Annotated in this window: 47 protein-coding genes (1 of these 47 cut by a window edge); 25 read left to right on the top strand and 22 right to left on the bottom strand. The window is 70.5% G+C overall.

The genetic code is table 11. The features are described 5' to 3' along the window. A partial coding sequence (locus ACFVSU_RS11415) for a hypothetical protein (protein WP_387142491.1) occupies window positions 1–218 on the bottom strand: 218 nt, incomplete at its 3' end. Window positions 219–6072: 5854 nt separating this feature from the next. Between ACFVSU_RS11415 and ACFVSU_RS11410 the strand changes: the two genes are divergently transcribed. Continuing rightward, window positions 6073–6996, top strand: a complete 924-nt coding sequence (locus ACFVSU_RS11410; RefSeq protein WP_387143493.1) for a ParA family protein — start codon at window positions 6073–6075, stop codon at window positions 6994–6996. Further along, the gene (locus ACFVSU_RS11405; protein WP_387142488.1) at window positions 6996–7985 is read left to right on the top strand and encodes a ParB/RepB/Spo0J family partition protein; all 990 of its coding nucleotides are present in this window, start codon (window positions 6996–6998) and stop codon (window positions 7983–7985) included. Before ACFVSU_RS11410 ends, ACFVSU_RS11405 begins: the two co-directional genes overlap by 1 nt. Here the strand turns inward: ACFVSU_RS11405 and ACFVSU_RS11400 are convergent. Next, complete coding sequence (locus tag ACFVSU_RS11400; protein WP_387142485.1) at window positions 7980–9245, bottom strand: RNA polymerase sigma factor; 1266 nt, start codon at window positions 9243–9245, stop codon at window positions 7980–7982. The two genes, ACFVSU_RS11405 and ACFVSU_RS11400, sit on opposite strands and share 6 nt — an antisense overlap. 56 nt (window positions 9246–9301) lie before the next feature. Here ACFVSU_RS11400 and ACFVSU_RS11395 point away from each other — a divergent pair, with 56 nt between their 5' ends. Continuing rightward, the gene (locus ACFVSU_RS11395) at window positions 9302–9649 is read left to right on the top strand and encodes a tryptophan synthase subunit alpha (protein ID WP_387142482.1); all 348 of its coding nucleotides are present in this window, start codon (window positions 9302–9304) and stop codon (window positions 9647–9649) included. Window positions 9650–9666: 17 nt separating this feature from the next. On the opposite strand, the gene ACFVSU_RS11390 is transcribed toward ACFVSU_RS11395, so the two are convergent. The 5 genes from ACFVSU_RS11390 to ACFVSU_RS11370 form a co-directional block, all read right to left on the bottom strand. Then, entirely contained in the window at window positions 9667–10083 is a 417-nt protein-coding gene (locus tag ACFVSU_RS11390) for a YciI family protein (RefSeq protein WP_387142479.1), read from the bottom strand. A gap of 214 nt (window positions 10084–10297) precedes the next feature. Further along, window positions 10298–10621 carry a thioredoxin gene (trxA, locus tag ACFVSU_RS11385; protein ID WP_045301944.1) on the bottom strand — a complete coding sequence of 108 codons (324 nt, stop codon included), beginning with the start codon at window positions 10619–10621 and terminating at the stop codon, window positions 10298–10300. A 94-nt stretch (window positions 10622–10715) separates the two neighbouring features. Continuing rightward, the gene (gene trxB / locus ACFVSU_RS11380) at window positions 10716–11720 is read right to left on the bottom strand and encodes a thioredoxin-disulfide reductase (RefSeq protein WP_387142475.1); all 1005 of its coding nucleotides are present in this window, start codon (window positions 11718–11720) and stop codon (window positions 10716–10718) included. Between the two features lie 138 nt (window positions 11721–11858). After that, window positions 11859–13478: a murein biosynthesis integral membrane protein MurJ gene (gene murJ, locus ACFVSU_RS11375; protein ID WP_387142472.1), complete on the bottom strand. Its 1620-nt coding sequence runs from the start codon at window positions 13476–13478 to the stop codon at window positions 11859–11861. Then, complete coding sequence (locus ACFVSU_RS11370) at window positions 13475–15712, bottom strand: DUF6049 family protein (protein ID WP_387142469.1); 2238 nt, start codon at window positions 15710–15712, stop codon at window positions 13475–13477. Before ACFVSU_RS11370 ends, murJ begins: the two co-directional genes overlap by 4 nt. A 116-nt stretch (window positions 15713–15828) precedes the next feature. Between ACFVSU_RS11370 and ACFVSU_RS11365 the strand changes: the two genes are divergently transcribed. From ACFVSU_RS11365 to ACFVSU_RS11355, 3 genes are all read left to right on the top strand, one after another. Next, window positions 15829–17352 (top strand): methyltransferase, encoded by a 1524-nt coding sequence (locus ACFVSU_RS11365; protein WP_387142466.1) that lies wholly within the window; start codon window positions 15829–15831, stop codon window positions 17350–17352. 198 nt (window positions 17353–17550) lie between these two features. Then, complete coding sequence (locus ACFVSU_RS11360) at window positions 17551–43512, top strand: Calx-beta domain-containing protein (RefSeq protein WP_387142463.1); 25962 nt, start codon at window positions 17551–17553, stop codon at window positions 43510–43512. Between the two features lie 46 nt (window positions 43513–43558). Continuing rightward, window positions 43559–44986, top strand: coding sequence for a CCA tRNA nucleotidyltransferase (locus ACFVSU_RS11355; RefSeq protein ID WP_387142460.1), 1428 nt, complete (start codon window positions 43559–43561; stop codon window positions 44984–44986). A gap of 43 nt (window positions 44987–45029) precedes the next feature. Here ACFVSU_RS11355 and ACFVSU_RS11350 read toward each other — a convergent pair whose 3' ends face one another. Together ACFVSU_RS11350 and ACFVSU_RS11345 are read right to left on the bottom strand one after the other, a co-directional pair. Then, window positions 45030–45593 carry a hypothetical protein gene (locus tag ACFVSU_RS11350; protein WP_387142457.1) on the bottom strand — a complete coding sequence of 188 codons (564 nt, stop codon included), beginning with the start codon at window positions 45591–45593 and terminating at the stop codon, window positions 45030–45032. Window positions 45594–45619: 26 nt separating this feature from the next. Beyond that, a complete protein-coding gene (locus ACFVSU_RS11345) occupies window positions 45620–46069 on the bottom strand; it encodes a helix-turn-helix domain-containing protein (protein ID WP_387142454.1) in 450 nt (149 codons plus the stop codon). A gap of 150 nt (window positions 46070–46219) precedes the next feature. Here ACFVSU_RS11345 and ACFVSU_RS11340 point away from each other — a divergent pair, with 150 nt between their 5' ends. From ACFVSU_RS11340 to ACFVSU_RS11315, 6 genes are all read left to right on the top strand, one after another. Continuing rightward, the gene (locus ACFVSU_RS11340) at window positions 46220–47422 is read left to right on the top strand and encodes a globin domain-containing protein (protein ID WP_387142451.1); all 1203 of its coding nucleotides are present in this window, start codon (window positions 46220–46222) and stop codon (window positions 47420–47422) included. A 13-nt stretch (window positions 47423–47435) separates the two neighbouring features. Next, window positions 47436–48185 carry a DivIVA domain-containing protein gene (locus ACFVSU_RS11335; RefSeq protein ID WP_387142448.1) on the top strand — a complete coding sequence of 250 codons (750 nt, stop codon included), beginning with the start codon at window positions 47436–47438 and terminating at the stop codon, window positions 48183–48185. Window positions 48186–48230: 45 nt separating this feature from the next. Continuing rightward, window positions 48231–48608: a group 1 truncated hemoglobin gene (locus ACFVSU_RS11330; protein WP_310286816.1), complete on the top strand. Its 378-nt coding sequence runs from the start codon at window positions 48231–48233 to the stop codon at window positions 48606–48608. 54 nt (window positions 48609–48662) lie between these two features. Then, complete coding sequence (locus tag ACFVSU_RS11325) at window positions 48663–50003, top strand: transcriptional regulator (RefSeq protein ID WP_387142445.1); 1341 nt, start codon at window positions 48663–48665, stop codon at window positions 50001–50003. 88 nt (window positions 50004–50091) lie between these two features. Then, complete coding sequence (locus ACFVSU_RS11320) at window positions 50092–51642, top strand: aldehyde dehydrogenase family protein (protein ID WP_056365621.1); 1551 nt, start codon at window positions 50092–50094, stop codon at window positions 51640–51642. Window positions 51643–51648: 6 nt separating this feature from the next. Then, complete coding sequence (locus ACFVSU_RS11315) at window positions 51649–52056, top strand: DUF779 domain-containing protein (RefSeq protein ID WP_387142441.1); 408 nt, start codon at window positions 51649–51651, stop codon at window positions 52054–52056. Window positions 52057–52141: 85 nt separating this feature from the next. On the opposite strand, the gene ACFVSU_RS11310 is transcribed toward ACFVSU_RS11315, so the two are convergent. Both ACFVSU_RS11310 and ACFVSU_RS11305 read right to left on the bottom strand, forming a co-directional pair. Continuing rightward, window positions 52142–52630, bottom strand: a complete 489-nt coding sequence (locus ACFVSU_RS11310) for an FBP domain-containing protein (protein WP_387142438.1) — start codon at window positions 52628–52630, stop codon at window positions 52142–52144. A gap of 236 nt (window positions 52631–52866) precedes the next feature. Then, window positions 52867–54072, bottom strand: a complete 1206-nt coding sequence (locus ACFVSU_RS11305) for a hypothetical protein (protein ID WP_387142435.1) — start codon at window positions 54070–54072, stop codon at window positions 52867–52869. 175 nt (window positions 54073–54247) lie between these two features. Between ACFVSU_RS11305 and ACFVSU_RS11300 the strand changes: the two genes are divergently transcribed. The 7 genes from ACFVSU_RS11300 (at window position 54248) to rplI (ending at window position 59928) form a co-directional block, all read left to right on the top strand. After that, entirely contained in the window at window positions 54248–55447 is a 1200-nt protein-coding gene (locus ACFVSU_RS11300) for an acyl-CoA dehydrogenase family protein (protein WP_387142432.1), read from the top strand. Continuing rightward, the gene (locus ACFVSU_RS11295; RefSeq protein ID WP_387142429.1) at window positions 55444–56613 is read left to right on the top strand and encodes a CaiB/BaiF CoA transferase family protein; all 1170 of its coding nucleotides are present in this window, start codon (window positions 55444–55446) and stop codon (window positions 56611–56613) included. Before ACFVSU_RS11300 ends, ACFVSU_RS11295 begins: the two co-directional genes overlap by 4 nt. Window positions 56614–56756: 143 nt before the next feature. Continuing rightward, window positions 56757–58055 carry a M23 family metallopeptidase gene (locus ACFVSU_RS11290; RefSeq protein ID WP_387142425.1) on the top strand — a complete coding sequence of 433 codons (1299 nt, stop codon included), beginning with the start codon at window positions 56757–56759 and terminating at the stop codon, window positions 58053–58055. Window positions 58056–58229: 174 nt separating this feature from the next. Next, window positions 58230–58598: a 30S ribosomal protein S6 gene (rpsF, locus tag ACFVSU_RS11285; protein WP_045301900.1), complete on the top strand. Its 369-nt coding sequence runs from the start codon at window positions 58230–58232 to the stop codon at window positions 58596–58598. 5 nt (window positions 58599–58603) lie between these two features. Continuing rightward, window positions 58604–59134, top strand: a complete 531-nt coding sequence (locus tag ACFVSU_RS11280; RefSeq protein ID WP_310286801.1) for a single-stranded DNA-binding protein — start codon at window positions 58604–58606, stop codon at window positions 59132–59134. Between the two features lie 75 nt (window positions 59135–59209). Beyond that, window positions 59210–59464 (top strand): 30S ribosomal protein S18, encoded by a 255-nt coding sequence (rpsR, locus tag ACFVSU_RS11275; RefSeq protein WP_045301896.1) that lies wholly within the window; start codon window positions 59210–59212, stop codon window positions 59462–59464. Window positions 59465–59475: 11 nt separating this feature from the next. Next, entirely contained in the window at window positions 59476–59928 is a 453-nt protein-coding gene (gene rplI, locus ACFVSU_RS11270) for a 50S ribosomal protein L9 (protein ID WP_387142420.1), read from the top strand. Between the two features lie 62 nt (window positions 59929–59990). Here the strand turns inward: rplI and ACFVSU_RS11265 are convergent, their stop codons facing one another. The 7 genes from ACFVSU_RS11265 to ACFVSU_RS11235 all read right to left on the bottom strand — a co-directional run bounded on the left by ACFVSU_RS11265 (window position 59991) and on the right by ACFVSU_RS11235 (window position 67861). Beyond that, entirely contained in the window at window positions 59991–60596 is a 606-nt protein-coding gene (locus ACFVSU_RS11265; RefSeq protein ID WP_387142417.1) for a response regulator, read from the bottom strand. After that, window positions 60593–61774, bottom strand: a complete 1182-nt coding sequence (locus ACFVSU_RS11260) for a sensor histidine kinase (protein ID WP_387142414.1) — start codon at window positions 61772–61774, stop codon at window positions 60593–60595. The genes ACFVSU_RS11265 and ACFVSU_RS11260 overlap by 4 nt, the downstream gene beginning before the upstream one ends. A gap of 83 nt (window positions 61775–61857) precedes the next feature. Beyond that, window positions 61858–62676 (bottom strand): ABC transporter permease, encoded by an 819-nt coding sequence (locus tag ACFVSU_RS11255; protein ID WP_387142411.1) that lies wholly within the window; start codon window positions 62674–62676, stop codon window positions 61858–61860. Next, window positions 62673–63611 carry an ABC transporter ATP-binding protein gene (locus tag ACFVSU_RS11250; protein WP_387142408.1) on the bottom strand — a complete coding sequence of 313 codons (939 nt, stop codon included), beginning with the start codon at window positions 63609–63611 and terminating at the stop codon, window positions 62673–62675. Before ACFVSU_RS11250 ends, ACFVSU_RS11255 begins: the two co-directional genes overlap by 4 nt. A 75-nt stretch (window positions 63612–63686) precedes the next feature. Further along, window positions 63687–64961, bottom strand: a complete 1275-nt coding sequence (eis, locus tag ACFVSU_RS11245) for an enhanced intracellular survival protein Eis (RefSeq protein ID WP_387142405.1) — start codon at window positions 64959–64961, stop codon at window positions 63687–63689. Between the two features lie 327 nt (window positions 64962–65288). Continuing rightward, complete coding sequence (locus ACFVSU_RS11240) at window positions 65289–66764, bottom strand: chaplin family protein (RefSeq protein ID WP_387142402.1); 1476 nt, start codon at window positions 66762–66764, stop codon at window positions 65289–65291. Window positions 66765–66883: 119 nt separating this feature from the next. Continuing rightward, window positions 66884–67861: a hypothetical protein gene (locus tag ACFVSU_RS11235; RefSeq protein ID WP_387142399.1), complete on the bottom strand. Its 978-nt coding sequence runs from the start codon at window positions 67859–67861 to the stop codon at window positions 66884–66886. A gap of 606 nt (window positions 67862–68467) precedes the next feature. On the opposite strand from ACFVSU_RS11235, the gene dnaB reads away from it, so the two are divergent. Together dnaB and ACFVSU_RS11225 are read left to right on the top strand one after the other, a co-directional pair. After that, the gene (dnaB, locus tag ACFVSU_RS11230; RefSeq protein WP_387142396.1) at window positions 68468–69841 is read left to right on the top strand and encodes a replicative DNA helicase; all 1374 of its coding nucleotides are present in this window, start codon (window positions 68468–68470) and stop codon (window positions 69839–69841) included. 2 nt (window positions 69842–69843) lie between these two features. Beyond that, entirely contained in the window at window positions 69844–70347 is a 504-nt protein-coding gene (locus ACFVSU_RS11225; RefSeq protein ID WP_387142393.1) for an ASCH domain-containing protein, read from the top strand. A gap of 99 nt (window positions 70348–70446) precedes the next feature. Here ACFVSU_RS11225 and ACFVSU_RS11220 read toward each other — a convergent pair whose 3' ends face one another. Together ACFVSU_RS11220 and ACFVSU_RS11215 are read right to left on the bottom strand one after the other, a co-directional pair. Continuing rightward, on the bottom strand, window positions 70447–73521 hold the full coding sequence (locus tag ACFVSU_RS11220; protein ID WP_387142390.1) for a hypothetical protein: 3075 nt from the start codon (window positions 73519–73521) through the stop codon (window positions 70447–70449). Window positions 73522–73663: 142 nt separating this feature from the next. Next, complete coding sequence (locus ACFVSU_RS11215; protein ID WP_387142387.1) at window positions 73664–76183, bottom strand: transglycosylase domain-containing protein; 2520 nt, start codon at window positions 76181–76183, stop codon at window positions 73664–73666. A 181-nt stretch (window positions 76184–76364) separates the two neighbouring features. Here ACFVSU_RS11215 and ACFVSU_RS11210 point away from each other — a divergent pair, with 181 nt between their 5' ends. Then, window positions 76365–76931: a dihydrofolate reductase family protein gene (locus tag ACFVSU_RS11210; RefSeq protein WP_387142384.1), complete on the top strand. Its 567-nt coding sequence runs from the start codon at window positions 76365–76367 to the stop codon at window positions 76929–76931. Window positions 76932–76938: 7 nt separating this feature from the next. Beyond that, window positions 76939–78216, top strand: coding sequence for an MFS transporter (locus ACFVSU_RS11205; RefSeq protein ID WP_387142381.1), 1278 nt, complete (start codon window positions 76939–76941; stop codon window positions 78214–78216). Window positions 78217–78229: 13 nt separating this feature from the next. On the opposite strand, the gene ACFVSU_RS11200 is transcribed toward ACFVSU_RS11205, so the two are convergent. Then, window positions 78230–79489 carry an MFS transporter gene (locus ACFVSU_RS11200; protein WP_387142378.1) on the bottom strand — a complete coding sequence of 420 codons (1260 nt, stop codon included), beginning with the start codon at window positions 79487–79489 and terminating at the stop codon, window positions 78230–78232. A 111-nt stretch (window positions 79490–79600) separates the two neighbouring features. Here ACFVSU_RS11200 and ACFVSU_RS11195 point away from each other — a divergent pair, with 111 nt between their 5' ends. After that, window positions 79601–80272: a FadR/GntR family transcriptional regulator gene (locus ACFVSU_RS11195; protein WP_387142375.1), complete on the top strand. Its 672-nt coding sequence runs from the start codon at window positions 79601–79603 to the stop codon at window positions 80270–80272. 26 nt (window positions 80273–80298) lie between these two features. Here the strand turns inward: ACFVSU_RS11195 and ACFVSU_RS11190 are convergent, their stop codons facing one another. Beyond that, entirely contained in the window at window positions 80299–81210 is a 912-nt protein-coding gene (locus ACFVSU_RS11190; RefSeq protein ID WP_387142372.1) for a LysR family transcriptional regulator, read from the bottom strand. A gap of 73 nt (window positions 81211–81283) precedes the next feature. Here ACFVSU_RS11190 and ACFVSU_RS11185 point away from each other — a divergent pair, with 73 nt between their 5' ends. After that, on the top strand, window positions 81284–81863 hold the 5' portion of the coding sequence (locus ACFVSU_RS11185) for an EamA family transporter (RefSeq protein WP_387142369.1). The gene runs 362 nt beyond the window's last position; the window shows 580 of its 942 coding nt (coding positions 1–580); it begins with the start codon at window positions 81284–81286; its stop codon lies off the right edge, out of view.

The following is an 81863-nucleotide window of genomic DNA, read 5'->3' as shown; positions in this document are numbered from 1 at the left end:
GGCTGAACACTCACGCCGGATGCACCTGGGGCTGTGATGGTGACCCACGACGCACCATCGGCGGGCGTTGTGTCGCTGCCGGTAACGGGTGCAGTGTCCCTTCGTTCGATCATCGTGCGCTGCGACATCCGTCCTGCGATGCCCAGACCGCAGTACGACGCGCGAGGATGCTGGCGCTGGAACCGAGCGATGCCGCGGTCGAGCATCAGGCTGAACACTCACGCCGGATGCACCTGGGGCTGTGATGGTGACCCACGACGCACCATCGGCGGGCGTTGTGTCGCTGCCGGTAACGGGTGCAGTGTGCCTTCGTTCGATCGTCGTGCGCTGCGACATCCGTCCTGCGATGCCCAGACCGCAGTACGACGCGCGAGGATGCTGGCGCTCGAACCGAGCGATGCCTCCCTCGAGCATCTGTCTGGACACTCACCCGGGTTCCGCCTGATGGGATGGCTCCGTCTCGGCTGTTGCCAACAGACACTGGTGGTCAGTGCTCTGGAATGTGCCCGGTCGTATGGGGGGCGTCGGTCCGCGCCGTGACAGCAGCCATCTGGCCTGGGTGTGTTGTCGTTCCGGTGCGCGGGCTGTGTGCTGGCGGGCGGTCCGACGCCCCGTCACTTCTCGCCACTTCCCCACCCCGCGCGTGATTGCGGCGTCAGCGCGCTGGACGCGGTGGCGAGAGATGGCATCCGTCGTGCCGCCGCACAGACTCGGGCTCAGGCACGTGTGGGCGGCACCCGATTTGCTCGCTTGCGCGACTCCTGGGTCCGGGAGCCACCCAGTTCTGGAAGGATGGCGCCTTCGCTGGGGTGTACGGGCGGCCGGATGCGCCCGCGATCGCGGGCTCTCTGTGCGAGGAGGCGTCGGGATCTGGTCGACCGCACCCGCCAAGCTGGCGTCATCCATCACGTTTCACGTGAAACATTTGCGTATTCGGCGCATCTACTGTCAGCTGGGTGTCGCTGTCCGACGCAAGGGTCGCGTCAGCGCGCGCTTAGGCAGTGGCGTCTTGCGGGTTACGCGAGCTCAGACTGCCCGGTCGTGCAGGCCTATACGTCGTCATGCTCCCCCAGCGCCGACGTCAGGTGCCAGGGGTCGCGGGAGTGTAATCGGCCTGGATGCTTCGGGTATCCGAGGATTCTCCTTCGAGGAGTGTCCTGCATCCGGTCAACCGTGTCGTGAGCCATGTGGTCGATGACGTTTCACGTGAAACAAGGGGCGGCACATCCGGATAGACGACCGGTCGCTCAACGGGAACTGTGCGGAGCGAGCGAGGCGCCGGCGCGCGGGTCGGGTCCGTGTCGGCTCTTAAGGCACCACGGTGTTCTTGTCCGGCCGAGCAGACGAGAGGAGGTGGAATGCTGCCGCCGCAGTTCGCACCGTGACTCCCGTGCGGAAGTGGCTGGCGGACCGTTGCGGGAGTGCACGCGTGGCGGACGCATCCAGCATCCCAGGCGCGTCTTCCGAGGAGCCTCCGGTCTTCGGTCAGCCGTCGCGCGCGGTGCCATCGACTACGTTTCACGTGAAACATGCGGCGGCGAAGAGAGATCGATGGTCGATCGCTCACCCCGGGTGCGGGGCCGCATCGACCAGGGCGGCGACGTGGACATAGCGCCGGCGCCCAGCCGACGACCCGGTTGTGTCCGGAGCGAGTGGCGGCACGGCGACGCAGCGTCGCGGCGATGCGCGTGGTGACTCTCCTCGATGCAGAGAGTGGGTGGCGTGCTGACTCTGGGCGTGCGCGGCCATCAGTGGCTCCCGTCGCGTCGGGCTTCCTTCCGCTGGCGACTGCCGGGATCGCGGACCCGCCTTCCGACAGAGTCTGGCTATCGGGTCTACCGTGCTGCGCCGCTGGTGTCGCCGACCGCGTTCCACGTGAAACATGCGGCGCGCCGGTTCTATGAATGTGCGCTCTACGCGGCGTGCGAGGGGCCTGAGCAAGACGCTGCCGCGGGGTTGCGTCCGTGTCGCTTCCCGCGGCGGCGACCTTGCGTCTTGTGCGGAGCAAGACGAGACGCGCCTTCGCAGCGGCGCACGGATTGCCGCACTCCACGCGACAGTCCGCCTCAGTGCACGAATCGGTGGCGCGATGCGTCGCTGGCAGTGCGTGCACTTCCGCACCCCTGGACGTGAGCGGACGCAGCTTGCAGCTCAGAGCGGCGCGGCCCGCGCCGGGGCAGATTGCCGCGACTCCGCGATCGTTTCACGTGAAACATTGACGGGCTGGCCACTGGATCAGTGAACCCGCGTGTAGCAAGCCGTGGACCGATGAGACGATCCCTGTCTGGTCCGCAATCAGCGAATGCGTAGGCAGCAAACGGGTCGCGCCGTCAGTCTCGGACTGCACGACCCGAAGTCGTAGTGAAGCATCAGCCGTGGAGGTCAGCTATGCGAAAGCCGGTGCGATCACACAGGTAGACCTACCGCTCAACGGGCAAGCAGTCGGGTTCCTCGTGTGGACTCAATAGCCGACGACCCCCGCTTGCTCTGCCGGCGAGTCGTGACCGCCTACTCGGCGCGCCCACTCGGTCACTACGGTCTCGGCGTGGACCGAACACGCACCCGCCTACATTCGGCGCGGCGAGACGGGCCGATCCCCGCTGACGCTGACGAGTGATCGCGCCGAGATCCTTGGATTGGCGCGCTTCGCGGGACGTCCCGCCTACGCCGTCGCCGCACTGCGGCATGGATGCAGAGGTGGCCGCGCCGCTACGGACACCTTCAAGGTCGGTGGAGCGGGCGAACCCGCGTTGACGGTTGAAGAGGCGCATGCGCTCACTGCCTTCGGCGAACTTCTGAAGAGTTGATCGGACCGGGCGCTGCGGCGCGCTGGCCGACGAGCGCTTGATGCTCGCGACTCTTCGCTCCCCGGGGGGCAAGAAGAGACCCGCGTACCTCGAGCACGGCTCTCATGTCTCACGTGACGACACCAACCACCTTGCATCGGATGTCCCGCTCGAGCGCTCCGCCACTTGTCGCGTTTGTGCAGCACGGGCATCCAGTCACCACGCCATGAAACAAGCGTGCTTGTGTCATCCTGGCCGTGGCGACGTGTGATCACCGGGCAATTGCAGCCAGTCGGGGCGAGATTTCGCTGAAACCAGCGGAGGCAGAGGCGGCCGTTCTACCGGGGCGGCCCGGTCGAAGGAGGCTCCTCGCGGGATCCCACTAGCGGTGATGAGTGCCAGGACGGCCTGGATGCGCAACTGCGACCGGGAGATGGCTCGCGGTGCCCTCCGTGCAGAGCGAACGGGAGACTCTTCGTTCCACGCGAACTGCCGAGAACCACGTCCACCGGGCGGGTCTCCAGGGCGGTCCCGCGTGACCACAGCCTGCGGCAGGTCCCATCGACCAGTTCGTCTCGCGTAGGCGCCCGATCCCCAACCGCCACGCCGCCGGAGTCGATTGAACTGCCGCGTCGACTCATGCGGCGTTTGACGATGCCCGGCGTCCACAAGGCGGTGGACGGAGCGCGACCGGCGAAGTTCCGCACTATCAACAAGCCTGTACTGGGCACCCTTCCGTCGGCGACGTTCGGGCGCTGCGCATGAGCGTCGAAGCATCGTTGTGGTCGCGCGAACCTTCATCCCTCACGACCGACGCGACTGTCGCCAGAGACGTGTGGCAGTTCGCTGGTGAACTGCACGCTCCGTTTCACGTGAAACGGCACCGACGGTTGAGCGCCGTTGACAGGCGACAATCATGCGGGGCGTGGCAGGCGGGGGCGGATCGTCGCAAGGGGGCAGACCCGGAACCCGCATGATTTGGCGCGCCGTGGCGATCGTTCCGTCGCAAAGGAAGAAGGAGAGGTGATTGCCATCTGGCGCGTGGGCGCCCCTGTCAGAGTGGCCCGTCGAACGCGATGAGAATGACGGTTGCCCTCCGACGCCTAGTTTCACGTGAAACATGCGCGGGCTTCCGGCTGGTCGTCAGCCTCTCCAGGACTGCGACTGGTGAGGTGCTTGGATAGCCAGGCGCCTCTGGTCCCGTTGAGAGAGTGGGCACGGCACGGTGCCGGCTGGGGAGACCAGGCGGTTCCGCTCGCTCTATCCGTCCCGCGCGCCCGTGAATGGCACGTCCAGATCAGTGCAGTGCTCCCCTGAGCGGAGGAGATCGGATCGTTTGGGCAACCCACAGCCCCGCGCCCCGGCGCAATCATCGCGAGCATTGATGGTGTCGTCAGCGAGTGGACCCGTCGCAGCTCAATCGCCCGCGCCAAACGAGTCCACTCCCCTGAGCCACGCATGCCGTGCTTGGCCGGGACGTTGGAGTCGAGCAGGTGTGGCCGATGGGCGTCGACGTCAGGCTTCGATGCCCGATGAAGTCAGGGCGCTCAACGATGCAGCCTTGCGGTCAAGGTGCACTGCCATGGGACTCTGACTCGAAACTGCGGGTGGGGCTTCAAGCGTGACCGTCCAGAATGAGGGTAGCCACGACAGTGATCAGCATCCTGGAGTCGGGCCGCTGACCGCGCCCATCTCGCCTCGCTCATCGAATCGGTGCCATCGACGAGCCGTCGGAGCGACCGATGGCTTCCCCGCCTGGATGAGCGCATCGTCGCCAAGAAGTGGTGCAAGCGACGTCGCTGTCGAGTGAAGAAGGTGTCGCGATCGGTGCAAGCCGGGCTCGCGACCAGGTCGTGATCCGGTCGCCAGCGTCTGAAGATCGTGACTGTTCCCCGCGTCGGTCCTTGCAGCGAAGGCTGGGCTGTGCGGCAACGCCGCAGAGAGTGTCACGTGAAATACCGTGTGCACCGCCGAACCGACCATCAGGGCTGGGAACGTCGCCGAAGCCGTCGCAGGGGCGGTTCGCCACGTTCGCCGTGTCGTCGCGCCATCCCATCCACGTGTCGGGGTTGATCGTGCGAAGCGCTCGGGGCGGGTTGGTTCCGACAAGAACAGCAGGAGGGCTTTACGGTGGCCCGCGATCTGTGCCGATCGGGGTTGCCGTCGGCCTATGCGTCCTGATGCCGTGAGCGACGACTCTCACATTCGCGCCCTTCTTTCACGTGAGCTCCCGCGTTCGACGTGAAACGAACCCGGCGAGGCGCGCCACGCGTGCGTGCCCGCTCTCTTGGGTAATCCCGTGTTTCACGTGGAACGGCGCACCGAGGCGCCGCGCGTGCGTGCTCGCTCTCGCACGTGAGCTCCCGCGTTTCACACGAAGTAGACAGCACCGAACCGCCGAACATGCGCCCGCTTTCGCGGATAGCGCCCGCGTTTCACGTGAAACGGACCACACCGACGCGCCGCACTCACGCCCCGCATTCAATGCCGCATGCGACGCCTGGAGACTGGGCTTTGGCGCGCGAACGCGGACGTCTCAAGTGCGCATCCGGAGCGGGGTGGCGTGGGAGGACCAGCCCGCTGCCGCACCACGTCACACGTGAATTCTTGACCGATGAGCGGGCCGCGGCGCCCTTCGGGCGCGGGGTAAGACGCAACCGGCTCCTTGACCCGCACTTGGTCAGATGAGGGATTTCTCAGTCGAATCCGAGCGGCGGGTTGGCGTGCCCGAACGGTTCGCGCGGGGTTGACTAGGGAGGGTGGATGATCCACGCGGAACGGTAAGGGACGAATGAATAAGTGGCTCCGACGGCTGGGGATGGGGGGAAGGCGGGATAGGGTGGAAGACGATGTTGAGCGGCTCGGGCACGGGGGAGAGTTTCACGTGAAACAACCCGACGAGAGCGAGGCTCAGGCATCCTTCTCGTCCGATGAGCCGCCGACCGTCTGGACACCGCAGTCTGCGGAGTCGCAGGATGCGTCCACCCCGGAGCCGAGCGACAGCGAGATCCACTCGCATAGTGAGAGCGCCGTGTCCCACGGAGCGGTCGTCCCCGAGGAAGCCCCCGTCCCGGAAGAAGACATCGTTCCCGTCGGAGACGCCGTTCCCGATGAGATCGCCAACTCCGGCCAGACCGACGTGCCTGATGAGATCACCTCGCACGACGACGAGGTTGAGCGCGCAGACTCCGACGGCGATGTCGCATCGGCTGAGTACGCTGACTCCGCACCCGAAGTCATCGCATCCCCCGAGGGCTCCACCGTCACGCAGGAAGAGGAATCCCCCATCGTGCAGCAGGACGGCGCCGCTCTCGCGCAGGAAGAAGACGACTCCCCCATCGCGCGGGAGCTCGCAGATCTCACGGCACGTCGCAAGGCGCTCGAAGAAGCTGACGTCCAGCTCACCGGCCGCACGCGAGTCCTCACCGTCTCGAACCAGAAGGGCGGTGTCGGCAAAACGACGACGACGGTCAATCTGGCCGCCGCCATGGCCGAGCGCGGGGCGAAGGTGCTCGTGATCGACCTCGACCCGCAGGGCAACGCTTCGACGGCGCTGGGAGTGCCGCACACCGCCGATACCCCGAGCGTGTACGACGTACTCATCGACGAGTTCCCGCTGGCCGACATCATCCAGGTCAGCCCGGAGTCGCCCAACCTGCTCTGCGCGCCGAGCACCATCCATCTTGCGGGCGCCGAGATCGAGCTCGTGTCGCAGGTCGCACGCGAGCACCGACTGCGCGTCGCCGTCGACGACTATCTCGCGAACAACCCGGGCGAGCTCGACTTCATCCTCATCGACTGCCCGCCCTCGCTCGGACTCCTCACGATCAACGCCTTCACCGCGGCGAGCGAGCTCCTCATTCCGATCCAGTGCGAGTACTACGCACTCGAGGGGCTGAGCCAGCTGCTTGGTACGGTGCGGATGATCCAGAAGCACCTCAACCCGCGCCTGGAACTGTCGACCATCATGCTGACGATGTACGACGGGCGCACGAGGCTCGCGCAGCAGGTCGCCGACGAGGTGCGCGCCCACTTCCCCACCGAAGTGCTCGACACGATCATCCCGCGCTCGGTGCGCGTCTCAGAGGCGCCGAGTTTCGGGCAGTCGGTTCTCGCTTACGATGGACAGTCGGCCGGCGCCATCGCGTATCGCGAGGCAGCCGTCGAGATGATCCGGCGCGACAGCGCCTCGAATGAAAGGGGCGCGTGATGGCAGCGAAGCGCACAGGACTCGGCCGCGGAATCGGCGCACTGATCCCGACCAGCGAGCAGGCCGACGAGCGTCCCGCAGATGTCTTCTTCCCGCGCGCCGTCGCCGTGGCCGAGGCGGAGCCGCCCGCCGAGACCGTCGAGTCCGACGGGCAGGAGGATCTCGTCGAGGTTCCCGGCGCCCGCCTGGCGCACATCGACCCCCACGACATCGTGCCCAACCCGCGTCAGCCGCGCACGAACTTCGACCCGGAGCACTTCGCGGAGCTCGTGCACAGCGTGCGCGAGTTCGGCGTGCTGCAGCCCGTGGTCGTCCGGCTCAATGAGAAGGGCGACTACGAGCTCATCATGGGTGAGCGTCGTACGCGCGCCGCGCGTGAGGCCGGACTCACCTCGATCCCCGCGATCGTGCGCGACACCGCCGACGAGCACCTGCTCCGGGACGCCCTGCTCGAGAACCTGCACCGCTCCGAGCTGAACCCCCTCGAAGAGGCGTCGGCGTACCAGCAGCTGCTCGAGGACTTCGGCATCACCCAGGAAGAGCTCGCGACCCGCATCGGCCGCTCGCGTCCGCAGATCAGCAACACGATCCGCCTTCTCAAGCTCCCCGTGCCGGTGCAGCAGCGGGTCGCCGCAGGAGTGCTCACCGCCGGTCACGCGCGCGCGATCCTGTCGCTCGAAGACCCGACGGCGATGCAGCGTTTCGCCGACAAGATCGTCAACGAGGACCTCTCGGTCCGTGCTGCAGAGGCTGCGGCGAAGCTTCCGGATGCCTCCCCCACCCGTTCCGTCAAGCCGCAGGCCGGCTCGCGCCGCGCCCACCTGGATGAGGTCGCCGGACGACTGGGCGATCGGCTCAACACCCGCGTGAAGATCGCACTGACGGCACGAAAAGGCCAGATCAGCATCGACTTCGCGACGATTCAGGACCTCAATCGCATCCTCGCGGAGCTCGGTGAGACGGAGTACGGGGCCCTCGAGGCCTCATAAGCGTCCGAGTGCCCGGGCACGCCGGCGCAGCGCTTCACCTTCAGCGGCGTTGCCCGGCAACTCCGCCGCCGCGAGGAACGCCGCGGCTGCGGCATCCGTTCGTCCGAGTCGCTCCAGCAGCTCCGCGCGCACGGCGGGGAGCGGGCGGAATCCCGACAGCTCGGGCTCGAGCGCGTCCACCACGGCGAGGGCGGGCTCGGGGCCGCGCGCCATGGAGAGCGCGACGGCGCGGTTGAGTCGGACGACGGCCGACGGCGCGAGCGACTCCAGCGCGTCGTAGAGCCGGAGGATCTGCTCCCAGTCCGTCTCGCCGAACGACGGGGCGACCGCATGGCACTGCGCGATGGCGGCCTGCAGGCCGTAATAGCCGAGACCGCGGGTCGAGGCATCCGCTCGTCCCATCGCTTCCAGTCCGCGGGCGATCGCCGAACGATCCCATCGGCGGCGGTCCTGGTCTTCCAGGGTCACCGGGAGGCCGTCGGGGTCGATGCGCGCGGCGAAGCGCGACGACTGGAACTCCATGAGCGCGATGAGCGACCAGATCTCGGGCTCCCGCGGCATGAGCGCGGCCAGTTGCCGACCCAGCCGCACCGCCTCGCGCGCGACGTCGGGACGGATGAGTCCCTCCCCCTCGGCTGCCGAGTATCCCTCCGTGAAGAGGAGATAGATCACCTGGAGCACGCTCGCGAGCCGCGCCGGGCGCTCCGCACGATCGGGCACCTCGAAAGGCACGCCTTCTGCGGCGAGAGTCCGCTTGGCGCGGACGATGCGCTGCTGCACGGTCGGCACGGTCATCAGCAGCGCTCGCGCGATCTGCTCGGTCGTGAGGCCGGCCACCGTACGCAGTGTGAGGGCGAGACGGGCCTGCGCCGGGAGCACCGGGTGGCAGGCGACGAAGACGAGACGCAGCACGTCGTCGTCGATGCGGTCGGGGTCGGCGTCGTCGGGCACCGAGTCCATCGCCTCGGCCACGAGAGCCTCTGAGACGAACAGGGGCTCGCGCTGCGACATCCGCTCGCGTCGTCGCCACCCGTCGATCGCGCGCCGCTTGGCGACCGACATGAGCCAGGCTCCTGGATTGTCAGGGATGCCGCTGCCCGGCCACGCCGCGAGGGCTTCGACGAGCGACTCCTGCGCGAGATCCTCGGCCCATGCGAAGTCGCCGGTGTGCCGCGTCAGCGCCGAGACGATGCGCGCGGACTCGTCGCGCCACACGGCTTCGACCGCTCGGCGCGCGTGGGCATCGTCGTCAGAGGTCATGCTGCCAGCGTAGGCGCGTGGCCCACGGTGTCGGGATCGGCACGTACCCTGGATTGATGGCGAACGACGAGCAGACCCCGCGGCGACGTGCGAGCCTCGAGCTGCTCCGTGCCGAAGCCGCCGACGAGCTCTCGGTGCTGGTGCATGAGCGCCTCCGCGCCGGCGAGGATCCGTGGGAGTTCATGGACGACCTGCCGTCCGTCGACGAGCTCGTCGTGTATCTGCTCCGCGCCGAGAACATCGCCGCCGACGGCGGGGCGCGACCTAACGCCAGCCGCCATTACCGCGTGCTGAGGCAGATCGCCATCGACTACCCCCCGCTGACCCGTGCCGTATGGGCGTTGCTGGGTGACGCGAACACGCACCGCCGGTGGGATCCGACGGTGCGTGCCGAAGCGAGCTGAAGCCCACAGCTCACGAGTCACGAGTTGGCGGCACGCCACTCCTTCTCTTTGGCGACCCAGTCGTCGTTCTGGTCGAAGTCGCTGAGCTCGTTGACGCGACGCACCTCCAGCGCGGTGCCGGGGCCCAGCGGGCACTTGCGCGCCCAGTGCTCGGCCTCCTCGCGGGAGGCGACCTCGAGGATCCAGTAGCCGGTGAAGACCTCGCGCGCTTCGGCGAACGGTCCGTCGGTCACCGCGGGCGGAACCGAGTCGAAGTCGACGCGGAAGCCCTCGGAGGCATCGGACAGACCCTCGGCGCTCAGGAACACGCCGGCCTTCTGCAGCTCCTCGTTGTACGCGCCCATGGCGGCGTACGCTTCCGCCATGTCGAAGGTCTCGGGGTCGAACGCCGCAGCAGCCTCGGCACCGACCTGCATGATGAGCATGTAACGCATGGGAATCCCTTTCGTCGGGGCGATGATGGCCCGGTCGGGGCCGGTTCGGCCCCTTCACCATGTGCGTCGAACCAGCCTCGCGCAGATCGACATCGCGCACGAAGTTTCTCGTGAGAATCTCGGATGCCGGAAACAGCATATTGAGAAAATCCCCGGTAGAACGACGAAAACCCCGCCGAAAGGTCGGCGGGGTCTTCGGGAAGCGTGAGGGAACTCAGCCGATGTAGGCCGCGAGGTCCTGCTCGAGCGCGAACTTCGGCTTGGCGCCGATGATGGTCGTCTCGACGGCGCCCTTGTTGAACACCTTCATCGCGGGGATGGAGGTGATCTGGTACTTCATCGCGAGGTCGGGGTTCTCGTCCACGTTGAGCTTGAGGATCGTGATCTTGTCGGGGTGCTCCGACTGGATCTGGTCGAGGACGGGCGAGACCATGCGACACGGGCCGCACCACTCCGCCCAGAAGTCCACGAGCACCGGACCCTCGGCCTGGAGCACGTCCTGCTCGAACGTGGCGGAAGTCGTCGCCTTGGCGGTCATCTGTGTTTCTCCTTCTCTGGGAAGTCTGTCCACGCTCATTCAACGCGAGAGGGGCGTGAAGTGTTCCCGGGCTTGTGCGGCGCCCGGTCGCGCGCTATGCGGCCTCGACCTTGGCGACCGGCTCGGCGCCGGGAAGGCCGTCGATCTCGGCGGCATCAGGGGCGGGCGCGCCGGCCTCGCCGAGCGCGGCGAGGAAGTGCTCGACGTCGAGGGCGGCGACGGTGCCGCTGCCCGCGGCGGTGACCGCCTGACGGTAGGTCGGGTCGATCACGTCACCGGCGGCGAACACACCGGGGACCGACGTGCGCGACGAACGGCCGTCGACCCACACGGTGCCCTCGGCGGTGAGATCGAGCTTGTCGTGCACGAGGTGCGTGCGCGGGTCGTTGCCGATCGCGACGAACACGCCGTCCAGAGCGAGATCACGACGCGAGCCGTCGACGGTGTCCTCGAGCACCACACCGGTGACCGCCTCGTCGCCGAGGATGTCGACGACCTCGCTGTTCCAGACGAACTCGATCTTCTCGTTCTTGAACGCGCGCTCCTGCATGATCTTCGAGGCGCGGAGCTCATCACGACGGTGGATGATGTACACCTTCGACGCGAACTTGGTGAGGAACGTCGCCTCCTCCATTGCGGAGTCGCCGCCGCCGACGACGGCGATGACACGCTCACGGAAGAAGAATCCGTCGCACGTCGCGCAGTACGACACGCCACGGCCCGACAGGCGGGCTTCGCCCTCGATGCCGATCTTGCGGGGAGCGGAACCGGTCGCGAAGACCAGCGCGTCGGCCTCGTGCGAGGCGCCGCTGCCAAGGGTGACCTTCTTGACCGGGCCGTCGATGTCGAGTGAGACGACGTCGTCGTACAGCACCTCGGCGCCGAAGCGCTCGGCCTGCTCCTGCATCTTCGCCATGAGGTCGGGACCCATGATCGCCTCGGGGAACCCGGGGAAGTTCTCGACCTCGGTGGTGTTCATCAGCTCGCCGCCGGCCTCGACCGAGCTCGCCACGACGAGCGGGCTCAGGTTGGCCCGTGCGGCGTAGATGGCCGCCGTGTAACCCGCGGGACCCGAACCGATGATGATGACCTGACGCACGTGCGCACCTTTCCTCGTGGAGCCTCGCGGAACGTCTCATGACACACGCGATGGCTCCGGATGCCTCAACACATGGTAACCGCGTGGCATTCCGTGACCCGTCCCCCGCGCCCCGGCGGGACACATGGGCGGGCGGTCTCAGCGTCGGCCGGGCAGGAAGCGGCGCACGAGGCCGGTGGCGACCGTGAGCTCGGGCGCGCGGAAGAGCGCGAGGAAAGCGATGTAGACCAGCATCGACGCAATACCGATGATCGCCGAGCCGACCGCGCCCAGCAGAGCGCTGGATGTCGTCCAGCCGTCGGCTCCACCCAGCAGGACGAACACACCCCACCCTGCGGCGGCGGCTGGGATCGCGGCGAGCACGAAGCGACCGAGCGAGAGCAGCCAGGACGCGGTGCCGAGGCTGCCCAGCCGTCGCTGGAGCAGCCACGTGGCGATCACGACCTGAACGATGCTCGCGAAGGACTGCCCGAGGGCCACGACGGCGGCGAGGTACTCGAGGCCGATGACGTCGGCTTCGACGAGACCCCACGCGCCGTAGGCGGTCGCGACGACGATCGCGCACTGCACCACGGTGAAGTAGAACGGCGTGCGTGTGTCGTCATATGCGTAGAACGTGCGCTGGATGACGAACAGCACGGCCAGCGGGATCAGCGCGACGAGGAACGCCAGCAGCACCCAGGCCGCCTGGACCGCTTCGCTCGCCGTGTTGGTGAAGATGCGCGACGCCGGAACGGCGGCGGCGGCGAGGGCGAAGGTGGAGAAGACCACGAACACGCCGAGCGTGCGGATGCTGCGGCCGATATCTCCGCGCACCTCTTCGTGGCGCCCTGCGTGCGCGTGTTCGCTGAGCTGCGTGAAGTAGGGGGTGCCGATCGAGAGGACGATGATCGAGTACGGGAGCATGAACAGGAGCCAGGCGTAACCCATGGCGGCCGCGGCCGGTCCATCGCCGGAAGCCTCCGAGACGACCCGGCCCTGCAGCAGGCCCGCGATCTGGCCGGCCGCGACCATGAGGAACGTCCAGCCCGCGAGCCGGCCGATCTGCCCGAGGCCGACGCCCCGCCAGGCGAAATCAGGGCGCACGTGCAGTCCCGTGCGCCGCCAGAAGAAGAAGAGGATTCCGGCCTGGATGACGATGCCGAGGGTGGCGGTGCCGGCGAGGAGGGCGATCATCTCCGGCGTCCAGTCCACGACCTGCGTCAGCGGACCGCCGAACAGGACGAGGAACAGGCCGAAGCCTGCGATCGAGACGATGTTGTTGACGATCGGCGCCCACGTGAACGGGCCGTAGATGCGGCGCGCGTTCAACGCCTCGCCGACGAGTGCGTACAGGCCGTAGAAGAGGATCTGCGGCAGGCACCAGTAGGCGAATGTCGTGGCGAGGGCGAGCTGGTCAGGCGTGTAGCCGGGGGCGTACAGCTGCACGAGCCAGGGTGCGATCAAGGTGGCGAGCACCGTCGTCACCAGCAGCACGACGGTGCCGAGCGTGAACACCTTCGAGATGAAGGCGCGCCCGCCGTCCTCGTGCGATGCCGCCTTCACGATCTGCGGCACCACGACGGCGGTGAGCAGGCCGGTCGAGATCAGCGCGTAGATGTTGTTCGGAAGCTGATTCGCTGTGGCGAATGCGTCGCCCGCGGGGCTCTGGACCGACCCCACGACCGCCACGAGCACGATGCCGCGCAGGAAACCGGTGAGGCGCGACACGATCGTGCCGGCGCCGATGAGTGCGCTCGCGCGCCCGATCCCGCTCACCGCTCGTCCCCGTCGGTCGTGGACGACATCTGTTCCGCCTCGCTCGCGTCCTTCGCTTCGGTCGTCGCCTCACTCTCCGCAGGACCCGGGGCGGCAGCATCCGTTCCCTTCCGCCTCCGGCGCATGCGGAGTACGGTGCGCGCGATGCCGAACAGGAGGAGGATGCCGACGACCACGGCGAGGGCGGCGATGCCGACGGCCTCCCAGTCGGCGTAGACGTTGATCTCGACGGATTCGGGCTCGCCGATGGCGACGAAGGCGGGGCTGCGCAGCTGCAGGGTCAGGGTGACGTCGCCGCGGCCCACGCGGGCCTGCACCGGCACCTCGACGCGGGTGTTGCTCTGCGGAGTCGCGACGATCGGGGTCTCGCCCTGCACGTCGAGCCGGAGGTTGTCACGAGTCGTGTACAGGACGAGGTTGACCGGGTACGGGAGGTCGTTGCGCACCCAGAACCGGAGGGCGGCGCTCGACCCGTAGAGGTCGCTCGGGCTGGTGGGGAGAAGTGCGACCGAGTCGAGGGTGCCGGCCGTCGCGGTGCGGTGGTCGGCGAGCTCCGTCGGCCAGGTGGCGTCGCCGATCCACGCGACGCCGAGAAGCTGCAGGATGTCGGCGCGCTCGGGTCCGGTCAGCATGGACGGCTGGTCGAGGATCGTGGCGAACCGGGCGAGCCCGCTTTCGTCCGCGACGAGGGCGGATGCCGCGGCCGCGCGCTCGGGCGAAGACTCGACGCCGGTCAGCTCGACGTCGAACGCCTCCCCCGCCGCGACCGTCGCGATGGTGCGGGGGGTCACGTCGGGGGCGGAGAAGGCGGCGGAGATCGCGGCGCCGAGCTCGACGCGCGAGCGACCGTCGCCGCGGCCGACGGTCACGAGGAGGGGGCCCTTCGTCTCGGCCGCGGCGAAGGCGAGGTAGGCGGTGGCAGTGGTGAGCGGGGCGCCGCGCAGCCACGACTCCTCCTGGTGGGATGCGTCGTCGAGCGCGGTGGAGATGTCGCTGTCGTAGACGAGCACCTCGCCGGCGCCGACCCGGCCGTGCGCCGAGACGGTGCGGCCGTCGGAGCCGGCGTCCGTCGTCGACGACGGGATGAGCGTGACGGGCGCCGTGCCGTCGTCGGTCGCGATGTCGGCGAGGCGGGAGACGATCTGCTCGTCCGCCGTGCCGTCGGCGGGCCAGTACACGCCCTGGCGGGTGGCGGGGCCGACGACCAGCAGCTCTTCGGTGCTCGGAAGGGCGCTGTCGGGCTGCGAGGTGGGTGCGGTGGTCGGCGCATCCGACGGCGCCGGGGTGGGCGTCGGAGTCGGCGTCGCGAAGTCCGAGGACGACATGTACGCGCTGAACGAGGTGGGCTGCAGCGGCCGCGGAAGGCCCGCCTGCAGCTGCGCGGTGACGTCGGCGTCGCCGAACTGCAGGGCGAAGCGCGAGTTCTGGATGGCCTCGAGGCGCGAGAGCCACTCGAGCGCGGACTCGGGGGCCGAGGTGCCGAGCACCCGGATCGACGCGGGCACGGCGGGATCGACCGCGAGGATGGCGGCGGTGCCGGTGACCCCGTCGAGCTGGTTCGTGAGCTCGCCGTCCGGCGCGGTGAGCTCGGCGAGCTGTTCCGCGGTGAGGAGACCCTCGCTGAGCGGACCGGCGGTGATCGGCACGACCACGCCGATGCCGACGTCGTTGGCGTCCGTGGGCGGCACGATCATCGCGCTCGTCGACGTGACGGTGCCCTCCGCACCGGGGTACGACGCGGCGAGCGGGTAGACGCCGGGGGCGAGGCCGGCGAGGGCGGGGTCGTCGGCCGCGATCGTGATGCCGCGGACCTGGAAGCCGCCGGGTTCGACGGCGGCGATCGAGTCGGTGCCGATCGGCTCCAGCGCGAGCTCGGGCGAGCTGCCGTCGAGCCACTCGCCCAGGTCGTCACGGTCGGCGAGGGGCGTACGCCCGAGAGAGAGGGTGACGGTCGCGGGCGCGAGCTCCGCAGCGGTCCCGTTCTGCAGCGAGACCGACACGCTCAGCGCATCCCCCGGGTTCACGATCCCGTTCGCCACCGGCGACAGGGTGAACACGGTGGTGCCCGCGGGGACGGCCGAGGTCGCGCTCGGCGAGGGGCTCGGTGTCGGGTCCGCCGCGAACGCGGGAGCCGGCAGCAGAAGACCGGCGAGCACGACTCCGACCGCCATGGCGGCGGTCACGAGGCGCGGTGCGCGGCGCGGGGCACGCCGCGGGGCTCGCGGTGAAGTCACGATCATCCTGTCGGGGGGTTCGCTCCTGTGCGATGTCCTGACCGCACGATCCAGGAGATTCTACGGTCCGCGCCTCCGAGCCCGCCGGAGGGCGGGCGGCGCGGTTGAATGGAGCCGTGCTGCCCGAACCGGATACCGACCTGTGCCATGACCTCGCCGCCGACCTGCGCAGCGCGGGGTTCACCGCCGAAGCCCTGCGCGACGCGTGGGGCGCCGCGGCCGACGATGCGATCGCGCGCGGCCTACGGTCGCCGGCGTCGCGGGCCCTCGGCGACCGCGGCGACGCCCTCGCCGTGCTGGGCAGACTTCTCGTGCTCGGGATGCCGCAGGCCGAGGCATCCGTCGATCACGCGCTCGTGCGTGCCGGTGCGGGAGGGCTCGCGCGGCTGGGGCTCGCCGAGATCGACAACGGCGAGGTGCGCCCGCTCGCGGTGGTGCGGCCGCAGTCGTACGCCGACGCGTCCGGATCCGGACAGTGGTGGATCGCGAGCGACCTCGACGAGGCGGCGCTGGGCGGGCCGCTGCCCGAGGATCACGTGCTCGGCGTCGGCGGCGCGTCGCTGACGCTCGCCGGACTGCAGCTGCCGACTCCCGCGGAACGAGGGCTCGACATCGGGGCGGGCTGCGGCATCCAGGCGCTGCGCGCCCGCGCGCACGTCGGTCACGTGGTGGCGACCGACATCTCGCCGCGCGCCTTGTCGTTCACGCGGCTGAACGCCCTCCTCAACGGGATCGACGGCATCGAGGTGCGGCTCGGCAGCCTGTTCGAGCCCGTCGCGGGAGAGCAGTACGACCGTGTCGTGTCGAACCCGCCGTTCGTGATCACGCCGCGGGTCGCCGACGTCCCCGCCTACGAGTACCGCGACGGCGGGATGGTCGGCGACGACGTGGTGGCCGCGTTCGTGAAGGGGGTCGGCGCCCACCTGGCGCCCGGCGGGGTCGCGCAGCTGCTCGGCAACTGGGAGACACGGGACGGCGTGCCCGGCCTCGAGCGCGTGCGCCGATGGGTCGAGTCGTCGCCGGTGCCGCTCGACGCCTGGGTCGTCGAGCGCGAGAGCCTCGACCCGCTGTCGTACGCCGAACTGTGGGTGCGCGACGGCGGCACGCTGCCCGGCACGCCCGGCTTCGCGAGACTCGTCGACGCCTGGCTCGACGACTTCGCGGCCCGCGCGGTGACGGAGGTGGGTTTCGGATACCTGCTGCTGCGGCGTCCGGCCGACGGGCCGCCCACGCTCGCCCGGTACGAGACGCTCCACACGGCCCTCGCGGGCGACGGGCTCGGGGCGCATCTCGCGGCCGCGCTCGACGCCCACGATCGCTTGAGCGATCTCGACGACCCGGGGCTCGCGGCATCCGTCCTCGTCGTCGCCCCCGACGTCACCGAGGCGCGTCATCACCTGCCCGGAGCCGAGGATCCGACCGTCATCGAGCTGCGCCAGGGCGGCGGGTTCGGCCGCGCCCTCGGCGTGGATCCGGGGCTGGCAGCGCTCGTCGGCGCGTGCGACGGCGACCTTCCGGTCGGGATCCTCATCGATGCGATCGCCGATCTGCTTGAGGTCGACGCCGGGGCGCTCCGTGCGGACCTGCTGCCCCGCGCACGTGAACTGGCGTTCACAGGATTCCTCCGCTTCGCGGACTGATGCCCCGAAGCGAATATGGATGCTGTTGACGACAGTATCTTGACAGCGCCGCCCGAGCAGGGCCATCATCCGTCTCGGGTGCTGGTGTGGGCGCCCGCGCTGCTTCGGGCGGCGCATTCGGGAGCGGTCTGAGGCCCTGGGGAGGGCTGCGGTTTGACGAAGTCGCGGAGACCCTTGCGCGCTGAGCGCGCAGCAGCGATGGCCCGCGCGCGCTCCGCAGCGATCGCCGCCACCGTCTCGGTCTCGATGGCGATCACCCCGCTCATGATCCCTCCTGCGGCCGTCGCCGACGAGTTCGCACTCCGCTCCGCCGCGCCCGTCGGCTCCTCCTCCGTGATGCGCGTTCTCACGCCCGCCGACATCGACGCGGTGCTTCCGGCCGCCCTGGCAGTGTGGGGCGAGACCGGCCTCGCAGGCGCCGTCGTCCGCATCGGCGACGTCCGCGGCGATCGCCTCGCGGTCACGTCGGGGCGCACGATCACGATCGACATGGATGCTGCGGGCCGCGGCTGGTTCGTCGACAGCACCCCGTCCACCTCGCGCGAGTTCACGCAGCGCTCCGGCGACATCGCGCGCGCCTCGGGCTCCAGTCCGGCGGCGGGACGCTTCGACCTGCAGACGGTGCTCGCACACGAGATCGGGCACCTGCTCGGCCGCGCCGACCTGGGCCGCGCCGACGCGATCATGCACGAGAGCCTCCGGCCCGGCGAGCGGCACCTCACGCGCGGCATCGACGCCGGTGCCCGGGTCAGCGTGCTCCGTGCGCTGGCCACCGGTGCGGAGCTGCCGCTGACCGCGGCGACCGACGCCGTGACCGGCGACCCCGCGGCGACCGACCCGGCGGCGCCTCCGGCGGCCGACCCCGCCCCTGCCCCGGCGGAAGCACCGGCCGCGGAACCGGCGGCACCGGCACCCGCGGACCCGGCGCCGGCAGCAGAACCCACGACGGAACCGGCCACGGCCTCCGAACCGGTGCCGAGCAACCCCGACGCCGAACCGGCCGCCGACGCGACCGCGACCGCGCCGGCCGAGGCGCCCGCCGCCGTGGAGACGGCCGCCGTCGCTCCCGGACCCTGGGCCGTGTCGATCTCGGGCCGCGTCGTCATCCGCCTCGAGGGCGGGGACCTCGTGATCGGCGACGAGCGGCGGCCGCTGGCATCCGTCACGTCGCTGACGATCCTCGGCTCGGGCGGCTCGGACGAGGTCGTCTTCGACGCCGCCGCGCTCGCGGCGCTCGCCGGGATCGCGATCTCGTTCGACGGCGCGGGCGGCTACGACACGCTGAGCGGCCCCGCCGTCACGGCGCGCTGGGTCGTGACGGGCGCCGGATCCGGGGTTCTGCTCGCGGGCGCAGCATCCGTCTCGTTCTCGGGGCTCGAGCACCTGCAGGGTGCGGCCGGCAGCGACGACACGTTCGTGATCGAAGGTTCCGGCTCGATCGCCTCCGTCGACGGCGGCCTGGGCGGCTACGACACCTTGGTCTCGTCCGGCGCCGCGACGAGCGGGCAGGCCGTGGTCACCGGACCGCAATCCGGGACCGTGGCGCGCGACGGGAACGTGACGGCGTACGACGGGCTCGAGCCGGTCGACCTCAACTGCACGGCGTGCAGCATCCAGGCGGACGACGGCGTGAACCACGACATCCGCGTGCAGAGCATCGACGCGACGAGCGTGTCGGTCGAATTCCTCAGCAACACCGGCGAACTGCACCGCTTCGTCTTCGGCACCGCGGCGGCCACGCTGACGGTGCGCGGCGGGACCGGGAACGACACGTTCCGCATCGGCGCCGTCTCGGACCTCGTCACGCTGGTGATCGTGGGCGGCGGCGGCACCGACACGGTGATCGGTCGCAACGAGGACACCGACTGGGTGATCGCCGGGGCGGACTCCGGTGACACGACGTACTTCGCGTACTCCCAGGTCGAGAGGCTGGTGGGCGGTTCCGCCGCTGACACGTTCGCGTTGCGACCCGGCGGCGCGACCGCTTCGATCGACGGCGGCGGCGGCGCGGACTCGCTTGTCGCGCTCGATCTCGCGAACACCTGGACCATCACCGGGACGGATGCCGGCACCCTCGCGTGGGCCGGAGCGCCGGCACCGATCTCGTTCACGCGCGTCGGGACCCTCGTCGGCGGCACGAGCGACGACACGTTCGTCGTGCAGGCGGGCGGCGCTCTCTCGGGCGGGGTCTTCGGCGGTGGCATCGACGCCTCGGTGGCGGCGCCCGTCGACGTGCTCGACTTCTCGGCTCTCGGCGGCGCGATCGTCACGATCATCGCCGGCGGCGCCGTCGACATCGCCGCCGTCTTCTCCTCCTCCGTCTCCGCAGGCGCTCCGGCCACGGGCACGGTGCGGTTCGACACGGCGGTGCAGAACCAGGCCACCCAGGTGCGGGTCAGCACGACCGACGCCGCGGGTGCCTCGGTCGCCGCAGCCATCGACAACATCGACACCTCGCACGGCACGGGCCAGCTGCTGGTGAGCGACGCGAACGACCCCACCAAGTGGATCCTCTTCGACCTGCTCGGGATCACGGTTCCGGGGCTGCCGGGCTATCGCACCTTGTCCGTCCAGGTCGCCGGTTCCAGCGCCGCGTCACCGTTCACGGACGGCTCCGACATCACCCTCTCCTACATCCCGCCCGCCCACCTGGTGCTCGGGTTCGGTGCCTTCACGGGCATCGCGACGTTGATCGGCACGCAGAGCTCGGCCGACAGCATCCGTGGTCCTCCGAACGCGAACGTGCGCTGGAACGTCGACGGTGCGAACGCGGGTTCGGTCGCCGGCATCGCCTTCTCGTCCTTCGAGCATCTCGTGGGAGCGGACGACAACACGGACGTCTTCGTGATCACCGGATCGATCGCCTCGGTCTCCGGCGGGACGGGCGGCTCCGACTCGCTGATCGTCTCGTGCACCGGCTCGTGCGGACCGATCACCGCCGCCGTCTACAACGTCAGCGGAACGGATGCCTCGGGCACGGCATCGTTCTTCGGCCGCACCATCGCTTACACGGGCCTCGACCAGCAGCAGCCCATCGTCTACGTCGGCCTCGCGACCGATCCCGACATCGTCCGGATCGTCGGCAGCTCGTCGAACGACACCATCACCATCTCGGCCGGTCTCACCGACGACAAGATGATCGTGAGCTTCGGCTCGATCGGCTGGTACAACCCCGTCAACGGCATCGTGACCTTCGCGTTCGAGTTCACGGTTCCCAACGTTTCGCTCGTCGTCGAGGGCCTCGAAGGCGCCGACACGATCATCGTCACCGGCCTCGCCGCCGGATGGGTGAGCGAGGCGTCCTTCTACATCTACGGCAACCGCCGCCTCAGCGACGAGCTGCCCATCTTCGTCGACGACCCGAACCCCGACTCGGTGCGCTTCACGGGGAACGTCAACACCAAGGGCGGCATCCTCGAGGCGTACGCGGCGCACATCACCGTCGACGCGGACGTCACGATCGACACGAGCGGGGCCTCGGGCTGGGTCACGTTCCGCGTCCGTCAGATCGGCCTCGCCTTCGGCGAGAACCTGTCGCCGCTGTTCTTCACCGACCGCAACGTCTCCATCACCATCGGCGACCGCGCCCAGGTGCGGGCGACCGGCATCTTCTTCATCGCGCAGGCCGAGGACCGCAGCCTCGCCGAGTACTTCGGTGTGGGGCGCGAGGTCGCGAACTACGTGATCGAGCCGCTCACCAGCTGGATCGAGGGTCTCATCGCGCTGCCGGTGAAGCTGCTGGTGAAGAAGTCGACCGCGACCATCACCATCGGCGAGTCCGCGCAGCTCATCGGCGACGACACGGTCGGTATGTACGCCGTAGCCACGGCCACCGCGAACGGCACCGCCAGCTCGAGCCTCGTGAGCGTCGGTTACACGCGTGCGGAAGCCTCCGCGACCGTGCTCATCAAGCGCAACGCGCTCATCACCAGCACCGCAGCCGTCGTCATCACGGCGACGGCGACCGCGAACGCGTCGATGAGCTCGTCGACCGCGCGGGAGCTCGCGAGCATCCCCAACCCCGGCAGCTCGCAGGGCGCCATCGCGATCGCGGTCAGCAACGCCGTCACGACCTCGCACATCACGGTGGAGGCGGACGCGAAGATCGAGGCGGGCAAGACCGCCAACATCGTCGCCAGCGGCACGATCGAGTCGGAGGCCGAGGCGGAGTCGGGGCTGTACGCCGACGGCACCGCTGGACTCGCGTTCGCGATCGAGCTGTCCGATGCCGACATCAAGACGACCGTCCTCGGCACGGTGATCGCCAACATGACGTGGTGCGTCATGGTCGAAGGCAAGGATCCCGTCCCCTGCTCGATGGTGAAGATCGAGATCGACCCCCTCGCCCCGAACCTCGCGGACGCAGGGTACGTCGACTACGCCGGCAACCGGATCCATGTCGGACCGCACGCGCTCGTCACCGAGGACACGGTGACGTACTCGACCCGTCGGGGCGCCCCGATCGGGGGTCTGGTCGACGGCCGCGTCTACTACGTGGTGTGGCTCGCCGACGACCCCGACACCACCACGCTCAACGAGTCGGAGTTCATCGCCCTCGCCGCCTCGGAGCAGATGGCCGTGCGCGCCGCGACCTGCGGCACCGACGACGGCTACGCGGCGTACCTCACGTGCCTGGCGCAGTTCGTGATCGATCTCGACAAGAAGGCAGGGCTTCCCGCGCCCTCGACGAACAACCGCGACTTCACCGCATCCGGCGTCGACGCGCTGGCCGACACGATCACGCTCGGCTGGCCGGGCGGCGTCTTCAACACCTTCGAGCTCGGCCAGGCGGTCGTGTACCGCCAGAACGGCAACGCCCCGATCAACGGTCTCGTCGACGGCCAGACGTACTACGTCGTCGCGAGCACGAACCAGAAGAACCTGCAGGGCAACACCCGGTTCACGGACGCGCAGATCATCGGCCTCGCCGAGACCGAGAATGAAGCCCGCGCCGGTGTGCTGATCGACATCGGCCCCGCCGGCCCGGGCACCTACACCCTGTCGGCGAAGCACGTCCTCGACACCGGATTCGCGACCGGCGTCGGCATCATCGCCAAGCTCGAGGCGACGGAAAGCGCCTCGGCCAGCGCAGGGCTCGAGAGCGAGAGCTCGAACACGAACCTGTGGGCGAAGTTCAAGGAGATCATCGGCACCAACATCGCCGACAAGTTCGTCACCGAGCTGACGAAGCCGTACCGCGACAACCAGGGCAAGCCGGGTGCCGGCGCGAACCCCGGAATCGCCGTCGCCGGCGCCATCGCCTTCCTCTTCGCCGACCACGATGTCGTCACCGAGGTCGGCCCTGCCGCCGTCGTGAAGTCGAACGAGGACCTCGAGGTCAAGGCGACGATCGGCCAGCGCTACACGCTGAGTGCCGACGCCACGTTCGAGCCGCAGGAGACGCGCTCGGGTTCGAGCACCGGCACCAGCGCCGCGAATGCCGCCAGCGTCGCGGTGTCGATCGGCATCTTCGACAACAACGCGACCGCCACCGTCCGCAGCGGCGCGGCGCTCGACGGGCTGCGCGCGACGCGGGTGATCGCCGACGTGAGCTACCCGTTCCTGGTCCGCTTCGACCAGTACATCCCGCTGTCGAACGCCGAGTGGGTCGACAAGCTCCGCAACGACGGCTGGAACTCGGTCCTCGGCTACCTCAACGCGACGCTCGGCCTCCAGAGCATGTTCAACGCGTGGACGACGGCCGCGACCACCGCCGACGACATCGGCCTCGCCGGTGCGGTCACCGTCGTCGTCCTCACGAACAACGCGATCGCCACCGTCGAGGGAGCCGTCCGGATCAACCAGGACGTCGCCTGGCGCACGTCTGAACACCCGCACAACGACAACGCGGCCGGGTCCGACACCGACGGCATCGAGAACGAGCAGGTCTTCTCGGTCGAGGCCACGAACTACCAGCAGCTCATGACGATGACCGGCAACTTCTCGCTGCCCGACATCGACCTCGACGAGAAGGGCAAGCTGCTCGACATCGACCGGCTGTCGCGGCCGTCCATCAGCGGCGGCGGACAGCGCGGCGGCGCCGGAGGCGCGTTCTACATCTTCGTGCAGAACAACACCACCCACGCCATCGTCGGCGGCGGGTCCTGCATCGACGGCCCCGGCGACACCGACCCGACCTGCATCTACAGCGGCGCCGACGGCGGCTTCAACATGAAGGCCGAGGAGGCCGTCTTCCACCTCGACTTCGTGCAGGCCGGCAGCCAGGGCGGGAAGGTCACGATCGCGGGGTCGCTCGCGTACGTCGGGCAGAGGAGCGACACGCTGGTCTGGCTGTCGTCGGACGCGATCGTCACCGGCCGGAACGTCCGGCTGTACGCGGGCGACTTGATGACGCAGGTCACCTGGGTGGGCGGCATCGCGGCAGGCACGGGCATCGGCGTGGGCATCTCGGTCGCGATCAACAACCTCGACCGCACGACGAAGGCCGTGATCGGCTCGCCCGACGCGGTGGCCGGCGCGACGGGTGCGGCGCGCAACGTGAGCAACATCCACGTCGACCAGGAGGTCGACGTCCTGGCCAAGCTCGACGGCGATCTGTGGGCCTTCGCGATCGCCGGCTCCATCTCGACGCCCCCGGCGGCCACCCCGCCCGTCGGCACCCCGCAGAAGGCTCTGCAGATCCTCGGGACCCAGGTGCAGACGCCGACCACCGGGGTGGGCGTCGCGGGCGCAGCATCCGTCAACATCGTCCGTGACACCGTGCAGGCCTCGATCGCGGATGCCGGGAGGATCTCCGCCGGACGCCTCACCGTGACCGCACTCGACGAGTTCTTCCAGCTGTCGGTGACCGGCGGAGCCGCGTTCGTGGTGAGCACGCTGGCCGACTCGAAGTCCATCGCCGGGGCATTCAGCTTCAACGACCTCGACGTCGCCGTCCGGGCGTTCATCGTGAAGACCGACGCGGTCACGTCGGGAAGCGTGTCGGTGTCGGCGATCCGCGGCGGCGACCTCCTCGCGATCTCGGCAGGCCTCGCCGGCGCTCTGGCCAACGACAGCATCAGCGCCGCCGGCTCGTTCTCGGCCAACGTGATCTTCAACGTCACCGAGGCGGCGATCCGCGGCATGATCGGCACGATCGGCGGGAACGTCACCGTCAGCGCGCTCGACCGCTCCCGCATCATCTCGGTCGGCGGCGGGATCGCGTTCGGCGGAAAGGTCGGCGTCGGCATCGGCGTCGGTCTCAACCTCCTGGGCACCGACGACCGCCCGGTCATCACGCGCGCGACGCTCACCGACTCGCGCCTGACCGTGGGCGGCAGCACCTTCTCGGTGACGGCGGACAACGTCAACACCGGCACCGACCCGCGCATCTACGCGGTGGGCGCGGGCATCGGCGCGGCGCTCGGACCGAAGACGACCCTCGGCCTCGGCTTCATGATGGCGATCAACATCGTCGTCGCCACGACCGAGGCGCTGCTCACCAGCAGCGCAGTGGTCGGGCTCGGCGGGCTGAAGGTGACGGTCGCCGCGACCGACGACACGGGCATCTTCTCGATCGCCGGCGCCGGCGGGCTCACGATCGGCGGCGGCGGGGCCGTCGGTGCGGCCCTCGGCTACAACGAGGTCGACACCACCACGCGCGCACGGATCGACGACACCGACATCACGACGACCGGCGACGTCGCGGTGCGCGCCCTCGCGGGCGGTTCGATCATGGGTGTCGCGGTCGGCGTCGCCGTCTCGGCCGCCGGCACGGGGACGCGGATCGCGGGCGCGGGATCGGTCCTCATCAACATCGTCGACAGTGTGGTCGAGGCCTCCCTCGTCGACAGCGTGGCGAACTCTCCCGTGGGTGCGTCCGTCATCGCGGCCCGTGCGGTGCTCGTCCAGGCCGAGAGCACGGCGTCGATCGTCGCCGGCGCAGGCGCCCTCGCGATCTCGGCGAGCAAGCCCGTCCGCTCGCCCATCGCCGGGGTCCTCGGCATCTCGGTCGCCGACAACACGGTCGTCTCCGATGTGCGCGCGACGATCACCGGCGTGACGGTGTCCACGAGCGGCGCGCTCGCCGACGACCCGCGAGCCGGATCGGGCGCGCATCAAGGGGTCGTCGTCGCCGCGAAGTCGTCGCCGACGATCCTGGCGATCACGCTGGCAGGGGCTTTCACGACCGACCCGATCGCCGGCGCCGGCGCCGGCTCGGGAAACACCATCGACCAGATCGTCCGCGCCTCGATCGCGAACAGCACGGTCACGGCAGGCGGCGCGGGCGTGCTCGTCGACGCACTGAGCACCGCGACGATCACCGCGGACGCCGGCGGCATCAGCTTCGCCGCCGACCTCTTCCAGAGCGGCAACCCGGCCTCGGTCGCGATCGGCATCGGCGTCGCCGTCAACGACGTGGTGAGCGAGACCCTCGCCCTCATCGCAGGATCGACTGTGACCGCCCTTCGCGACATCGTCGTCTCGAGCGTCGCGTCGGCCGCGATCGATGCGCTGACCTTCGGCGTCGCGGTCAGCGTCGCCACCAGCAACCCGACGCTCCAGCTCGCGGGGGGCGGCGCGGGCGCCTTCAACAGCATCGGGGGACGATGGGACGCCGGGGCGGTTCCGCTGGTACGGGCGGCCGTCGTGAACAGCGTCGTCACCTCCACCGGCGGCGCGGTGAGCGTGCGGGCGTCCGACACCTCGACCATTCACGCCGACGGCGCCGGCGTCGGCATCGCCGCCGAGTACGCGTCGGGCGACAAGCCAGGATTCTCGGGCGGGATCGGCGTCGGCGTCGCGATAAACGAGATCTACACCCACGATCCGTCGCAGCCCACGGCGCGCCACCGCAATGTGATCGAGGCCGTCATCGACGCCTCGGCGGTCAGTGCGGCGACCGGCGTGTCGGTCTCGGCGACGTCCGCGCCGACGATCGATGCGCTCGTGCTCGGCGGCGCCGTCAACGCGCAGCTCGGCTCGCCCAGCGGATTCAACCTGGCCGGCGGCGGCGCGGGCGCGAGCAACGTGATCCACACCTCGGTGCGGGCGCTCATCAAGGGCGGCACGCCGTCGCGGATCGTGACCACGTCGGCCGGCGCCCTCGCCGTGACGGCGCAGGACGTGTCGAAGATCACCGCGGATGCGGGAGCGCTCGGACTGCTGCTCGCGCTCGGCCAGGGCAACGGCCTCAACCTGGCGCTCGGCATCGCGGTGGCCCTCAACACGATCGACAGCGAGGTGCACGCCATCGTCGACGGCACGACCGTCCGCGGCGACTCCGTCACGATCTCGGCCGGCACCACGCAGCAGACGACGACCGACGTGCTGGCGCTCGGCATCGCGGCAGCCTTCCACTTCGGCACGGGCGAGTCGAACGGGCTCGACCTCGCGGCCGGGCTGTCGGTCGCGATCAACACGATCACCCGCGACGTCGTGGCCGAGCTGCGAGGCGGCGCACAGGCGCTCGCGCGGAGCGGGGCGCTCACCGTCACCGCCACCGACCGGTCCAGGATCCATTCCGACGCCGGCGGGTTCGGTCTGGCCATCACAGGAACGGGCAGCGGCTCGGGCGCCGTCCTGAGCGCGGGCATCGCGGTGGGCGAGTCGCGCGTGACGAACACGGTGATCGCCCGGGTCGCAGCATCCCTCGTCGACGCGGTCTCGGCGCGCATCGCCGCCGACGCGGCGGCGACGATCGAGACGCTCACGCTCGCCGCCGCCGGCTCGGGCAAGATCACGATGGGCGAAGGCGTCGGCTTCGCCGGAGCGCTGGCGGTCACCTGGGCGGGCAACACCGTCACGAACATCGTGATCGCCGCGATCGACGGCGCGAAGACCACCCTCCCCGGCCGCTCCGCGGCGGTGCAGATCGGCACGGGCGGTCTCGTGGTCTCGGCGAAGGACGTGTCGACGCTGACCGCGAAGATGGGCGTCGGCGCCCTCTCGGTCGCCATCGGCACCGGCGACGGCCTGGCGATCAACATCTCGATCGCCGTCGCACTGGCCGACAACGTCATCGACGGGGCGATCGACGCGTTCATCCGCGACTCGTCCGTCGCGAGCGCCGGGGGCGTGTGGGTGACGGCCGACTCGCAGCGCACGCTCTGGGCCGAGGCGGCCGCCGTCGCGATCGGCGTCGCCATCCAGATCTCCGAAGTGCCGATCTCGCTCGGCGGCGTCGGCATCGGCATCGTCGGCACCAACACCATCACCGGCCACACGACGGCCCAGATCGTCCGGTCCGACGTGACCGCCGCCGGACCGGTGCGGGTGGCCGCCGAGGACACGTCCACCGTGGACGCCACATCCACGAGCCTCGGCGTGCAGGTGTCTGTCATCGGCGTATCGGTCGTCATCGCACGACTCACCAACACCATCGCCCACGACGTCCTCGCCTTCATCCTGGGCTCGAAGGTCACCTCGACCGGCGGCGGGGTCACCGTCTCGGCCGAAGAGACCGCCGACATCCGCACCACCAAGAACTCGAGCGTGAGCATCACCGTCTCGATCGGCGGCGCGGGTGGCGAGATCTCGGGCACCGGCACGATCAGCGGTCGCACCGAGGCGGCGATCGGCTCGTCGGCGCCAGAGGGGGCCGTCCCCGCCCAGCGCTCGACGGTGAAGGCGACGGGTGCGGTCGAGGTGCTGGCCACCACCGACGCACACGTCTCGGTGGGCACGTACGGCGGCTCGGGCTCCCTCGTCGTCTCGGCCAGCGTCATGTCGGCGACCGGGACGATCAGCCGGAACACCTACGCGCACATCGACGACGGCACCCGCGTCGAGGCCGGATCCCTCAAGGTCTCGGCGCAGGCCCCACGCATGGTCGTCGACGTCTACGCCGAACTCGGCAGCGTCAGCCTGATCGGCGCCGGCATCGGCGAGAAGACCTCGGCGCAGGTGACCGGCGACGTCGAGGCCTGGATCGGGCAGCGCGGCGAGGCATCCGTCCTCGCGCTCCCCACGGTGATCACGGTCGCCGGCACGGCGGAGATCAGCGCGGTGAACACGAACTCCTGGGCGAAGGCGACGAGCAACGGCGGCAGCGGATCGGTCCTCATCGCGGTGAGCATCATCGACGCCACGGCGAAGGTCACCGGTGACACGCGCGGCTACCTCGGGCTGCTGGAAGGGCCCGCCGGAGAGCCCGGCTCGTTCACCGCGAACGGACTCGTCGTCACCGCGACGGCCGGGCAGAGCCGGGCTGACGCGTCGGTCCTCGCGGTGGCCGTCGGCCTGGCCGGTGCGGGCACCGGATCGGTGAGCCCCGTCACCGCGAGCGTCGAGGGCGTGGTCACCGCGTTCGTCGATGCGGCCGACCCCAGCCGCGGGCCTCCGCGCCTGGTGCTCACGATCGGCTCCGCCGGCGTCCGCATCGCAGCCGAGGCGACGGTCGACGTCACCGCACGGTTCCGCGGCGGATCAGGCTCCCTCATCGCGGCGGGCGACTCCCACTCGGCCACGGCCACCTCCTCCCTCTCGGTGCAGGCGTTCCTCGCCAGCAGCGCCACGGTCATCGGCGGCGACATCGACGTCACCGCCACGATGACCCACGCGATCGCCATCGTCTCCGTCACGGTCGGCACCGGATCGCTCATCGCCAGCGGCGGCGACGCCAAGGGCACCGCCACCGTCAGCGGCAGCACGACCGCGTACATCGCGGACGGCGTGGTCATCGACGTGACCGACGGTCACGTCTCGGTCGCCGCGACCTCGTCTCTGCGCACGCAGGTCGACACCCTCATCGCGACCGGCAGCGGCATCGCCGGCGGCCGCAACGCCGAGGCGACCAGCACGGTCACCGGCGACACGAAGGCCTGGATCGGCGCCTCGGCGAAGATCACCGTGCGCCTCGTCGCCACCACGAACACCCCCGGGCTCGGCAACGGCGACGTGTCGGTCACCGCCACCGGCTCTGCCGAGGCGGACGCGACCTCGCAGGCCTACGGCGGCGCGGGTCTCGGCGACGGCGGCGCGGCGCACGCCACGACCACGGTCACCCCGCGCGTGCAGGCGCTCGTCGGATCGGGCGCCGTCATCACCGCGGGCGGCGACGCGACGGTGTCGGCGGCGCTGATCCGGCAGGGCGAGGCGCCCTCGAGCGACATCGTCACGGTGAACGCGACCGAGGACACGATCTCCCTGGAGCTCGGCCTCCTCGACGGCCAGATCGTCCGGTACGTCGCCGGGGCGAACCCGATCACCGCGGGCGGCGTGCAGATCCCCGCCGACCGCGACCTCTCGATCGTCGTCGTCGACGACGGCGTGTACCGGTTCGGCGTGCGTTTCACCGGGGCATCGGTGGATCCGGTGTTCGATGTGATCCGCTTCGACGGACCGCATCTGCTGCGCACCGGCGACCGCGTGCGGATCTCGGGCGGCATGATCCCCGGCCTCGGCGCCGGCGCCGGCACCTACACCGTGCTCGTGATCGACGCCACGACCATCAAGCTGCAGGACGGGACCGAGGACGGGGTGCTCGTGCTCACCCCCGGCGACGTCACCGGCGACACGATCACGCTCCCCGGCCACGGTTTCGAGGACGGCGACGCCGTCACCTACCACGATCCGGGCAAGGCTCAGGGCTTCACGAGCGGCGCCGTCGACAAGATCTACAGCGAGACCGTCGACGGCAGCGGCACGGTCACCAGCTTCACCCTCGATGACGCACTGTCGCTGAACCGGATCGTGATCCGGGGTCACGGATTCAGCACCGGAGACGCCGTGGTCTTCCGCGTCGTGGCCGCGGGGCCCGGGTCCAACCCCGTCAGCGGGCTGGCGGTCGGCGGCACGTACCGCGTCATCCGCATCGACAAGGATCAGCTGCAGCTCGTCAGGGCCTGGTTCTCGGGTACGGTCACCCTGGGCGACAACGGCGACAACGACACCGTGACGCGAGGCTCGGGCACGTGGGCGGGCTCCGGGTTCTCGGCGGGCGACGTCTTCACGGGAACCGGATGCCTCGCCGGCACGCGCACCGTCCTCTCGGTGTCGGGCGGCACCATGGTGCTCACCAGCGATTCGGGGCTGAGCGGTTCGTGCTCGACGACGCTGTCGACCGCGCCCCTCTCACTCTCGGTGACGCGCCCTGCGCCCGCCGACGACTGGAGCTACACGCTGACCCGCACGACCGAGGGCGGCATCTCCCCGCTCGTCGACGGACGCACCTACTACGTCGTGCAGCGCAGCGACGACACGTTCAAGCTCTCCGAGACCCCGAACGGCACACCGATCACGCTCGACAAGACCGGGCTGGGCGCCGGGGTGGTCCACCGCATCGGCGTGGAGGGCGTGGACCTCGGCGCTGCCACCGGCGACTTCGCCGTCTACCTCGACCTCACGGGCGGTGGCCCGAACGCCGGCAGCCTCGTGTCGCCGAGCGGCACCGACCTCGCCGTGCTGCTGGGCGCCGGCGGCGACGGCGCGTCGAAGGCGACCGCGGTGGGCGGTTCCGGCGCGCTCATCGTGACCGTGGGCCTGCCGACGGCCGAGCTGACGTACACGCCGCGCGTCGACACCTGCATCGGGTGGGATGCTGCGGCCCAGACCTGCTCGCAGGCCGCGACCCTCGTCGCCGGCGGAGACGTGACCCTCGACTCGACGGCCACCGGCACCGCGCGCGTGTACGCCGACATCCGGGCAGGCGCCGCGATCAAGGTCGGCATCGCCCGCGCCGCGGGAACCCTCGGCAACGGCTACGCGCACACGCGCATCGGCAGCGGATCACGCGTCGTCTCGGGCGCGGACATGCGGATCGCAGCATCCGCCGATTCGCATCTCGAGGTGCGCGCCATCGCCAAGGGCGGCGGGCTCATCGCCGTGACCGAGAGCGACGCCCGTGCCGTCATCGGCGCGCACGCCGAGATCACGGTCGGGATCGCGGTCACGCTGATCGCCGCGGGCCTGCTCGCGCTCGCGACCGACGTGAAGGTGATCGGGCTCTCCGAGGCCGACACGCTCGGCATCGGCACGATCGGCTTCGCCGGCGCCGACTCCAACTGGTCGTTCAACGAGGGCTTCGAGCCTCCGGGAACGCATGTGTCGACGACCTCGACCATCTTCATCGCCCCGAACGCGCGGCTCGAGGCCGACGAGGTGAGCATGAATGCGATCACCTCCCACGTCGACGTGCAGGCCCACACCGGCGCCGAGGCCATCCTGGTACTGCTGCTCGGCGGCGCGGCCGCCCGCTCGTACGCCGACCTCACCGGGTCGATCGTGTCGTCGATCACCATCGCGACGGGCGCCGTGGTGACGGGCTGGGCGGGCGTCGACCTCATCGCGCGAACGCTCGACGTGACCGTCAAGCGCCTTGCGAGCCGGCTCGGCGTCGCGTTCCCGGTGCCCATCAACGAGGCCCACGCCACCGGCGCGCTGACCATCACGTCGAGTGTGACGACGCAGATCGCCGCGTTGGTGCAGGCAGGCGTCCGGGTGGACGCGACCCGCCTCGAGAAGCCGTGGTCGGGCCTGACGGCCGCGACGGCCTACCCGCGCCTGGCCCTCTACGTCGACGCGAAGACCGCCGTGACGACGATCGAGGCGGACAAGTGGCACCTCAGTACGGAGGACGGCTACTTCGACAGCGACGACTCGAGCACCACGCGCCTCGGCGTCGTCCTCTGGGATGCCGATGTCACGATCTTCGGCGGCAGCCACGGTGCACCGCGACTGGTGATCGATGAGAACGGCTACGTCGTCGTCGCCAACGGCGTGAAGATCGACGGCGCGGACGCGTACGTCGGTCAGCAGGTGGGAAGCGCCTTCACCGTCACGGTCGCCAACGACGGTCCTGGCAACGTGCTGATCACCGCCGACGGACGCCTCGACCGCAAGGGCGAGGCGCAGCAGCAGGCGACCATCGCGAACGGCATGACGAACGCGCCGACCGGGTGGCCGCTGTTCACGTTCAGCGACACCCTGTCGAACGTCGTCATCATCGACCACTCCCACGCCGCCATCACGCTCGGCTCCATCGACGTGGTGACGCCGGCATCGGTCCTGACCGAGCCGACGGTGTGGCTGCTGAGCCGGACGCGCTTCTCGTTCAACGAGCAGATCCCGCTGCAGTTCGATGTCACCCGCAACGCCCTGGGCACGACGATCGACATCCAGAAGCGCGCGACCGGACGGCTCATCGTGGCCGGTCCGATCAACAACCCGACGGGCTGGACGCACATCCTGCACACCAGCGGCGACATCGAGTTCGCCGCGGGCGGCGCGGGGATCGTCACGAACGTGCTGCACCTGGAGGCCCCGAACGGGGCGATCGGGACGGATGCTGCGCCCCTGCGCGTGACGCTGGTCCAGAGCCTCGACCGCGGCGCCCCCGGAACCGCCGACGACGCCGTGCGCCTGACGCGCATGTGGGCCAGCGCCCAGGGCGACGTCCACCTGCGGATCCTCGCCGTCGACCGCGTGCCGACGACGCACGCGCTGCGCCCGGCCGTCTTCACGGTCTACGTCGACGAGGTGCGCTCGGCCCAGGGCGACGTCGACATCCGCCTCGACGACAGCCGCCTGCAGATCGGCGACGGCGTCGGGGTGACGGTCCACGTCCTCGCGTACACGCCGGCGACGGCGGCGCCGCTCCAGCCTCTCCTCCCCGTGTACGACGGCCACCACTCCTCTCACTTCCGCCCCGACACGTTCGCGCCGCTGCTGCGCGACCCGGCTGCGTACGTGAACGGCATCGGTGCGGTGATCGACAGCACCTATCGCTTCGAGCGGCGCACGGCCGCTCCGGCCTTCGAGCCGGCGACCTACCTCGGGACCGACCTCGGCTACGACGCGCAGACCTCGCCGCGCACCCCGGTGACCATCACCGCCGCAGGCGTGTCGGCCGTCGGCGTCGCCGAGCCCGGCCTCACCGCGGCGTTCGACATCTCGGTGAAGGACCTCGGCGCCGGGGTCGCAGCATCCCGCATCTCCGTCCTCGCGTTCACGGCACTCGCCGACACCGTCGCCGCGAACGTGCGGGCCGTGCTCGACGTCGACGTCGCGGGCTACGTGGTCGCGACCGAGAACGCGGGCGACCTGCGGCTCGGACTGGTGCGCGCGCGTCAGGGTGACGTGCAGCTCCTCGCGAAGCAGGGCTCGATCCTCGACGGCGACCCCGGCGACGCGTCCGACGCGTCCGACCCGGTCGACGTCGCAGGCCGCAGCATCACCCTGCTCGCACCGAACGGCAGCATCGGCACCGCGGCCGACTTCCTCGAGGTCGATCTCATCGAGGGCATCGCGAGCCCCGTCATGTGCGCCGTCGTCGGGTGCGAGACGGCCGCCGGGGCGCTCATCGCACGGGCCGGACTGGTCGTGATGATCACCGAGGTCGGCGGCGACCTCCGGATCGACGAGGTGACGTCGGGGTCGGTCGCCCGCACGGTGGCCGCCGACGTCGTGCTCACAACGCGCGCCGGCTCCATCCTCGGCACCACGACCGCCCGCACCATCGTCTCGGGCGTGCGGGTCAACCTCCTCGCCGGCGGCATCGGCGGTATCGGCGGCCCGACCCTCGGCGCCGCCCTCATCGTCGACACGTCGATCGCAGGCGCGGGCTCGGGTCACCTGTTCGCCTCGGGCTACGCCGACGTGATCATCACCGAGGCCGACGACGAGCTGGTGCTCCTCGGCGCGATCTCCACGAACGGATCGGTCGTGCTGACCGTGCCCGACTCGGCTTCGCCGCGCGGACCCCCGTCGCTCGGCGGCCCCACCGGACTCCCGCCGCTCGTGTCCGACCCGCAACTGGCCGACGCGAGCCAGCCCGACGACCTCATCCTCGTCGCGCGCGGCGAGGTGCTGCTGACGCAGAACCTCCCGACCGACGCCCTCCCGAAGGGCGAGACCGCCGCGTACCGCAGCGGCATCTGGGCCGCCGCCGACATCACCCTGTGGGTGGGCGACGACGTCTCCGCACCCGTCGACACGTGGATCGTCGCCGGCCGGTTGATCTCGATCCACGGCGATCAGGCTCCGGAAGGCGTCAACGCGGATGCCACCGGCACCACGATGGTCTTCGCCGGCGTCGTCGGCGGCGTCTTCGATCTCTGCGCCGGCGGCTGCGCCGACCGCACCGACCTCACGCAGATCTTCGGTGACTCCGAGCCCGACGTCTTCACCTTCACGCGCACCCACCTCGGCGCGAAGACCCACGTCTTCGGCAGCCGCACGGCGGCGAACGGCGGCAGCGCAGACGACGGGGCCGACACGTTCACGGTCACCGAGCTGCAGACGATGCTCGTCGACCTCGGCCACACGCTGACGCTCGACGGCCAGGACGAGGGCGACACCTACCTCGTCCAGACCACGGGCAGCCAGGGCGCCGAGCGCGACTACGTGATCAATGTCCTCGACACGGGCGACTCCGGCACAGACGACCTGACGGTCCGAGGCACGGATGCCAGCGCCGACGTGTTCCTCCTCCGCCGGTTCGCGACGCTCGTCGAGGCCGGCTGGACGCCGGACCGGCCTGCGTTCGTCGCACTGCTGCACGTCGACACCGACGACGCCCGGGCGTCCGACCCGACCGGGGACGGCAGCATCCGTCCGCAGTCCGTGCAGCGGATCAACTACGACCTCGGACTCGACGACGCACTCGGCGGGCTCACCGTGCTCGGCCTCGGCGGCGACGACACGTTCGCCTCCGACGACAACAGCGCCCGCACGGTGCTCGACGGCGGCGAAGGGAACGACACCTTCCAGATCGGCCAGCTTTACGGCACGCAGCGCAACGGAGCCCCGGCTCCGGCGGGTGGCGATCTCGCCGGCGGCGACATCTTCGGCACGATCGCGACGACCCGCGGCTGGCTGAGCGCGGGGATCAGTCGCGCGACGGTGGCCATCGGCGGCGCGGGCGACGACGTGTTCGCGGTCTACGCGAACGAGGCGCTGCTGACTCTCCTCGGCGGCGCCGGCAACGACCTCTTCACGCTGCGGGCGTTCGCGCTGGCCGAGACCACCGGCGACTGCACCCCGGACGCCGTGAGCCCGACGTGCCGGATCGTGTTCCGCACCGACGCGCCCGGCGTGCCGATGCCGAAGCTGATCGGCACGCAGGTGGTCTACCACGAGAACCGCCCCGTCACGATCGACGGCGGGGACGGCTTCGACAAGACCGTGATGATCGCGACGGAGTTCGCGGACCACATCGTCGTGACGGCGTCGGGCATCTACGGCGCCGGGATCAGCGCCACGTACACGACCATCGAGGTGCTCGAGGTCGACGCGATGGAGGGCGACGACACGGTCGACGTGCTCTCGACCGCCTCCGGCGTCGCGACCCGCGTGTACGCCGGTCTCGGCAGCGACCTGGTGCAGATCGCCGGCGACGTCCGGCCCGACGTCGTCGCGCGCGACGTCTCGGGTGCGCTCATAGTCTTCGGCGAGGGCTCGCACGTGCTCACCGGAATCGATGGACCGCTGGAAGTCATCGGCGGCGCCGGACCGGCGCGGCCGCTGTGGATCGCGCTGGTGCTGCAGGGCGAGGCGAACCAGGCGCTGTTCGCGCTGGCACCGATGCCGACCGAGGCCCAGCAGGTCGACCTGCTGCTGGTGTTCGACGACGGCGCCACCACCGGTCAGACCGGTGTGCTCTCCTCGACCTCGCTCACCGGGCTGGGCCTCGCGGGCGCGTTGACCTTCGCGATCCCGACGGCGCACGGCGAGCCCGCCTCGTTCGGCGCCGGCATCACGATCGGCGACACGCTCGAGGTCATCTCGGTCTTCCTCGGCACGGGCGCCGACACCTTCACGGTCGCGTCGACCCTGATTCCGGGAACGGATGCCTCGACCGGCGTGCCCGCGGTGCACGGGGGTCTCACCCTCATCCACGGCGGCGGCGGTGGCGACACCATCACGGTGACAGGGGGCGCGGGCCCGCTCTCGCCGCTCGTGCTCTACGGCGACACCGACGCGACGGGGCTCTGGTACAGCGGTCACGCCGGAACCGTGTCACTCACCTCGCTGGGCTCGAAGCCCTTCGCGAACGAGATCGGCAACGCACCCGCCTTCACCGTGAGCGTCGCGCGCAGCTTCGCGAACGCCGCCGGCGACACGATCGATGCCTCCGTCATCGGCAACCCGGCCTGGTCGATCGGCGTGATCGCCTACGGCGGCGCGGGCGATGACACCCTGCGCGGCTCGAGCGCGGGAGATGTGCTCGCCGGCGGCTCGGGCGACGACGTCATCGCCGGAAACGCCGGCGGCGACCTCATCTGGGGCGACTCGGGCGTCGTCGTCGACGTCCGAACGCGCACCCTGAGCGTTCCCACCCACCGGGTGAGCGCCGAGACGGCGGCAGACTCGCTGCTGGCGGGTCGCGACACCATCTCCGGCGACGCGGGCGACGACCTCATCTTCGGCGACCACGGCGCGCTCGTACAGGACACGATCGAGGCCGTGGTCGGCCCGAACGGCTACGTGCGGTCGGCTCTGAAGCCCCAGCGCATCGAGACGACGACGCGACGGCTCGACGCGAAGACGCTCGAACCCACCGACGGCCTGGCTGACACGATCTCCGGCGACGCGGGCGCCGACGCGATCTTCGGCGGCAACGGCGGCGACACGATCTCGGGCGACGCGGGTGCCGACGTGATCTTCGGCGACCACGGCCACGTCGTGTGGGCGCTGCCCGACGCGCCCATCGCGGTCATCGAGACGACCGACCCGCTCGTGGCGGCCGGCGACGACGTGATCTCGGGCGGCGACGACCGCGACGTCATCCTGGGCGGCAACGGCGCAGACACGATCCGCGGCGACGCGGAGGCCGACATCATCCTCGGCGACCACGGTCTCGTGCGCGACGGCGCGACGCCGGCCGCGGCGAACGGCACGTGGGACCTCATCACGACGACCGACCCGAACCATGGCGCGGGTGACGTCATCTTCGGCGGCACGGCCAACGACATCGTCCTCGGCGGCACGGGCTCCGACACGGTGTCGGGCGACGACGGCAACGACCTCATCTTCGGCGACCACGGCAAGGTCGAGTCCACCGTCCTGTACAACGGCGTGCTCGGCATCTTCCTCGAGCTGCTCCCGCTCAACATGCCGCTCGCCGCGCACCCGTTCCGGTGGACGTCGATCGACACGCTCGCCGGCCACGGCGGTGCGGGCGACCTGCTGCGCGGCAACGCCGGCGAGGACGTCATCATCGGCGGCCAGGGTTCCGACCGCATCACCGGCGGCGACGGCGACGACGACCTCATCGGCGGCCACAACGTCGCCGGGGGCAGCGACACCGGCGACGTCATCGACGGCGGAGCGGATGACGACGCGATCGCCGGCGACAACGCGAACCTCCTGCGCACCGGGGACATCTCGAGCCGGCGGTTCCAGGTGCTCACCGGCACCGGCATCTATGCGCAGGACACCGGGTGCGCCAACATCCTGAGCGGTGCCGGCGGCGCCTGCGGCACCGACCCGGCGAACTCCTACGACGACCCGCGTGGCGCCAAGGAGCGCGACGTCATGCTGTTCGACCACGACACGTCGACACAGCCCGGGCTGTACGGCGACGACGTGATCGCCGGCGGCGCCGAGGACGACCTCATCTTCGGCCAGCTCGGCGACGACTGGATCCAGGGCGACGGATCGGCGATCGACGACACCGGCGCGATCACCGTCGATGTGCGCACCACGCGCCAGTCGGCCGAGGACTGGGCAGGACCCGGCCGCGACGGTGACGACTACATCGAGGGCAACGGCGGGAACGACGTCATCTTCGGCGGCCTCGGCCGCGACGACCTCATCGGCGGCAGCTCCGAACTCTTCAGTCTCACGACGGCCGCGCGCCGGCCGGACGGCGCCGACACGATCTTCGGCGGTGCCGGCATCCGTCTCGTCCGCAACAACTACGGCGACCTCGAAGAGGGCGGCCACGCGGCGGACAGCGACGTGATCCTGGGCGACAACGGCAACATCCACCGCCTCGTGCGGATGGTGGCCACCGCAGCGGACGCCGACCCGTACACGCCGGGCACCGCGTTCCTCACCTTCACCTACGACACCTACGCCGGGGCCGTGCGCCTCCTGCCGCGGGCGTACACCTTCCTCGACTACACGCAGGGGTCGGGCGCCGGCATCGGCGCGGCCGACGTCGTGCACGGCGAGGACGGCGACGACACGATCCACGGCCAGCTCGGCGACGACGTGCTCTTCGGCGAAGGACAGGACGACGACATCTACGGCGGCTGGGGCAACGACCGCATCTACGGCGGCACCGGCGTCGACGGCATCATGGGCGACGACGGCAAGCTGCAGACCAGCCGCAACGGCCTCACCGAGCCGCTCAACAACCTGAACACCGCCGACGCGGCCCAGTTCGTGTCGATCCCCGGTCCGTTCACGGGCGCCGAGATCTACATCCTCGGGGAACTGCTCAAGCGTGCCGACTTCGCCACCTGGATCGACGGTGCGGTCAACCACGACGTGCTCTACGGCGGTCTGGGCGACGACTTCATGCACGGCGGCGAAGGCAGCGACTCGATGTCGGGCGCCGAGGCGATGCAGGAGTTCTACAACCGCGACCTGCGGATCGGGGCGCTCACGCGCCTGGCGACCGAGCTGCCGACTGTCGACACGAACCCGCTGCACTACAACGCCGACACGACGATGTTCGCCGACTACGACGCCGACGATCCGCGGTCGATCATCCCCGGGTTCCTGCTGAACTTCGATGCGTACGTGCTCGACGAGGCGACGGGGCTGCCGATCGACATCGACGGCATGAAGGTCAAGAGCGACGACGGCCGTGACCGCATGTACGGCGACCTGTGGCACGACTGGCTCGTCGGCGGCACGAACTGCGACTGGCTGTTCGGCGGCTTCGGCGACGACCTCCTGCAGCTCGACGACAACCTCGAGACCGCCGGCGGCGCGAACACCGACCCCGAGAACGACGACCCACGCTTCCGCGACGGCGATTTCGCCTTCGGCGGCGCCGGGCGCGACGTGCTCATCGCCAACACCGCGCAGGACCGCATGTTCGACTGGGGCGGCGAGTTCAACAGCTACCTCGTCCCGTTCAGCCCGTTCGGCTCGCCGACCGTCAACCGCGGCTTCAGCCCGCACATCCGCGACTTCATCCGCGCCCTGTCGGTCGCCGGCGGCTCCGACGAGGGCCCGGGAGTGCCTCCGGGCGAGCCGTTCGACGAGGAGGCGCTCGTCGAGCCGAGCGACGGCCAGCTGTGGAACGACCAGCACGGCGGCCCCCGCGACCCGCAGCCGGGCAACATCGGCGGCACCGGGCGCGACGATGTCGGCGGGCAGAACCTGCACTGCCCGTGCGACCCGCTGACGATCCTCCGCGTCGTGAAGTACGTGAACGGGCAGGACGCGAACGAGACGGGTCCGACCGTCCCCGTCGGGTCGACCGTGGTCTGGACGTACGAGGTCACCGTCGCGGGCACGATCTCGATCCGCCTCACGCGGCTCCTCGACGACGCCGGCACGCCCGCCGATCCGAGCGACGACTTCGCGCCCGTGTACCTCGGCGGCGACACGAACGGCAACGGGCTCGTCGACCCCGGCGAGATCTGGCGCTTCGGCGCGACCGGCATCGCGCGCGCCGGCCGGTACATGAACGTGGTGACGGCGGAGGGCGTCGGCACGAACGGCCAGGCCCGGCGCGACAGCGACCCCGCCGTGTACATCGGCATCTCGGGCCCCGACGACGTGCTCCTCTTCGTCGAGAAGGCTGTGAACGCCGTCGACCCGCTGCACCCGACCCCCGCCGAGGACGCCGACACCACGACCGGCCCCCTCGTCACCGCCGGCTCGCAGGTGGTCTTCACCTACCTCGTGACCTCCCTGAACGGCTCGGTCTCGGGCGTCACGCTGATCGACGACAACGGCACACCGGGCAACCCGAACGACGACTTCGCCCCGACCTATGTCTCAGGCGACACCAACCAGAACGGCATCCTCGACCTCGGCGAGATCTGGATCTTCCGCGCCGTGCGCACCGCGATCCTCGGTCAATACACGAACATCGCGACGGTGCGCGGCACCGGCGCCGGGCGCGCACTGGTGGGCACCGACGCCGCCAATTACCTCGGCATCCCGGTCGACGAGACGGTGCTGTTCGTGGAGAAGGCCGTGAACGCGGTGGATCCGCTGCACCCGACGCTCGCCGAAGACGCCGACTCGCCGACGGGTCCGCGCGTGACGGTCGGATCGCAGGTGGTCTTCACCTACCTCGTCACCGCGGTCGGCGGCCCGGTCTCGGCGCTCATGCTGCGCGACGACAACGGCACGCCGTTCGACCCGAGCGACGACTTCACGCCCGTGTACGTGTCGGGCGACACGAATGGCGACGGCATCCTCGATCCCGGCGAGATCTGGTACTTCCGGGCCGTCCGGGCGGCGATCCTCGGCCAGTACACGAACATCGCGACCGCCCGCGGCGCCGCCGGCGACGCGCCGCTGGTGGCCACCGACGCCGCGAACTACTTCGGGGTGCCCGTGGAAGGCACCGAGCTGTTCGTCGAGAAGGCGGTCAACGCCGTCGATCCGCTCCGCCCGACGTCGGCCGAGGACGCCGACCTCGCGACCGGGCCCACGCTGATCGTCGGCTCGCAGGTCGTGTTCACGTACCTGGTGTCGGCCGTCGGCGGCCCGGTGTCGAGCGTCACGCTCCGCGATGACAACGGCACACCCGGCAATCCGAACGACGACTTCACGCCCGTGTTCGTCTCGGGAGACACCAACGGCAACGGCATCCTCGACGTCGGCGAAGTGTGGCTGTACCGCGCGATCCGCACCGCGGTCCTCGGCCAGTACACCAACATCGCGACGGCGCGGGGAACGGCAGGCGGCGTCAGCCTCGACGCCACCGACGTCGCGAACTACCTCGGCATCCCGGTGGGCCTGGTCTCGATCGAGAAGGCCGTGAACGCGGCATCCCCGCTCGCGCCGACCGCCCAGGACGACGCCGACACGGCCGTCCTCGCCAAGCCCATCGGCGTCGGCACCGCCGTCGTGTGGACGTACCTGGTGCGCAGCCTCACGACGTTGAGCCTCCACGGCGTCACCGTCGTCGACGACAACGGCACCCCCGACGACGCCAGCGACGACTTCACCGCGGTGTACGTCTCGGGCGACGCCGACGGCAACGGACTGCTCGATCCTGGTGAGGTGTGGCTCTTCACGTCGCTCGGCGTCCGGGTCTTCGCGGCGATCGCGGGGCTCTACGGCAACACCGCGACCGTGACCGCCTACGACGAGGCGAACGCCCCGGCCACGGCACGCGACGCCGCCTACCACTTCGGTGCGATCGCGCTTCCCGAGATCGTGAAGTACGTGAACGGACAGGATGCTGCGACCGCACCCGGCATCGAGCTTCCGGTGGGCGGCCCCGTGACGTGGACGTACGAGGTGCGCAACCTCGGCAACATCGCGCTCGCGGTCACGGTGACAGACGACAACGGCACGCCCGCGAACCCCGCGGACGACTTCGCCCCCGCGTACGTGTCGGGCGACACGAACGGCAACGGGCTGGTCGACCCCGGCGAGGTCTGGCTCTACCGCGCGACCGGGTCCGTGACGGAGGGCGCGTACGTCAACACTGCGACGGTCACGGGCACCGTGCCGGGCACGGCGATCACGGGCCGCGACACCGATGACGCGCACCACGTCGGGGTGGTCGTCCCGCCGACCGGCATCGTGGTCGTCAAGCGCGCCAACGGACAGGATGCCGACACCGCCGCCGCGGCCGTGCGCGTGATCCCCGGCTCGACGATCGAGTGGACGTTCGCGGTGCGCCTCATCGACGGCTCGCTGCCGCTGGGGGGCATCGTGCTGGTCGACGATCGCGGCACGGCCGACACCGCGGACGACGTGACGCTGACACTCGTGAGCGGCGATGTGAACGGCAACGGGATCCTCGATACGGGCGAGGTCTGGCTCTACCGCTGGACGACGATCGCGACCGTCGGCGCGTTCCGCAACGTCGCGACGGTCTCCGGCGCCGACCGGTTCGGTCGCGTGTTCAGCGATGACGACCCGGCGCACGTCTACGGCGCCGTCGTCGGGATCGACGTCGAGAAGGCGATCAACGCGGTCGACCCGTGGCACCCGAACGGACTCGAGGACGCCGACACGAGCGGCCCGCAGCTGCTCGCCGGCAACGCCATCGTGTGGACCTACCTGGTGCGCAACACCGGGAACACGCCGATCTCGGTGAGCCTCGTCGACGACAACGGCACGCCGGGCAGCGCCGCCGACGACTTCGCGCCGACTTTCGTCGGCGGCGACACCAACGGCAACGGGCTGCTCGACCCCGACGAGGTCTGGCTGTACAGCTACAGCAGCACGGTCCGCACCGTCGACTACACGAACACCGCGACCGCGACCGGCACCGACGCCGTCACCGGCCAGACCGCGACCGACCGCGACGCCGCCGTGTACCGCGCCGTGGCCGCGGGCGCCGCCGAGGGCCACACGCCCGGCTTCTGGAAAACGAACGCGACCAACTGGGCTGCCATCGCGTGGCCGCGGCTGCCTGACGGCTCGCTGCTGTACCGCCCCGACCAGACCGTCGGCAGTGTGTTCACCGCGGCCACCGGCGCGTACGCGTCGCAGACGCTGCTGCAGGCGCTGAGCGCGGGCGGCGGTGGCGTGACGGCCCTGCTGCGCCACGCGGTGTCGGCCCTGCTGTCGTCGGCGCACCCCGAGATCCCCTACCCGTACACGACGGCCCAGGTCATCGCCCGCGTGAACGCTGCGCTCGCCAGTGGCAGCAACGCCCAGATCAACGCGCTCGCCACCGAGCTCGACCGCTACAACAACTACGGTTCCGACCTCGACCAGCACGGCGTCGGCACCGGCCCGCGGCTGGCCGACCCGGCGGAGCCCGCGGCGCCGGCGACCCTCCCCACCCTGAGCATCTCCGACACGTCGGTGACGGAAGGCAGCAAGGGATCCGGCACCACCGCGAGCCTCAAGATCACGCTGTCCGCAGCATCCACCGTCGACATCACCGTGACCGTCTCGGTGATCGGGGGCACCGCGACCAGCGGCACCGACTACAAGGGGGCGACGACGGTCACCCTCACGATCAAGGCCGGGCAGACGTCGGCGACGTTCTCGCTCACGATCGTGGCCGACAAGGCGGATGAGGCGAACGAAACGATCATCGTCGGGCTGAGCAACGTGAGCGCCGGCGCCACCATCGCCGACGGCACCGGGGTGATCACGATCGTCGACGACGACTGACCAGCTCGTCTCGGTGGGTCCCGTCCGCGCGGATAGGCTCGATGTCATGCTCAACATGGCCGAGGGCATCGCGCGCCTCGGCGCGCTCGCCGAGTCCCCCGTCGTCTCCACGCTCGCGCGTGCCTTCTCCGACGCCGGCTTCGACCTCGCGATCGTGGGCGGCCCGGTGCGCGATGCGCTGCTCGGCCGGCCGACGAACGACCTCGACTTCACGACGAGCGCGCGCCCCGACGACATCCTCACGATCGTCAAGCCAATCTCGTCCGCGCAGTGGGACATCGGCCGTGCATTCGGCACGATCGGCGCCCGCGTCCACGGCGAGCAGGTCGAGATCACGACGTACCGTGCCGACAGCTACGACGGCGTCACCCGCAAGCCCACCGTGGAGTTCGGCGACACCATCGAGGGCGACCTCGTGCGCCGGGACTTCACCGTCAACGCGATGGCGCTGCGGATCCCCGGGCAGACGCTCGTCGATCCCACCGGCGGTGTCGAAGACCTCGTCCGCGGCGTCCTGCGCACCCCCACCGATCCGGCGGTGAGCTTCGGCGACGATCCGCTCCGGATGCTGCGCGCCGCCCGCTTCGCATCGCAGCTCGGGTTCGCCGTCGACCCCGCCACCGAGGCCGCGATGGAAGAGCTCCGCACGACGCTCGAGATCGTGAGCCCCGAGCGCATCCAGGGCGAGCTCGTGAAGCTGCTCGCGACCGACGACCCGGTGCGAGGCATCCGCCTGCTCGTCGAGACGGGGCTCATGGCCGAGTTCCTGCCCGAGATCCCCGCGCTGCAGCTCGAGGTCGATGAGCACCACCATCACAAGGACGTCTACGAGCACTCCCTCACGGTGCTGCGGCAGGCGATCCAGCTCGAGAAGAGCCGGAATCCGGATGCTGCGCCCGACGTCGCGCTTCGCCTCGCGTCGCTGCTGCACGACATCGGCAAGCCGGCGACCCGCCGGCTCGAGCCGGGCGGCGGGGTCACGTTCTACCACCACGACCTCAAGGGCGCGCGGCTGGCGCGCAAGCGCCTGCAGGAGCTGCGCTTCGATTCGGCGACCATCGCCACCGTGAGCCGGCTCATCGAGCTGCACCTGCGCTTCTTCGGGTACTCCGAGGGCGCCTGGACCGACTCGGCGGTGCGCCGGTACGTCCGCGACGCCGATGCCGAGCTCGATCGCCTGCACATCCTCACGCGCGCCGACGTCACGACCCGCAACGTCAAGAAGGCCACGCGCCTCGCGCGCGCCTACGACGACATCGAGCGCCGCATCGCCGAGCTCGCGGCGCAGGAGCAGCTCGACGCGATGCGCCCCGAGCTCGACGGCAACCGCATCCAGGAGGTGCTGGGCCTCAAGCCCGGTCGCGAGGTGGGCGAGGCGTACAAGTTCCTCCTCGACCTGCGCCTCGACGAGGGCGTGGTCGGCGCCGACGAGGCCGAGCGGCGCCTGCGGGAGTGGTGGGCCGCGCGCGCCTGATCCGCTTCAGCGACGGATCCTCCGCTCCGCCGGCTCGCGTGGATCACTGGGCGAGCGCGTGCAGATGCGAGGAGACCCGCTCGGCGAAGGCGGGGCATCCGGCGGCGGTCAGCGCCTCCGTGATCGGCTCCAGGCGGCGGCCATCCCCCGTCCGGCGGGCGCGTGCGTGCTGCGCGGAAGTCACGTGCCTCACGTCCGCCCCCGCGGTGTCGTCGAGGAGGCAGAGGAACTCGTCGGGGCTGTAGACGTCGAAGGGCAGCGGATCCTCTGCAGCGATCCCGTGAGGGTGGCTCGAGACCAGCACGTGGGCGCCGCCGGTCGCGGCGTCGGCCGCGGCGAGGCGGGGCTCGACGGCATCGTCGAGGTCGATGTCGGCGTCGACCGACCCCATCATCTCGTCGAGGCTGGCGGCGAGGAGTTCGAGACGTCGTCGTGAGGCCGCGCGCCGGGTCGACTCCCGCCTCGACCACAGGCGGACGGAGTCCGTCACCACGCCCGCGGACGAGTGGAGCTGGAAGGACCCGGTCTGGTGGCGCAGCAGCGCGAGCCATTCGTACGGGGTGCGCGCGGCGAGGACGTCGCTGTCGACGAAGACACGGTGCAGCACCCGGTCAGACTACCCAGCGCCGGTTGTCAATCGGCTCCGAATCCGGCTCCGAGTTCGTCGTCGAGCTCGCGCAGGGCGTCGAGGGCCTCGCGTCGCGCGCGGGCCCGACTGCGTCGCAGCGCCAGGACGTCGGCGGTGCGCAGCCGCGTGTGGGTTCCCACCTGGTGGGAGGGCAGCTCGCCCGCCCGCACCAGCTTCATCAAGGTGGGCCGGGACACCCCCACGAGCTCCGCCGCGACGGTGGTGGTCAGCTCGTCGGGGAGGGTGGCGACCGACACGCGGCCCCGCGCCAAGCCCTTGAGGACGTGGGTCAGGAACGAGCTCAGATCCGCGGGAACCGTGCTCTGGGCGCCGTCCTCGGCGGCGACGCTGAACCCGACGGCGCCGAGGTCGGGGATGCGGTGCAGAAGCTCGGCGGCCTGTTCGCGCAGGCCCTCTTCTATGAAGACTGTCCCGTTCGACAACAACACGCTCATCCGGCCCCCCGACCTGTGTCGCGCACCACCCCTGAGCGCTGTACAGGGCAATGCTATCCGGTTGCAGTTGCACGTGGTTGCTTTGCAGTTACATCTGTAACGCGCTAGCGTCGCCCGAGACCGGATCGCCGACGAGGGGACAGGAAACACGTGGATGCGGTAGCGCTCAAGCGGACCTGGAGCCAGGTCGCCGCTCACGGGGACGCGGTCCCCGGGTACTTCTACGCGCACCTCTTCCTCGCCCACCCCGAGACGCGCGACCTGTTCCCCGTCGCGATGGCGGCGCAGCGCGATCGCCTCGTCAAGGCGCTGGGACACATGGTGAGCAACGTCGACCGAGTCGGCGATGTCGTGCCGTACATCGAGGATCTCGGCCGCGATCACCGCAAGTTCGGCACGATCGCCGGGCACTATCCCGCCGTCGGCGCGTCGCTGCTCGCGACGCTGAAGCACTTCCTCGGCGACGCGTGGACGGCCGAGCTCGCGGCCGACTGGGCCGAGGCCTACGGGCTCATCGCCACGACCATGATCACGGCCGCGGAAGCCGTCGAGTCGCAGCCCGCGACGTGGGCCGCAGAAGTTGTGGCGACGGAGCGACGGGGAATGGACGTCGGCACCGTGACGATCCGTCCCGACGACCGGTACCGCTACCAGGCCGGCCAGTCACTGGCTCTCGAGATCCCGCAGCGGCCCCGGCAGTGGCGCTACCTGTCGCCAACGCACGCCCCTCGCGCCGACGGCACGATCACCTTCCACGTCCAGCTGGTCGCCGGCGGACAGGTCAGCGGTGCGCTGCTGCGCGACGTGAAGGCGGGCGACCGCGTCCGCCTCGGCCCGCCGATCGGCGAGCCGCTCACCCTCCCCTTCGACAGCGAGTGGCCGGACCTCCTCCTCGTCGCCGGCGGCACCGGCCTCGCGCCGCTCCTCGCCGTGATCGACCAGGTCGCCGCGCGCCACGCGGCCCGCGGGAACGGCCCGCGCGTCGCGCTCTACCAGGGCGTGCGGCATCCGTGGGGGTTCTATGCGAAGCCCGAGCTCGAGCGGTACGCCGACGCGGCCTGGCTCGACGTCGAGTACGGCGTGTCGGACGACCCGTCGTTCCCCGGGCGCCGCGGCCTGATCGGCGACCTCGCGGCCGCCGACGGCCCGTGGGACGAGCGCCTGGCGATGGTGTGCGGCTCGCCGCGAATGGTCGACCACACCATTGCCGCCCTGCGCCGCGCAGGCCTCGACGAGCACCGCATCCGCAGCGAGAAGTACGAAGACCCGTTCACCCAGCAACCCAGCGCCGCCGCCGGACGAGCAGACTCCCCGGAGCTCGTCCGCCCCGCCGTCTCGCTGGGAGTCCAGTAGAGCGAAGGCGATCATGACCGCGATCCAATCCGTATCCACCACACCGGAGACGCTGCGCGCCGCGGCGTTCTCTGACGAGCGCCACGGCTACTCCCGTGGCGAGGTCGACGCGCTGCTGACCGCCGCGGCGGACGCCCTCGAGGTCGCCTGGCGCGAGAACGCCGCGCTGACCGCGAGCGGCGTGAGCGCGGACGAGGGCGAGATCTCGAGCCGCGCCGTGCTGCTGCTCAGCAGCGCGCAGCGCATCGCCGACGACGCCGTCGCCGAGGCCGAGTCGTACGCGCGCGACCTCATCGAGACCGCGCGCAAGCAGTACCGCGAGATCGTCGAGCGGGCCCAGCAGGTCGCCCACTCGATCGAGAAGGAAGCGGCGGCGCACCCGGCTCAGGTCGCGGCGGCCGCGGCCGGCGCTCCCGCGGCAGCCGCAGCCGCCCCCGCATCCGCCTCCGCATCCCAGCCGTGGACCGCGGACCGGTCGCCCGCCCTCGCGTTCGCGACCGACGACCTCGGGGTCGCAGGGCCGGCCTCGCCGGACGACGTCGTGCGCGCCCGCCAGTTCGCCCGCATGGCCACCGCGCAGGTGCACTCGCTGCTGGAGTCGATCGAACGGGAACTCGGACGCCTGGGCGCCACCCCGGTGCGAACGGCCCCGCCGGAATCGCCGCCGCCGGCGCCTGCGACGCCGACGCCTCCGCCCCTCCCCGCCCCTGCGGACTCCTCGGACGAGCGCGGCCGCCGGCGACGCAGCGACTTCGAATACTGAACGACCGCACGATGACATCACCCTCCTCACGATCGGAGCATCCGCATGACTGACACGAGCGAAGCGACCCTGTACCAGCGCCTCGGCGAAGGCGCGGGCATCGCCGCGGTGGTCGACGGCCTCTACAGCCGCATCATGGCCGACGAGACCCTGGCCCCCTTCTTCGAGCACACCCGCATGATCGAGCAGAAGCGCCACATGGCGCTCTTCCTCGCCGCGGCGGCCGGCGGTCCGGACGGGTACAAGGGCAAGGACCTCGGCGTCGCCCACGCCGGTCGCGGCATCTCCGACGCCGACTTCGACCGCGTCATCGGCCACGCGGCCGCGGCGCTCGCGGAGGCGGGCGTCGACGCCGACGCGATCGACCAGGTCGCCGGCGCGCTCATGCCGCTGCGCGCGAAGGTCACCACCGCGGCGGCGTAGCGCCGCGCCCACCTACACTGGAGGCACGCTCCACCGACGTCGATCGGAGCCGCCGTGTCATCATCCTGGTCGCAGCGCCGCGAGGTGTCGCCCGAGACCTCCCGCCTGCTGATCGAGCGCGCCCACGAGGAGCTCGTGGCGGGCAACGCCGCCGACGAGCGACTGCGCGACGTCCGGCTGCTGGTGCGCGACTCGTGGCGCCGTTCGCTCGACAGCCTCGTCGGGGCGGAGGCACTGCCGCCCCTCGACCTGACGGCCGAGGAGCTCGAGGCGTACCGCCGCGCCCACCCGCTCGCCGCGGTGATCGACATGGTGCGCGGCCTGCTGCTCCCGGGCGAGGCATCCGAATCCGGCGTCGTCGTCGCGGTGGGCGACGCCTCCGGGCGCCTCTTGTGGGTGGAGGGCGACCGCAACGTGCGGCGTCTCACCGGCGACATGGGATTCGTCGAAGGCGCGAACTGGTCGGAGGACGCGGTCGGCACCGCCGCCCCCGGCACCGCGATCACGCTCGACCGGTCCGTGCAGATCACCGGCGCCGAGCACTTCAACCGGCTCGTGCAGCCGTGGTCGTGCAGCGCCGCGCCCGTGCACGATCCCGAGACGCGGCGCATCCTCGGCGTGATCGACGTGACCGGCGGCCTCGAGGCCGTCACCCCGCAGGCGCAGCTGCTGGTGGATGCCACGGCCCGGGCGATCGAGGGAGAGCTCCTGGTCGCGCGCCTCCGGGCCCGGGCGGAGCCGCCGCGACCCGCACGTCGCGCGCCCGCCCGGCGGGTGGAGCCCACGCGGGCGGTGCTGCGGGTGCTGGGCCGCGACCGCGCCCAGCTCGAGGTCACGGGCGAGGGGTTCGAGACGGTGTCCGAGCTCGGCCCGCGCCACGCCGAGCTGCTGCTCATGCTCGCGGTCCACCGCCAGGGCCTGTCGGCCGAGCGGCTCGGCGACCTCGTGTACGGCGAAAGCGCGGGGGATGCGGCATCCGTGACCCTCCGCGCCGAGATGGTGCGCCTCCGCAAGACGCTCACGACCGCCGCCCCCGCTCTCGTTCCCGAGTCCCGCCCGTACCGGCTCGGCGTCGAGGTCGAGACCGACGCGCATCAGGTGCTGTCGCTCCTCGACCGCGGTGCGCATCGCGTCGCACTGGCCGCCTACCGCGGCGACGTGCTCCCCGACTCGGTCGCGCCCGGGGTGGAGGAGTTCCGCGACACCATCCGGGTCGCGCTGCGCGAGGCACTCATGGCCGAGGCATCCGTCGACGTCCTCCTCGCCTTCGCCGAGACGGATGCCGCCGCCGACGACGTCGAGCTGCTCCGGCTGTGCCTGTCGATGCTGCCCGCCCGCTCGCCCCGCCGCGCCGGCCTCGTGACCCGCATCGAGAGGCTCGAAGCCGACCTCTGAGTGCGGACGCAACGTTGTGCAACGTTTCGCCGCCTACCTTCGGCGACACGCGACGACGACCGTCGCGAAGCGTCGAAGGAGACCAGCAATGACCATCGTCGAAGAGGGCGTCTCGAGCGTCTACGCCGCACCCGGGCAGCGAGGATCGATCGCCGACTACCGTCCCCGCTACGGGCATTACATCGGCGGCGAGTTCGTCGAGCCGATCAAGGGCCAGTACTTCGAGAACATCACGCCCGTCACCGGGAAGCCCTTCACCGAGGTCGGCCGCGGCACCGTCGAAGACGTCGACCGCGCGGTGGACGTCGCGTGGAAGGCGTTCGAGTCCTGGAAGCGGACGACGCCCGCCGAGCGCGCCGTGATCCTCAACAAGATCGCCGATCGCATCGAGCAGAATCTGGAGCGCATCGCCGTCGCCGAGACGTGGGAGAACGGCAAGCCGGTCCGCGAGACGCTGGCCGCCGACATCCCGCTCGCCGTGGACCACTTCCGCTACTTCGCGGGCGTGCTGCGCGGGCAGGAGGGCTCGCTCAGCCAGCTCGACGAAGACACGGTGGCGTACCACTTCCACGAGCCGCTGGGCGTGGTCGGCCAGATCATCCCGTGGAACTTCCCGATCCTCATGGCCACCTGGAAGCTGGCCCCGGCGCTCGCCGCCGGCAACTGCGTCGTGCTGAAGCCCGCCGAGCAGACCCCGGCGTCGATCCTGTTCCTCTTCGAGATCATCGGCGATCTGCTGCCGGCGGGCGTCGTCAACATCGTCAACGGCTTCGGCATCGAGGCCGGCGCGCCGCTCGCGCAGCACAAGCGCATCCGCAAGGTCGCGTTCACGGGCGAGACCACCACCGGCCGCCTCATCATGCAGTACGCGTCGCAGAACCTCATCCCGGTGACCCTCGAGCTCGGGGGCAAGAGCGCCAACGTCTTCTTCGAGGACGTCGCCCGCTCCACCGACGACTCCTACTACGACAAGGCGCTCGAGGGCTTCACGCTGTTCGCCCTCAACCAGGGCGAGGTCTGCACGTGCCCGTCGCGCGCGCTCATCCAGCGCTCGATCTACGACGGCTTCCTCGGCGACGCCCTCGGCCGTGTCGGCAAGATCGTGCAGGGCAACCCGCTGGACCCGGCGACCATGATCGGCGCGCAGGCGTCGAACGACCAGCTCGAGAAGATCCTCAGCTACATCGAGATCGGCAAGGCGGGTGGCGCGAAGCTGCTCGCCGGCGGTGAGCGTGTCGACCTCGGCGGCGAGCTGTCGGGCGGCTACTACGTCGCGCCGACGGTCTTCGAGGGCACGAACGACATGCGCATCTTCCAGGAGGAGATCTTCGGACCCGTCGTCTCGGTCACCTCGTTCGACGACTTCGACGACGCCATCTCGATCGCCAACGACACGCTCTACGGCCTCGGCGCCGGCGTCTGGAGCCGTTCCGGTGACACCGCCTATCGCGCCGGGCGGGCGATCGAGGCGGGCCGCGTCTGGACGAACACGTACCACCAGTACCCCGCGCACGCGGCCTTCGGCGGGTACAAGCAGTCGGGCATCGGCCGCGAGAACCACCTCAAGATGCTCGACCACTACCAGCAGACCAAGAACCTGCTGGTGTCGTACGCCGACGGAGCCATGGGCTTCTTCTGAGCTGCCATGTCAGACACGAAGTACTTCAGCAGGGTGGCCGTGACGGATGCTGCGGCCGCCCTGCTGCGGCAGCTCACGGCGCAGCACGGCAGGCTGATGTTCCACCAGTCCGGCGGCTGCTGCGACGGCAGCGCCCCGATGTGCTTCCCGATCGGCATGTTCATCGTCGGTGCCTCCGACGTGCGGCTGGGCGACCTCGACGTCGGCCTGGACGACCCGATCGAGGTCTTCATCTCGGAGGCCCAGTTCGAGTACTGGAAGTACACGCACCTCACCATCGACGTCGTCCCCGGCAGGGGCGCGGGCTTCAGCGTGGAGGGTCCGACGGGCAACCGGTTCATCATCCGGTCGCGCATGCTCGACGACGAAGAGCTCGTGCATTTCGGCCTCGGACCGGGGGCTGCGCCCGGCTGACCACATCATGTGTTCTCACCGAGATCACCCGTTCGGTACGCGAACAACGGGTGATCTCGGCGATAGCACGTGATGCGAACGCGGGTCAGGCGCCGTCGCGGATGTCGCGCGCGAACCCCTCGGCGTGCGCGCGGAGCGCCTCGATGCGCCGCTGACGTGCGGCCATGACATCGAAGCCGAGGTACGCCGGTGGCATCGGCCGGCGGGCGTTGACCGAGCACTCGAACTTCTCGCACAGCAGGGTGCCGACGGTGTCGCCGTTGCGTCCGGCCTTGCCGGCCCGCTTCGCGCCGAAGAGCACGACGTCGTTCGGCAGGGTGACGTCCTCGCACCACGAGCACTGCGCGCGGGTGCGCGTGCGCTGTTCGGTCTGGCGCAGGAGGATGCCGACGGCCTCGCCGTCGACCGGCACCACGATGAAGCCGGCGAGCGGCTGCTTTGGATCGCGCCAGCCGAAGTAGTCGAGTCCGTCCCAGCCCACCTGGGCGAGGTCGGGAACGATGAGGGAGTTGCGCTCGCGCAGCGAGGCGTTGACGAAGGACGCGCGGATGTCCTTCTCGGTGAATGCGTGCATGATTCCTTGATTCACGGAAGAGAGATCGCCGAAGCGGCGACGAAAGGATGCTGCGGACCGGCGGCGCGCAGATGACGCGGGCTGCGCCACCCGAGGTCGGGGACCGGGGCGGCGCGCGCGGCTACCTCCGCTCGGCGCGTGGAGCGCCGAGTACCCCCTTACGCCCGCCGGGCGTCGTGAACGTCGAATGCACGCCCGACAGCATACGCTCGTCGGCCTGCGCGTCGGCCTCGCGCTCAGCGGAGGAACTCGGGCCCGATCTGGGTGAGGATCCAGAACAGCACCATGACGCCGCCGACGATGATCGGCAGCCACGGCACGCCGCGCTGGAGGCGACGGCCCTCCGGGGCGACGCCGGGCGGCGGACGCAGCGCGTCGAGCGGCGGAGCGAACGGGACGGATGCTGCGCCGCCCTGCTCTCCGCCGGCCCCGGCTGCCGCGGAGCCGAGGGGGGCAGCATCCGTCATCGCCGCAGCCGCCGCGGCGGCCAGTCGCTCGTCGCGCCACCGCGCCCACTGCGCGAACTTGTCGAGCAGGGCTCCGACGACGGAGAACAGCCACGCCCAGGTCTGCGGGTCGAGCGTGGAGAAGTCGCGCTTGGCATAGAGGAACAGCCAGTCGTCGACGATCTCGACGTCGAGCGCGGCGGCGTTGTCGATGAAGCGCGCCATGATGTCGGGCGTGAAGAGGTAGAGGGCGTCGCGCTCGTAGTCGGCGGGGCAGTACAGCGAGAAGTACTCGTCGAAGTCGCCCTCGAGGCTGAGGCGCTGATCCTTGTCGAACGTGAGGGGCAGGTTCGAGCCGAACAGGCCGTTGTTGCTCGTCGCATCGAGCACGATGTGCGGAAGAGGCGTGTCGAGCTTCACCGCGACGTACCCCCACTGGTGCGTCTGCCGGTTCTTGCCGGAGCCGGTCGTGTAGCGGTAGTTCGCGAACTCCACGAAGCGCGGACGATCGCCGCGCACGAGGTCGCTCGACTGGCGACTGCTGCCGAGCGAGAAGATCATGCCCGGCAGCCCCGGAGCGTCGAGCCGCGGCTCGTAGTGCATCGCGTTCGCGCGCGCGAAGCGGTCCAGGCGGTACATGCGATCGCTGCTGCTGCGCGCACCCCGCACGAAGAGCGTGATCGCCACCGCGGCGATGACGCCGATGACGACGAGCGGCAGGAAGCCGAACAGGACGGCGAGTCCCCCACCGTCGGCGCCGGCGGTGGCGGCGGCGACGACGCTCGTGACGAGGGTGATCGCGACGGAGCCGAACAGCACGACGAGCGCGAAGACGATGACGACGATCACGAGCACGCCGAAGACGGGAGAGCCTGCGATGCGTCCCGTCCGGCGCAGCTCCTGCACGAAGGCCCGCGCGGCGCCCGGTGCGACGGGCTCGACCAGCGGGCGCGCGTCGAACGGGTAGGAGCTCTGCCCGGCGGGAGGAACACTCACCCGACCACGCTACCGGCGCCCGGCGTGTCGTCGCCCCGGGCCGATGTTCGCGGCGTCGGCCGATGTCGGCACGATACCTCTCTTATACGCAGCACCACCTCTTATACGCAGCACCACTGGTTCGGGGAGAATCGACGCAGAAGCGCGCGAGCGCGCACCGACGCGAGGAGGCGCCGTGACCGATGTCCGCCGTGACCCCGACGATCTCGCCGCGCTGCGCGAGGCATCCGATGTCCTCGGCATCGATGCGCAGCTGAGCCCCGACGAGCGGGCCGTCCGCGATCGGGTGCGCGCGTTCGTCGACGCCGAGCTGCGCCCGCACATCGCGGAGTGGTTCGACCGGGCCCGTTTCCCCGTCGAGCTGGCGCCCGCGCTCGGACGCCTCGGCGTGCTCGGGATGGAGCTGGACGGATACGGATGCCCCGGCCGCAGCGCCGTCGAGTACGGCCTGGCCGCGCTCGAGCTCGAGGCCGGCGACTCGGGCATCCGCACGTTCGTCTCGGTGCAGGGCTCGCTCGCGATGGGCTCGATCCACCGCTGGGGCAGCGAGGAACAGAAGCAGGAGTGGCTGCCGCCGATGGCGGCGGGTGAGGTGATCGGCGCGTTCGGGCTCACCGAGCCGGGCGCCGGCTCCGACCCGTCGAGCATGACGACGTTCGCCCGCCGCGATGGCGAGGACTGGGTGATCACGGGCGCGAAGCGCTGGATCGGCCTCGCGTCGGTCGCCCAGCTCGCGGTGGTGTGGGCGCAGACCGACGACGGCGTCCGTGGCTTCATCGTGCCCACGGATGCACCCGGTTTCGAGATCACGGCCCTCGAGCCCAAGGGCTCGATGCGGGCGTCCGTGCAGACGGCGCTGCAGTTCGACGAGGTGAGGGTGCCGGCATCCGCTCTCCTTCCGGGAGCACGAGGTCTGCGCGGGCCGTTCTCGGCGCTCAACGACGCGCGGTACGGGATCGTGTGGGGCGCGCTCGGCGCCGGGCGCGACAGCTACGAGGCGGCGCTGCGCCACGCCCTCCGGCGCGAGCAGTTCGGCCGGCCGATCGCGGGATTCCAGCTCACGCAGCGCAAACTCGTCGACATGGTCGTCGAACTGCAGAAGGGCGCCCTCCTGGCGCTGCAGATCGGGCGCGCGAAGGACGCCGGAACCCTGACGCCCACCCAGATCTCCCTCGGCAAGCTCAACAACGTGCGCGAGGCGATCGAGATCGCGCGCGAGGCGCGCACGATCCTGGGCGGTGACGGCGTGCTGCTCGAGAACTCGCCGATCCGGCACGCGGCGAACCTCGAGTCGGTGCGCACCTATGAGGGCACCGACGAGGTGCACACCCTGATCCTCGGCCAGCACCTCACCGGGCTCGGCGCGTTCCGATGACAGCGCCTCGGCAGGCTCGGCAGCCGGAGGAGGCCACTGGCCCGCTCGCGGGCCTCCTCGTCGCGGACTTCTCGCGCGTGCTCGCGGGGCCGTACTGCACCATGCTGCTGGCCGACCTCGGCGCCACGGTCGTCAAGATCGAGGGTCCGGCGGGCGACGAGACGCGGCACTGGCTGCCGCCGTCGCGCGACGGCGAGGCCACCTACTATCTGTCGGTGAACCGCGGCAAGCGCGCGATCACGCTCGACTTCGACGACGCCGAGGACCTCGCCCTCGCCCGTGCGCTCGCCCACCGCGCCGATGTCGTGATCGCGAACTTCAAGCCCGGCGGCCTCACGCGCTTCGGTCTCGACTACGAGGCCGTGCACGCCGCGAACCCCCGCGCCGTGTACGTCTCGATCACCGGCTTCGGCGCCGACTCGGCCCTCCCCGGCTACGACGTGCTCGGCCAGGCCCTCTCGGGACTCATGAGCGTCACCGGGGCGCCCGACGGCGAGCCGACGAAGGCCGGCGTCGCGATCGTCGACGTCGTGACCGGCCTCCACGCGGGTCTCGGCGCGCTCGCCGCGCTCCGGCATCGCGATGCCACCGGCGAGGGGCAGCACGTCGAGGTCAACCTCCTGTCGTCGGCGCTGTCGGCGCTCGTCAACCAGTCGGGTGCGTACGCGGTCGCCGGCGTGGTGCCCGAGCGGCTCGGCAACGACCATCCGAGCGTCTATCCGTACGGCCCGTTCCCGACGGCCGACGGCGAGCTCGTCCTCGCGGTCGGCAACGACGGCCAGTTCCAGCGGCTCTGCCTGGTGCTCGAGATCCCGGATGCTGCGACCGACCCCCGCTTCCTCCGCAACGCCGACCGCAGCACGGGTCGCGAGGCGCTGCGCCCGGTGCTCGAGCAGGCGTTCGCGGCGCATCCGGCGACCGAATGGGAGGCCAGGCTCACGGCGGCCGGGGTCCCGTGCGCACCGATCCTCACGATGGACGCAGCGTTCGACCGCGCCCGCGCGCTCGGCCTCGACCCCGTCGCCCACGCCGGCGACGCGCAGGTGCCAGGGGTGCGGCATCCGATCTCCTTCACCGCCACGCCGCCCGCGTACCCGCTCGCGCCGCCGGGGCCCGATGCCGATCGGGCGTGGGTCCTCCGGCTGCTCACGCAGCGGCAGGAGTGACCGCCACGCAGCCGGAGCACGACGCTCGCCGCACACCCGTTGAGGAGTCGCGCGGGCGACGATAGCGTGTGCACCACGGCGGCGGGCGGACTGGGCTGCGCGCACGCTGTCCGATCCGATCGGCATGGGGCACGGTGGTTCACATGAAGACGCTGTCGCGAGGCATCCCGAGGATCGCCGCCATGCTCGTCGCCGTACTGGCGGTCGTCGGGTGCACCGCGGATTCCGATCCCGCAGAGTCTGCGCCGACGACGGACGCCTCCCCCGACGGCGTCACCCCGGGGGCGGGCGGTCAGCTGGGCGCGCTCGATGAGGGAACGCGCTTCACGCCGCTGATGAGCTCGCTGATCACGTGGCCGATGCCGGTGGCGGGGACGGACGACAAGGTCCACATCACCTACGAGCTGCTCCTCACCAACGCGACGACTCTGCCGTTCCAGCTCGACGGTCTCGAGGTCGCGGACGCGGAGACGGGTGCGACACTGCTCGCGGAGGGCGACGAGCGACTCCCGCAGAACGTGACGAAGCTCGGAGCATCGGCCGGCGGCGAGCCCGGGTCGGGATCGGTCGTCATCGGCCCGGCGGAGACGTGGATCGCCTGGCTCGACGTGCAGCTCGACGCCGATACGGCCGTACCGGCGACGGTCGAGCATCACGCCCAGGGCGCCATCGTGCCGCCCGAAGGGGACCCGCGCGAGTTCGACGTGATGATCGGCACGGCCGCGATCGACCCCGGTCCGGCGACCGCGGTGGGCGTGCCCGTCGCGGACGGCATCTGGCTCATGAGCGAAGGATGCTGCCGCGACGACACCCATCACCGGCGCGGGTTCGCCCCGGTCGACGGGCAGGCCCTCGTGCCGCAACGGTTCGCGATCGACTTCTATCTGCTCGACGAGGAGCACCGCACGTGGGAGGGCGACCCGTCGCAGATCACGAGCTACTTCACGTACCGGCAGCCGATCGTCGCCGCCGCCGCAGGCACCGTCGTGCGGGCGCTCGACGGCATCCCGAACACCGAGTCGCTGCCGGAGCCCCCTCCCATCCCTCCCATCGAGGAGACGGTCGGCAACCACGTCGTCGTCGAGATCGCACCCGGCCTCTACACGCTGTACGGGCACATGGATCCTGGGTCGGTGCGCGTCTCGGTCGGCGACCGCGTGGAGAAGGGGCAGGAACTGGGACTCATCGGCAGCAGCGGCAACTCGACGACGCCCCACCTGCACTTCCACCTGCAGACCGCTGAGACGTTCTTCCCGTCCGACGGCGTGCCGTACGTGTTCGACGAGTTCGAGCTCCTCGGCTGGGTCCCCGAGCGCATCTGGGACGACGACCTCGGCCTCCAGCCGACCGGCGTCCTCCCCTTCGAGGAGTTCGAGCCGAGCGTCCGACAGGACGAGCTGCCCCTCGACCGGACGGTGATCCGCGTCGACGCCCAGGACTGAGCACGCAGCGAGCGGATGCCGCGAGCCCGCGATTCGGCGTGGGCCGAGGCATCCGGTACCATAGGAGGGTTGTCCGCACGCGCAACCTTGCGCGGCGAGTCGGACGACGTGCTACACACCCTCCTGCTGCCGGGAAATGCCCGACAGCCGTTCTAGTCCGAAGGAGGTGGGTTAGTGACGCACCAGTACGAACTCATGGTCATCCTGAACCCCGAGATCGACGAGCGCCAGGTCGGCGCCAACCTCGACAAGTTCCTGAAGGTCATCACGACCGACGGCGGCACCATCGAGAACATCGACATCTGGGGCAAGCGCCGTCTTGCTTACGAGATCCAGAAGAAGAACGAGGGCATCTACGCCGTCGTCAACTTCACCGCCACGGCTGCGACCACGCAGGAGCTCGACCGCCAGCTCAACCTGAGCGAGCAGATCATGCGCACCAAGGTCCTCCGCGCCGAGGAAGCGATCGCCATGATCGCCTCTGAGAAGCAGCGTGCCGACGAGCGCGCCGCCCGCAAGACCGCCAAGGCTGCGAAGGCGTAAGGCAGATGGCCGGCGAGACGATCATCACCGTCGTGGGCAACCTCACGGCTGATCCCGAACTGCGTTACACGCAGAACGGTCTCCCTGTCGCGAACTTCACGATCGCGTCGACGCCTCGCAACTTCGATCGCCAGGCGAACGAGTGGAAGGACGGCGAAGCGCTGTTCCTCCGCGCGAGCGTGTGGCGCGAGTTCGCCGAGCACGTGGCCGGCTCGCTGACGAAGGGCATGCGGGTCATCGCGACCGGCCGCCTCAAGCAGCGCAGCTACCAGGACCGCGAAGGCAACAACCGCACCGCGATCGAGCTGGAGGTCGACGAGATCGGCCCGTCGCTGCGCTACGCGACCGCACAGGTCACGCGCGCCGCGGGCGGCTCCGGCGGTGGCGGCAGCTTCGGCGGCGGTGGCGGCGGTCAGTCCCGTCCGCAGGTCGCCGACGAGCCGTGGTCGACGCCCGGTTCGCAGAACGCCGGCGGTGCCGGCGGCGGCGACGCGTGGGCGGCCCCGGGCGCCTACGGCGACGACACCCCGTTCTGATCGGCCTGATCTCAGAAGCAGATTCCGGATGCCCCGTGACGAGGCATCCGATCAAGAAAACGTAAAGGAAACACCATGGCTGGAAAGGCAACCGGCGATCGCCGGAAGCCGCGGAAGGGCGCGAAGAACGCGGCCCCCGCGAAGGCGATCCGTGTCGGTCTCATCGACTACAAGGACGTCGCGACGCTTCGCAAGTTCATCTCGGAGCGCGGGAAGATCCGCGCCCGTCGTATCACCGGTGTCTCGGTGCAGGAGCAGCGTCTGATCGCCAAGGCGATCAAGAACGCGCGCGAAATGGCGCTCCTGCCTTACGCCGGCGCTGGCCGCTAAGGAGTACCCACATGGCAAAGCTCATTCTCACGAACGAGGTCGCCGGGCTCGGTAGCGCCGGTGACGTGGTCGAGGTCAAGAACGGGTTCGCCCGCAACTACCTCATCCCCCAGGGCTTCGCGGTCGCGTGGACCCGCGGTGGCGAGAAGCAGGTGGCGTCCATCCGCGCCGCCCGCGAGGCGCGCGCGATCCACGACCACGAAGAGGCTGTGGCCCTGAAGAACAACCTCGAGACCAACAAGGTCCGCCTGGCCGTCAAGGCCGGCGCCGAGGGTCGCCTGTTCGGTGCGGTCAAGACCGTCGACGTGGCGGACGCCGTCAAGGCCGCCGGCCTCGGCGAGCTCGACAAGCGCAAGATCCACATCACCTCCCCGATCAAGTCGGTGGGCGAGCACGAGGCGACCGTTCGCCTCCGCGACGACCTCACCGCCGTGATCACCCTGCAGGTGGTCGCCGCCAAGTAATACCTGGCGCACGAACGGATGCCGCGAACCCCATGGGTTCGCGGCATCCGTCGTCTGTGGGCTCAGAGCCAGCCGTTCTCCTGGGCGAGGCGGGCGGCGTCGGCGCGGTTGCGGCCGCCGGTCTTGCCGATGGCGCTGGACAGGTGGTTGCGCACGGTGCCCTCCGACAGGTGGAGCATGCGGGCGATGTCGGCGATCGAACCGCCGGTCTGCGCCGCCGACAGCACATCGGTCTCGCGCTCGGTGAGGGGCGAGTCGCCCTGGGCGAGCGAGTCCGCCGCGAGGGCCGGATCGACGACCCGCAGTCCCTGGGCGACGCGGCGCACGGCGTCGGCGAGCTGGGCGGCAGGGGTGTCCTTCACGACGAAGCCGGCGGCGCCCGCCTGCATGGCGCGCTTCAGGTAGCCGGGCCGGCCGAACGTCGTCACGATGAGCACGCGGCACGTCGGCAGCGCGGCGCGCAGGGCGGCGGCCGCGGCGATCCCGTCCAGCCCGGGCATCTCGATGTCGAGCATCGCGACGTCGGGCAGCGACGCGAGCGCGGTCGCGACGACCTCGTCGCCGCGGCCGACCTCGGCGACGACCGCAATATCGGGCTCGAGGCCGAGGAGCGCCGACAGAGCGCCGCGCACGAGCGCCTGGTCGTCGGCGAGGAGCAGCCGGATCACAGCGTCACCCGCAGACTGAAGCCGCCCAGGTCGCTGCGCCCGATCGTGAGGCGCCCGCCGGCGGCTTCGACGCGCTCGCGCAGGCCGGCCAGTCCGGTCGACGTCGTGGCCGCCTCCGTCGGCCCGCGGCCGTCGTCCGCGATCTCCACGTCGTGCGCGCCGAAGCTCACCCGGCAGCGCGTCGCCCCGGAGTGCCGCACGACGTTGGTCACCCCCTCGCGCACGACCCAGCCCGCGAGCTCGCGACGATCGGCGGGCACAGCATCCGTCGACGAGGGGAGCTCGGCTGCGATGCCCGCGGCCGCGAGCGCCTCCCGCGCGGCCGCGAGCTCGCCGCTCACGTTCACGGTGCGCACTCCGGCGACGGTCGCCCGCACGTCGGCGAGGGCGCCACGTGCGAGCGCCTCGACCTCGGCGATCTCGGCCTTCGCGCGCTCGGGGTCGGCATCGACGAGCCGTCCTGCCAGCTCCGCTTTCACCGTGACGACGGTGAGCGAGTGGCCGAGGATGTCATGGATGTCGCGGGCCACGCGGCTGCGCTCCCGCTCGACCGCCAGCGCCTCGAGCTGCTTCTGCGTGTGCCGCAGCTGGTTCATGGTCGCGGTCGTGCGGGCGAAGGACGCCATCATGAGCGAGATCGAGACGATGATCCCGGGCACCCAGAGCACGTTCTCATCCCACCCCTGCGTCACCCCATTGGTGACGAGGGCCAGTACCCCGAGGCCGAGGATCACCGGCCACGTCCACTGCCACGGGAACACGCACATGCCGACGATCACGCCGACGTAGGTCCACATGGCGGCGATGCCCCAGCCCAGCCACGGGAAGAGCGCGAACGAGAGCACGAACAGGGCGGCGCACACCACGAGCCGCCCGCGGTTGTCGAGCGTCCACGCGATGGGCGCCGCGGCGAGGAACGCGAGCGCGAAAACGACGACGAGGACGAGGCCGAGCGTCACCGATGCCGGCGAGACCGAACGGACGACGACCTCCTGCGCGAGGCTGACGAGCCACACCAGCGCGACGCCTGCTCCGATGTACCAGCTCAGCGCCGCGCGGGACCACAACGCCCGCGGGAAGCGGCCGCTCGCCCACGTCGCCGCGCCGTGCCTGCGCACGGGCCACGGTGGTCCTGCCGTGTCGGTGTCCGGGCGGCCCTGGCGAGGCGTCGCGTGCATGGCTCTCACCGTATTCGCAGGTGGCGGACGGGAACAGCTCCGGCCGCACGAGCCTCGCGGGTCGGTGCGGCCGGAGCGGCGGTTCAGACGCGCTTGGTGTCGCGACGGAAGGCCCATGCGGCACCGGCGACGAAGATGCCGAGCCACACGAGAGCGTTGACCAGCCACAGCACGTCGAACGGCTCACCGGTCAGCGGTGCGCGGGTGATCTCGCTGATGCCGTACACGGGCGTGAACCGGGCGATCGTCTGCATGAAGTCGGGCATCGCGCTGAGGGGCGTGAAGAGGCCGCCGAGGAACGACAGCAGCACGATCGCGAGGCTCGTGATCTGCGCGGCGCTCTCGCCGGGCACGAGGTAGCCCACCATGAGGCCGAGCGTCGTGAAGACGGCGCTCGCGAGCAGCCAGCCGCTGAGTCCCGTCGCGATCCACTGCGCCGGAGCGAGCTGGATGCCGCTGACCGCGCCTGCGATGTAGGTCGCGACGACGGCGAGGAGGCCCAGCATCATGCCGGCGATCATCTTGATGATCACGTTGACCATCGGGTTCAGCGGGGTCAGCCGCAGCTGGCGGCTCCAGCCCTGCGCGCGCTCGATGCCCACGCCCGCACCGGTCTGCGTCGCCGACATCATGGCGCCGTACATCGCCATCGACACCATGATGTAGGCGGCCACCGACGGGCCGCCCTCGGAGAGGGGGGTGGCGGTGAGCTGCTGGTCGCGCAGCGGGAGCCCGATGGTGACGAACATCACGATGGGGAACGCGACGATGAACACCACCGTGCGCCGGTTGCGGAGCTTGCGCTTGAGCTCGATGCCCAGATAGGTGAGGTTGAAGCCGCCGAGCGGTGGTACCCGCCGCTCGAGCGACACCCGGTCTGCGGTCGGGGCGGTGATGGTCATGATGCCGTTCCTTCGGAGGTGAGGGCGAGGAAGACGCTCTCGAGGTTCTGTGCCGCGATCTCGATGTCGCGCGCGGCGGTGCGGGTCAGCAGATGCCGGGCGACGGCATCCGAGTCCCTGGTGTGGATGGTGAGTCGCTCGCCCGCCGCTTCGACGCTGTCGACGCCGGGCAGTGCCGCCAGGGCGACCGGATCGGCGTCCGCGAGCGTCGCCGTCACGGTCCGGCCCGACACCATGTTCTTGATGTCGGCGGTCGGCCCGTCGGCGACGATGCGTCCGCGGCTCATCAGGATGATGCGATCGGCGTACTCGTCGGCCTCTTCGAGGTAGTGCGTCGCGAACAGCACGGTGCGACCCCTGGCGACGTCGGCCCTGATGGCGTTCCAGAACGAGCGGCGTCCCTCGACGTCCATGCCGGTGGTCGGCTCATCGAGGATGAGCAGGCCGGGGTCCGAGAGCAGCGCCATCGCGAAGCGCAGCCGCTGCTGCTGACCGCCCGAGCACAGGTCGACGCGACGGTCGGCGATCTCGGCGATGCCGGCACGCTGCATCACCTCGTCGGCGGGACGGGTGTCGGCGAACAGGCTCGCGGTCAGCTCGAGCGTCTCACGCACCGAGATGTCCTTGAGCAGTCCGCCCGTCTGCAGCACCGCCGAGACGAGGCCGTGCGCGATGGCCGCGCGGGGCGATTCGCCGAAGACGGTCACGGTGCCCGAGTCGGGATTCGACAGGCCGAGCATCATGTCGATGGCGGTCGTCTTGCCTGCGCCGTTCGGGCCGAGGAAGGCGACGATCTCGCCGGGGCGCACCTGGAGCGTGACCTCGTCGACGGCGTGGACCGAGCCGAACGACTTGCGGAGCGCGGTGGCGTCGACGGCGAGCGGGAGGCCCGGTACCGCGGCCGCCGCTCGGACGAGGGGTTGTGTGGTTTCCATGCCCTCAGCGTCTCGCCGAGGCCGCGCGCGACCCTCACACGGCTGTCACGATGTGCCCGTGACAAACGTCACGGGTCAGAAGATCCAGTTCGCGCCGGCGGCGACCGGCCACGACCAGGCGGCCGAGGCCGTGCGCAGCGCCTCCGGCGTGCGCACCTCGATGAGGCCCGCCTGCGCGAGCGAGCTGAGCGAGACCGAGCCGAGGTGCGCCGCTCCGAGTTCGCGGACGTCGAGCACGAGGTCGGGTTCGGAATCGGATGCTGCCACCTCCGCGTGCTCCCACGCTGCGGCGCGCACGCGCCACCGCCCCGCGTTCGCGGGCAGCATCGCGTCGGTCACCTCGAGCACCACGTCGACGTCGCCCGCGTACCGCCGCTGGCCGAGCGCGGTCGGTAGATCGAGGATGCGGATCCATGAGTTGTCCTGGTAGTCGGGAACCGCGGGGCGGATGTCGACGAGCAGCGAGACGATGGGGTCGTCGACCGGAAGGTTCGAGATCTTGACACGGCTCGTGAGGTCGAGATCGAGCAGCACCGCCCACATGCGATGGGCCGCGGCCGCGGTGAGGGCGACGGCCTCGCGCACGTGCACGGTGCCCTCGGCGCCGGCGCGCTCCCACGACATGGTCCGCCGGAAGGTTGCGAAGGCGAGCGTGTTGTCGGCGGCGTCGCGCACCAGCAGGAGCCGCAGCGACTCCTTGCCGCCGCGGTACGCGGGCGGGTCGGCGTCGCGGGCGGTGCGCTGCTCCCGCGTCTCACGCGTCGCCCAGCCCGGACGACCGAGGCCGGCCGGCAGCCGCGCGTAGTCGCGATGGATCGAGGCGACGAGATCGCCGTGGATCTCGGCATCCCATTCCTCCAGCTCGACCTCGAGCGCGGCGGCCCCGGCCACCGGGCGCAGCGCCGCGCCGCGCGGGATCGTCAGGTCGAGCTGGGTCGAGGCCATGCCGTAGCCGAAGCGGCCGTAGATCGGCGTCTCGGCGGCCATGAGTCCCGAGATCGCCTCGCCGTTCTCGAGGCAGTCGGCGAAGTGGTGCTCGATCATGCCGCGGAGGATGCCGCGCCGCCGGTGCCCCGGGTGCACGCCGACCCAGGTGAGCCAGCCGCACGCGATCTCGGCGCCCGGGACGGGGTAGGCACGCAGCGGATAGGTGCCGTGGAAGCCGGCGAGCACCTCGTCGTCGTCGACGCGCGCCACCCCGTAGGTGCGATCCCAGCTGAGCGGGCTCGGCAGCTCCCGCAGCGCCTCGACGGATCGCTCTGTGGGGAAGGCCCAGGTGTCGAGACGGAGGACGTCCTCGAGCCGGTCGGCGTCGACGGGGGTGAGGCGATAGGGCTCGGGGAGCGGCATCCCTCCACTCTGGCGAGGAGGGGACCGGCGCGCAACGCAGCGGGTGAGCCGGGCGCCGGTGGGCACGACGAGGCGGATGCCGCGAGCCCCCCGGGTCGCGGCATCCGCTCGTGACATCTCCGGCCGTGCGGCGCCGGTCCAGGCAGCGCCGGAGCCGACACGGACGGAGATGGCTGTGGGACCCCCGATCACGAGGCGCGGTCCAGGCAGAGCCGGCACACGCGATCGGGGGCGTTCAGGGCGGGAGGGCCGCCGTGGCGACCCTCCCGCGTGCTCACGCGGGTCGGAGGGGTGGGGCACCCGGGGAACGCCGAGATGCCCCTCGACTCACGCGGAGCGCCGCCGCGACGCGCGTGCGATGGCGCCCGCTGCGAACAGCGAGAGCCCGAGCAGCAGGAACGGCATCACACCCGTCCCTCCCGTCGCGGCGAGCTGAGTGGCGGTGCCGGCCGAAGCCGCCGAGCCGGCCATCGCGGCCGCCGAGGCGGTCGCGGCGACGGTCCCGTCGGTGCCCGGCGTTCCGTTGTCCCCCGGTGTGGTGGGGGACGTCGGGTCGACCGGGTCGACCGGGTCGACCGGGTCGGTCGGGTCGACGGGGTCCGTCGGATCGGTCGGCACGACGGCATCCACCGTGGTGCTGTCGCCGATCACCGAGACCGCGTTGCCGCCGATGGTGATGGGCAGCGAGATCGGCGCGAGGATCTGCGTCCCGCCGAGGATCGAGCCCGATCCGCCGGTGCTCCCGGTCGTGCCGCCCGTGCCGGTCCCCGGCGCCGCGACGGCGCCCGTCGAGGCGCTGTCGCCCACCCCCGAGATCGCGTTGCCGACGACCGTGACGGGCACGGCGATCGGTGCGAGCACCTGGGTGCCGCCGAGGATCCCGTCCTCGCCGGTCGTGGTGCCCGTCGGGCCGCCGTTCGCGGAGCCGGCGGTGGGAGCCGCAGCGGCGCCCTGGCTCGAGCTGTCGCCGATCACGGAGACGGCGTTGCCGACAGCGGTGATCGGTGCGGTGACGGGTGCGAGCACCTGGGTGCCGCCGAGGATCCCGTCCTCGCCGCTCGTGGTGCCCGTCGGGCCGCCGTTCGCGGAGCCGGCCGCAGGAGCCGCGGTGGCGGCATCCGTCGACGAACTGTCGCCGAGGACGGAGATCGCGTTGCCCGTGACCGTGACAGGCGCGGTGACCGGGGCGACGACCTGGGTGCCGCCGAGGATCGAGTCCTCGCCGTCCGTCCACGCATCGGCTCCCGACGAGGAGCCCGAGGCGGCGGGTGCGGTGGTCGCGCCCTCGCTCGAGCTGTCGCCGACGACCGAGATCGCGTTGCCCGACACCGTCACCGGAGCGGCGACGGATACGAGGCCCTGCGTGCCCGAGAGCACGCCGTCATCGCCCGACGTCGCGGCGGCCGGAGCCGGCGCGGGTGCGGGTGCGGCGGTCGCAGCATCCGTCGATGAGCTGTCACCGACGACCGCGACCGAGTTGCCGCTGACGGTGATCGGGACGTTTACCGACACGAGCGCCTGCGAGCCCGAGCCGATGCCGTCGGACCCGCCGGTGGACGCGGCCGGAGCCGCCGCCGGGGCGGGAGCCGCGGTGGTCGCGCCGTTCGAGGAGGAGTCACCGAGGACGGAGAGCGATGTGCCGCTGACCGTGATCGGGAGGTTGACGTCGATGATCGCCTGGCTGCCGGAGAGCAGTCCGTCGTCACCGGTGGTCTCGGCCGCGTTGGCGACCGTCGCGCCGAGCAGCGTGATGCCGCCGGCCAGGAGCGTGCCCAAGAGGGCGCGCTTGTAGAAAGTGCGCATGATGTTCCCCTTTGTGGATTGATCGGATCGCAGCGCGGAAGGGTCGCGCTGCTCAGCGCGGAGGGCGCGCTGATGCTCTGCCGCTCACGCTCGAGTGAGCAGAAGCGGCGGCGAGCCGATCAGTCGGGGGAGACGTCGGTGGAGCCGGCGGGCGCCGGCGGCGCGTGCTCGTCCTGCGGTCCTGCTCGGCGCACCCAGGCACGGTGTGCGACGAGCGGAAGGAGGGCAGCGAGCGCCCAGGCGCCGGGACCCGCACCACCGGGTCCCGCGGAAGCAATCGACAGGCAGAGTCCGCCTGCAGAGCCGAGGATTCCGCCGGCGACCAGCGCGGCGGAAGAGGTGACGAGAGCGGCGCGCGTGGCCGCTTCGGAGACGGATGCGGCGGCCCAGTGGCCGAACGCGCCCGCTGTCGTCGTGAAGAGGGCGGCGGCAGCATCCGTCCGCGCGGCGAGAAGTGCGATCGCGGTCGGTGCCGACGAGTCGGCCGACGCGTCGAGGAGGCCGGGGAGCTGGGGGATGGCGGGAAGAGCGGGGAGCCCCGTCGCCGGGGGCCGGCCGATCGTCGAGCCGGTGTCGTCGACGGCGCCGGCGAGGCCACCGAGCGTCGCATCGACGGTGCCGCCGAGCTCTGTCACGGCATCGTCGAGGCCGACGCCGGAGACGATCCCGCCGACGATCGGCACCTCGGTGACGAGGTCGACGACCGGCTCCGCGATCTGGCTCACGACACCGCCCGAGTCGGCCTCCGTGACCGGCTGGGTCACCGTCGTGACGACGGCGCCCACGGTCTGCACGACCTGGCTCACGGGCTGCTGCACGGGAGCGGTAGCGGCGGCGACCACGTTGTTCACCGCAGCGGTCACGCCGGTCGTGACGGTCGAGACGGTGCCGGTGACCGTCGACGCGGTCGTGTCCACCAGCGAGGTCACGGCACCGAGGGCACCCCCGAGCGCTCCTGCGTCGTCGGGCTCGTCGGCGTGCGCCTGTCCGAGGCCGAGGCCGAGGACCAGCGAGACGACGATCCAGGCGAACGCGGTCGCGGCCCCGATGAGGGCCAGCCGCACGATCCTCGGCAGCTGCGAGGTTGCAATCTCCACGTTCACCTCCCACGACGAAAGAGCCGCACGTTCCGGACGGATCGTGCGTGAGGGTGCCTGGAACCCCGAGGGTACTCCTTGCCGATTCGGTCTGTCCAGACCCTTTGGACGGTGAGTCCCTTTGTCTCGGCCCGGCATCCGGGGACCGCACGGCCGGCGGGCGATTGTGCACAGGACTGTGTTCGCGAGCAAACCTTCAACCCCGACTTCAACCACATCTCTCTCCACAGGCTGTGGATTGTGCAGGTCCCGGTCAGGGGGGATTTCGATGACTTAACCCCCAGAAGGACGTGGGGTTCTCCACAGGGGTTGTTCACAGGAGCGACGGCGTTTCTCCCCCACTCTCCACAAAGTTATCCACAGGGTGTGTTGCGACTGTCGGGGGTCATCCTTAGCGTGGGGTGCGGCCCATTCGGGCGTCGCGCCTCCGTGCTGGGTTCGGTGACGCGACGGCGGCCGCAATCGCACGACGGAATCAAGCGGGGGGCGAGATGCCGTGGCATCTCGCCGATCGCTCGTGCTCAGGCGCGCCGATTCGGCGAGCCGTCCCGATACCGCCGAGAGAGCTCGGATGATGTGAACAACGGTAGGGAGGACGCGCAGCCTATGTCGATCGCCGACATCTCAGAAGAGCGCATGGGGGGTCTTCGCGACTTCGAGCGCACTCCCCCGCACGATCTGCTCGCCGAGCAGAGCGCCCTCGGTGGAATGCTGCTGTCCAAGGATGCGGTCGCCGACGTCATCGAGACGCTGCGCGGCACCGACTTCTACGTGCCCAAGCACGAGCTGATCTTCGAGGCGATCCTCACCCTCTACTCGCACGGTGAGCCGACGGACGTCGTCGCCGTCACCGACGAGCTCATCAAGACGGGCGAGCTGCAGCGCGCCGGCGGCGCCGACTACCTGCACACGCTCACCTCGATCGTGCCGACCGCCGCGAACGCCGGCTACTACGCCTCGATCGTGTCGGAGCGTGCCCTGCTGCGTCGCCTCGTCGATGCCGGCACCCGCATCGTGCAGATGGGGTACTCGGGTCAGGGCGAGGCGCTCGACCTCGTCAACAACGCGCAGGCCGAGATCTACTCGGTGACCGGTGCGGAGCAGGCCGAGGACTACGTGCCGCTCACGATCGCGGTGGATGCCGCGGTGGAAGAGATCGAGGCCGCGCGCGGTCGCGACGGCCAGATGACCGGCATCCCGACCGGCTTCTCGGGTCTCGACGCGCTGACCAACGGTCTGCACCCGGGCCAGATGATCATCATCGCGGCGCGACCCGCGATGGGTAAGTCGACGCTCGCGCTGGACTTCGCTCGCTCGGCGGCGATCAAGGCCAACATGCCGACGATCTTCTTCTCGCTCGAGATGGGGCGCAGCGAGATCGCGATGCGCCTCTTGAGCGCCGAGGGCGCGATCCCCCTGCAGTCGATGCGAAAGGGCACGCTCGACTCGCGCGACTGGACCACCGTCGCCGCGACCCGTGGCCGCATCAACGACGCGCCGCTGTACATCGACGACAGCCCCAACATGACTCTCGTCGAGATCCGCGCGAAGTGCCGCCGGCTCAAGCAGCGCGCGGGCCTCAAGCTCGTCGTCATCGACTACCTGCAGCTGATGACCTCGGGCAAGCGCGTCGAGTCGCGCCAGCAGGAGGTCTCGGAGTTCTCGCGTGCCCTCAAGCTCCTCGCGAAGGAGCTGGGCGTGCCGGTCATCGCGCTGTCGCAGCTGAACCGTGGCGCCGAGCAGCGCGCCGACAAGAAGCCGGCGCTGAGCGACCTCCGTGAGTCGGGCTCGATCGAGCAGGACGCCGACATGGTGGTGCTCCTGCACCGCGAGGCCGCCTACGAGAAGGACTCCCCGCGCGCCGGCGAGGCCGACCTCATCGTCGCCAAGCACCGCAACGGCCCCACCGACACGATCACGGTCGCCTTCCAGGGCCATTTCTCCCGGTTCACAGACATGGCCCCGGGCGACTTCGGCTGACCATGACGTCATCGCCTGTGAGGCCGGTCGACGTCGAAGCGGCTCGGCGGATGTGGGAGGAGTACGCCGCGGCCTGCCCGCAAGCGGTCGCCGCGTGCCCTGAGTACACCGTCGAGCATTTCGGCGATTCCGAGCGCCTCGCCGACGAGCTTCTCGCACACGTCCTGAGCGGGACGAAGCGGGCGACCTCGGAACTCGTGGCGGATTTCGTCGCCCGCGGCGACGAGGTTCCACGGATCGGGTCTCACTGGATCGCGTGCGACGGTCGCGGCGTGCCGACGATCATCATCCGCAGCGTCGAACTGCGCCTCGGCGACTTCGCGAGTGCTGACCCCGCGTTCGCCGCGGACGAGGGCGAGGACGATCTGAGCCTTGCCAGTTGGCAGCGTGAGCACCGTCGGTACTGGATGCGCGTCTCCGCGGCGCAGGGTCGGCAATGGTCCGAAGACGAAGAGATCGTCTTCGAACGCTTCCGGGTGGTCTGGCCGCTGCAGCACGCCGACTGACGGGCGCCGATGAGAGCGCGCATCAGCGGGGAGTGCTTCGACGGAGAGTGAGGCGGCCGGCCGGGAAGTCCCGACCGGCCGCCTCCCTGTCTCACCGGGTCAGTGGACAGCGATCAGATCGTTCGTCCAGCCGATCATGCGCTGTGCGAACACCGCATTCACGCCCTTGCCGCGCTGACCCTCCAGCTGGTGCACGACGGCGCCGAGCTGGTTCACCTCGGTCGGATGCTTGCCCGTCGCGTGGCTCTTGAGCGCCGCGTTGAGCTTGTCGCGCAGACCCTTCTCGACCTTGGGATCGGTCACGAGCTTCTCAGCGACAGCCCGGGTGCGGTTGTTGCTGAGCGACTCGGTCGTGGCCAGCAGCGTGAATGCCCGGGTGGCAGTGCCGGTGTTGCCGACGAAGTCGGTCGCCGTCGCCACCGCCGTGTGCGCACCGGTGTCGAGCGTGAACATGTCGAGCACGTAGCCCGTCGGCACCGCGGTGCCATCGAACGTCACGGACTGCGACTCGACCCCGCTCAATGCATCCGTGATCGTGTAGTGCACGCTCGCGAAGTCGTCGGTGTCGTAGCCGGTGGCAGCCGGCTGACTCAGGTCGACGACCGGCGCTGTGCGGTCGACGCGGACCGTCTGGCTTCCGGTGACCGTCTCGCACTCGCTCGACGTCTTCCACTCGATGACCCACTCCAGGTTCTCGTCGGCGTCCGCCGGCAGGGCGAACTCGGCGACCGCACCGTTCACCGTCGTCCACGTCGGCTCGGAGCCGGCGGGGTGGACGGCGTACGTCGTCGTCAGCGACTCCGGTGTGAAGGAGTCGTCGGCGGCGCTGACGGTGAACGTGTGGTCCACACCCACCCACTGCACGCCCGAGACGACGGCCTCGTCACCGGCGATCCGGAAGTCCGCGCTGAGCGACCCGGCGATCCACGCCGGCGCACTCGGGGCGTCGCCGTGGTCGGGGAAGTTCTTCCCCGGCAGGTACCAGGCGCCGTTCTCCCAGTCGCGGAACACGTCGCGGAAGGTCGAGCGCGCGACGCACGACTCCCACAGCGGCATCTGGCCGGTGCCGGCGTACTGGGGCTCCTCCTCGGAACTGTGGCCCGGGTCGGGCGAATCGAAGACCGGCAGGCGATCGGCGCGCCAGGAGTGGTCGGAGTCGATGCTCCGCAGCCACGGCTGCCCGTCGAGCCCGTCGATCATCACGTTCGCCGGACGACCCGCGGGGTCGGCGTAGAGGGCGGTCGACACACCCGGCAGCAGGTTGGCGCTGCGGTGATCGGAGATGACCTGGTTGAGGCCGTTCGCGTCGAGGAGGAGCAGCTTCGCCATCTGCACGGCGTCGTACGCGGGCTCGAAGTCCTCGAGCGTCCACTCGGCACTGTCCTTCAGGCGGGACGAGGGCACCACCGTGCCGTCCGGCAGCTCGACCTGGTCGCCGACCAGCGGGTCGACGAGACCCATGACGGCGTCGAGGTACTCGCGGTCGCCGTCGTCGAACAGGTCCACGTGCACGTCCTCGTCGGAGAAGGGCACGTCGATGTCGGCCGAGCCGACCTCCATCCAGTGCGTCGGGCTCTTGAGGAAGTCCGACAGCAGCTCGACGTCGAAGCCGAGCGCCTCCGAGGCGAGCTCGAGGACGAGCTCCTTGGCGTCGGCGACGAGCGGGTCGAGGAAGTCGATGTCGGGCATGATCGACTGCAGCAGATCCTGCAGCCACAGGAAGACCGCGCCGCCCTCCTCGACGACCTCGCCGACGAAGTCGGGAGCGCCGAGCATCGACAGCAGGTACTCGTTGATGAAGCCGGGCTTGTCGCTGTCGTTCAGACCGCCGAGCGTGTAGCCGGCCACCTGGAAGATGCCGATGCCGTCCTCGCACTTCGCGCGGTCGGTGTCGAGCACCTCGTCGGTCTCGCCTTCTTCGGCGTCGCCGTCGCAGAGGAAGTTCTGCGCGTCGCGGAACGTGCCGGCGTCGAAGAGCGTCTTCGACAGCGCCTCACCCAGCTCGGGCCAGTGCTGCAGGCCGCGGTCGATGTCGTCGATCCATGCGTCGAGGTAGGCGATGATCGCCGGGTTGACGATCGCATCGTCGGCTTCGTCGATCGGGCTCGTGACGCAGAAGTACTCGGCCCGGCATTCCTGCACGGTCACCGGCTTCACGGTCACGCCTCGCACCGTGTCGACCGTGACGTTCTCGACAACTTCGTAGCAGTCCCAGTCGACGATGTTGCAGTCCTCGTAGTCGAGGTCCTTCTGCATCGCCGCGCGCTCGACCTGCAGCTTGGCCTTGAGGTCGATGAAGTAGTCGATGAGCGGGCCGCGGTTCGGCTCGGGCTCGTCGCCCACGGTGTACGCGAGGCCGGGGCATCCGTCATCCGCCGTCCCGTCGCCGTCGTCGTCGATGCCGTCGCCGCACGTGCCGACCGGCAGCGGGTTGTTCGGGTCGACGAGGGTGTCGTAGATCCACGCGGTCGGCGCGGAGTACTCGAACGCCGGCGTGGAGTCGTTGCTGTACTCGGGGCCGGTCTCGTCGGTCTCGCCCGCGACCTGCGAGCGCCGCGAGTTGCCGTCGAAGCCCGCCGTCGCATCGCCGACGTAGCCCTCGGCGATCACGTGGCGCAGCGCGATCTCGAGCGCCGTCGGGTCCTCGAGGTCGAGGATCTCGCCGACGCCCGGGAAGATGCCCTCTGCCACCTGGTTGATGAGCGTGTGCGCCCACATGTCGCCGGCGGCATGCGTCATGAAGCCGTACGCGAAGGCGAGGATCTGCTGCTTCTCGGCGGCGCTGCGGCCCGCGTCGTCCTGCGCGTCCCACGCTGCGGTCATGATGTGCTGCAGCCACCTGCCCGTCTCGTCGGGGTGGATCGCCGACTGGCCGTAGGCCAGATCGGGGAACCCGTCGGGGCCGATCACGCCCGCGTTGTACGCGGCCGGCTGGTTGCGCAGCGCCGTGACGATGTCGGCGCGGACGGTGTACTCGGCGCCTTCGACGGTCACCTTCCCGTCGTCGGTGACGTCGTCGTAGGCGTTCTCGGCGGTGGCGTTGTGGGTGTACGGCTTGAAGGCGGCGGCGGGCAGCGCACTGACGACGAGTGTCGTCACGGTGAGCGCCGCGGTCGCGGTCAGGCCGGCTGCGAGCTTCGTGAAGCTGCGGCGTCGGCCGGCGGTTCGAGACATGGGCTTTCCTCCCCAAGGAAACGGACGTGCAGAACGGATGCTCCGAGGCACCGAGAGTCGCCGACGTCTTCGCCAGATACACGATCGGGAAAACGGATGCTGCCGTCCGGGGTCCGCTCAAACCCTCGGGCGACGACGAGTCTCAACCGTTGCCGTTGCCGTTCCCGTTGCCATTCCCGCCGTTGCCGTTGCCGTTGCTGTTGCCGTTGTCGTCCGGGGGCTGGTCCGGACCGGGAGCGGGTGCCGGACCCGGGCGCGGCGGCGGCGCGGCGCGGCGCACCAGGTTCGCGGGAGGCGCGGGGAAGTCACTGCCCCCGTAGAGCTGGTTCGCGGCCGCCTGGATGTCGCGGGTCATCGGCAATCGGATCGTCGACAGCGCCCGGCCGTTGTAGAAGGACCGGAACACGTCGCCGAAGCCGGTGGTGTTCCCGACCCACACCGCGGTCGTCACGCGGGTGCTCGACTCGACCAGCCACGTCTGGATGTTCTCGTGCGTTCCGGTCTTGCCCAGCATCGGCGTGCCGTCGTTGGGGTTGCCGCCCGACCCGGTGCCGCCCGGGCGCATGACGCCCTGCAGTGCGAACGCCGTGGCCGCCGCCACCTCGGGACTGATGGCCTGTGTGCACCGGTTGCCCGGCACCGGAAGCTCGGTGCCGTCGGCGTTGACCACGCGCTCGATCACACGGGGGATGCAGTAGACACCGCCGTTCGCGACGGTCGCGAATGCGCCGGCCATGGCGACGGGGGCGATGTTGTTGGTCCCGATGATCGAGGCGGCGCCGTCGAGGTCGACAGGGTCGCCGTCGCCGCGGGCGACGCCCATCCGGGCCGCGACGTTCTCGATGTCGCAGAGGTCCAGCTGCTCCGCCATGCCGAGGAAGCCGCTGTTGAGGGACTGTGCGGTGAACTGCAAGGGCGTTCCCACGTAGCCGGCCGCGCCGCCGAAATTGCGCACGACGTGGTTCTCGCGGTTGATCCACGTGCCCTCGCAGCGGTCCCGGAGCCGGGGGATGGCCCGCAGGGTGCCGTTGACCGTGTCGGACAACGTGTGCCCGGTCTCGAGCCAGTCGACGAGGGTGAACAGCTTGAAGGTCGATCCGGTCGGGAATCCCGTCGAGACCCCGTGCATCATGTCGCCGGCGTAGACGAGTGAGCTGTATACCGGGTCGGTGAGGGCGAGGTCGCGGTCCTCCGTGAACCGGTTGTTCTGGCTGATCGCGAGGATGCGGCCGGTGTTGACCTCGATGCTCACCGACGCCGACCCGAACGACATGCCCGCCACGGTCTCGGGCGCGTACCGGTGCATGGCGTCCTGCGACGCGTTCTGCAGGTTCCAGTCCAGGGTCGTATAGATGTTCAGGCCCTCGCGCGTCAGCGACTTCTGCCGGTCCTCCGGCGTCGCGCCGAACGCGCTCGCGTAGTCCGGGTCCGATTGCACGGTGTTCACCACGTACTGGCAGAAGAACGGGGCCGCGCTCGACCCGCACCGGGTGGGCGGCAGCTGCAGCGCCGGGGTGATCGGCTCGATCGCCGCGGCCACGTACTGCTCGGCGGTGATGCGGCCGTCCTCGCGCATCCTGTCGAGCACGTAGAGCTGGCGTCCCTTGGTCGCACTGTAGGCGTCCCCGGCTGCGAGGTACTGCTCCGGTGTGATCGTGCCGTCGGCGAGGAGGGTGTCCAGGCCCGCCAGCGTGCCGGGGGTCACGTCGTCCACCGAGCCGTCGGCGGCCTTGTTGTACCGGGTGCCGTCGCCTCCGAAGATCGAGCCCTGCGCCCGGTCGATCCGGAACGTGTTGGGGTTCTGCACGATGCCCGCGAGCGTCGCCGCCTGCGTCAGCGTGAGCTGGGCAGCCGTGGTGCTGAAGTAGTAGCGCGCGGCCGCCTCGATGCCGTAGGTCGTGCCGCCGAAGTTCGCGATGTTGAGATATCCCAGCAGGATGTCGTTCTTCGAGTACTTCTGCTCGAGCTGGACGGCGTAGCGGATCTCCTGCAGCTTGCGTTCGTAGCCCTGTACGCCGTCCGCCTGCGTGGCGTCGAGCCAGCACTGCTGCAGCACCTGGTCGCGCGTCATCTTCACGACGGCGGCGCCGTTCTCGTCGACGACCGTCTCGCCCGCCTCGTTCGACTCGTACACGGTCTCCGCGTCGCGTTCGCAGCGCTGGACCAGCACGTTCTTCACGTACTGCTGGCTGATCGAGGAACCGCCCTGCGTCTGACCGCCCTGCGCGTTCTTGATCAGGGCGCGCGTGGTGCCGAGGATGTCGACGCCGCCGTGCTCGTAGTACCGCGGGTCCTCGGAGGCGAGGATCGCGTCGTACATGACGAGCGACACCTGGTCGAACGCGACGGGCTCGCGGTTCTGGTCGTAGAACGACGTCAGCTCGACGTCCTGCCCGGTCGACGGGTCACGAGCGTAGATCGTCGTCGGCAGCATCAGGCGGTCGATCTCGAGGTAGCTCGGCATGTGGTCGAACAGCGACACCGCGCTGCTTGCAGCGTGCCCGCCGATCGCGATGGCCGGCGCGAGCGGCGCGACGACCAGCACACCCGCGATGACGCTGAGCGCGAGGAGGCCGACGAGGCCCCCGACAACCCCCGCGAATGTGCGCCGGTAGCGGGGTATCGGCGCGACCGGTGAAGAACCTTCTGATGGCTGCTTCACGACAGCTTCCAATCTGCGGTGGGAGAAATCATGTCAGACCGTCCCCGATTCCGCGATGGGTTCGGTTCGCGACACGGGGGGTGTCGGCGCACGGGGGCGGCGCATAGGCTCGGTCGAGGCATCCGCTCGAGAAAAGAACTCCCGCAGAACGCGGCGAGAACCGGACACGAAGGAGAGTCCCATGCAGACCGTGACGGTCGACTTGATCATCTCGCTCGACGGCTACGGGGCCGCGGAAGGGTGGCCGGGTTTCTGGGGGATGGAAGGTCCCGAGTACCTGGCCTGGCTCGCCGAGTCGCCGGACAAGGACGATCCGCTGCTCATGGGGGCGACGACGTTCCGCCTCATGTCGGAGCTCGCCGGCGGTGGCGAGGAGGGCACCGACATGCTCGGCGGCATCCAGAAGTACGTCTTCTCGTCCACGCTCGAAGAGCCGCTCGCCTGGGAGAACACGACGCTCGTCCGCGAGGATGCCGTCGCGTTCGTCCGGCGACTGAAGGAGGAGTCCGACCGGCCGCTCCGCACGCTCGGCAGTGTCGCCCTCTGCCGGTCGCTGCTGCTCGCGGGCCTCGTCGACCGCTACCGGGTGGGCGTGTTCCCGGTGATCACGGGCGCAACCGGACAGGACCGGATCTTCGACGGCTACCCCGACGTGCGCCTGGATCTCGTGGAGGCACGCACGTTCGACGGGCGCATCCAGCTGCTCGAGTACATCCCGACGGTGCTCGACGGCCCGCCCGGGGCATGATGAGTACGTGGCGGATGGGGGTGACCTCGCCGGATCGGCGGTCGTGAGCGATCCGGTGGAGGGTGGGCGCGGGCCGGCACCCCGGTCGTCGTTCGCCCGCTTCTGGACCGCGGCGGCCATCAGCTCGTTCGGCACGGCGGTCACCGCCGTCGCGATGCCGGTGCTCGTGGTGCAGCTGCTGCACGCGACGCCGTTCGAGGTCGGCATCGTCGGCGCGGCGCAGTTCGTGCCCTACGCCGTGCTCGGGCTCTTCGCCGGCGCGTACACCGACCGCTGGCGTCGCCGGCCGATCCTCGTGTGGGCGAGCGTGGGGCGGGCCGTGTCGCTCGGCGCGATCCCCGTGCTGTGGCTCGTCGGCGCGCTCCAGATCTGGATGCTCGTCGTGCTGCTGCTGCTGTTCGGCGCATTCTCCGTCTTCGGCTTCGCGGCGACGCAGTCCTTCCTCCCCCGGCTCGTGCCCCGGTCCCGGCTCGTCGTCGCGAACGCGCGACTGGATCAGACGGATGCCGCGGCCCAGACGCTCGGTCCGGCCCTCGGCGGTGGCCTCGTGGCGCTGCTCGGCGCGCCGATCGCGCTGCTCGTCGACGCGGTCAGCTACATCGTGGATGCCGCGCTGAACGCGAGCATCCGCGTCGAGGAGACCCGCGAGCGGCGGCGCGATCGGCATCTCGGCCGCGAGATCCGCGAGGGCCTCCGGTGGGCGTACGCGCACCGCACCCTCGGCCCGCTCGCCGTGTCCACGCACGTGTGGTTCTTCGCCAACGGCCTGGCGCTCACGGTCCTGTCGCTGCTGGCGCTGCGCGCGCTGGGGTTCACGGCGTTCACGTTCGGCCTGCTGCTCGCGGTGGCGGGATCGTGTGCGCTGGTGGGGGCGACGTTCGCGGCTCGGATCGGCGAGTGGCTGGGCATCGGTCCGACCATCATCGCGGCGCGGGCGATGTATCCGATCGCGTGGGCGCTCGCTGCGGTGGCGGCCTGGGTCCCCGCCGGACCCGCGCTCCTCTTCGTCGCGCTCGCACTCCACGGGCTCGCGGGCGGTGTCGAGAACGCCAACGAGATGGCCCTGCGACAGACGGTCACCCCCGACCGCCTGCTCGGCCGCGTGAATGCGAACATCCGCTCGGCCAACCGCACCGCGGCGGCGATCGGCGCGCTCGCCGGAGGCGCGGCGGTCGCGCTCGTCGGCGATCGCTGGACGCTGGTGGCCGTCGCCGTGATCTTCGCGATCGCCGCCCTGCTGGCGTGGCTCTCGCCTCTGCGCTCTGAGCGCGGGACCTCGGACTGAGCTGCGTCGGCGTTCAGCGCCGCCCCGCCGGCACGCCACCGGATGCTGCTGTCGAGGCATCCGTCGCCTCCTCGGTCCGCCCGCGGGACGTGACGTCGGTGCGTTCACGGACGAAGAGCGAGCAGACGAGCGCCGCCGCGATGACGCCGGCCAGCACCACGAACACCGCCTGCGGGTTCGCATGGTCGGCCAGCACCCCGAGAAGCGGTGTCAGCAGCCCGCCGAGCGCGGTCGCCATGCCGAGGGTCACCCCGCTCGCGGTGCCGAGGTGCCGCGGCAGGTAGGCGTGCGACAGCGTGACGTGCAGGGCGAACGGCAGGAACAGCGCCCAGCCGAGCACGCCGGCCAGCACGATCGCCGTGATCTCGCCGGACGCGAAGATGTAGCCCACCGCCGATGCCGTGGCCAGGGCGTAGCCGAGGACGATCATTCGCACGCGTCCGAATCGGTCGGCGAAGAACCCTCCGACGAGAGTGCCGAGCGCGGCGGCGAGCGAGAACACGGTCAGCGCGACCGTGCCGACGTCTGCGGTCGTGCCGAACCGGTCCATCACGTCAAGGGCCACGAAGGACCGAGCGCCCACATAGGCGATCGACCACAGGCTGACGATCAGCAGGAGCCACGCGAACCTCCCCCACAGATCGCGGGGAGGAATGGATGCCGCGTCCTCGGCTCCACTCGCCGAGGCGGCCGAGAGCGGCGCTGTGGCGCGGCGATTCAGCACCAGGTAGATCGCGGCCACCGCGATCGTGGGGATGAGCAGCAGCGGCGTGGCCCGGAGACCGAGAATGCCGACGGTGAGGCCGACACCGATCGGTGCGATCGCGGCGCCGACGTTGCCGCCCACCGAGAAGATGCTCATGGCCCGGTTGGTGCCGCCACCCGCTTCCTTGGCGGCCACGGTCGCTGCCGGGTGATACGCGGCGACGCCCAGTCCTGAGAGCGAGATGACGAGCCACGTGAGCCAGTAGTTCGCCGAGGTCAGGCCGGCGAGGGCGATGCCGAGTGCCGCGACCAGGAGGCCGATCACGACCAGTGGTCGCAGCGAGAACCGGTCGGTGAGCCACCCGAAGACCGGCTGGAAGATGCTCGACAGCGAGGTCGCGGCGAGGGTCAGCCCGGCGACCGCGGCGTAGTCGTAGTGCTGTTCGATCACGAAGTACGGGAGCAACGCGGCCGCGGCGCCGGTCTGGAAGTCGTTCATCACGTGAGTGCCGACGAGCGACCAGAAGCGCGCGCGCCGCCGTGCGGACGCGGTGGCAGGAGAAGTCATGCGGGCACTCTACTCCTCAGACAAGTCGACAAGTAAAGTCGAAGATCAAGAGGAGCAGGCTAAGCTCACGATGTGTTCGTCCGCCGCCCGTCTGACAACCGGAGGATCTGAATGGCCCCGATCGTCCATCGCGCGCCGCTCGCGGCGCAGGCGGCGGAGGTGCTGCTCGGGCGCATTCGCGATGGCGAGTTCGCGCTGGGTCAGCGGCTGCCGGGCGAGACGACGCTCGCCGCCCAGTTGGGCGTCGGGCGCTCGACGATCCGTGAGGCCATCCGCGAGCTCGCCGGCAGAGGTGTGCTCGACTCGCGCCAGGGTGCCGGAGTCTTCGTCACCGCGCTCGATGTGACCGACGACTGGGACACGGTGCTTCGACGCGCCTCGATCACGACCGTCCTCGAGGCGCGCATCGCCATCGAAGCGGAGGCCGCCGCGCTCGCCGCCGAGCGGCGCACTCCGGCGCAGCTGCGTGCGATGCGGGCCGCGCTCGCGGCGCGCGCGACGGCCGATCCTGCGCCGGAGCCGCACGTCGATGTCGATACCGCGCTGCACCGGCTCATCGTCGCGGCCTCCGGGAACGAGGTGCTTCTCGACCTCTTCGACGGGTTCACGCCGCGCGTGCGCAGTGCGATGGTCGACATGCTCAAGATCCGTCCGACGGCTTCGCATGAGGCCGATCAGGCCGCGCATGCCGCCGTCGTCGACGCGATCGCCGACCGTGACGCCCGGCGCGCCGCCGAGCTCAGCCGCGCACACCTGAACACGCTGAAATTCGCCTTCGCCTGAGCTGAGGGCGCTCAGGTCAGCCCGGTTCACATCGCGCGCGCGTGCTCCACGAACGCGTCGAGGGCGGCGCGCAGGGCGGGGGAATCCTCCTGGGTGCGGCGATGCACCGCGAGGACGTCGCGCGTCGACGCCGGTTCGACGGTCGGGATCGCGACCAGGTCGGGCCCGAGGTCGCCACGGCCGAGCCGAGGCACCAGTGCCACCGCGCGGCCCGCGCGCGCCAGCTCGAGGTGGTTCTGGAACTCCATCGACTCGTGGACGATACGCGGGGCATTGGCGACGCCGTCGAAGAGCCGGCGCAGCCATTGGCGGCAGATCGTCGCCTCGAACGTCGCGACCCACGTCTCCCCCGCCAGCTCTTCGGGGTGCAGCACGGTGCGACCGGCGAGCGGATGCTCACGATGCAGGATGACGTCGGCGACGTCTGTGAACAGCGGTGTCGCGACGAGGTGATCGGGCATCGTCAGGGCGACGCCGCCCCAGCGGTGCACGATGCCGAGGTCGCGCTGGCCCGACGCCACGAGCGCGATCGTCTCCCACGGCTCGCTTTCGCGGAGGGGCAGAGCGAGTTCGGGATGCCGCTCGGCGAGCGAGGTCAGCACCGGAATGACCAGGCCTCGCACGACGGTCGAGAAGGCGGCGAGCCGGATTTCGCCCACCACCCGATCGTCGGGCCCCGCGGTGAGCTGGAGATCGGCGCGGAGTCGTTCGAGGTCGGCGAGGATCGGCGTCGATGCGACGACGAGGCGCGTCCCGGCCTCCGTGAGGATGACTCCGCGGCCGGCGCGTTCGAGGAGAGCGACGCCGGTCTCGCGCTCGAGGCGCTTGACCTGCTGCGACACCGCCGACGGCGTGTACCCGAGACTCGTCGCCGCGGCGACCACGCTGCCCTGCGTGGCGACCGCGCGAAGCGACTGCACGGCTTCGAGATCGATCATGAAGCAACGCTACATCGTTTCATGGAAAAAGCATCGCTGGTGCTTCATGCTGCGATCGCGTGAACTGAGTCTCGTGAAGAGAAGCGACATGATGCTCGCCGCGGCCGTGGCATCCCTCTGGGGGTTCAACTTCGTCGTGATCGACTGGGGGATGACGGGCGTGCCGCCCCTGCTGTTCGTCGCGATCCGCTTCCTGGTCGTCGCGCTCGCGGTGTTCGTCGTTCCGCGGCCCCGCACCTCGTGGCGTACCGTCATCGGCGTCGGCCTGTTCATGAGTCTCGGGCAGTTCGGTCTGCTGTACACGTCGATGGCACTCGGGCTGCAGCCGGGTCTCGCCGCCCTGGTGCTGCAGGCGCAGGCGGTGTTCACGATCCTCATCGCCGCCGCCGTGCTGCGCGAACGCCCGACAGCCGCTCAGATCGCCGGCGTCGCACTCGGCGTGGTCGGGCTCGCCATCGTCGCGGCCGGTCGCGGTGGCGATGCTCCCGCCCTCGCGATCATGCTGGCGCTCGCCGCGGCGTTCTCGTGGGGTATCGGCAATGTGATCTCGCGTCGCGCCGGAGCGGTCAGCGGACCGGGTCGCCTGGGCTCGCTCTCGCTCACCGTGTGGTCGGCGCTCGTGGTGCCCGTTCCGGCGTTGATGCTGTCGTTCG

The sequence above is a fragment of the Microbacterium sp. NPDC058062 genome, from assembly GCF_042885375.1.
GTDB classification, from domain to species: domain Bacteria; phylum Actinomycetota; class Actinomycetes; order Actinomycetales; family Microbacteriaceae; genus Microbacterium; species Microbacterium trichothecenolyticum_C.
The sequence above is the reverse complement of the archived record's forward strand: the minus strand, read 5'-3'. Positions and strand labels throughout refer to the sequence as shown.

Coding starts and splice junctions, on each gene's coding strand:
- ACFVSU_RS11405 (WP_387142488.1), top strand. CDS start 6,996: ATGGCAGCGAAGCGCACAGGACTCGGCCGCGGAATCGGCGCACTGATC.
- ACFVSU_RS11400 (WP_387142485.1), bottom strand. CDS start 9,245: ATGACCTCTGACGACGATGCCCACGCGCGCCGAGCGGTCGAAGCCGTG.
- ACFVSU_RS11395 (WP_387142482.1), top strand. CDS start 9,302: ATGGCGAACGACGAGCAGACCCCGCGGCGACGTGCGAGCCTCGAGCTG.
- ACFVSU_RS11390 (WP_387142479.1), bottom strand. CDS start 10,083: ATGCGTTACATGCTCATCATGCAGGTCGGTGCCGAGGCTGCTGCGGCG.
- trxA (WP_045301944.1), bottom strand. CDS start 10,621: ATGACCGCCAAGGCGACGACTTCCGCCACGTTCGAGCAGGACGTGCTC.
- ACFVSU_RS11360 (WP_387142463.1), top strand. CDS start 17,551: ATGGCCCGCGCGCGCTCCGCAGCGATCGCCGCCACCGTCTCGGTCTCG.
- ACFVSU_RS11355 (WP_387142460.1), top strand. CDS start 43,559: ATGCTCAACATGGCCGAGGGCATCGCGCGCCTCGGCGCGCTCGCCGAG.
- ACFVSU_RS11345 (WP_387142454.1), bottom strand. CDS start 46,069: ATGAGCGTGTTGTTGTCGAACGGGACAGTCTTCATAGAAGAGGGCCTG.
- ACFVSU_RS11335 (WP_387142448.1), top strand. CDS start 47,436: ATGACCGCGATCCAATCCGTATCCACCACACCGGAGACGCTGCGCGCC.
- ACFVSU_RS11330 (WP_310286816.1), top strand. CDS start 48,231: ATGACTGACACGAGCGAAGCGACCCTGTACCAGCGCCTCGGCGAAGGC.
- ACFVSU_RS11320 (WP_056365621.1), top strand. CDS start 50,092: ATGACCATCGTCGAAGAGGGCGTCTCGAGCGTCTACGCCGCACCCGGG.
- ACFVSU_RS11315 (WP_387142441.1), top strand. CDS start 51,649: ATGTCAGACACGAAGTACTTCAGCAGGGTGGCCGTGACGGATGCTGCG.
- ACFVSU_RS11310 (WP_387142438.1), bottom strand. CDS start 52,630: ATGCACGCATTCACCGAGAAGGACATCCGCGCGTCCTTCGTCAACGCC.
- ACFVSU_RS11295 (WP_387142429.1), top strand. CDS start 55,444: ATGACAGCGCCTCGGCAGGCTCGGCAGCCGGAGGAGGCCACTGGCCCG.
- ACFVSU_RS11290 (WP_387142425.1), top strand. CDS start 56,757: ATGAAGACGCTGTCGCGAGGCATCCCGAGGATCGCCGCCATGCTCGTC.
- ACFVSU_RS11280 (WP_310286801.1), top strand. CDS start 58,604: ATGGCCGGCGAGACGATCATCACCGTCGTGGGCAACCTCACGGCTGAT.
- rpsR (WP_045301896.1), top strand. CDS start 59,210: ATGGCTGGAAAGGCAACCGGCGATCGCCGGAAGCCGCGGAAGGGCGCG.
- rplI (WP_387142420.1), top strand. CDS start 59,476: ATGGCAAAGCTCATTCTCACGAACGAGGTCGCCGGGCTCGGTAGCGCC.
- ACFVSU_RS11260 (WP_387142414.1), bottom strand. CDS start 61,774: ATGCACGCGACGCCTCGCCAGGGCCGCCCGGACACCGACACGGCAGGA.
- ACFVSU_RS11255 (WP_387142411.1), bottom strand. CDS start 62,676: ATGACCATCACCGCCCCGACCGCAGACCGGGTGTCGCTCGAGCGGCGG.
- ACFVSU_RS11250 (WP_387142408.1), bottom strand. CDS start 63,611: ATGGAAACCACACAACCCCTCGTCCGAGCGGCGGCCGCGGTACCGGGC.
- eis (WP_387142405.1), bottom strand. CDS start 64,961: ATGCCGCTCCCCGAGCCCTATCGCCTCACCCCCGTCGACGCCGACCGG.
- ACFVSU_RS11240 (WP_387142402.1), bottom strand. CDS start 66,764: ATGCGCACTTTCTACAAGCGCGCCCTCTTGGGCACGCTCCTGGCCGGC.
- dnaB (WP_387142396.1), top strand. CDS start 68,468: ATGTCGATCGCCGACATCTCAGAAGAGCGCATGGGGGGTCTTCGCGAC.
- ACFVSU_RS11225 (WP_387142393.1), top strand. CDS start 69,844: ATGACGTCATCGCCTGTGAGGCCGGTCGACGTCGAAGCGGCTCGGCGG.
- ACFVSU_RS11220 (WP_387142390.1), bottom strand. CDS start 73,521: ATGTCTCGAACCGCCGGCCGACGCCGCAGCTTCACGAAGCTCGCAGCC.
- ACFVSU_RS11210 (WP_387142384.1), top strand. CDS start 76,365: ATGCAGACCGTGACGGTCGACTTGATCATCTCGCTCGACGGCTACGGG.
- ACFVSU_RS11200 (WP_387142378.1), bottom strand. CDS start 79,489: ATGACTTCTCCTGCCACCGCGTCCGCACGGCGGCGCGCGCGCTTCTGG.
- ACFVSU_RS11195 (WP_387142375.1), top strand. CDS start 79,601: ATGGCCCCGATCGTCCATCGCGCGCCGCTCGCGGCGCAGGCGGCGGAG.
- ACFVSU_RS11190 (WP_387142372.1), bottom strand. CDS start 81,210: ATGATCGATCTCGAAGCCGTGCAGTCGCTTCGCGCGGTCGCCACGCAG.